Here is a 115,343-nt window from a genome sequence, read left to right on the forward strand (position 1 = left end):
CGTCAACTGGTCTTTCATCGTCTTCTATTGCTCGTATTTGGTATACGTCTCGTCACTGAGTTAGTAGGAATGTAAGGAAAACGAGTAGGGACCGCCAGAGGCAAATTGGAAAGAAGTGTCAGGTCGTGAGGCGTTTTCAGATATTAGATAAAAGACTCAATAAAGATTTAATATTCTGCTGATTTTGGTCGTAATTACTCCAAATCGCTTCATTTAACTGAATATTATGATTTTTAAGGCGGTTATCCGAGAAATTGGATTGTGAATATTGCCAATAGCATCCGCACGCAATTCAACTTACTTCACGGTTTGCCTTATAAATGTTGGATAATTTATCAAACCGACATTCATTACATCGATAACTTGTTTATGATAGCGGTTGATATAAAGCACTATTCATTGGCTTTAAACCTAAGCGTTACATTTCGTTTAGGAACACATAACTATGACAACGGAGTTGGTCGTGAAAAAACTACTATTGGCTACAGCAGTGGTCGCAGCAGCAGGGGGCGCTGGCTACCTGTACCAAAACAATACTACCGCGAGTGATGCAGGCTCACTGTTAACGCAAGTTCCTGCAGATTCACTTATGGTGACGTATCAGACAGAACCTTTTAACCATTATAAATACATGAACGCATTCGGTACGGCGAATCAAGGCTCGATTGCAGAACTTTTTGCCGATGAACCACTGTCTCCACAACAGCAGTTTGCAGTTAACTTATTCGATGGATACCTAGAGAGTGCTGCGTCGCCAGAAACATTAAAAGCTTATTTGGGCACCGGGGAAAACATTAATCCTGTGTTGTACACAATTGGTATGGTACCGGTGTACAAAGTGGATATTGAAGACCCTGCCGCGTTATGGAAAACACTGGATCATGAAGAGCAGATGAGCGGCGCTAAGCATGAGTTGGTTAAGCTTGGTGAAGTCGAGTATCGTCGTTACGAGATGACTGATTCAATTGACCCGCAGGACGGTATTGGCTTGGTTGTAGCCGTGGTTGATAACGTGCTTACGTTAACGGTTGATGTTCCGCAACTGGGCGTTCAAAACCCGATTAAAATGGCATTAGGGCTTGAAGCACCAAGTCAAAATATTGCTGAGAGTGGACGTCTTGAGGCGTTGCAAGCCAAATACGGTGAAAACAACAACTCTTTTGGTTACTTTGATCATCGCGAAGTGATTAAAGGTTTGACGACGAAAGATGGCAATATGTTTGCTCGTCAAATTAGCACGTTGGATGCAATAGATCCTGAACCAACTATTGAGGAAATGCGTTCACCAGCCTGCCATACTGAGCTTACTCAAGTTGCAGAAAACTGGCCTCAGTCCGTCGCGTTTGCAGAATACAAGATGAAAGGCGATCAGGCGTTCATTAAAGGTTCTTTTGTTGTTGAGTCCAACAATAAAGTGATTCTAGATGCGCTCAAGTCGATTCGTGGTGTATTGGCTGAGTCTAAAAGTGATAAGAGTTTCTTTAGTATGGCGCTTGGTTTAGACATTAATACGCTAGCGCCATCGATTGGTCAGATTTGGGCTGACTTGACCCAGCCTCAATACCAATGCTCTTTATTGACACAAATGCAGCAAGAGATGGGCGGCCAGAATCCAGCAGCCGCTGTAAGCATGGGGTCAGGCATGGTTAACGGCCTCAAAGGCTTAAGCCTACAAATGTTTGATATCAAAGTAGATACTAATGCTCAGCATGGTGAAGTATTTAGCCAGCTAGATGGTATGTTGTCTCTTTCTGCCAATGATCCAATGATGCTTATTCAAACTGCGCAAATGTTCGTTCCTGAACTTGCTCAATTGCAAATTCAACCGGATAACCAACCTGTTAATGTCAGTGACCTATTAGAAATGCATACTGGCATGAAGGTGGACGTGTTTGCTCGTCTAAACGAAAACCATTTCACCCTTTACAGTGGTGATAGTGCTGCGGAAGCAAGCAAAGAAGTGATGGCGCAATCACTTTCTCCAAATGGCTTGTTCAGCTTTGATTTTGATTCAGAGCGTATTTTGGAAGTGTTGGAGAGTGCGTCGTCAATCACAGGGGAGCCGGTTCCGGATGATGTTGTCAAAAGCTTGCAAGGCGAGCTTGTTGGTGGTATGACGATGGACGTGACAGACCAAGGTATTGGTTTTGAGTTTGATTACCGTGGTGCAACTAAACCTGTAACGGTTGCACTGCAGTAACACATTGAGTAGAAAAAGGCGGCTTGAAGCCGCCTTTTGTTATTATGTACCGTATTAAAAAGCGAGTGGGAAGAGCGACGCTTACTTATCTATTTGAGGATGAGAGTATTGCTGATATTCAGGTAACTCTTTTCTTAAATTACTAAATGTCGCCCATGCACTTTCTTTTGAAAGTTTGTTGATCAGCCAGTTTGGCAATAGACCTCCGGGGTCAGCAAACGCCTTGTATTCCACGAGTGTTGTATCGTTTGTGAGTTTTTGTAATTCCCAAGTCGCATCAACCGAGCGAATTCGAACATAACCATTTTGTTCAGCAAGATATGAGTCAGGTGCGCTTTTGATTTCTATGGTGAATCCCAGCTCATCGACCCAGTACTTTGAGTAGGTGACCATATCCCGATTTTTGGCAGGCCATGGTGCTTTAAACTGGGTGTAAACGATGTTCTCGGTGGCCGATATTTGATTTAAAACCCGGCTATGACTGGTATTGTCAATCCAGTTCGGGATATTGTCACTGTCTTCTAGTAGCGTTAAAAATGCACCATAGCTGGTGGGTGTGAACATCCGGGCACGGATCTCAACTAAACCGTCACTATGTTCTCGGGAGTAAATTGTGATTCCATTCTTGTCACTCTCGAACTGCCAGTTCTCGTTGGCGCTCGCGTCAGTACCAGCGGATATCAATGTGGCGAGTGTTAAGGCGCCAATTCTTAAATGCAACATCATGTTAGTATCCGCCAACTTTTCCTAAATTTAAGTTTATACTATTTGTTGTAGCTATAAGGACAATAGTATGTTTTTTGTTATTGTTCTGAAGGTTGCTCTGCACTGAAGCCACGTTGAATGTTGGTGAAGGTAAGCGATGCAAATATTACGATAACGATCGCTAGATGCCATGCTTGACTCAATCCAAGCTGCACCAGAGTTAAGCTGACCAATGAGGAGACGACCATTTGTCCACCACCAGACATTGCCGCTGCGGCACCTGCTTGCTTTTTATAAGGTTGCATTACCATCGCTTGTGCACAAGGTAGGGCAATACCATTACCCAAGATCATTAATAGCTGTCCTAGCATCAGAAATAGAGGCTCAACAGGGCAGAAAAATAACCATATTGCGGCAGCGAGGTGAAGAAATGGGGTGCAAAGCAGCATTTTTTTATTGCCAATAATTGGCCTTACTCGGTTACAAATCGTGGTACCACATAACATACCCAAAGCGGGAATGAGCGCCCACATCGCGTATTGAGCGGAGGTCATGCCAATTTGATCTTGCATGATAAATGGCATCACAGAGACTGTCGTAATCATTAAGCTGAAGTTTAACCAACTGATACTGGCGAAACTCATAAAGTAACGAGATGTAATTAAGCTCTTGTATTGGAGCAACATTTTTCGGGGTGACGGAATGACAGAACGTTTTGTGATGGTTTCTGTGAACTTAAAGGCGATGATTACCCAGGCCAGCGAGACATAGCCCAATAGAGAAATAAACACCATACTCCAACCGAAGTGGAAGTTGATAAAGCCGCCAATCACAGGTGCAATAAGTGGCGTGATTGAAGCCGCCATGGCGATGTAAGACATTGCCACTGGGAGTTCATCCCCGCTAAATCTATCTCGAGTCGACGCTCTCGCGAGTACCGCGCAGCATCCTGTACCTAACCCTTGTAAAAAGCGCCCCATCACCATCCCTGTAAATGTGTCACTGAAGAAAATAATCATCAGCAGACCAGACATCGCGATGAGTAAACCGGTAAGTAATACTCTTTTTCGTCCTAAAGCATCTGACACTGGCCCGTAGATAAATTGAGAGGGGCCAAAGCCGAGCAAATAAATACTCACAAGTAGTTGAGCTTGGTCGAGGGAGATGGAAAAGTCTTTTGCTATCCATGGCAAAGAGGGCATGACTAGCCCCATGCTCAACTGGCCAACGCTAATAATAAGACAGGCGAGTAGTATAGTATGAAAGTTGATTGGGCGACTCATGACGGGTCTCCATTCAAACAACTTTTTTGGCGTCGTGATCTTAAGCCACCTTCGTCATCCACTTCATTTAGCTTTGCTTTGACCCGCTTCACAGTCGATAGACTGACTTCGCATTGCTCTGCCACGTTTTGCAATGTGTAGCCTTCTAGCAGTAACGTTGCGATCTGTTGGTGTTTGGTTTTGTTTGCGGGGCGGCCGCGAAACTTCTGTTTCCATAATTCTGGCTGCTCTTTAATGGCCTGTCGCCCTTGCTCTGCGGCAAACAGGCGATGTTCAGTCTGCACTTTCCCATATCCAGATAACACTGTGAGTAGTGTTTGAGTTTGAACAGAACCTGGCTCAAAAGTTAGTGATTCACATACGGTTTTCAATGTTACCCCTTTATCGAGTAGCATTTTTATTGTGTTCAATGCTTGACTAAAGTCGCGACCAAATGCGGTCAGCCACCAGAGCACAATCGTATCCCCAGTTCTGACGGAATCGAGCAGTTGTAAGAATGCCTCTCTCTCGGTTGGAGGCATGCAACCACGAACCTTATCCTCAAAATGCTGAGCTTCGGGCGCAAAAGCTTTTAGAGTATTAAGGTGCTCTTGGTAAGCTCGATTTTTTGGCGAATAACGAGTGTAAAGATACGTGGTCATAAGGATTATGAGCCCCTTTTCTTTTGGTTCATATAGTGTAATGGCTCATAAATATACATGGGTTCATTAATTCTTACAACACTAAATGAGCCGTTTGGGAGTCAGGGGCAAATAAAAAGCCAACCGAATGGCTGGCTATAGCTATTTAAGCTTTTGTTGTCTGTCGCTCGATTAACTTCACTGGCACCATCATTTTTACTAGGCTGCCGTTTTTCGTATTAATTTGATCAACAATGATCTTCACGCACTCGCGAGCGAGGCGACGGAAATCCTGGCGGAATGTGGTTAATTGATAGCTTAACCATTCTGTCTGAGGAATATTATCAAAGCCAATGACTTGTAAGTCCTGAGGAATGCTCAACCCGCATTCTATACGGGCGATATCCATGACCGCCATCGCAAGGTTATCGGTTGCACAGAACACCGCTTCAGGCCGATTTTTGTCTGCCAGTATGGCACGGACTTTATCAAGTGAGCTCGCGTAGTCATAGCTGGCTTCAATGATGCGTGGCGTCTTGCCGGTTAGGTCTTCAAATTCAGAGCAGAAGCCGCTTTGACGTTCGTCATTCGTAAAGGTTGGCACTTCTCCCGTCAAATAAACCGCGTTCTTCACGCCACTTTTGTGCAGAAGTTGCGCAGCTTGTTGGCCTGCTTCGTAGTTGTCACTGATAACGTAGCTACTCCTAGTACCTTCAACAACTCGTGCGTATTGAACAATTGGGATATTAAACTCTTCACATTCTTCATAAAGGGACTTATTGAAGGTTGCGGAAGCAGCAATGACACCATCGACGCGATACTGGAAGATATTTGGGATTGAGTGGCCCTCTTCTTCATCCACTTGCCATGGAATCAATACGGCAGAATAACCTTTTTTCTGTAACTCACTGGAAATTAATTGCAGTGTTTTCATATGGATAGGGTAATCCGCATCAGGAAACACCAAACCTATCAATTTCGATTCGTTTGTGGTCAGGCTACGTGCAAAGGCGTTAGGGCGGTAGTTAAGGGCTTTAGCCGCTTCAAAGACTTTTTGCTTGGTCTTTTCGGATACTGAGCTACCCGGAACAAACACGCGCGATACAGTAGATTGAGAGACGCCTGCCATCTTTGCCACATCTTTTGATGTGACTACGTGTTTAATTGATTTCATGAATAAAACTTAGTTGCCAGTAATTGAGGTCATAAGACTAGCATAAATAGGTACGTATTCATAAATGTTCTGACGGGGTATCCTAAGTAGAATAATGGCTTTGGAGTGTTAAAAAGCAAAATGTGGGTTAACCCATTTGGTTTGCTTTGAGCTAGCACTAGATCTAGAGCGTAGATACTGTCCGTTTGTTGGACGTACAGTATCTGCGTAAAGAACATTAATTTGCTTGTTTGACTGCAACTTTACGTTTTGGGCGAGGAGTGAATACCCCATGTATCCGATGCAAGCGGTAGCGACAAGAATAGAGCAGCCACGCATAAAGTTAATCAGCATAGGAGCGTTGTCGGTAAACGCGTTGATCCCCCAAAGCATCACGATCGAGAATACAAACATCACTAGTAAGCCATAACATGGAGCATCGATTTTGCCGGGAACGACATACCAACCATCTTCCTTGATTGGTTTATTTAGACGAGCATATTCCGCTTGCTGGCCTTTCACTGTGTAAAGATGCATTTCATCTTGTTTACCCGTCAGGAGAAGGCTAGCAATGTAAGCGACAACGGCATTCACAAGGACTCCAATCACGCAATACCAAGGCCACGCAATATCGGTCGCAACGGCTACATACCAAATCACCAAGAAGCTAGCAGCAACGCCAATTAACAAGCCTTTTTCCGTAATGTGTTTTGAGTAGAAACCAAGGACGAACATACAGAAGCTCGCACCGACAAAGTAAGAGCCTGCCTTACTCAGCACTTCCAGTACCGAGCCTGTGCTGGTGGCAAACATGATCGCTGGAATGATGACCAAAATCGCCCACGCCACCGTGAAGAAACGCGATACCTTTAAGTAATGCTCTTCCGACTCGTTTTGCTTGTAGAAGCGTTTGTAAAAGTCAGCCACAGAAACGGTCGCCATTGAGTTAAATGCGGAATCGAGACTCGACATACTTGCCGCCAGAATCGCAGCGGCAATGATGCCCATCAAGCCTGGCATTCCATATTCACTCGCATAATGAAGAATGATGGTGTTGCCGTTTTCAAACTCTTTACCGTCGTAATAAGCGTTGAATAGGACGCCAAGCAAGATAAAGACAAAGTAAATAAAGAAGGCCACGTAGCCCATCATCAACATTGCCTTTTTCGCATCGCCCATGTTTTTCGCGGCCATACAACGTTGTACCATCATCTGGTTACCGCCATACACGGTGGTGTGGAACATCGTCATTGCGATAACGCCGGCCCATACAGTCGTTACTTGGCTTAGGTCAAAACTTGTTTGTAGGGCATCGGTCATTCCTTTCGCTTTGAGTTCTGCCATGACCTCCGTCATTGGAGCAGGCATGCCATTCCAAACGGCTTCAATGATGATGAATGCGCCAATAAATAAGATTACTGCTTGAATCACATCGGTCCAAATGACAGCCGCGATACCGCCCATTACGGTGTAGATAAGGGCAATTGCAGTGACGATCATGATGCAGTACATCACGTCGATACCAGTAATGAACTCCAAAATCATTGCTGTCGCGTAGAGTACGGCTGCCGAGCTCAATGCTTGTTTGATAAGGAAGATAAACGACAAAGTCAGTCGTGAAGCCTTGCCGAAGCGTCGTTCTTGATACTCGTAGATAGAGGTTAAACCGTTGTTGTAGAAAAACGGCATAAACACAGCCACGATGAAGAAGATCACCAGCGGATAATTGAGGTGAATCGCGATAACCGACAGGCCTTCTTTGTAAGACCAAGCTGGCCCACCAAGGAAAGACATGGCACTCACGTAAGTACAAACGACAGAAATACCGATCGCCCACCAAGGGATGCTCTTATCACCCAAAGCGAATTGGCTAGCTGAAGTTACTCGCTTACCAATCACCGCACCCAATACTAGCGTTAGGGCTATGTATCCCCCAAGGATGCTCCAGTTAAGTGCGCCAAACTCATGCATAATTAGGTCCTTCTAACTGTTCTTTCATTTGTGCAAACACGTCATAGCCAAGTTGCAGCAGGATATGAACGATGTCGATCGCCACCCAGTTTTCTTTCAGTAAATCGCCTTCGCGTCGCCAAATGTCCATAACGCGAAGTTCGATGTGTTTTCCTGTCGGGGCGAGACCGAGCCAGCCACTGTGACCAGTGTGAGTACCATGCATATGTGGCCAACCACCTGTGGATACGTAGTCATTTTTGGCCAAAAAATTGACCTCAATATCGACACTTCGGTCAGGGAAGGCAAACACAAATGGCGCTTGATGGTGGTTACGGAAACCTTTGATACCGCGCGTAGTACCAATACCAGCAGGGCCGTACCACATAAAGTCATTGTGCCAGTAGTTTTCTAAATCCATCGAGAAAAGATCTTTGCCATCAAAACGACCCAAGCAAGACAGCATATCTTCAACCAGCTGGGCGCTCTTTTCACTTTCTTCCAAAGACACAACAGATTGTTGAATACCGTTAGAAGTTGCAGGAGAAGGAACCAAGCCATCGTGACCTAAGCTTTTACGAAGAGGGTTGCAGCCTGCTTGATTCATCGCGTCGATGAAGTCTGGGATCATGTAAGATTCGGTGATTTGGTCGTTCTCCACACACACCATTTCGGTGTAACGCAAGTAGAGTGTTTTCCCTGTTGCTGGGATGCCAAACAGTGGTTGTTCAAATGTACCGATAAAGTAGCCGGTAGAGTTGTACCAAGTGCGGCCTTCGTATTCGCCGTGCATAACAATTATTGGTCGGCGCTCGGCGTCAGGCAAAGCATTAACAAGTGGTGAGAGGAAAGATTCGTGGGTTGCATCTGGGCCATTAAGATCGTTCACAGGGTGCGCCACGCACCATTTTACGTCAGGGTTCAAAGTTTGCAGAGCGGCCTGTTTTTGCTCGATGTCTGCGGCTTTGAAGTAGTTCTGGTAGAACTGTTCGATGATGTTGAGTGACATGTTGCTTCCTTACTGTCCGTGATTTTAATAAATAGTGTTTAGTCAGCCGTTAGCCTTGCTGAAGCAGGATTTGCTTCCAGATTGCGGTCTCGTCAAACAAAGTGAATTCGCGACGAAGACCCCAAGGGCCAAACTCAGCGTGGCTGATCCCCATGATGTAAACCTCTTTTCCTGAAGGCTTACCAAACATCCCATATCCCTCATGCTTACCGTGCAAAGACCATCGAATTGCCGCGCGTGGTGACATCATGTCGTCATCTCGGCCAATACGATGGTGAACGGTAAATTGAGCATTTGGGAAAGACGCACGAAGTGCCATCCAAAAATGATCGACTTCCGAGTGTGATAGGGCAGTTTGACCGCCAGTGTATTCGCCGATGCAAGCGCGGTCGTACTCTTTCGGTACTATTGAGAACTCGGCATTCATAAGGCTTCTGAGAATTGCTTCATATCGATGACCATATTCGTTGTCGTTGCCTACGCCCAAATAAGGTCCAGGAATGTCGACTTCAGGTGTGAACGGAAATGGGCTTGATTCCACGCCACCTTCAAATTCGATTTGTTGGCGTGCAAACTCTTCTGACGTCATGCCCAGTTGGTTCGCGATATCGGCTTGATCGCGAACCAACCATTCGTCATTGATTTGGTTATTGATAGCGTGGCAATCTGCGATAATACGGAAACGAAGTTTGCGGTTCGAGGCTTGCCCGTAGAAGCCGTTGCCACTGTGTGTTGCAGTAGAGATGATTCGATGAGAAGAAAGCATGCCTTGTTCCGGGGTGCCTGACCAAATGACGTCTTCGCCATATAGCGTGCGATCGGGAAACTCGGCCAGTGTCGCCATTGTTGCACTGATCACCCCTTCGTTTCCTTGAACGATAGAGAGTGGAGTACGCACAACAATGTCGGGAGAGTAGTAGTGTTCTAAGGTGTTTAAACCTCGGTCTTCCCAAATCTCTTTTGTGATACCAAGAATGTAGTCGGGAAAATCACGCCACTTTTCATCGAAGCCAACCATGGCCATAAATCACCTCCGTAATTGAATAATTATGTTTTGATTACGTATTCAAAATATATCATGTTGCCATTTTGTCAACGGATTGTTTTTTGATTGTTTAAATAGCGTGCTGATGATCAGACTTTTAACAATTGAGCGGAAAACAAACTAAAAAAGTACAGGAGAGATGGAAGCTATCTCTTATCGAGACGTGTTAATAAGAAAGGAGGTCAAAGTTTTTTGTATGAATTTCCTAATATCTTATTGTTTTTTAATCGCTTAATTTATTTTTATCTGTTTGAATGGAAACAAATGATTAAGCCAAAACTGATAATCATGCAGATCAAGGCACCCAAATAGACTTTATCGCTAATATTCAGCTATTTTGGTGTCAATTATCCTTATATCTTTCAAATTTTCCTTTTGCATACGAATGCTTAAAGGCTTTTTTATTAAATCGGAAGTAAATAACGAATAAGCCACTAGAAAGGTGTTTATCTAGTGGCTATAACAGTCATAAGCGCTCTATGAGTGCAACGATCAGGATAAAAGCGCAGGTAACGATAGCGAGATGGCAGGGATGAAGGTAATCAACATCAAGGCCACTATCATTGCCCCAATCCAGCCCATAATGGCTTTAGAGAGCGACTCTATCGGTACTTTGCCTACCTGACTTGCCATAAACAAGTTGGCACCTAAAGGAGGCGTAACAAAGCCAATGGCCAAGTTCACGATCATCACGATACCAAAATGAACGGGGTCCATGCCGAGTGCTGACGTAATGGGTAGCAGAATTGGTGTGAGAATAACAATGGCCGCCAGCGTTTCCATGAAGGTACCGACAAGCAACAACAGAACATTGATGCAAAGCAGTATCAGCAGTTTGTTTTCGGTAATCGATAGAATGAACTGAGCGATCTCGGTCGGTAGACGTTCTAGGGTCAATATGCGGCCAAACGTCACGGACGCACCCACAATGACGAGCACAGCGCCAACTAACAGTGACGACTCTAGAATGATTTTCACCACTTGCGCTGGTTTGAGCTCTTTATAAACAAACATGCCAAAGAATAAGCCATAGAGCACACCAATGGCGGCTGATTCGGTAGGTGTGAAGATACCGGAATAGATACCGCCGAGAATGATCACGGGTAGTAGCATTGCCCAACTGGCTTCTTTTAGCGCATCAAGACGCTCTGCCCAGGTCGCTTTGCGCTCGTTACCTGTGTAGCCCCGCATTTTTGAGACAATTAGACAGTAGCCGATCAATACCATACCGACGACCAAGCCAGGAATGATGCCCGCCATGAACATCTTGGTGACCGAGACTTCAGCTGTGATCGCGTAGACGATCATCACCACAGAGGGTGGAATAATGACGCCAATCCCGCCGGAAGAGGCGATCAAGGCACCGGCAAAGCTGCGGTCGTAGCCTTTCTTCACCATAGAGGGAATCATCGTCAGGCCGATAGCGGCAACGGTGGCAGACCCTGTACCAGAGATGGAAGCGAAGAACATGCACGCCACAATGGCGACGATGCCAAGCCCACCAGTAAAGTGGCCAAAGAAGACCTCCGCCACGTGTAATAATCGTTTTGAGATCCCTCCTTGGCTCATAAGGTTACCTGCCAAGGTAAATAGAACGACGGCGAGGAGAGGGAAAGAGTCGAGCCCTGTTACCATTCCTTGGACTAAAAACTCAATGTTAAGAAACGGCAGACTGAGTATCGCGACCATACTGGCTGCCGCCAGAGCAATACCGACCGGAACGCCAATGAGCAGAAGCAGACCAAAGCTGCCAAACAAAAGTGCAGACGTCATGCGTTAAACTCCAATAGTCGGTTAGAAGTACGATACTTTGCTTTGATATGGCGATAGCGTTGGCGAGAAAAGCGAACTCGTTCATTGCTGGTGGAGCACGCGTTCACACGTTGATAAATGCTTGTCACTAGGCGCACGCAGCTTAATAGTGCGCAAACTAAAACAGAGGCATACAAACACGCAATAGGAATTTCCATTGCGGGTGCAATCTGACCGAGTTGCAGGCTGCGGTTTATAACCTTAAATCCAAACCAGGCGACAGTTGCACTAAAGGCAAGGTAGATAAGATCAGAGACAATCAAACTGAATTGCGTCCAATTGCCCGGAAGTTTATCGATGAACACACGAATGCGGATGTGTCGATCATCTCGGATACAGTAGCTGATGCTCAGGTACATCGCCCATACGAATAAATAACGAGCCAGCTCTTCAGCCCACGCGATCGTTGCATCGAACAGGCGTAGGGCGATTTGCAAGCACAGTAAAGTTGTCATCGTTGAGATCGCGATAACGATAAGGGTTGGTTCTAGGTATTTGTCTAGTAAGCGAAACCACTTCATGTTCACCTCCAAAACGAGAAAGCACGACCTGTTGCCAGATCGTGCAAAAGAGTGGGAGTTATAGGCGTTCTATCTCGGCCATCACGTTGTCAAACAAGTCTTTACCCGTTTTACTGCGCAAGTCCTGGTACACGGCCGCATTCATTTTCTCTTTCATGATGCTGCGTACCTCGTCTGGGACGATGTTAACCGTCATGCCTTTTGCTTCGAGCTCTTTGATTACTTCTTGGTTTTGCTGCGCGGCGAGCTCACGCTGTTTTGCGATGGTTTCTTTGCTTACTTCACTGATCAGCGCCTGTTGCTCTGCAGGAAGTGAATCCCAAAACGATTTGTTCATGAACAGCACGTAGTTAGTGTAAATGTGGTTAGTCAAAGAGAGGTATTTCTGCGCTTCATAAAAGCGTTCGGCATAAATTGAATAGATGCCGCTTTCTTGAGCGTTAATCAGACCTTGTTGGAGCGAGGTAAAAATTTCTCCCCAAGACAGAGGTGTTGGCGCAGTACCAATAGATTTCCACGCGCTTATTTGAGTGGGGTTAGATGCCGAGCGAATCTTTAGCCCTTTCAGGTCCTCAATACTATCAATTGGCTGTTTGTTGTTGGTCACGCTACGAAAGCCGACCTCCATAAAGCCAAGTCCATGAAAGCCTTTTGATTCCATAGCATTCAACAATGGTTGTCCGATCTTCTCACTGTCGAGCGCTTTGTGTGCTTGCTCTTCGCTATCAAAAAGGTAGAACACGTCGAGCACGTTAAACTCTGGGACGTAGGGAGAGAGTAAAACTGACGCACCAAACGTCATTTGTAAGTTGCCTTGCTGTACGAGTTCAGTCGTCTCACGCACATCGCCTAGTTGTCTTGCCGGATAGATTTCAACTTCTATCTCACCGTTTGAGCGAGCTTCCACTTCTTGTTCGAAATAGAGCATTGCTTTGTGTACGGGAGAGGTTTCTTGACTGTCATGAGCAAGACGAATAACACTGTTTGCAAACGTATTCATGCTGATAAATGCAAGCCCCAGTGCGGTAAGTGAAGTAAGGATTGCTTTCTTCATCGTTCTTCCTTGTTTCTGGTATGACCTGCCATGGGCATTCGTCGGCAAGTCACACAACTTTTTATGTTTTTATAAATTAGTTGAGCAATTCATATCCATTTTGCATACGAATCCAAAATAAAACATTAAAGTAACAAGTCAATAACAAAATTGATGAATTGATGAGGAATTAAATAACGATTGGTGAAAATTTAATCGCGATCACAGAAAATGCCTTACTTGAAAGTAAGACATTTTGTTTATGAAGAATGAATAAAAATGGATTTATTAAATGGTGCTACTACGTTCGATCAAGGTGCCTTGCTCGAAAAGGTATTCGCCAGTTGCATCCAGGTTGCCGTTGATTCGATTCATCAAGTCTTCAACCGCTCGTTTAACAATTTTGTCGACTGGTTGAGCAATGGTGGTCAAATCATAGCTCGGCCATGCAGACATCGGAATGTTATCTACACCCATCACAGAGAAGTCTTGGGGGATCTTTGCTCCGGCTTGTCGCAAGCCATCCATCACACCCATGGCGAGGATGTCGTTTGCACAAAAAATTGCATCGGGTTTACTGGTATGCGACAAGATCGCTTTCGCCGCTTTTAAGCCTGCTTCAAAGCTGTACTTGGCTTGGATAAAGGTTGGTGACGGGGAGCCGAGTTCTTGCAATTTTGAAGAGAAACCCAGCCAACGCTCTTCACTGGTCATGGAGCCAGCATCGCCACTGATGTAAGCACACTGTTTTGCGCCTTTCTGCGTTAAATACTCGGCTGCTTGTTGGCCCGCCAAGCGGTTATCAATACCAGAGCTGTTGGCATTAATGCCTTCGGCGTAGCGGTTGATCAAGCTTAAGTGAACGCCAAACTTTTCGCATTGGGCAAACGCGCGTGAAGTTAAACGGCTGGTGGCGATAACGAGTCCGTCCACTTGGTATTCAATGGCGCGTGAAATGGCGAGATCGAGGTCGTCCTTGTCGATAGGGCAAAGCACAACTTGTCCGCCTCGCTTTTGAATTTCGACAGCCAAAGCACGAGATTGCATGTCGTACATTGGGTTTGATTCGCTATCTAACGCAATCGCCACTAAGCCTGAACGATTCGAAATCAGACCTCGGGCGATGGCATTCGGTGTGTATCCGAGCTTAGCTGCGGCATCCATCACCATTTTGCGTTTCTTCTCGCTAATACTCGCAGTCGGGCTGAATGCTCTAGATACCGTCGATTGAGAGACGCCGAGCATCTTCGCGACGTCGATCGAAGTTACTTTCGCTTTAATGGTGATACTCCTTATTTAAGGCCATTGAACCTGCTCATACGTGCTGAGTGTATGGGCTAGGGGATTTCTGTGTCTAGAGCATTACATTGATAAGGCGTAAATATCAGAGAAAACTCAAGAATTCATCACATTTCTCTCTTGCTTGAAGCCATCAATGATCATTTTGTGTTCAGAGCCAACACAAAAGAAGCTAACGCCGAGTTCACGCCATTCCCGAGCTTGTTGAGCCGTCGCGACAAACATGCCAACAGGTTTATTGGCGGCTCTGGCCGCTTCGATTACTCGCATACTTGCTTGTGCGACTTTCTCATCATGAACGCTATCAGCACCATAAGCGACAGTGAGATCAACTTGGCCAATGAAGAGCGCATCAATTCCTTCAACATTGGCAATCGCTTCAACATTTTCAACCCCTTGAGGGTCTTCAATTTGTGCAATGACAATCGTATTCGCACGGCTGTCTTTTAAGTGTTCAACCATGGGCTTAGTGGCGTATTGCGCTGCTCGACTGGAACCAGCATACCCTCGGCCACCTTCGCCGTAATGGCAGATTTTCGCCAGTTGCGTCGCTTGCTCAGCAGTACAAACATGGGGAATTTGTACACCCGCCGCGCCACAGTCAAGCGCGTTCAAAATGGTTGAAGGAGCGCTGTCTTGTACTCGTACCACGCACGCGAGGTCATTCGCTCTGGCCGCCATGATGCACAGATCAAGCGAGGAACGATCGAAAGGTGCGTGCTCTGCATCCAGTACCACAAAAGGCAACTCTGCCAGTGCCAATACCTCGATAATGTGAGGATGAGGGGTTTTAACAAATGTACCTAATAGCGTTTCTTTAGTCAGACGTTGCTTAAAATTGCTCATAATTCTCTCCTTTGCAAAGGTATGCAAAAACTAACACGGTGAAATGTAAATGATGAGTAAAAATGATGTGATCTAAAACTCATTTTTGATTAAAAATTAAACTCAATCAAGGTCCTTATTACTTACTTTTATTTGTTTAAATTAATCAATACAAAGGCTTAAGGGTGGTTTTTTTGGTTTGTTGACTTAACTTGTCAAATGTTAATTAAGTGTTTAATCTGATTTTGCATTCGTATCCAAAAGCATAAAAATAACCGTTCGTCAGCCTCAATGTTCAAGGAGAAACCCAATGGCACGCATTTTAAAAAACGGAATCACTGAAGAAGCATCAGCATCAAACGACGCAAAAGTGCGTCAGATTGTTGAAAACATTCTTGCTGATATTGAATCGAAAGGTGATAGCGCTGTACGTGAGTTGTCTGAAAAGTTTGATAACTGGTCGCCGGAGCAATTCCGCCTGTCAGAAGAGCAAATCCAAGCCTGTGTGGATGCGCTTGATGAATCGACTCGTCATGATATCGAGTTCGCTCAGCAACAAGTTCGAAACTTTGCTCAAATTCAACGTGACTCAATGAAAGACGTCGAAGTAGAAACCATGCCTGGTGTGGTACTGGGGCATAAAAATATTCCAGTCAACAGCGTGGGTTGTTACATCCCTGGCGGTAAATACCCATTGGTTGCATCCGCTCACATGAGTGTACTGACGGCGAAAGTCGCGGGCGTAAAACGTGTTATTGCTTGTGCGCCACCGTTTAATGGCCAGCCGAATGTGGCGATTGTCGCTGCGATGGCAATGGCGGGTGCGGATGAAATCTATTGCTTCGGTGGTGTTCAGGCGGTAGGTGCAATGGCTCTGGGGACGGAGACTATTGCACCGGTCGATATGATTGTAGGGCCGGGTAACGCATTTGTAGCAGAGGCAAAACGTCAGTTGTTTGGTCGCGTCGGTATCGATTTGTTTGCAGGCCCAACGGAAACCCTAGTCATTGCCGATGAGAAAGGCTGTGACCCAGAATTGGCAGCGGCAGATTTGCTTGGTCAGGCTGAGCATGGTTACAACTCTCCCGCTGTATTGTTGACCAATAGCGAAACATTTGCGCAAGAAACCATTAAAGAGATCGAACGTCAGTTAACCATTCTCCCAACGGCTGAAGTCGCGGGTAAAGCGTGGGCAGATTACGGACAAGTGATTGTGTGTGATAGCTACGAAGAAATGGTGGAAGTGGCAGACGATATCGCTTCTGAACACGTTCAAGTGATGACGGAAGATCCTAAATACTTCCTAGATAACATGACCAACTACGGTGCCTTGTTCCTAGGTCGTGAAACCAACGTTTCTTACGGCGATAAATGTATTGGTACCAACCATACACTGCCAACGAAGAAAGCGGCGCGATACACCGGTGGTCTTTGGGTAGGTAAATTTATCAAAACCTGTACTTACCAGCGTGTAACGGAAGCTGCGTCCCTCAAAGTCGGTGAGTATTGCTCTCGCTTGTGTGCACTCGAAGGTTTTGCTGGCCACAAAGAGCAAGCGGATATTCGTGTGCGCCGTTACAAAGGCAAAGTAGAAGAGGCGTAATATGTCGAAACTTGCCTTAGTCACAGGCGGCAGTGGCGGACTGGGTGCCGCCATTTGTCGCAAGCTAGCTGAATCGGGATATCGCGTAATTCTGACTTACAACAGTAATCATAAAGCGGCCGAGGATGTGCTTTCCTCGCTGCCACGTAACGAGCATCTAGCATTCAAATTGAACGTGGCAGATTCTAGTGCGATTGAACAGCTTAAACATCAAGTCAGTGAAATAAGCGACAAGCTGGATTTGTTGGTCAACTGTGCGGGGATGACGAAATTCGTCGCGCACTCTGATTTGCAAAGTTTAGATGACCAGCTGTTTGACCAAATTTTCCAAGTGAACGTCCGTGCGCCTTTTGCCATGGTTCGAGCGTTTGAGCCTTGGCTTAAGCAAGCCAATGGTTGTGTGGTGAACATTACTTCTATCGCGGCACAGACTGCGATGGGGAGCAACATTGCTTACTGTGCAAGTAAATCTGCCGCGGAGAACATGACCCGTTCTTTAGCTCGCGCTCTGTCTCCCGAGGTTCGAGTTCTGGCTGTTGCTCCAGGGCTTGTCGACACTGAGTTTGTCAAAGGCTTGGATGATGCATGGCGTAATCAACAAGAACAATCCACACCGCTTAAGCGTTTAGCCAATGATGAAGAAGTCGCTCAAGCCGTGTACGCCGTGGCAGATCTTCTTACCTTCTCGACAGGCAATACCATCGCGGTTGATGGTGGGCGACCTTTAGGTCTGTAACACACTTTCGGTCTGTAACTAACTTTAGGCTTGTAACTAACAATTCAAAGGCTAGGTCCAAACAAGGACAACAAGGATTTACAATGACTCTACAATCTAAAATGAATAATAATCTGGTCCGCTATATGGAACTGATTCCGGGTACGAGTGCGTTTATTGATGCGCGCACGCCAGGCAGTGACCTCAAAGATAACTTCTGCATTATCGGTGCTGGGGTGGCAGAGAGCAGTCGTCAGCATGTTCATATTCGCGATACGGCGGGCTTTAATATTGGTGCCGCAGGCCAACCGCCGGGCATCAAAAATTCGTTGCACTCTCATCGTACCGCCGAGCTTTTCTTGGTGTTCAAAGGTCAGTTCCGTTTTTATTGGGGGAACGATGGAGAGCATGAGGCGGTGTTGTCTCACGGTGATGTCATCTCGATTCCAACCAATCTCTTCCGTGGATTTGAAGTGGTTGGCCGCGATTACGGCTTTATGTTCTCGGTACTTGGCGGCGACGATTCAGGTGGCGGCGTTATTTGGCATCCAAACGTTATTAAAGACAGTCAAGGTTATGGTTTATACCTCAAAGCCGATGGCACACTCGTGGACACCATTAATGGCGACCCGGTGCCACAAGAATCAGAATTGATGCCGCTGCTTACCGAAGAAGAGCTCGCGACCTTCGATACCTACACCGCAGAAGAGATGATGCCATTTGTCGCTCTGCAAAAAGATTATCGTGAAATCAAAGGCGATTTCGGCGGAAGCAACGTGAAACAATACGCCTTAACGGGTCATCCTTTGGCGAGTTATGACTTCCAAGTAAAGAGTGAAGATGAAGTGAGCATCATGGCTTATGAGCTTTCTGAAGGTGGCTCGATTCCTCAACACTGCCGAGAAGAAAAACAAGTGCTTATCAACTTTGATGGCGATACTGAAGTGGTCCTCACGCATCAAGGCGAACAAGCGAGTGTTGTTTTAACGCGCGGTGATGTGCTGAATGTTCCAGAAGGTGCGTCTTATTCACTGACGAACTTGCGTGGTAATAGTTTGACGTATTGCATTCTTGGGTCTGATCAACCAAAGCCGCTTGCAGGAGAATAAAATGACGCAACCCACCTCGTTAGTTTGGCTACCCGGACTACTTTGTGATGGCACATTGTTTGAGGAAGTCAACCGAGCGTTGCCAAGTTGGGTTGAGCCTTCATGCCCGACGCTGGCCTCATTGCCGTCAATGGAACAGCTGGCGCAGAAAGTGTTGCAAGACGCACCGCAGGAGTTTGTCTTGGGTGGCTTATCAATGGGTGGGATTCTTGCCTTTGAGGTGTACCGTCAAGCGCCAAACAGAGTCAAAGGCTTGATCCTCATGGATACCAATGCAGCAGATGAAAAGCCAGAGGTGACACAAAAGCGTGATGCACTGGTTAATCAGGCATTAAATGGTGAGTTTGAACGCATTACGCCTGACACTCTGATGCCTGTGCTGATTCATCCAAGCCGTTTGCAAGACAAAGCGTTAACTGAGCGTATAGAAGGCATGGCGGTCAATGTAGGTTTGGAGGCATTTGAAGCACATGCTAAAGCGTTAGCAACTCGCCCGGATGCTCGACCTTTATTGGCGGACATTCAAGCTCCTACGTTGGTGATAACAGGTAAAGAAGATAAGCTTTGTCCGCTAGACAATCATCTGCTAATGGAGAGATGCATCCCAAACGTCACGCTTCATGTTATCCCTGAGTGTGGGCATCTATCTACGCTTGAGCAGCCTTTAATTATTAGTGAAGTGATGACTACTTGGCTTCAAGATAACTTTGCTTAGTGTTGATAAGAACTTCATTACTCACCACCTTAAGGTTACTTGGGTATAGGTGGTGAGCGATGAGTATTATCAGAAGTAGTAGCGAATACCTGCCGCGAATTGATCATCACGGTTTTCGAATTTGCTGCCATCGTACTGATCTTTACCTAGGTCGAACTGGTATTCAGTCCAAACTAGGAATTTGTTCTTCTGGAAGTGGTATTCAAGACCAGGAATCAGCAAGTTACGCTCGTAGCCTTGTGTCTCGTCACCGCGATCTTCCATGTAGTTGTAGTTCAACGTTGGGCGTAGGCCGTTATCGAAGTGGTAGTAAGTGTAGATTTCGCCACCTAGGGTATCGAACATTACGTCCGTACCGCCTTGGCTCACTGCTTCCCAGTTTTCGCCAACGTGGAAAGTCGCACCCGCGTAGAAGCCACCGTTGCTGTAGTTTGCGCCCAATAGCATGATGCGCATGTTGTCGCCGTTTTCTACGCCAACCACGCTTGCGTCTAGATCCGCAACTTCATTTTGATGGTAAGCCGCACCAAGTGTTACGCCATCAACCGGTTTGTAAGTGATAGACGCACCCATGCCGTTTTTCAATGAGGCTGTCGCATTGCTTGCTAGAGCAACATCTTCACGCGTGGTTTGGTAAGTAAAGCCGTAGCTCACTTTTTCATTGATTGAATTACGGTACGTGATTGAGTTTTCTGCACGACCAGCACCGGATGCGATACCCCAGTCAGCTAGGTTGTAAACACCTGAGCCACGAGTACCGAATACACGACCTAAATCGGTGTACCATGCTACGTCGTAGAAGGTAGACCACTGCTTAGTACCCGCAGCAATCTTGCCATATTTTTCGTGATCAACACCTGCGTATAGCAAGCGGTCGTAAATGTTGTCGCCGTTCGCGCCAGAGTTGTAGCCCCATTCCGCGTGACCGAAACCAGTCCAGCCGTTATCCAGACCCATTTGGCTTTTCAAACCGAAACGTGAGCTGCCGCTGTTCCATTCGCCGTTGTCATCACCGCCACGGTCTTGGTAGCGAAGATCGAAACGGCCATCGATGGTTAGGCTGTCGCCAGCGTCATTAACAAAAGTGTGTGCAGCAAAGGCTGAGCTAGAAGTAAGCGCTGCTAAAATCACTGCAGAAAGGGTCGACTTTTTCATCATCAATCTCATTATTCAGGGCGCAGAAAGCCACCGTGCGTTCATGCCCGTTTTGAATAAGGGTTCTATCTTGAGGTTGTGCCCCATCCTTGAGGCACGAGTTGGGAGCATGTCACCTGAACCGAGAGGGGATTCAGGCAACATAAAGGCGGGTTGACAACCCGCCCCTAGGACTTCTTATAGAGAAGGGTTTAGGATCTGTTGAGTACGCTCGAACACGTCTAGACCTTGCTGTTTTAGCCAGTAAGGAAGGTCGATCAGTACCCAGTTCTCAGATAGCTTGTCGCCGTCACGGTAGTAAACATCAACCACTTGCATGTCTGCACGTACTTCACCACCTGTCATACCTAGGAAACCACCGATAGGCGTGTTAGATAGGTTTGGCCAGCCGAAGAAACAAGAGAAGTTACCTTCTGCGAAACGACATACGTGGCCGTTAAACTTCTTGTCTTTCAGGTTGTTACGGAACGGCAATTGGTGCTGCTGTTGGTAACGAGGGATTGTGTAAGACGCACCGATACCACATGGACCGTACCAGATCATGTCTTTAGACCAGCTCTTCTCAAGAACTTCTGGTGGGCAACCCATAGCGCCACTGTCGTTTAGTGCAGATAGGTCATCAACCATCTTGTTCACTAGTGCTAGTGTTGCTACGCCTTCTTCTGGTGCTGCGTCTTCGAACAGTAGACCGTCGTGGTTACGAGGGCCAGGGTATACGAAGTGCTTACCTGTTGATGGTGGTAGTGGGTAACAACCCGCTTGGTCCATCGCGCCTAGAAGGTCTAAGAATAGGCCAGTCTTAGTGATCTTGCCGTTTTCAACACAGTTAAATTCTGCGTAACGGATGTTCATGATTTTGCCAGTTGGGCGCATGCCTAGGTATTCAGCGTCGAATAGACCCATGAAGTGACCCATGCTCATTACCCAGATTTCACCTGATGTTACTTCGTTCTCACCACCGATGAAGATGTCTTGACGACGCTGCATGCGAGTCATTGATTTCATCAAAGGAGCCCAGAAAACGTCAGCCGCTGCTTGAGCGCCTTGTTGCTCACGGAATGGGTAAACACCACGCCATAGGTAATCTTCTGAAGTGTGTGCTTTTAGTACTTCTGCCACGTTCTCGTGAGTTGCGTTTTCCATTGCGCTGAAGTATTCACGTACAACGCGTTTCGCTTCTTGATATTTAGACATAATAAACTCTCTTATTTGCTGTCGAGTCGGCTTTGGGAACAGGACTCGAAATTAAGTTTTTTCATCCGGCCGGGGAGCCAGCCGGAGTTTTTGAAATTCAGTTACGCTTTTGCTGCTTCGGCTTTTTTGCTCTTATCGAACACGCCGCCTTTTAGTGTCTCTGGCAGTGATAGCCATAGAAGACCAGCAAGGATCCATACGATTGGTGAACCCCACATTGCGGTTTGTAGGTCGGTACGCTCTTGGATGAAGATAAGTACCATTGGTGCCCACATACCGAGGATACGACCACCGTGGAATAGCGCCGCGCCGTAGCTACGTAGGTGTGCTGGGAACAGTTCTGAGAAGTAACCACCCCATACCGCTGAAGAAGACAGGCCGAAGTTGTAAATCAGACCAAGTAGAGCCAGCATGTTTAGGCCGCCAATCACCATGTCGCCAGGTGCAACAAAGAAGATTGAAACCATGATGCCCGCTAGGATGAAGCCAAATGCGTTCACCTTACGACCGAATTTGTCAGCTACCCAACCCCAGAACCACGCACCAAACAGTGAACCAAACGCTGAGATAGAGAAGATGAGACCGATGGTTGCACCGTCGAACATACGTACATCACGTAGGTATGTGGTTACGAAGCCACCAAAGAATTGGAAACCGTAGAAGTTAAGGCCAGCCAGTAATAGACACGTTAGTGTGATCTTACGGTAAGGCTTGCTTAGCATTTCGCCCCAAGAGCCTTTTTTCGCTGGTGCATTTGATTCTTCTGCTTTTGCTTGCTCTTCTTCACCGTAAGCAATTACTTTGCTGTCGCTAGGTAGTACAAAGATCATGACCACAGCGGCTGCCAATGGTGGGATACCACCAACAAGCATTAGGCTTTCCCATGGTGCATCGATGCTTGCAATAAATGCTGCATACGCACCCATTACCATCAGTGCTACAGAGAACATAGAAGACGCGAATGCCGTCAACTTACCACGTACCGTTGGCGTAAATAGGCCGATCATCAAGCTTACTGCCACGGTGAAGTAACCACCCAGTGACAAACCAATGATGAAACGCATTGCTGCCCATGTTGTGTAGTCGGTGAACATCATATTGATGATCGTTGCGCCACCGTTTAGGGCTGTGATGGTAATAAGAGTGGATTTCTTACCAAATTTTGTTGCGAACCAAGCACAGCTCAATGCACCGATAAGTGCACCAACCGACTGCCATGTATAGAACTGGGCAGTGTCTGACAGGCTAATACCATCATACGCTTCAACGATGTATGGGCGTACGTAGTCAATAATTACAAAGTTATAACAATAGAAAAAGTAACCAACCAGTATCGCTAGATAGGCAGCTACCCTTTGAATCATAGGAACTTCGCTCATGTGTCTTTTGGCATTCATGACCGATAAACCTCTATTTCACTTAGGATTTGTTGCTATTCAAACTCAATGAACACGATCTTATTTGGATCATCTTCGATTTCGTGTCGGTGTGAATCATAGTTTTTTTAAGGTCATTAGATCCGTGATCAATATCAATTTTAAAATGAATGCGTACCCAATTAGTGGTTTTTAGTGATGGGAGTCTCATTAAATCGGTCTTTTTGGCATTTTTGAATATATAACCGTCTATATTGGTGATTGTAGTCACATTTATGGTGGGATTATCGTTTAGATATGCTTTTTTAAAGTAATATCCAAGCACAAATAATTAGCACCCAGAATTATGGAAACCCTGAAATGGTTACGTACTCAAGTTTTGTGGTGATTGCGTTATACGTGTTAATCACTATATTAATCAGCTATTTAGTGAATAAGCGCTACAGCAATGGTGGCGACTTTTCTACGGGTGGAAAGCAATTTGGCTGGTTTACGGCAGGTGTTTCGATACTTGCGACTTACATTAGTGCGATGACGTTTGTAGGGATGCCTGGTTGGGTTTATAGCTCTGGCATGGAAGCGATGAGTATTCACCTTAACTATCCCATCGTTATCTTTTTCACTGTTATTTTCTTTGTGCCTGTCTTTTATAAGCTGGGTCTGACTTCGATTTATGAATACCTTGAGCACCGCTTTGGGGTGTACGCAAGAACCATCAACTCGATTGTGTTCATTGTGGTTCAATGTATCTCTGCGGGTGTGATTTTGTATGCCGTGGCGCTGATCTTAGTGCAAGTTCTGCCTATCAGTATTTCTGAAGCCATTATCTACATTAGTATTTTCACCGCTTGCTATACCTATGCGGGCGGGATTTCCACGGTTATCTGGACCGATATGTTGCAATCTGCAGTATTGGTTGCGGGCAGCATCGCTATCTTTGCCATTCTAATGACAGAGATTAATGCGGCAGATTACCTTTCTCGTGATCACCTGAATATCATCAACTTAGACTTTGATTTGGGTGTAGATACCACACTATGGGCTGGCGTGGTTGCTGTGAGCTTTTTGCATTTGAGTGTGTACGGCACCAACCAATTGATCATCCAACGCACGTTAGCGACGAGATGTGAAAAGACCGCGCAGAAATCGATGCTGTTGTGTGGTTACGGTGCGTTTTTCGTGTACTTGTTCTTCGCGGTACTCGGTGTTCTTCTAAGTGTTTTCTATCAAGATCAATCGTTTGAAAACAGCAATGAAGTGATTTTGGATTTCGTCTTCAACCACACTAACCCAATCGTCGTTGGTTTGATCATTTCCGCATTGGCGGCCGCCGCAATGTCGACGCTGGATTCGACCTACAACTCAATGGCGACCGTCGCAACGTTCGATATCTACAAGCGTTTCGTTCGCAAAAGTGCCGATGATGAGCACTACGAAAAAGTCGCGAGAAAGATGAGTTTGCTCGCTGCGGCCATGGTGGTAGTGCCAGCTCTTCTCGCGGTATCGAATGAATCGGTACTCAAAACCATCGCTAGCCTGACTTCTATCTTCGTTGGTATCCGATTGGGTTCATTCGTGCTTGGTTTATTCTGGGCGAAAGCCAATGAGAAAGGCGTGATCGTTGGCAGTATCATGAGTGTGATTGCGGTATTTACTGCGATGTATCTCGACGTGGCTTGGCCGTGGTTCGCGCCAATTGGTACGTTCGTCTTCCTTTTGTTTGGTGTGTTAGTGAGTCGTCGTTGGGGCGCGGTGACTGCCGAGCAACAAATCTTTATCAATAATCAAAAACATCTTTTTGCAAAGCCAACCGCAAGCCATTACGGATTGTTGGTGTTCGCTGTGGCGACCATCGCTGCTTGTATGGTTCTCCCTGATTGGCTTTATGCTGCATTGTCGTAATAGGTAAGTTTATGCTGTCCATCTTTGATATTTACAAGATTGGTGTGGGCCCTTCTAGCTCTCACACCAATGGTCCAATGATCGCGGGTTACCACTTCACTCGTTTGATTGAATCGAACTTGGCAAAAGTGGTTCGTATTCAGGTCGATTTATACGGCTCACTCTCGTTAACGGGGATTGGTCACCATACTGACCGTGCAACCATTTTGGGTCTGTTGGGTAACAAACCAGATACCATCAAAATCGCTTCTGCGAATAAAGCGATGCGCAAGGCGATTGAAGAGGGCATGATGTCTGTCGATGGCCGTCATGAAATCGAATTCAACTACAAAACGGACATGTTGTTCCATGAAGAGAACCTTCCTCTGCATGAGAATGGAATGACGATTACTGCGTTAGATGCGCACGGCAATCAGGTTGGGTTTGAAACTTACTACTCTATCGGTGGTGGTTTCATCGCAACGGCGGATGAACTGCAAAATGGCAGTGCGACTGCACCCGTAGAAGTAGAGTTCCCATTCTCCAGTGCAGACGAAATGTTGGCACAGGCTGAGAAGAATGGCATGAGCCTCGGCGGCATGATTCTGAAAAACGAACAAGCATTTCAGGATATGGAAGCCATTAATCAACGCGCAGAACAGATCTGGCGTGTGATGACGCGTTGCATGGAGCGTGGTTTCGAGACAGAAGGTATCTTGGACGGCGGCTTGAACGTGACCCGCCGTGCGCCTAACTTGCTGAAGAAGCTTGAAGCAAATGCAGCAATTGAAAACGATCCAATGGAAATCATGGATTGGATTAACCTGTTTGCTTTTGCTGTGAGTGAAGAAAACGCGGCTGGTGGACAAGTCGTAACGTCGCCAACCAATGGTGCGGCGGGTGTGATTCCAGCGGTATTGATGTACTACCATCGCTTCATCAAAGAGCTCGATACTAAACAGCTTAAAGACTTCCTTGCTGTATCCGGTGCGATTGGCATTTTGTACAAAACTAATGCGTCTATCTCGGGTGCCGAAGTGGGTTGTCAGGGCGAAGTTGGCGTGTCTTCTTCCATGGCGGCAGCTGGCTTGACCGCGCTGCGTGGTGGCAGCAATGAGCAAATTTGTATTGCGGCTGAGATTGCGATGGAGCACTCACTAGGCATGACTTGTGACCCAATTGGGGGCTTAGTGCAAGTTCCGTGTATTGAGCGTAATGCGATGGGTGCAATGAAAGCGATCAATGCTTCTCGCATGGCATTAAAGCGTAATAGTAAATGTTTGATCTCGTTGGATAAGGTGATTGAAACCATGTACCAAACGGGCAAGGACATGAACAAGAAATACCGCGAGACGTCACTGGGTGGGTTAGCTTTGATTCACCTAGCGCCGCCTTGCGAATAATGAGTTAGGCACATCTAACCAACAAAAAAGCCGAAGCACTGAGATGCATCGGCTTTCCTTTTTTGGAGCGTTTATAACTTAGCTATGCGTTTGCTCACCTTTTGGTGTGCTTTGGTTTGGTTGATAGTGCAAAATCACCATCGAGGTGGGTGACAGCAAGACTTCGCCTTCAGCATGTCCTGGGTTGAGATTACGTACGTTTGTATCACAGATCGTCACCCATTCTTGCTTTCGCTCATTGGGGAGCTTAAAGCGAGCTGTGGCGTTAGTTTGGTTGATGAGGTAGACCAGCTCTTGCCCTTCTTTACCGATACCAAGGTGAAGTGCGACAGAGCTTAAACGGTTCCAATCATCGTGCTCCATTAAGCGACCGTCTGTACGGCGCCAGAAAATACGGTTGTTATTGCGATTCTCGCCACTGAAAGCTCGGATAAATGGCAACATGTATTGATTTCGGTTGGCGACCATTTGTGACATCCATGCTTTGAAATGTTGCTTACGTTCTGTCTCTTCCCAGTTCAGCCAACTGGTTTCGTTATCTTGGCAATAGGCATTATTGTTACCGCCTTGGGTGTGAGACAGAACATCAGCAGTGAGAATGTGTGGGATACCGAAGGCAAACAGCAAGCTAGCAATAAGGTTGCGTTTTTGCTTTTCACGCGTGGCGATAATCATCAGATTTTCCGTCTCGCCTTCAACACCGTAGTTTTCTGAACGATTGTCACCGTGACCGTCGCGATTTTCTTCGCCATTGGCTTCGTTATGTTTGTGCTTGTAAGACACTAAATCTTGCAGTGTGAAGCCATCGTGATACGTGATGTAATTTACGGTGAGTTTGTATGGCCAGTTCGCTGCACTATAAATGTCACGAGAGCCCATTAATCGAGTGGCAAACTCTTTTAAATAGCCTTGATCACCGCGCCAAAAACTGCGGGAAATATCACGCAGTTTGTCATTACATTCGTTCCAACCAAATGGAAAGTTACCCACTTGGTAGCCATTTGGACCAATATCCCAAGGTTCGGCAATCAATTTGGTTTCACGCAAAATTGGGTCTTGCGCAACGGCTTTAAAGAAAGCTGCTTCTGGGTTGTAATCATCGCCCTGTCGACCTAACGTTGCAGCCAAGTCAAAACGGAAGCCATCGACTTTAAATTCGCTAACCCAGTAGCGCAATGTATCCATCACAAGGTTTAAGGCTGGTTGGTAGGTGAGATCCACTGTATTTCCGCAGCCAGTGTAATTGGCGAAGTGGTTGCCATGTTTGATGTAAAAACAGGAATCGAGGGCCTTCAGGTTGAAAATTGTAGGCCCTTCACCACCTTCAGCAGTGTGGTTGTAAACCACGTCGAGAATCACCTCAATGCCGTTTTTATGCAATTCGCGAATTGTTGTTTTTAATTCCGTAACGGCGTCTTGTTCTGCGTAGCGCGGATCGGGCACCATAAAGAGATAAGGGTTGTATCCCCAATAATTGACCTTTTCCATCTCTAGTAGATGAGGCTCATGCATGCATGCTGCGACAGGTAGCAATTGCAGCGTGTTGATGTTTTGCTGTTTGTAAAAGGCCAGCATTTCAGGTGATGCAAGACCTAAATAGCGCCCCCTCAGCTTGTCCTCAACCTCTGGGTGGCGTTGGGTAAGCCCTTTGACGTGCGTCTCAAACAACACCATCTCTTCTCTGGGTATACGCGGGTGATCCGTGTTTTGCCAATCAAAATCATCTTCGATAACGACGCACTTCGGCATATCGAAACTTTTGGCTGGAGAGTAGGGAGGATGATAGTGGAGGGCTTTATCTATTGATTTTGCGTACGGATCAGAAATTAACAGTGGCTCGTCCTTGTGGGAGACAAGGTAACCGTATTTTTGCCCCGGCTTAATATCTGGAATAAAAGTATGACGTATGCCAGCGTATTCATTCGGTAAACCGTGAAGCTCGTAGCTGCCATCGTCTGCAAACAATGCCAGTTGAATGTCTTTTACGCCCGGAGCATGAATAGAGAAGTTGCAGCCTTCTTTATTCAATGTTGCGCCCAGCGGGTAGGGGCGAGAGAGAAGTCGTGTCATCGGAGATACTTTATTTAATATTTATTGCTACCTTTAGGAAACTATAAGTTAAAAACTTTGTCTTACTAAGGTCAACCACCCTAAATATAAAAATATTCGTGTAATTTAATTACTTTATGTGACGGCTTAGAGTCAAAAATATGAAATGGCTATCACTTTGTAGCGGCTCAAAACCGAACAAACTTACTAATTCCTCCCTAGATTGGTGATCTGACTCGAAAAAACACCATTCGGTAAATTTTCTACTCCCTTCTCATCCCCCTTAAATTAGTTTAGGGCGGAGGAAGTCATCCTTGTACGCCTCGGGTAATCTCACAACTGTTGAAACAAACGGGGATTCGTTCCCATCTTACCTCTCTTTCTTTAGGTGTGTTTTTACTGCCTATATTCACCTAAAAGAGTGAGCAGGGAAGACAGAATTATAAATACCCTTAATGGAGTTAAGAATGAAAAAAGTAAGTGCAATTGCTGCTGCTGTAGCTGCAACTTTAGCTGCTGGTTCTGCATTCGCAGTGGATTTCCACGGTTACATGCGTGCTGGCGTTGGCGTGAACGCTGACGGTGGTCAACAATTAACATTCGAAAAGAACAAGATCGGTCGTCTAGGTAATGAAAGCGATATCTACGGCGAGATTCAACTAGGTAAAGAAGTTTACAACAACAACGGCAAAACGTTCTACGTAGACTCTATGGTTGCAATGACTTCTAACGGTTCAAACGACTGGGAAAGCACTTCTGCTAACTGTGGTTTGGATAACGGCGAAGTGAAATGTGTAGACGATGCACAATTCGCACTACGTCAGTTCAACGTTCAAGCTAAAGGCCTACTAAACTTTGCTCCTGAAGCAACGCTTTGGGCAGGTAAACGCTACTACCAACGTCACGACATTCATATCTCTGACTTCTACTACTGGAACATCTCTGGCGCGGGCGCTGGTGTTGAAGGTATCGAAGCTGGTCCTGGTAAAGTTTCTTTCGCTTGGGTTCGTAACGACCGCGGCGATATCGCAGACCCAGGCAACGATGGCGGCGCAACAAACGTAAACACTCTAGACGTACGTTACGCAGGTCTTCCTCTATGGGACAACGGCTCTCTAGAAATGGGCTTGAACTACGCAATTCTTAACGAAACTGACGCTGCGCCAAACGGCACTAAAGATGCGAAAAACGGCGTAATGTTCACAGCAGAATTGACTCAAGGTCTAGACGCTGGTTTCAACAAAACAGTGCTTCAGTACGGTACTGAAGGTTACTCAAAAACAATGGCATTCTACGGCGACGGTAGCTGGTACGGCGCAGAAGCTGACAACGGTGCATCTGGTTACCGCCTAATCAACTGGGGTGTAATCGGCATGGGCGACAGCTGGGAAATGGGTCACCAGTTAGTGTACGGTGTTGGTGAAGACATGTGGGCTGGCCAAGACAAGTGGGAAACAATGTCTGTTGTTGTTCGTCCAATGTACAAATGGGATGACAACCACAAAACTATTTTCGAAGCTGGTTACGCTATCGACGATAACGACGGCGAAGAAAACAAATACGGTAAGCTAACTGTTGCTCAAGCATGGTCTGCTGGCTCTAGCTTCTGGGCTCGTCCTGAAATCCGTGTTTACGCTTCTTACCTAACGGCTGACAAAGAAGACAACTCAAACACATTTGACAACGGTCGTTCAGACGATACGTTCCAGTTCGGTGTACAAGCTGAAGCTTGGTGGTAATCATCTAACCACTAAGTCCTAAATTGTCCTAGAATGATACAGCCAGAACTTATCTGGCTGTATTTATTTAAAAAACAATAAAGAGTCGAGGTAGACAGTAATGAAAAAATGGCTTGCTCCCGTACTGCTGGGCATGTTGGCTACTGGTTGTGCGTCTGTAGAACAAGTAGAGATGAGTCCAAAAGGTCAGCAACAAGTGATCACGCAATCGGGTGATATTCAATGGGTACCGCTTAACGTGCCTGTGGTTACTGAATTCGCTTTGACTGATAAAAGCCAAATGTTGTTGGATGGTAACAGTGCTGGCGCTATTGCAGCGTTTGCTCTTCCAGGTAACCGTGGCAGTCTCGATATCAAATTAGAGACATTCGTAAGTAAAGAACTTCAATTTTATGCTCCTAATGTTGCAGTGATGAACTCGGCAGGAGAAACCATTTACCAAGCAGATTTTTCAAAGTTTAAGTACGAACCAGCAAAACTGTTGGACAATGATAAATTCGTACTTGATCTCAATGTGATTCCAGACATGACAGGTAACGATCTGCATGTGTTGGTTTACACGACTTCCGCCGATCTAAAAGGAAGTACACAAGTTTTACACCCTGCAAAAGCCTTCGCCATGGCGCGCCACACTCAGCCGCCAGATATTGCAGACCCTCTAGCGAAACATAGCCCACTTGGTCAGTTCCGCTTTTCGGTATCCGCGAATGATATTGTGAATACTAAGATTGTTGCGAAAAACGATAACATTCCCCAAGGTACGGACCTTACTAGCTACTACTACAGCTCAATTGAAGCAGCAGTCGCAGCGAATGATATTCCGAAAGCGCTCACTTTGCTTGATGAAGCAAAAGAACTGGGTATCGAAGGTGCGCAACAAGTGTTTGTGAAAGCCGTAAATAGAAAATAATCAGATAAAAAAGGTCAGCGAAATGCTGACCTTTTTCATAGAAAATAAACCAATAAAAATACCCCTACATAGAGTTACCTTATTCACATAATTATTTTTATTACTTTGTTTTTTATATAGGTTGGATCAATAATTAATGGCAGTTCCTAATTTATTTTGTGTACTTAGGAAATAAACAAACTTCTCGAAGTGATTTAAATTCACAATCTGACGATATTTATTTGGCGTTTGATATTTCCATTTTAATAACGATTAATATTTCTTTTAACCGTTGAGTTTATTTTGCTTTGGATATACTAAAAAGGAATTACGTGAAATGAACATGATGAAGACCTCTCTTGCTGCTGCTCTACTTGTTGCCTTAGTGGGTTGTCAATCGACTGCAGAACCAGAAGCGGCCGCAGAGCCTGTTGTTAATATGTCTCAAGACGAAGTGGTTGCTTTCATGAAAGCGTGTGACAACCCAGATAGCACAGCGAAAGGACCTATTTCTAAACCACTATTTGTGGTGGGTACTTTTGCGGATTCCGATTGGAAACACGTGCCTCAGCGTCAATACACCTACAAAGGGAATAATTTCTACCAAGCCGTGGTTCAAGAAAAAGTAGGCTCCTACAAAATGCAGTATGCGACCGAGTTGTGGTTCCCACAATTTACCGCAAAAGGTAATAGAATGAACGTTGGTGAATTAACACCATTAACATTTGGTGGTTACGGTACGGATACTTCGGTTGATATTAAAGAAGATGGTAAATATGTATGGAGTCTTCAGTTTGAAGGAAAAGGCAAACCTGTTCATGTCATGGTAAATAAGTGCCAATAATATTCAATTCAATTATTTAAAATCTATTTTTATTTATTAACCCCTGCATGAAACACATGTCGGGGTTAATTTTATTACTCAAATTTCCGTAGTTTATTTGAGTAAGTTAGGGAGAATAAAATGCTTAATATCCTACGTAACCATCGCCTGTCTCGATCGTTGCTTGCGTTAAGTGTGATTGGTGCTTTATCTGCGTGTAATTCTTCTGGTGGTGGCGACACTAATAGCAGCACTCCGCTACCGGATACCAGTTATGCTTGCCAAGCCAATGTCATGGCGCAAAGTAACCAACTTCGTACTTATCAAATCATGGTAGAGAGTTTTGTGGATGGTGATGCGAACATTGGTCACGGTACAGGTTATGGCACCAGCCATCATAACGGCGATTTGCAAGGAGTGATTGATTCACTCGATTACATCCAAGATTTAGGGATGAACGCGATTTGGTTGACGCCAGTATTTGAATCGGAAGCGATAGCGGGCCAAGAACACTGGGCCGATCGTCTGGATGCCACGGGCTACTTTGCAACGGATTACTTCACCATTGATCCACGTTTTGGTGATTTAGAAACGGCGAGAACCTTGGTCGAGGAAGCACACAAACGCGGCTTATACGTGTTTTTTGATGGTGTATTTGGTCATCACAAAGATGGTTTGATCAAACCATCTCCTTCCGGTTTGTTGCCATCGGGATCGAGCAATCCCGTTGATTACCCGGCCAGTCTCGATTTCTACAAAGAAGTGGCAACGTATTGGATCAAAGAACTGAAGATTGACGGCTGGCGTTTAGATCAAGCCTATCAAGTTCCGACAGACGCTTGGACACAACTTCGTAAAGCCGTCGATGAAGCCTCACAAAGTGTGACGTACACCAATAGCAAAGGCGAACAAGTGAATCCGTTGGGTTACATGGTGGCAGAGATTTGGAAAGGGGAGTCTGAAATCGCGAATGAGGCGTATGGATCGAACAGCGATCCAGCATTGTGCTCTGCGTTTGACTTCCCTATGCGATATCGCATCGTTGAAACTTTGGCCGTGAATGAGAGCGGCGTGGGTGGTCGCGGTGCGGATTGGTTAGACAACGGCTACAGCACACACAACCAATATCCAACACATGCGCAGCCGAATTTGATGATCGGCAACCATGATTTAGTGCGCTTTGGTGACTTGTTACAGCGCGGAAACTTGGCGGATATGAATGATGCAGAATATTGGTTACGCCATAAAGCCGCGTTTGCTTTCCAAGCGGCGTACACAGGGCCAATCACGTTGTACTACGGTGATGAAATCGGGGATCAAGTGGATGGTTTTGCCGTAAAAGAAGACAACAGCACCTGCGCCATTCAAGGTTTGTGCGATGATCACGTTGCGCGCAGCAGTGCGAAAATTGAAGGCGTGACGGCGACGCTTGATGCAAACCAAGCCGATCTCAAATCTTATGTGACATCGCTGATGACAATGCGCGATGCGCATCCTGCACTTTATCAGGGGTCACGCACGAATTTAGTTGCGAGTAACGGCAGTTATGTGGATTTGAAACAATCTGGTTCGGACAAAGTCTTGTTTGCGCTAAATACCTTAGAGAGCGCTAGAAGCGTCACTCTTACTCAGGAGAGTGTTGGTACTGGTGAGTTGGTGGATTTGCTCACGAATGAAAAAATTACTCCGAGTAATGGTCAATATCAGATTCTGATGTCGCCACTACAAGGACGATTCTTTGCGGTAAAACCTTAAGGAATTATTCAGAATTGATGCTCACCAGTTGAGCTGACCACAAGCTTTCTTATAAACAAGCCAAGTGTTGTTGCTGACCCCCATAGGCGCACACTTGGCTTTTTTCTGTCTGTTTTACTTTTCCCTTAATGGTTTTGCGACGATGTAGCCAACAAGTTGCTTCGCTTTTTGTATTGGCGTTTGTTTTCAGCAGATGGATATTTGTGAGATAAGCTGCACATTAAAAAGTAAATTAACACTTGTGCAACGTAAAAATGTGACTGAAGGATTACTTATGCCCCACTAATATGTTTATCGTGTTTGGGATTTATATAACTAATGGAAAAGTATAATGAAATCCATAACGAACTCCCTCTGTCTCCTTGCTGCTGTTAGCTCTCCGTTTGCATATAGCCAAATTATCAACGGTGACTTTGAGCAGTGGAATGGCAATGTACCTACGCAGTGGTCAGAGATTGACGCGGGCATTACAGTGTCGCCAAGCAGCGAGCAAATCAAATCGGGTGGTCTGGCTGCCCAGGTCGTCGTGAATACAGGTACCCAAAGCAACACCGACTTTTTGCAAACCATTAATGTGGAGCAAGGGAAAACCTATCCGTTTTCTGTCTCGGTTTATCATACCGAAGGAAATGTAAAAGCACGTCTGGTGGTTGATGGTTATCACAATTACTCGAACCCACAACAGATAAACCAGTGGCAAGAGCTCGCGCACAACTACACAGCGAGCTCGAACAAGACCATCAACGTCGGTTTGCGTTTTTACGATGAAGCCAGTTTTGATGGCTCAGAAGTTGTCTACGTCGATAATTTTCAACCGACTGAGACGAGTACACAACCTCCTGTAGAAAGTTGTAGTGATCATGAGGTGGTTCTTACACTCACGACGGACAACTATGGCTCAGAAACTAGCTGGGAGTTGAAAAATAGCCAAGCGCAAGTGCTTTTCTCTGGTCAGGGGTATGAGTCGTCAACCTCTGTTGAAAAGACCATGTGTTTGGCCGATGGTAACTACCAATTTACGATTCAAGACAGCTATGGCGACGGCATTTGCTGTGGCAATGGTTCGGGGTCTTACGCGTTGAAGGTGGGAGATAAGACTCTTGCTTCTGGCGCTGAATTCTCGAAAAGTGAAACCACCAATTTTAACTTAGGTGACACAACGACGACCCCACCAGTGGTTGATGGTTACTATCAAGCGGCATCTGGTAAGACGGGATACGCTCTAAAAACAGCGTTGTTTAACATTATCAATAATCACTCCAGCCGAGGCTATTCTGCGGTCTGGACCTTGGTAAAAGATGCCGATATTGATCGTTATTACGAAAATGATGGCTCTATTCTCGATATGTATTCTGAAAAGCCATCTGGTAGCGATACAGTAAGCTTTACCAAAGTCACAGACCAATGTGGCCAATACAAAACGGAAGGGGGTTGCTACAACCGTGAGCACTCTTTTCCGAAAAGCTGGTTTGGCGGTAAGGTTGAGCCGATGAACTCAGACGGTCATCACTTGTTTGCAACTGATGGTTATGTAAACGCGAAGCGCAGTAATTGGCCATTTGGTGAAGTGGGCACCGCGACCTACGTGTCTAGTAATGGCTCTAAACTTGGCCAAGCAAGCACTAGTCTGGGCTACTCCGGTACGGTGTTTGAGCCGATCGATGAGTTTAAAGGCGATTTTGCTCGTGCCTATTTCTACATGGCAACCCGCTATGAAAATATTGTAGGTAACTGGGAAGGCAATTCAAGCAATGCGGATGCTGTCCTTGATGGTTCAAGTTCGACGGTTTTTGAACCTTGGATGTTAAACATGCTGAAACGTTGGCACAAAAATGATCCCGTTAGTGAAAAAGAACGAAACCGCAATCAACAAGTGTTTGATTTTCAGGGCAATCGTAATCCATTCATTGATCATCCTGAGTTTGTTGAACAGATTTGGGGAAACTAACACCTTTTTGATTTTGGTATCCACCATTTAGTGACGCCAACAAAACAAAGGGGAAGCGTGATGCTTCCCCTTTTTCATTACGGATGTTTTTAAATGAAACTAGTTTTTCGTTACCGTCACGATTGGCGCCGACTTGTCAGCCGCGTTGAAGTGGAAGTTGTAATTTCCTGCTTCTGCAATCGCAATTTTCAGGTTTGCACTACCGCCACCGACTTCCATCGTTAGCGCTTTACCAAGCTCAACACTGCCTTCGCCACCGAAGTTGGTGTCTGCTGCCCAGTCTGCGCTCGCAACTTTCATCTCGTAGTTGCCCGCCGCTAGGTCAATGTCTAGCGAATAAACGTCATTTGCAACATAGCTGAACTTCGCTGTTGAGTCTTGTGCTGGAGCATCCCATGTAGTGATAGTGCCACGTAAGTAAAGTGCTGTTTCACCGAATGTTGGTGCATCTGCTGACTTGGTCACTGACACGACCGGTTTTTCTACGCTTTCATCTTGAACATGCAGCGCGTTCAGAGTGAAGTTGTACTTACCTGTTTCAGCAACAGACAGCTTACAGTTACCTTCTGAACCTAATTCTAGTGAACCAGAAGCTATATTCGCAGCATCACAACCGATGTTTGGATTTGCCCAACCAGAGTCCGCGAATTTGAACTCGTGTTCACCAACTTCAAGAACGCCAGTTACAGAGTACATACCGTTGCCAATAAAGGTCATCGCCCAATCACTGCTATCAGACCACTCGTTCATCGTGCCTTTCACGTAAACAACAGTTTCGCCGTAAGGAGGAATACTCGATACGTCTTTGTTATCCGTGTTTACTGGTAGGCCAGCACCTTGCGCGCCGTTTTGTGGCTGCACGAATACCGCTGTTGTCAGTGCTGGTACTGTGAACGTTTCATTGGTGAAGCTTGCACCTTTGACGATGTCATCCGCAGAGTTTTGTTGAACTTCATGCAGTTCGAAACCAGTTGCGCCAGCAACTTTGAAAGATTTCTCAGTTGATGTTGAGTTCACAACGGCCACGACAGCATCGTAGTTCGAATCCAAATCGGCACCCGCTGATGTACCATCGTCGATAGACATCACAATCAAGCCTTCCACTTGGTCTTTCCCTACGTTGCGGAAGTCCACACGGTTCATCACTTCTTGCGCGGTATCTAGGCGGAACAGTTCGCTTGTGCTACGGATTTTTAGTAGCTCTAGGAATTGTTGCTTAGTCAGCTCGATGTCGGTTGAATCTGGTTTCGCCGTGCTGTCACCAACGATGGTTTTGATCAGCTCCCAGTTTGCACCGTCTTTGTCTTCACGTGGTAGACCAACGTTCCAGTTATTGTCGCTTCCGTCGAAGAATACACGGTTGAACCAGTCACCAGAATCGTACGAGTCGCGCTGCATAGATTTAGAGCGCAATAGCTCAGAACCCATGTGGATGAATGGAATGCCTTGACCAAGCATCACCGTTGATAGGGACACAGACTGCATACGTGCACGCTCGGCAGATGAAGTGCCTGTCGCAATCTTGTAGGCGTTGTTATCCCACAATGTTTGGTTGTCGTGCTTAGACACGTAAGAGATGTTCTCTGATGGCACTTTTGTGTAGCCTGCAGGCGCACCATTGTAATCAACGTTCTTACCCAGCTTGGTTTCGCCTTTGTAATCAAGAAGGATGTAGTCAGCCAAGTTACCAGCCATACCTAGACGAACCAGATCTTGGTTGTGTAAACGACCATTCACCGACTCTGCGTCAGTTTTGGTTTCTTCGTTAGGGTAAGCGGCGTTACCAAAGCCTTGGTTAAAGCGAAGTGGGTGCTTACCTTCAGAATCTACACCGCCATCAAACGGGCTTCCGCCACGAACTGCGTCACGCAGACGATCAGAGAAAGTACCGATTTCTGTTCCCGCCATGTTGACTTGTGTCGCCTGATCGAAGCGAGCGTTTTGCGCGACTTCACCAAAGTCCCAACCTTCGCCGTAGAACAAGGTATTCGGGTCAATTTCACGGACTTTTTCAAGTGCGTAAACCATCACATCTTTCGGCTGGTGGCCCATAAGGTCAAAACGGAAACCATCGACTTTATAGTCATCCGCCCATACCATCAATGAGTCAACCATTAGTTTACCCATCATCAAGTTCTCGGTTGCGGTGTTATCACAACAGGTTGAGTTTTCGACTCCGCCAGTGTTGACGTTTAGACGGTGGTAGTACCCAGGGACAATCTTATCCAGTACTGATTTTTCGTTCACACCAGATGCATTTGTGTGGTTGTACACGACGTCCATGACCAGTTTCAGATCCATTTTATGCGTCGCTTGAACCATTTCGCGGAACTCAAGAATACGCTTAGACCCGTTAGGATCGGTCGCATAACTGCCTTCCGGCACGGTGTAGTGGTAAGGGTCGTAACCCCAGTTGAAGCTGTCTAGCATGCGAAGATCGTTCATCAACGCTTGTGCTTTGCCCGTTGTTGGGTCGTAGCTATTTAATACCTCTTCAATTACTTTGCCGTCATCTTCGGTCTCACAAATGGAGGCTTCTGGCTTGATGCCACAAAGTTTACCCACGGTGTCGGTGATATCGACTCGCTTGTCAGCGTCTTCATCCACGGTTGCAATATCAAATGCTGGCAAGATATGTAGCGTTGTTAGGCCAGCATCTTTTAAAGCTTGTAAGTGAGATACAGACTCACGCTCAGGTTCTGTAAGCGCCAGATATTTGCCATCAAGACTTGGTGTGCCTTTGCTGTCGTTAAAGCTGAAATCACGAATGTGTGACTCGTAAAGGACGTGGTCTTCGTCTTTTTTAACCGTTGGGCGTGCGTAGTTTTTCCAATCTTGAGGCATTAAGCTTGGATCATCTAAATCAACCACTTGCGAGTATCGTGAGTTCTTAGACAAGCTCATTGAATATGGGTCTGTTACCAAACGCGTTTCAACGACGCCAGTTGTTGGGTGGTATACCTTAACTTGGTAGCGATAATATTTGTTGACAACGTTGCTTTGTGCCTCAGAAACCCAGATACCTGTTGCTGGGTCTTCCGTCATGGCAACGGTCGCTTCTTCTGCTAAGTTTTCATCGTAGATTATCAGATCAACATCTTGGGCAGTTGGTGCCCATAGTTTGAAGGTTGCGGCACCGCCTTCCACAATCGCACCGAGTTCTTGACCGATCGCGTTACCTGTCTTGGAATCGGCAAACACCGCATCCAAAACGCCCGGTTTTTGCACTTCAGTTGCAGAAATGACGTCACCATTTGCGTTGTAAGCCACCATAACGATTTGTGACTTCAGGATCGTACGCAAGGTCGCGTCATCGACATCGATACCCGCAGCTTGAAGGCTAGCAAGGTGACGGAAGCGTGATTTCAGACCATCAGACAACTCACCAGCCTTTGTCAGCTCAACCGCTGTACCGCCAGAGATTTGCTTATCTTCATCCATTTTGATGTCATTGCTAAGGCTGTAGAACAGCTTCATGGAATCCGCATTGGCCGCCGCTTCCCACGCGATGGTGTTGGCATCTAGCCAATGCGCTTTTTGACCATCAATATCAACAGGGCGTTCTTCGATTGGCTCGTAGTAAAGCTCACTGCTGCCGTGGAAGCCAAACAACCCTTTAGATTCGCCGATTTTCGTCAGCTCCACTTTTGAGTTTGCACTGCCGAATGCTTTCTCATCACCTTTGTGCAGAATGAAGTTCATGCATTCGTGTGGGTCAGAGGCATCTGGGTTCACTTTCAGTACGTAGTAAGCACCGTAGGTGTCGTTGATGCCATCGAATGGGTGTGGCGCAGACCAATCCGTTCCTGTTCCCGGAATGCCCATTGCGTCTAAATCTGTGCTGGTACAGCCCTCACCGTTCCATAGGTGCAAGCCCCAACCTTCGTAGTCGCTTGCTGTTGAAGCTGATGCTACATCACGTTTGTAATAAATGACGACTTCGTTCTCTCCCGCAGGGTACAAGCCTGAGCCAGGGTTCGTCGTATCTTCGTTCGTGCTATCACTACCACAACCGCTGATTACCGCGACGGAAATCAAAGGCAGTACGGTTTTGGCAATTGTTGATAATTTAAATGTCTTATTGTCCACGTTTACAAATCCATTGTTATTGAATTGATATTGAGCTGCGCGCTGCCTTCGCTGACTCAATCATCAAGAAGGTTTTGCACACGCTAGAAAGGCAGATGCCAAAAAAGGAAATGTTCAATTAGATGCTAATACACTGAATCATCAGCAAAATGTGAGAGCAGGCTGTTAAGTTTTTTACAGATGCAAATTTTCTGTCACAGTCGATTTTGTTCACAAATTAAATAATAAAACAGGCGCATAGTGAGAGATTCTGCACATCATTAAAATGTAAATTTTTATGGGATGAGTAAGGGGGGATGATAGGGGATGAGAATGCCTCAGCCCCAAAACCGTGATTAAGTTCTATAAAAATGAGGGCTATATTTTTCTTTTAAAAATAAGTTGCAGTGATGTTGAATAAAATACCGCCATTAAGTCTTCGCAAGCTTCAGATTTTCGCTAAGTGGTCGTTATATAATGAAGGTAGTCGGCGTTATGTCGGCGCGTAATCATAAGATTTCCCTGAAAGGGAGTTGAATTGGGCCCTGAAACCAAAAGAGGCTATTTATGAGTAGTATGGGCATTGCCATTGCGGCAACTGGCCTTTCACTCGTCCTGATATTTGTGTGGATGATCTCGTTGTCGATGCGGAAACAGAGACTCGAGGCAGAGAGGAAAGCTCGCGAAGCCGCTTATCGAAAGGCGATGCATAAAGCGCGAGAGCAAGAGCGTAAAGAGCGAGAGTTCAAAGCAGAAACCGGGCATATCCCCACCATTTTATTTCTAGCGAAAGAAGCCGAAAAGGACAACATTCGCCAAGCGCTGTATTGGTATGATAAAGCCGCTAAACTAGACAATGTGACGGGGATGTACGGCATTGTTCGCTTAAGTGAACGCATGCGCGAAGATGTGATTTTAAAAGAGCAGGCAAACTTCTGGCGTACCGCAATTGCGGGAATGGAAGGGGATACCGAAGCGAAATTTTCGACGGGCAAGGCCTTGGTCTTTGGTCGAGGAACTGAAAAAAATATCCCAAAAGGTAACCAACTGATTGAAACTGCCGCCGAAGAAGGCTGCATTGATGCCATGATTTATATGGGGGAATGGCAGCTTTCACCAGACAATAGTGCAGGACGCAGTGCAGATGCGCTTTACTGGTTTATGAAAGCGGCGGAAAAAGACAGTGCGGATGGCAAGATCCAAGTCGGCTTATGTTACCTAAATGGCATTGGTACAGAAAAAAGCATGGTTAAAGGTTGCTACTGGCTGGAACGGGCCGCGGAAAGTGGCAGTGCTAAAGCGATGTATCATGCTGGCGAAGCGTGGAAGGATAAAGGTAAAACGGGTAATGCAATTGCTTACGTTTGGCTGTTTCTTGCTGCCAATATGGGCTACCAACCTGCACGTACGTTGCGTGATGAAGTGGCAACCAATATTGGTGTTGATGTTGTCGTTGGATTGCAGTCCATAGCGAAGCCGTTGCAAAGAAAGCTGGCATCAGGAATGGTGAGAAAGCACTCTATTATTCGAGCCCTTAACAAAGTGTACAAACGCGAAGCGTATTTTCCTGCGGAAGAGGAGCTCAATGCGGTGTTGAATGATGAGAATAAAGACGCCTCCGAAGCTTGGGAGGAGGCATCAACACTAGATTTTCAGCCTAACATGACAACGGTAACAGCAGAAGACCAGGCAAGCACATCGCCCAACGAAAAAAAGCTCTCTAAAGAGGCGCTCGATTTCACTCAAAACTTCCTTCAACCATAACCTATCTTATCCAGAAGCCTCAAGAGTGAGGCTTTTCTTTTGCTCTTTTGCCAGTATCTCTATCAGTCACGACAACAGAATGTAAACTTACTTAAGCAGTCATTTTACTGATGTGCATACTATTTATGCGATTTTTCAACATATTTTTAGTACTTAACTAAGATGGGATCTGTTTACCTTAAAAAAGAGGTTTTTCCCTCTTTATTTACTTCCGCTATTGGGCTTAGATCAAGCCTTTTCAATTGATAGTAATAATGATTGAAGAGCAATACTTGATGCCCCGATTTATAGGTGAATAGTACTCATTACTTTATCTAATAATGTAAATTAAAAAATGTATTATAAATCTTAAATTGTTCTTTTATATTTAGGTGTCGATTATTGATTTTATGATTAATTAGGCGCAAGATAACGTAAAAATAAAATAGCATAGTTAATATGCAGAATTACACTAGGAAGTAACTTTTTCATTACATGTTTCATAATAAATAGAGATAATTTTTTATCTCTGTTTTTATTTATATTAGAGATTTGTGTATGTTGAGAATCATTAGTGCAGATAAATTTATCTCTTCAAGGTTTATCTTAGAGTACAGTAAGGCTGAGTTCGCTTCTTTATTAGGTGTTTCCGTCGCTAAAATAAGTAATATTGAAAGTGGAAAATCTTCAATCCCCCCGGTGTATGATTACGCCATTAATTACTTGTTGAGTGAACATCCATTTAAAGATAGTGCTGTTGAGGCTTTATGTTCTCACGAAACGTTAAACTTTGCTCGTCGTATTGACGTCAATACCAAAGTAAAACGCTTGTCCTGTAAGCGTTGCGATAGCCGTAGACTGCACGTTATGGCTGGCATGAGTGGCTTGTATTTTGTCGAGTGCATGGATTGTAAACACACTATGTACTCGTCAGGCATGTCTGTAAAACGTTATCAGCAATGGTCGAATGATGGAGTCAAACTAGATAGTCATTTATTTAATTGAATTGTGTTTCCTTTGCACCTAAAGTAAAAAGCCATCAATACATGTGTTGATGGCTTTTTTATTATGTGTTTAAATTTAGTTAAAATTAAAATATTTATCATTCCTAATAATATAGTCCTAATAATTATATAGTGATGGAAATCTCAAAAAATTATTTTCTTGATATTTTATTTCTAACAACAATGGCTGTGGTCACACAATTTTTAATTATTTTTCCTTTTAAGCCTGGTTTCAATATCATTGGGCTATCAATTGGAAAGTGATGAAGATCGCGAAATTTTAATTCGAGAAAATAAGACTTTTAAATATGAAAATTTAATCACGAAATTTGTTTTTTGAATTTTAAATATCTTTTTCGTTTGTAATATCTGTACCTGTCAATTTTAAAGAACAAAAAAGAGATATTCCAAATGAAACGTTTAATTATAGGTGTTAGTAATTACATGCCAGAAGACTTCAGTTTATTAGCTGAATCTTTAGATGAACAATTTAATCGTCATTTACAACCTTTAGAGCAAGTTGAATTAACCGACGTTGGTGCGGCTATTATTACTTCAGCAGACATTAAAGCAGGTCTGCATAAAATGATTTCTGAAACGGGTTACGGTATTCCAGTTTTCTTAGTAACGGATGCAAACCCAGTTTCGGCTGAAGATTACGTTTGGCTAACTGGCGTTATCGATTTAGAAAGACAATCTATTGAGTACTACTGTCGTCAAATCAACGAAGCAGTAACCAAGTACGAATGTCGTCTGCTTCCTCCTTTCTTCAAGCAATTAACGCACTATGTTGAGATGGGTAACTCAGCGTTTGACTGTCCGGGACACCAAGGTGGTCAGTTCTTCAAAAAACACCCAGCGGGTAAACAATTCTACGATTTCTTCGGCGAAAACCTGTTCCGTAGTGACTTGTGTAATGCGGACGTGGATTTAGGTGACTTACTGATCCACGAAGGTTCTGCACATCAAGCGCAGGCGCACGCTGCAAAAGTATTTAACGCGGACAAAACTTACTTCGTACTTAACGGCACTTCTGCTTCAAACAAAGTAGTCTGTAACGCGCTGGTAACTGAAGGTGATTTGGTACTGTTCGACCGTAACAACCACAAATCGAACCACCACGGTGCGTTAATCCAAGCGGGTGGTATGCCAGTTTACTTAGAAACGGCGCGTAACCCTTGGGGCTTTATCGGTGGTATGGATGAACACTGTTTCGATGAAGAATACATTCGTGCTCAAATCGCGAAAGTGGACCCAGAACGTGCACGCGATGAACGTCCTTTCCGTCTTGCTATTATCCAACTTGGTACTTATGACGGTACTATCTACAACGCTCGCTACGTAATGGATAAGATAGGTCACCTTTGTGACTACATCCTGTTTGACTCTGCATGGGTTGGTTACGAGCAGTTCATCCCGATGATGAAAGACTGTTCACCACTGCTGCTGGATTTGAAACCAGAAGACGCAGGTGTGATCGTGACTCAGTCTGTTCACAAACAACAAGCTGGCTTCTCTCAAACATCGCAAATCCACAAAAAAGACCGCCATATCAAAGGTCAAGCTCGTTACTGTAACCACAAACGCTTTAACAACGCGTTTATGATGCACGCATCGACTTCACCATTCTACGCACTGTTCTCTGCGCTTGATGTGAACGCGAAGATCCACGACGGCGAAGCAGGTCTGCGTTTATGGCGCGATGCGGTTAAGACAGGTATCGAAGCGCGTAAAGAAATCCTTAAGAGTTGTGAATTGATTCGTCCGTTCATTCCAGATGAAGTCGAAGGCCAACCTTGGGGCGGCTACGACACTGACGTGATCGCAACGAACAAGAAATTCTTCATGTTTGAGCCAAACGCAAGCTGGCACAAATTCGAGGGGTACGGTGAAGGTCAATACTTCGTTGACCCATGTAAATTGCTACTAACCACAGCAGGTATTGCTGAAGATGGCAGCTACGCAGACTTTGGTATTCCTGCAACGCTTTTAGCGAACTTCCTTCGTGAAAATGGCATCATCCCTGAAAAGTGCGACTTGAACTCTATCTTGTTCCTACTCACTCCTGCGGAAGATATGGGTAAGATCCGTCACCTTGTGGCTCAAATTAACCGATTCGAAAAATTCATCCGTGATGATGCCCCTTTAAGTATCGTACTTCCAAGCGTCTACGAAGCGAATAAAGAACGCTACCGTGGCTACACCATCCGTCAGCTATGTCAGGAAATGCATGACATGTACAAAGAGCTGAACGTGAAACAGTTACAAAAAGCGATGTTCCGCAGCGAGTACTTCCCACAAATGGTTCACAAACCTGACGTAGCAACACGCAAATACTTCCGTGGTGAATGCAATTACCTACCACTTAAAGAGGCCGTGGGCCGCGTAGCCGCTGAAGGCGCACTTCCTTACCCTCCAGGCATTATCTGTGTGATCACTGGTGAAGTCTGGACTCAACAGGTGGTGGATTACTTCCTATCTCTAGAAGAAGGCATTAACCGCTTCCCAGGCTTCGCGCCAGAAATTCAAGGTGTGTACCTTGAAGATGTTAACGGTCGCACTACCGCACATTGTTATGTCCTAAAAGATTAATCTACCCGTTCGCACCACGCTCCGGCGTCGGTGCGAACCGCTTATTCGTGGAGAATAATTTATGAGTACTGAAACTAAAAAAATGTCGGTGGTGCAGTTAACCATTCTGACGTTCATCAATATGGCTGGCTCCGGTATTATCATGCTGCCAAGTAAACTGGCGCAAGTGGGTACCATTTCAGTGTTGTCTTGGCTGATCACGGCGGCGGGCTCTTTGGCGTTGGCTTATGTGTTTGCAAAATGTGGTCGCTTTAGTAAACGAGACGGCGGTATGAACGGTTACGCGTCTTACGCATTCGGTAAATCGGGTGCGTTTATGGCGGGCTGGACTTACGGTTTGTCGCTCCTTATTGCGAATATTGCGATCGCGATTACCTGTGTGGGTTACGGCTCCGCATTCTTTGAAGTGACCCTATCTCCGGTCGAAACCTGTTTGTACACCATCGCCATTCTTTGGATTTGTACTTTCGCTAACTTCGGTGGTGCGAAAATCACAGGTCAAATTGGTACATTCACCGTGTGGGGCGTAATCCTACCAGTGTGTTCATTGGGTATTGTTGGTTGGTTCTGGTTTAACCCAACCATGTACATTGAAGCTTGGAACCCACACAGCTTGCCATTTGGTGAGGCAGTGAGTGCTTCTATTGCGATGACATTATGGGCATTCCTTGGTCTTGAATCAGCTTGTGCGAACTCTGAAGCGGTAGAAAACCCAGAGAAGAACGTACCAATCGCAGTGCTAGGTGGTACGCTAATCGCGGCTGTGGTTTACATTGTATCGACAAACATCTGTTCTGGTATCGTTGCAAACTCTGAGCTTGCCGCTTCTACAGCGCCATTCTCAACCGTATGGACAGTGATGCTAGGTTCTGCCGCTGGTAAAGTGGTTGCGGGTATGGCGGTATTGGCTTGTGCGGGCTCTCTATTGGGTTGGCAATTCACTATCGCGTCAGTGTTCAAATCGTCTTCTGATGCGGGCTTCTTCCCTAAATTGTTCTCTCAAGTGGACAAACGTGGTACGCCAATCAAAGGTATGATCGCGATTACTATTATCCAATCTGTATTGTCTCTAATGACGATTTCTCCAACGCTGAACGAGCAGTTCGAAGCGCTGGTTAACCTAGCGGTAGTAACAAACGTTATTCCTTACATTCTATGTATGGGCGCAATCTTCATCATGCAGCAAGTGGCGCACGTGCCGGAGCGCGAGATGAAAACCACCAACGTTATCGCTCTGATTGGCTCTCTGTACAGTTTCTACGCGCTTTACGGCTCCGGCTACGAAGCGATGATGTGGGGCTCTATCGTAACCTTCCTTGGCTGGAGTGCTTACGGTCTGATTGCTGCGAAGCATGAGCCTTTAGCAAATTAAAAAATAATACTGAAAGAGCCTTCCCAAACGCGGTGTGGAAGGCTCTTTGTTTTTAGGCATTTACGCCAAATCCAAGTCAGCTCAAAGTATTTGAGGCTAGACATCCAATGACGTGAAAACTCATTTTCGACATTTGGAGGACGAAAGATGATAAGTCAACCTGTTAAAATCGGTGACGATACCGCCGTAGTCATTCCAAGCGCAATCCTGGCTCAGCTCGGGATAAGGGAAGGAGATACCCTAGAAATCGCACTGAATAAAGACAAAATGGAAATTAAGAAGATGGTGTTGAAAACCAGCACTCCAACTTACTCTGAAGATATTGAGGAGAATTGAGTTAGAGAATCTTGGTTTGTCGGATACACTACTGGTTTCGCAAAACTGGCGCTTGCCGCTGTCTTTGAACTATCGATAACAACAATAAGAGGTAAGGTACTATGCAAGGTATCCTCTCTATACAATCTCATGTTTCTTTTGGTCATGCTGGTAACAGCAGTGCCGTTTTCCCAATGCAACGCATGGGTTTTGAAGTATGGCCAATTCATACCGTTCAATTTTCTAACCACACGCAGTATCAAGAAGGCTGGACTGGGCGAGCGTTTGCGGCTGAAGACATCAGCGAGTTAGTTCGTGGTCTTGGAAACATCGGTGCATTGGAAAAATGCCAAGCGGTGTTGACCGGCTACCAAGGCAGCGCAGAGCAGTGCCTTGCTGTTGAAGATACCGTGACGAAAGTGAAGCAAGCGAATCCGAACGCACTTTATGTTTGCGACCCTGTGATGGGCGCGCCAGACAAAGGCTGCATTGTGGCTCCGGGTATTGCTGAAAATCTTTTGACTCGTTTGATGCCAATGGCGGACGTGATCGTTCCGAACCAATTCGAGCTAAGTCAATTTGCTGAGATGGAAATCCACTCACTAGACGATGCGATCACCGCATGCCAGCGTGCGCTAGCGAAAGGTCCAAAAGTTGTGCTAGTTAAGCACCTTTACTGCCTAGAAAATGGCAGCTTTAACATGCTACTGGCTACGCCAGAAGGCATTTACCTTGCGAAGCGTCCTCAATTTGAGTTTGCTAAACAACCTGTTGGCGTGGGCGATCTTATTTCAGCTATCTTTACCGCGGGACTCTTAAAAGGCTGGTCTCCCAAGCAAGCTTTCCAACATTGTCATGACGCATGCTACGGGGTGTTAAGTGCAACGTACCATGCAGGCGAATGGGAGCTGCAAACTATTGCTGCGCAGCAAGAGTTTGTTGAGCCAAGTAAGCATTTCTCAATTGAAGAGGTGGCTTTGGTCACCGCGTAATTGAGCGCAATTAAACAAAAAAGGGGAGCCATCATCGGCTCCCCTTTCTATTTGTTCTGTCAGTCTTACTGAGCTTTTTGCTGCTCTGATTTACAAACTGCTGCCGTAAAGACAACGTCTGTTGAGCTGTTTAGCGCAGTTTCTGCAGAGTCTTGAATCACACCGATAATGAAGCCAACCGCTACAACCTGCATTGCTACGTCGTTTGAGATACCAAACAGGCCACACGCAAGTGGGATAAGTAGTAGAGAGCCACCTGCAACACCTGATGCGCCGCATGCAGAAACCGCAGCTACAATACTGAGCAGTAGCGCAGTCAGTAGATCAACTTCGATACCCATAGTGTGCACAGCTGCAAGCGTTAGCGTTGTGATAGTGATTGCAGCACCAGCCATGTTGATGGTCGCACCTAGAGGGATAGATACTGAGTATGTATCCTCGTCCAGTTTTAGCTTCTCACATAGTGCCATGTTTACTGGAATATTCGCCGCACTTGAACGAGTGAAGAACGCAGTTACACCACTTTCACGTAGACAACGGAATACAAGTGGGTAAGGGTTTTGTTTGGTTTTAACGAACACGATCGCTGGGTTTACAACGAGTGCGATGATCATCATTGCGCCAAGAAGAACCGCCAGAAGGTGTGCGTAGCTTGCTAGTGCGCTAAAGCCCGTTGTCGCAAACGTTGAAGCAACCAAGCCAAAGATACCAAATGGTGCAAGACGAATGATAAAGCGCACAATGTGAGACACGCTGTGGCTTAGATCTTCAAATACGGCCTTCGTTGTTGCCGATGCGTGGTGTAGTGCAAGACCCAGACCCACACCCCAAGCAAGAATGCCGATGTAGTTTGCTTCTACTAGTGCATTTACTGGGTTGTCGACCAGTTTAAACAACAATGTGCGTAGAATTTCAGCAATACCTTGAGGAGGCGTTGCACCTTCAGCGCCGGTGACAAGCGTTAAATTGGTCGGGAAAAGGAAGCTTAGAACCACTGCTGATAGCGCCGCGAAGAATGTACCCATCAGGTACAGTACAACGATTGGGCGCATGTAAGTGTGTTGGTTTTTCTTTTGGTTTGCAATTGAAGCGGCAACCAAAATAAACACAAGAATTGGCGCGATCGCTTTAAGCGCACCGACAAAAAGGCTACCAATTAATCCCGCGCTTTCGGCATGGCTTGGAGAAATTGTCGCGAGCAAAATACCAAAGACGATACCGACAAGGATCTGGACGACGAGGTTACCACGAGCATATCGGGCAACGAGGCTGTTGTGTTGCATACATCATTCCTGCAATTTTATGCCAGAGTGGCAGGGCAATAGTCCATCATTACACGGCGATAATGCCCTTGTATTGCAAGGGGTGAGCATTGCTTCTGGTCACTAAGACACATGATTATCAATTATCCTGTTTTTATAAATTCAGCCATTTTCTTGCTGAATATCACATATCTTAGCTTGGTAATATTTTGTGTCTAGTTTTAGTTTGTTTTTGGATTAAATGTTTGCTCAATGTTATTTAAATAAGATTTTTATGTTGAAAATTATCATTAGTTATGAGTAATGGTTTTTAATAAAGTTGTTAAAAAGGAGACTTTCGTCTCCTTTGATTTTATTGACAACTCAAACGCAACAAATTAATAACTTTGTTGGCGCCTGCGCTTATCACTCATGGCATTGCGAGCAAGTTTACCGAATCGTCGACTTTGTGCTCGTTGCTCTGCCAAAGTCGCGCCGTTAAAGGCTTGTTCTCGCAATAGTTTTTGATAGTTATTGAAACGACGAACCTCCAGTTTGCCATTTGCAATCGCAGTTTGAACTGCGCAGCCTGGCTTAGTTTGGTGCTTACAATTGCCAAAGCGACAACGCTGAGCGAGCGCCTCAATGTCAGAAAATGCCTCACTGACCCCCGATTCACAATCTGCTAGTTGAAGCTCGCGCATTCCCGGAGTATCAATCAAGATGCCGCCATCAGGTAATAGATGGATAGAGCGCGATGTAGTTGTATGTCGCCCTTTGCTATCGTCTTCACGAATATGCCCAGTTGCCTGTTCTTGTTGCCCGAGTAATGCATTAACAAGAGTTGATTTGCCAACGCCTGAAGAACCGATAAAAGCGAGGGTTTGTCCTTCTTTGCACCAGGTCATGAGTTTAGAAGCACTCTCTATTTCTAAGCCGTTGACTGTCTCTATAGCTAATAGAGGGTCGAGCTTCTGTACTTGGCTTTTTAGTTCATCAGTATTGTCACACAAATCGGCTTTGGAAAGCACGATGACGGGTTCGACTTCGGCTTCATGAGCCAAGGCAAGATAGCGTTCAATACGACTTAAATTGAAGTCGTCGTTAAGGGAACAGACGATAAACACTGTATCCACATTGGCTGCGATAAGTTGCTCTACCACTTTGCTGCCAGCGGCTTTGCGGCTAAAGAGGCTCAAGCGATCCAGTAAGCGAACAAATTGCTGATCTTCATTTAAGATTACCCAGTCTCCGACGGTCATATTGGGTAAAGAATGGTGGGCATTAAGATGAACTTGCCCAGTTTCTGTTGCCAATAAATAACCACTTCGGTGATGCGCAATTACACGAGCAAAGATAGTGTTGTCGTAATCGTCTAATGTCAGTTGTTGCTGAAAAAATGGTTTCCAACCCAATTGTTTTAGAGGGTTTGAAGTTGAAACTAATGTGTCACAAAAAGTATGTGTTTGATTCATTATTGAATTATCCCAGACGCAACAAAGCGCCTTAATACAAATCGCATTAGGGTCTAATTCGGATAGAGTTGACCCCGGTGAAGACCGGGCAGAGAAGGGGAGTTGTGGCTATGCCACAGAGTTGGTGCTGTTAGGGTTACCCTTGCGATGCCCAGTTAGTGTTATTCAATACAATCATCTTGTGTCCTCTTCGTTGGTTAATAAATAAGTGAGTTAATTAAGCCAAAAGAGTATAGCCGCCCTTTTTTAAAGAGGGTAGCTATACTGCAAAAATATTAACTTTGTTTTGTGATGCGCTCTTCCATAATCTGCGAATACGTGTTGGCTTTTAAGCCGTATATGATTTGGACATGACGATCATCCAATATCACGACGCCATGCGCGCCATGATTCTTGAGTGCGTTCTTATCGATGACGGACGTCGCTCTGAGGGTAAGACGCAGCCGAGTCGCACATGCACCAGTTTCTAGCAGGTTCTCTATGCCCCCAATGGCGTCAATGATCGTATCGACGTCTTGTTCGACATTGGGGTTGGTATGAGTTAGGAAATTGAAAAATTGCTTCAGCACTGACTTAACCGTCATTTGAAGAGCCTTCGGTCGTTAGTTTTGAAATGGCTTCAACAATCGGTGCCGGCGAGAGCGTATGCGGTACTTTAGTGATTAACGTGCCATCCGGCTTCAAGAAGTAAAAGTAAGAGCTATGATCCAGCGTGTACTTTAGTTCCGAGCCTTCCAATTCTGTCTTACGGAAAATGACACCATAGTTGTGTGCCAAAGGTGTCGTTACATCAAGTGGTGCCGATAGGCCTTCAATCATTGGATGGAAGTAGTGGGCATATTTTGCTGATGCATCGGCCTCATCACGCTCTGGGTCTAAAGAAATGAACATCGGGCGTAGTTGTGCTTTTTGCGCGTCGTCAATTTGATTCAGTGCTCCTGCCAGCATTGCAAGAGAAGTTGGGCAAACGTCTGGGCAGCGAGTAAAGCCAAAATAGACGACTCGGATGCGAGGGTCATTCACATCGAAGATATTGACGGCTTGGTTATTTTCCCCAAACAATACCGTTTGTTGAGAGGTGGAACTGTCCACTTGCTCTGGCTTCGTTTTCTGATTATCTAAATAGCTCTTTACGCCAAATCCGAGTGCGAAAGCAGCTACGAGAAATAGGGACCAATTGCGGCTCATAACGATTCCTTATCTTTGCATTTTTATAGCAGGGTAAACGGTATTCTCTCCATCACTGAGTTCACCAACCCAAGTCATTGCATCCTCCGTGCAAACCGGGAGAATGATGTCACCTTGATATTGGCCAGGAGCGATTTGCTTCAGTAAAAACTTAGGCTCACCCATCTCCATTTCTCTTCCTGAAAGACTTAGGATGAGTTGCTTAGCATCGCTTGTATGCCACTCAACATTTAGAGTGGTAGGAACCAAGGGTTGAGCAGTTTCTGAGTTTAGCGTCATCGTAACATTTTCTTGGACGCAAGAGGTTGTAGAGAGAAAGCAGTATTCATCTATTGACTTGCTTTGAGTGGAAGAAGAAAAGCTTTTTATTAGAGTCGGGGCATAAAATCCCGCAACTAATGCGGCTGAAACAGCGGCGATTTGTAACAGTTTCATTAAGGTTCAGCATTTATCACTTAACATTACGAGCATCGTAGCACAGATGCGCCGCTCGCCAACTCGTGACCTCAGTAAATTGTGCGTTATACCTCGGTGACCAGCTTCCTAGTAACGCGACGGACTTTATTGCATCAAATACAGCAGAGTTTTCAATTGAGATGTTTTGCCCTTAGCCAATAGATAAAACGGAGCCAATTGACTCCGTTTTTATTTGGTTCAGTATGTGTTTGATACCAAAGTTATTTATCTGAATCTGCGAATTTCTCTAGACCCAAAACCAGAGCAATGGCTGCAAGCATCATCACGACAGCAAGTACTAACTGAGAAGGTTGTGATGTCACGTGTTCAAATTCAAATGGTGATAGGTTGTGCTGTAGCAATGGCACTTGTTCGCCCTTCGAATTGGTGCGCCAAGTGATGGTTTCTTTCCATGGCCAAATCTTTGGCAACGTACCAATCATTAATCCAGTCAAAAACATCAGGGTGAAATCACGGAACTTGCGTAGTAACCACGACAATAAGTGAGAGAAGGACAGTAAACCGATCACGCAGCCAGACAAAAATAGCGCTAATGTATCGACTTGAAAACCTTTCACTGCGGCTAATACAGGAGCATACATGCCAATCAGCAGCAAAATAAAACTGCCAGAGATACCCGGCAAGATCATCGCACAAATCGCGATAGCTCCAGCGAATAAGGTGTTAATGGCCGTTGGTTCCATGTGTAAAGGTTTGAGCACAGTAATACTATAAGCAAACCCGACACCAACGAGCAGAATGACAAAGCGGACAAGATCGCGTTGCTCAACCTGACGAATAATGTGATACACAGAGACCAAAATCAGACCAAAGAAAAATGACCAAAGTGGGATCGGGTGTGTGTCAAGAAGCCAAGTAATCAACTTTGCTAGCGTTGCAATACTGGTGAAAATGCCGGCAAACAGAGCGATAAGGAAGAATCCGTTGATGTGATTAAACGCGGCTTTAACCCCTTCTTTTCGCCAGATAGAGAAAAGTGAGGGGTTAATGCGTCGAATGCTTTCAAGCAGCGTATCGTAAATACCAGTGATAAACGCGATGGTGCCGCCAGATACACCAGGTACAACATCTGCTGCACCCATGGCGATTCCCTTGAAGAAAGTAATTAAGTAGTTCATTGCTCTAATGCTAAGTCGTTTCGATGGCAGAGAGTATACAAACATTGCGATGAAAAAAGTATGAAATAGTGCTGTAACTACTTGGTTTTATATCCAATCTATTGCCTATCTTTATTACCCGCCAAAAGACAATGCCGCCGTAACGAGCTTTTAATGCTTGGTTTACATTTTTGAGATGATTAACTCTACTATCAATTATCAATCTTGGTTGCATTATGCAATTGCAATTTGCATTATCAAATTGCATTTTGATAATTTGCGCGTGAATAAATCCAGCTTATATGAGATCTTGTGCCCAAAAATAAGTCTTTGCATTTTGGCATGATTAATGCATAATACTGCTCGACCCTTCTTAAGCCGAGGGTCACCTAGCCAACTGACGTTGTTAGTGAATACAATTTGTTCACACTAAATATAAGCCAATCGCGATTATTGCGGTTGGCTATTTTTTTATATGAACAACGTTACTTACGTGCTTTGCAAATTGCACTTCTCTTCCTGTCAGTCATAAAAAAGGGCTGACGTGTTACGCCAACCCTTGTGTTTTACTTTACGTTTTAACCCGTTTATCTAGCAGTTCAGTATCCCATTAACTGTAGCAAATTTTCAGCTGTCACAATGGCTTCTTTACGATTAGCAATATTAAGCTTTTGGTACAGGTTGCGAATGTGGGTTTTAATTGTCGTACCTGCCACATCCAGCTCTTGTGCGATTTGCTCGTTACTAAAGCCTGAATAAATCAGTCCCAGAACCTGCCATTCGCGTTGTGTTAATGGGCTGGTACGTACTAGCTCTGGCACATTAGGGTGATTCACCAACTTTTCAATAAAGTCTTCATCAAAGTGAATCGACCGGCTACGTTGATTCGATGAAATGTCCTTCATTAACTGTTGAGCACGGTGACGCTCAAGATCGCCCAGTTCATGGCGGAGGCTCAACTTCTCCAGCAGACCGCCAATGGTTGCACCATCAATCAGGAAGTTTCCGACCATGCCAGTTTGGTTCGTCATTACTAATGCTTCTTTTAACAGAGCCTTGGCTTGCTCCTCATCTTTTTGGCGAGCAGAAAGGACCGCTTCAACCACTAAGTTGCGATTAGTATCTGTGATTAGGTTAGTGCGACGAGCTTCACCTTGGAGGAAATCTAACGCAGCACGAGCGTCGGTATATTGGCCTAAGTTAATGTGGGCGCGGGCAATGTTACGCCATTGCAATTGAGAAAAGTGGTTGCATGCCGATTCAGGACGAACCGCAGTGTTGAGCCATTCTTGCATTGCATCGGTATTCCCGCGCGCTTGCCAAAATAGAATCAACGATAGTGAAGCGTTTGCAGTCCAATCTACATGGTAAGTCGACTGTTTCATCAAGTGTTGGATGTGCTCAATGAATTTACCGGCTTTGTCTAATTCACCGCGTCCAATCGCAATACGCGCCAACATCGAATAGCTATGTAAGTGCTTGCTTGGTGAATGGTTTTCGAGAATTTGCAGACCTTTGTACGCGCATTCTTCCGCTTCATCAAGTCGGTTCCAGCACCAAAGTACTTGCGCGCGAATACGCAGCAAAAATTCATGAAGAGGAACATGCTGAAGCTGCTGATCTTCAATCAGACGGAATGCGGAATCTTGTAGTTCAAAGGCAGCTTGCACGTAACCTTGTGCAATTAAAATCTCGCTTTGCTGCAATATTGCCCATAACGCTTGGTGATATACCTGATACTGACGAGCTAGCTTTTCAGTTTGTTGCATCATCGGCAAAGCACGGTCTAGTTTACCTAGCACGTGGTTAACTTCACCAACAACCGAAGTCGCCACAATTCGGCTACGGTAAATAGTGTTATCAAGTTGGCTAAGCGCTAGCTCCGCTAATTCGAGAGCTTTTTCTGGTTGGTTACTGTTGATAGCCACTTGAGCAAGCAACGCGTTTGCTTGACCTTGATAATGAATATCTAACGCAATGTTACGCTTTTTGTGTTCCTCTTCCGCTTCTTCAAGCAGGTGGCCCACTTGGTTATAACGATGCTGACTTTGAGCCAACCATGCTCGGAGCATCGTAAGTTTTGGGTGGCTGAACAACAGATCATCGTCCAACTTGTTAATTGAGCTTTCCAGTGTGCTGAGTTCGCCTTGGTTAAACATCTTCCAGCCGTATTCGTTTAGGATCTCTACCACTAAGTCCTTATCATTCGATTTTTGTGCATGATGAATCGCTTGGTGTGGTGCTTTTTGTTGTAACCAAGCGATAGCAGCATTGCGGTGGAGATCTTTTTCTTGCTGAGGAATACGAGCTTGGCGCTCATGAGACAAAAACTCGCCAAATAAGTTATGGAACCGGAACCAGTTCTGTTCCCCTTCGAGCGGATAAATGAATAAGCCGTAACGGTTAAGCGATTCAATCATTCCCAGTGCATCTTCGCGTTGGGTAAGGGCAAACACTAGCTCATCATTGAAGTGGTCAAGCACGGATACTTGCATTAAAAAGTGACGAGTTTCGTGATCGAGTAAGTCAAACACTTCTTCGACCAAGTAATCCCACAAGTGCGCGTGATTGAACTGCGATACCGACTCTACAGTTTGTGCCAATGTGCGGTTTTGATGTTGGGCTTGTAATGCGATCAACTGCATCGCCGATGGCCAACCTTCAACATAGGTTCTGAGGCTGTTTGCCATGTCTTCGTCGATGCCATCGGCAATACGCTGATTAAAGAAGCGAGTCGTTTCTTCGGTATCGAACGCCAACATCTCGTTGCCGATTTCGATCATTAAATCACGAACACGTAAGTTTGCAGTGCCCAGAGGCGGCGCTGCACGACTGGTTACCACAACGGTGAGGTTGTCTGGCATGTGCTTTAAGAAGAAACGCATGGATTCATGGATTTCATCATTCGTGATTAAATGGTAGTCATCAAGTACCACGTAGCACTCTTGATGAAAGTCAGCCATTTCAGCGAATACTTCGCTAAATAGGGAGCGTAAAGACGAGATCTGACGTTTTTCCGCCAGTTTTTGTGCGTTAGCGCAACTGAAGTTGGTGGCTTTGTTTAATGCTTGAAGCAGATAGTTTACAAAGCGAAAGCCGTCGTTATCGCTGTCATCAATGCTGTACCAACCGACGTTTGGCTTATCGGATAGCCACTGCGCTGCCATTGTTGTTTTTCCGTAACCTGCTGGGGATCGGAATAAAACCAATTTGTAGTAAGGCGCTTGCTGTAGTAAGTCCAACACTCGTGGGCGCACGATGGCATTGTGCAGGCGTCCTGGTCGAGTAAGCTTAGATGGAATCCACATTAGTAGTTATGTCCTTATTTATGTATACCCAAATGACAGCAACGTGATCATTCTAGTAAAGCCCCCTTGAAAGCCGTCTTACTGAATGATGCCATCAGCATCAAAAACACTGTTTGAATACCGGATAATGTCGCTACTATTGGGGCTTGCGTCCGTCTGAAAAACCATTCCATACGGTCACTTAAATATAAAAGCTAGCGAAAACTAGAAATAACTCACATCGCCTAATTCTAGTTTGTATAAAAAGCGTACAATCCTGTGAGCTGAGAGGGATGTTACGACATCAGAAATGTTCGTTACTTTGATCCACTTCCTAATTCTCAAGGGTTGATGGATTTACCATCAACTACGCCCTTTATTTGTGATTGTCGTCACTTAAATATCGTTTGTTTCGTTAGCGTTAAGATCGCGTTGCACATAGATTACGAAAAGTTCTTCTACGCTGACCGAGTTAATGTGACCGATATTACAATTTTCACATCATCAGATGAGTGGACTATAAAAAGCGTCATGAACGGGTTTTAACCTTTCTCACATTCCATTGTGATCAAAATCACTAAGAACTGGTGCAAAGTTCACTTTGTTGAGATTTGGATCACTAACCTAGCAATGGTACCCCCTCTACGCCCTCAGCCCTCCTCCTTCAAAGGATGAGAATTAGGAGGATGTTTATTCACAGAGGTAAATGCACGATGTATGGCAGATGAATTACCAAAAGACGTGAGAATTTCGTAATGAAACCTACTCAACAAAAACAATTTGACAAGAAGTCGTTCCAAGAAAGCGTAAAGAAACACCTATCTGTAACTTACGCTCATACGATTGAAAACGCAGACAGCCGCGCATGGTACCTAGCAATGGGGCATGCTCTGGCTGAATTTACTACTCTAGATTTGCTTGCGACAGAAGAAGATCCACGCATTAAAAGTGCGAAGAGCGTTAACTACCTTTCGCTAGAATTCCTTATCGGTCGTTTGACGGGTAACAACCTAATCAGCATGGGTCTGTATGAACAAGTAACAGAAGCAATGGCTGAACTGGGTTACAACCTAACTGATCTGCTAGAAGAAGAGCGCGACCCATCATTGGGTAACGGTGGCCTTGGTCGTCTGGCTGCGTGTTTCATGGATTCATGTGCGGCACAAGAATTCCCAACTGTCGGCTATGGTTTACATTACGAATACGGTCTATTTAAACAGTCATTCAAAGATGGTCGCCAGCAAGAAGCACCTGACGCATGGCGCGGTGTAGAAGGCTACCCTTGGGAAATTGCGCGTCCAGAACTTGCGCAAGAGATCGGTTTCTACGGTCACGTTGAAGTGATTAACGAGAACGGTAAAGAAGTCCGCAAATGGGTACCAGGCATGACAGTAAGAGCAATGCCTTGGGATCTTCCAATTGTGGGTTATGAATCAGACACGGTTTACCCGCTACGTCTTTGGGAATGTCAGGCGATTGCACCATTCTCACTAGCAAGCTTTAACAATGGTGATTACTTCGAAGCTCAGCACGCACTGATCGACGCAGGTAACATCACTAAAGTGCTTTACCCGAACGACAACCACGAGAAAGGTAAAACACTGCGTCTAATGCAGCAGTACTTCCACTCAGCAGCGTCTGTACGTGACATCCTACGTCGCCACGAAGCTGCGGGCTACTCGCTAGCGGATCTACCTAAGCAAGAGACTATCCAGCTTAACGATACGCACCCAACGATTGCGATTCCTGAACTAATGCGCATCCTGATGGATGAAAAAGGTTTAGCTTGGGAAGCGGCTTGGGAAATCAGCTCTAAGACATTTGCGTACACCAACCACACGCTACTTCCAGAAGCACTAGAGACATGGCCAGAGTCGCTAATCCAGCACCTGCTACCACGTCACATGGAGATCATTTACGAGATCAACCACCGCTTCCTACAAGACGTACGTGCAATGTGGCCGGGTGATGTCGCGAAGCAACAGAAGCTTTCTATCATCGAAGAAGGTTTCCACCGCATGGTTCGCATGGCAAACCTATGTGTAATCGGCTCTTACGCAGTAAACGGTGTAGCAGCACTTCACTCTGAATTGGTTAAGAAAGACCTATTCCCAGAGTTCCACGAAATGTACCCGACACGTCTACACAACGTAACGAACGGTATTACGCCACGTCGCTGGTTGAAGTTCTGTAACCCAGGTCTGTCTCAGCTTATCACTGAGAAAGTCGGTCCAGAATGGCCAGCGAAACTAGAGCAACTTGAAGGTATTGCGAAGTACGCTACTGACGCGACATTCCAAAAAGAATTCATGGCAGTGAAGAAAGAGAACAAAGAACGCCTAGCAACTTGGGTGAAAGAGAACATGGGTATCGAGCTCGATACTAATGCAATCTTCGATGTTCAAATCAAGCGTCTGCACGAGTACAAACGTCAGCATCTAGACTTGCTACACGTACTGTCTCTGTACCACCGTATTCTTAATGAACCAGGTTTTGAGTGTACGCCACGCGTTGTGTTCTTCGCAGCAAAAGCAGCACCGGGTTACCACCTAGCGAAAGAAATCATCTTCGCAATCAACAAGATTGCAGACAAGGTGAACAACGATCCTCGCATCGGTAACAAGCTGAAAGTGGTATTCATCCCTGACTACCGCGTGAGCATGGCTGAAATCATTATCCCTGCGGCTGACGTTTCTCAACAAATCTCGCTAGCGGGTAAAGAAGCATCAGGTACAGGTAACATGAAGATGGCGCTAAACGGTGCGCTAACTATCGGTACAATGGATGGTGCAAACGTTGAGATTCGTGAGGAAGTAGGCGATGAGAACATCTACATCTTCGGTCTAGATGTTGAAGGTGTGAAAGCGCTGAAAGCTCAAGGTTACAACCCATTTGATTACTACAATGCGGATCACTTACTCAAAGCGTCAATGGACTTGCTATTGGGTGAAGAGTTCACACCAGGCCAACCGGGCTTACTGCGTGCCACATACGACAGCCTGCTAGACGGTGGTGACCCATACTTATGTCTCGCGGATTTCGCCTCTTACGTGAAAGCACACGAAGACATGAGCGAACAATATAAAGATCAAGCTGGCTGGGCGAAGAAGGCCATTCTTAATACCGCCCTTGTTGGCAAGTTCACGTCAGACCGCTCAATCCGCGACTACGTGAACAATATCTGGAAGCTTGAAGCGGTGAAACGCTAATAGAACCTAGTTAAGACCAAGGTAGCCAAGCGCTACCTTTGGTCATTTTCCAAAAGAAGTTATTGATAACAATAAAACCCTACATGGAAGGTGTTGGTATTACCTTCGGAGAAAGCGATGAAAGAACAAACAGCATTAAAGAAAGTCGCGGAAATGGCGAGATTGGCTGATAGCTATGTCAGTGCTTGGGGAGATGAGGCTAAAGTGTCTGAGGAGACGCTACGCCGCTTGCTCGCTTCGCTTGGCTACGATACTAGCAGTGATGAAAAACTACTGGCTTCTGCTGAAAAGAAACATAAAAAAGACGTACTAGCCCCTGTTCTTGTTTTACGCGACGGCGAACCAGTCGAAGTGGAACTAAACCTAGGTACGAGTGCTCGTGAGAGTGAATTCAGCTGGCGTTTAGAAACAGAACAAGGAGAGGTACTTGAAGGCTATCTTCAGTCCCAAATTGTTCGTGATGAGCGTGCTGAGGGTGGCCCTCTAGTGTTTGCATTGCCAAAGAACTTGGCTTGGGGTTATCACAAACTGATCATCAGTCGTAAGCGTCGTAAAACACCTTACGAGATGTCATTGATCATTACGCCGAAAGCGTGTTTCAAACAAGACGATCTAAACCAACACAAAAAGCTATGGGGTCCTAGTATCCAGCTTTACACACTGCGTACTCAGCATAACTGGGGCATCGGTGATTTTGGTGACCTAAAACAACTGGTGAGTGATATTGCCTCTCGTGGCGGTGACTTCATTGGCTTGAACCCGATTCACTCGCTGTTCCCTGCGAATCCAGAAGGGGCAAGCCCATACAGCCCGTCTTCTCGTCGCTGGCTGAACATCATGTACATCGACGTAAGCTCTGTACCTGAGTTCGCGCTTAGTGCAGAAGCACAACAGCGAGTGGGTAGCGCAGAGTTCCAACAACGTCTACAAAAAGCGCGAGACTCTCATTGGGTGAATTACACCGAAGTTTCGCAACTAAAAATGAGCGTTCTTCCGCTGCTATTCAGTGAGTTTAAAGCTCGCCATTTAGACAAGAACACCGATCGCGCTCGTGCCTTCTTGGACTTTGTTGAAAAAGGCGGCGACAGCTTGCTACATCAAGCTGCATTCGATGCACTTCATGCTGATTTACATGCAGAAGATGCAAACATGTGGGGCTGGCCAGTATTCCCTGAGAAATACCGCACATTCGACGCAGCTGGTACTCAGAAGTACATTAAGGACAACCAAGATCGTGTTCACTTGTACATGTACCTGCAATGGATCGCAGACGATCAAATCAAAGAAGCGCAAGCGCTAGCCGAAGAAAAAGGCATGGCTGTGGGTTTGTACCGTGACCTTGCGGTTGGTGTTGCAGATTCAGGCAGCGAAACATGGGCTGACGAAGGCGCGCTAGTATTGGATGCAAGCATCGGTGCGCCACCAGATGTACTTGGTCCACTAGGCCAAAACTGGGGTCTGCCTCCGCTTAACCCTCAGGTTTTAGAAGCGACTGGCTACGACGCTTACATCAAATTGCTACGTGCTAACATGAAGCATTGTGGTGCATTGCGTATCGACCACGTACTTGGCCTGCTTCGCCTTTGGTGGATTCCAAAAGGCGAGAAAGCGACAGAAGGCGCATACCTGTACTACCCAGTTGAAGACATGCTAGCAATCCTAGCGTTGGAATCTCACCGTCATCAGTGTTCTGTAATCGGTGAAGACTTGGGTACTGTACCTGATGAAATCGTTGATATCCTTCGTGATGCGGGTGTGCATTCGTACAAAGTCTTCTTCTTCGAAACATCAAAAGACGACGGCGGTTTTATTTCTCCGAAGCACTACGCTGAGCAGTCTATGGCTGCGCTGTGTACGCACGATATGCCAACACTACGCGGTTTCTGGCACTGTGATGACTTGAAGATGGGGCGTGAGATTGGTCTGTACCCTGATGAGCAGCAGTTGGAAGGCCTATTCGCTGACCGCTTGAAGTGCAAACAAGGCATTCTAGACAGTGTTCGCTGGCATGGCTATCTGCCAGAAGGCATTGGTCATGATGCTCAGTACGTGCCAATGGATTCATACCTAAGCGAAGCGCTGCAACTGCACGTAGCCGCGGGTGACTCTGCACTGCTTAGCGTTCAGCTTGAAGACTGGCTAGAAATGGATCAACCTGTCAATATTCCTGGTACGGTGGATGAGTATCCAAACTGGCGTCGTAAATTGTCGATGAACCTAGATGAAATCTTCAGCCGTGAAGATGTGAATCGTATTTCTAAACGCCTTACTGAAGTTCGCGCACAGGCGAGTAAGTAAGATGCCTAGAGTGGCGTAGATGGACGAGCTGATTACCAATTTTGTTAGCTCAGAGGTACGAAAGTTCCGTCTAGGTCACTCATTCCTAAAACACAATCCGTTAGGATGAAGTACCGTTATTATGCCCGCGACAATAGCGGGCATTTTTGTATTTTGACGCCGTTTACGCAACGAACGTGAGAAGCGGAGTCTTTTTGTGAGTTCACAACGTTGGCTGTGGAGAAACCGATGTTTGATTCAGATCTCTGGTCTTGAAAAGGATGTTGGCTCTAGGGAGAAAGATTTGAAAACCACCAAAACCAAGAAAATAAAGAAACAACACGAACGCGCATACGAACTGCTTGCTGAGGCGGCTTACTCAGATCCATTTGCGGCGCTGGGTCCATTCATTGACGACGAAGCTTCGCTGAGAGTTTGGATGCCGGGCGCAAACAAGGTTGAACTGCTTGTTAATGGTGAACCTCGCGTGGCGCTTGAGCGTGATGGCGACAGCGGTTTCATCTTAAAAGAACAACGCGATTTACACCTGACCCACTACCGTTTAGCGGTCGATTGGAATGGTGTTGAACAAATTATTGATGACCCGTACCAGTACCACAATATCTACCAAGAGTACGAGCATCTGCATACGCCAAAAGACATGTATCACTACATGGGCGCGCACTTTGTCACGCTAGAGCGTGGCGGTGAAAACATCTCTGGTGTGCGTTTCCTTGTTTATGCACCACATGCATCTGCTGTTAGCCTTGTGGGTTGCTTCAACCAATGGGATGGCCGTCGTCATCCAATGCAACGCTTAGACTACGGTATCTGGGGCCTATTCATTCCTGGTTTGGAAGAGGGGGTACAATACAAATTTGAGCTCAAAGGGCCAAATGGGGAAGGGTTGCCACACAAACAAGACCCTTGGGGTTTCTACTCTGAGCAATACCCATCGTTCGCATCCATTACCTACGATCACAAGCGTTACCAATGGCAAGATGCGAAATGGCAAAACCGTGCAGTGACACAAAAGCGTGATGAAGCGTTATCGTTTTACGAGCTACATGCTGGATCATGGAAGCGCGACGAGAACGGTGATTTCCTGAACTACCGCGAACTCGCGGAGCAGTTGGTGCCATACCTTGTGGATATGGGCTACACCCACGTTGAGCTGATGCCTGTGTCTGAGCATCCATTCTATGGTTCATGGGGCTATCAACCTGTTGGCTTGTTTGCACCAACTAGCCGTTTTGGCTCACCTGATGATTTCAAATTCTTCGTGGATGCGTGTCACCAAGCTGGTATCGGTGTAGTGCTGGATTGGGTTCCTGCGCACTTCCCATCGGATGATCATGGTTTAGCGAACTTTGATGGTACGCCTCTGTTCCATGATCCAGATCCTCGTCGCGGTTGGCACCAAGATTGGAACTCCTACATTTACGATTTAGGCCGTGAACATGTACGTCGCTTCCTTGTCTCGAATGCGCTGTACTGGTTTGAACAATTCCATATCGATGGCATTCGCGTGGACGCTGTCGCGTCGATGCTCTATCTCGATTATTCACGTAGTCACGATCAGTGGGTACCAAACGTCGACGGTGGCAACGAAAACTACGACGCAATCGCAACCTTAAAATGGATGAACGAAGAAGTGTACAAGCACTTCCCGAATGCGATGACGATTGCGGAAGAGTCAACGGCGTTTCCGGGCGTGTCTGCGCCAACCTTTATGGGTGGTTTAGGTTTTGGCTTCAAGTGGAATATGGGGTGGATGCACGACAGTCTTTCATACATCAAAGAAGATCCTGTTCACCGCAAATACCATCACAATACCATCACATTCCCGCTGGTTTATGCGCACAGCGAGAACTACGTCTTGTCTCTCTCTCACGATGAGGTGGTGTACGGCAAAGGCTCTATCCATAACAAGATGCCGGGTGATGAATGGCAGCAAACCGCAAACCTACGAGCATACTACGGTTATATGTATGGTCAACCGGGCAAAAAGCTGAACTTTATGGGCGCGGAAATTGGCCAAACGGCGGAGTGGAACCACGATGAACAGTTGCAATGGTTCTTACTGGAATATCAGCGTCATCAAGGTGTCCAAAAGCTGATGCGAGATTTGAACCACTTATACCGAAATGAAGCGGCGATGCACGATCAAGATTGTGTTCCTGCTGGTTTTGAGTGGCGTCTACAAGACGAAGCGGATGCGAGCATCCTAGCGCACGAGCGTATTAGTAAAGAAGGTGAGCGTATTCTGATCATCACCAACTTTACGCCCGTACCACACGAGCGTTTCCGTTTAGGTGTTCCAAATGCAGGTCAATACGAACTGCTACTGAATACAGACGACAGCAAATACGGCGGCAGCGATTTTAAAGTGCTGACCATTGTGAAAACGGAAAAAGTTGAAAGTGAATCACTGCCTCAATCACTTGAGCTTCGTTTACCTCCACTTTCAACCGTGTTCTACAAGCTGCACAAATAATTTAGTCTAATCAAATTCTAAGCCCGTTTTACATTGTAAATCGGGCTTTTTTTGACCAAGTTTTCTCTAACGATAAACAGACTGCATACTCTATACTTGCATCATATTGTTTTGTTAAATCAGGCTAGGTCGGACTTTGAGAAAGATTAAATCCCTTCTGTTCAATATCTTATTGGTGCTTTTGCTTTTACCAGTGATGCTCGTTGGCATAGTGAAATACATCGATCCACCAATTTGGGGATGGAAGATCAGCCGCATGATTTCTCCTCCTGAAGGATTTCCTGAAGAGAGTCAAAATGAATGGGTGCCTTTGAGTGATATTTCTAAACACATTCAACTGGCCGTGATTGCGACAGAAGATCAAAAGTTCCCGACCCATTACGGAGTGGATTTTGATTCCTTGTTTAAAGTGATCTCAGAGTCTGGCGAGAACGGTCCCTCTCGCGGTGCGAGCACGATTACTCAGCAAACTGCAAAGAACGTGTTTCTGTTTCCTTCACACTCTTATGTGCGCAAAGCGTATGAGCTTTATTTTGCTCTGCTGATGGAAGCAATGTGGAGTAAAAAACGCATTCTTGAAGTGTATTTGAATGTGGTGGAGTTTGGTCCAGGTATTTATGGCGCGGAAGCCGCTGCGCAAAACTACTTTGGTATTCCTGCTAAACAACTTTCAACACGCCAAGCAGCAAGGCTTGCGGTGGTGCTGCCAAATCCGTATCGCATCAAAGTTTACCCTCAGACTTCTTACACCATCAGCCGCGTCAATTGGGCGATGAGACAAATGCGTAACCTTGGTAGCATTCAGCTTTAAACTCCTTTTTACCCTGCTCATAAGTAGAACTACGCCCCCATAAAAGCAAAATGTGAAGCGTCACAAGCTTTAGGGCGTAGCCTTTCAGAATGATGTGCTCAGTTTTTCATCCATTTACTATTAGTGTGAATAAAACTACAACACGAATACTGCGCCTATGCGCAACCAATGGACTGAACGATGAAACTGAATCTGATTACGACTACCTTATTGCTTGCATCGGCAAGTGCCATCGCCGAGCCAAACATCACCATTGCTACCACGACCAACAGCCGTGACTTTCCGTTAAGTGCAGAGCAGCCTTTGGTTGTGCCCTTAACCAAAGACGGATACACGCTCAAAATCACGGGTATTGAAGGCGACTGTGTCGCGCCTGATGGTCAGAAGGTCAAATTCAACAAACCTATCGCGCTGAACTGTGGAAAGCCAACAGAACTGCCTTTAAAAATCCGTTTTACTGGCGATTACTCTTTTGCTTTTGATGCGGAAGCCAAAACTCTACGCTTCAAGCGAGAGCCTAAGAAAGCTGCCAAGACAGAATTTAAACGCCCAATCCCACAAGTGCAATGTGAGGTTTACCAAGGCGGCGAAGTCACCATCGCGCTGGGTGACAGTTTCCCCGATGGCACCAAGTTGCGTGATGCCTATTCTGGTCAGATGGTCGAAGTAAAAGATCAGCAAGTATCGCTGACACCAAGCAAAGATTCAGGCGGTTTGGTGCTACTAGAGCCAGTGAAGAAAACCAAAGAAGCAGTGCCGTTTGATTACCGCAATGCCAACATTTACTTCGTGATGGTCGACCGTTTCAATAATGCTGATACGAGCAATGACAACAGCTATAGTCGCAAGAAAGACGGTAAAGAAGAGATTGGTACCTTTCACGGTGGTGACCTAAAAGGTGTGATCGAAAAGCTAGATTACATAAAGAGCCTAGGTACCGATGCGATTTGGTTGTCGCCAATCGTTGAGCAAGTACACGGCTTTGTGGGTGGCGGCGATAGCGGCTCATTCCCATTCTACGCTTACCACGGTTACTGGACGCGTGACTTTACCAAGATTGATGAGAACTTCGGTAACGAAGCTGATCTTAAAAAGCTGGTGGAAGAGGCACATAAACGTGGCCTTAAAGTCTTGATGGACGCAGTAATCAACCACACTGGTTACTCAACGTTAGCCGATTTGCAATTTGACGGTATTGAGGTGTTAAAACCAAACGCTGACCTACCTAAGAAATGGGGGGATTGGAAACCAAAAGCGGGCGAAAACTGGCATAGCTACCACCAGAATATTGATTACCAGAGTCCAAACTGGGCGAAATGGTGGGGCGGTGACTGGGTAAGAACAGGTCTACCGGGATACCCAGTTCCGGGCAGCAGTGATATCACCATGTCATTGGCGGGTTTGCCAGACTTTATCACTGAATCAGACAAAGCCGTGAAGCCAGCTCAATGGCTATTGGATAACCCTGGCACTCGCGTTGAGGAGCGTGATAATTACACCGTCTCGGACTACCTAATTGAGTGGCAAACTGATTGGGTGAAACGCTTTGGTATTGATGGTTACCGTGTCGACACGGTGAAGCACGTTGAAGGCGATGTGTGGAAACGCTTGAAAGAAGAGGCATCAAGCAGCCTTGAGCAGTGGCGTAAAGAGAACGGTAAGTCAGGTCAGCCATTCTGGATGATGGGTGAAGTATGGGGACATACCGCATATCGCAGCCCTTACTTCGACGACGGCTTTGATGCGTTGATTAACTTCGATATGCAGAAGAAGTTAGACAAAGGCGCGGCGTGTTTCAGCCAAATGGCAGACACTTACCAAAGCTATGCGGACACTATCGCCAATGAGAAAGACTTTAACCCTGTGAGCTACATGTCTTCTCACGATACCGAGCTGTTCTTCTCTCGCTTCAAAGATTACGGTATGCAGCGTAACGCCGCGAATGCACTGCTTTTGAGTCCTGGTGCTGTTCAGGTTTATTATGGTGATGAAGTTGGTCGTAACATTGGTCCTTACGCGGACGATTTCCACCAAGGCACTCGTTCTGACATGGTATGGAAGCTATCTGATGAGAAGCAAGCGCTGCTCAAACACTGGCAAACTCTTGGTCAGTTCCGTAAAGCGCACCCAGCGATTGGTGCGGGTCAGCATCAAGTAATTGAACAAGAAGGCGCGTACGTGTTCTCTCGCTCGCTTGGCAATGACAAAGTCGTTGTGGCGTTTGTGGGTCGCGACAAGTAGTTAGAACTTCGTTTTAAGCCTAGATAGAAAAAGCCCTTCCTTGAGTTATCAGGGAAGGGCTTTGTTGTTTTAGTTCGCCAGTTCTTGGTCGATGACTTTTTCTAGCTCGTCAAACGGCACATAGCCAGGAATGACTTGATCATTAATGATCAACGCAGGCGTGCCGCGTAAACCAAGTTGCGTGAAATACTGATAGTTTTTATCAAGCAACGCTTTGGTCTCTTTGTCGTCGACAAGCTGTGCTTCTGTCCCCGTTTTTTTCGCGATTTGATTTAAGGAACGTGCGTCATGTGCGCCCGGTTTTTTCACCAATAACTCATGCACTTGTTCGTACTTATCTCGCTGGTTTTGCCAAACATTTAATGCGTAACTTGCCGAGTTGTAGCCGTTTTTCTCGTATTGTTCTTTAAAAGAGACATTGAGGTTAAGCACTTTTACCTGCGGATATTCCTTACCAACTTTGACCAGCTCTCCTTCTAAACGTTTACAAAAAGGGCAGCTGTAGTCTGTTACGTTAATAATGGTTAACTCAGGGTTTTCAGCACCAAAAGAGGAATGTTTGCCATCACTTAGATATTGACGAACCTCCTTCAAGGTGTCGCCAAATGACTGTTGATACGCAATGTACTCTTGAAGGTTTTGGTGCAATGAATCAAGAATTTGAGGGTTTTCTTTTAGTATCTGAGTAACTTCCTCTAGCTTTTGTTCTGCGGTCTTTTCTGATGCGAAAGATACGGCAGATACGATAGCCATCGTTAACGCCAAAAGTGTACGAGTGAATGTCATAATATTTCCTAAAACTTTTAAATTTCGTTGTTTGTTATGTGAAGTGAATAAAATATGTACAAAAGTCAGGCAGAAAGGTCTCTCGCCTTGCTGGCTTTATTCTCTAAACACGCAAAGTTTTAGGTGAACCCGATACTTTTCCGGTATCGGTTCTGTGTATTCCAGATAGCGAATTGCTGTGGTTGTCATCGGCAGCGCCACAATCAAAGCAAACAGAAAAAATGGAATAAGAATATGATCAAACTGATGTTGGTAAGCTTGAACCAGCTTTTCTGAAAGGTCACAAGATGGTGATAAATTCACGCTTTCATCTTGCTGACTCTGTATTTGGTGAGCCTTCGGGCAGCTTTTCGAGAAACCAGAATTTTGGCTTAAGCATATCATCACCACCCAAAGAACGAGGGCGAGTGTCCATTTGGCTATTTTATATTGTGAGCGTAACAATGGGTCGTATAGTCCTGTTAATTCTGGTTTATACCGTTTACATATGACCGGGCCATCCTAACCTAAATTTCGTGGCTGAATGTTACTTTCGAGTTAATCGATATTGCCTCAATGCCAAAGTATGAAGTACGTCATGAATGTTGTAGAAAGCAATATTCGTCAGAATCATTTGTTGAGTTGATGAAGAAGTCGTGAGCTATCGACATAGATTAATATACCTAATTGTTAGCACAAATTTTTATTATCTTTCAATTGTGATTGGAATCATAAAACAAAACTTCATAACTGAGTCGCGATAATGTTCGGCAGGCGGATTGATTTTGATCATCTCTCTAGCACATTATTCAGGTGAACATATGTGTTAAGTTCCACATGTGTAGGTAATGTTATGAAAATTCCTGTTCAAACTGAGCGTAAAGTTACACTGGGGTGCTACGTTGCTCTGGCGTTTGCGGTTGTGTTCTTTTCTGGCCTGATGCAATCTAGCGAATGGTACGGTGTATTCGATTTTACAACGCTTAATGGCTCTTTCGGTAAAGTGGCTTACGGCGTAACGGAAGGTGCGGATGGCGAGGTACAAGCTGCGACCACATCTTTCCGTGGTACTGGCGGTAGCGGTGCTCGTGACGGTTTCATTTTCGCACTTACTTTGATTCCAACCGTTATGTTCGCATTAGGTATGATCAACGTACTTGAGCACTACGGTGCACTTGAAGCAGCTCGTAAGCTTCTTACTCCTCTTCTACGTCCTCTAATGGGCATCCCTGGTAACTCTGGTCTGGCTTTAATTGCTTCTCTACAAAGTACCGATGCAGGTGCGGCAATGACGCGTCAGCTAAAAGATGAAGGTCACCTAACTAAGCGTGAAACGGACGTATTTACCATGTTCCAGTTCACTGCAGGTGCAACCATCGTGAACTTCTTCTCATCGGGTGCTGTGCTGTTCACACTGACGATGGCTGACGGCTCTCTAGCAGTAACGTCTTCTATTGGTTTAGCAGTTGTGGTGATGTTCGCATTTAAGATCATCGGCGCGAACCTGTTCCGTATCTACCTGAACATGACGGAAGGTAAAGAAGACAAGCAAGACCAAAACAAATCAGGGAACTTAAAAGAGGAGACGGCATAATGGGTGACGTTAAAGCGAAAAAACCAATGGTGACGGATATCTTCGTCGAAGGTGCTAAGAAAGGTTGGGTGATTGCGACTACCTCTACGGTGCCTAACGTATTGATGGCGTTTGTTATCATCAAAGCGCTACAAATCACGGGAGCACTGGATCTGATGGGCACGGTGTTCTCTCCAATCATGGCGGTGTTTGGTCTTCCGGGTGAAGCAGCAGCGGTATTGATCGGTGCTTGGATGTCGATGGGTGGCGCGGTGGGCGTAGTTATTACGCTATTTGACCAAGGTATCCTGAACGGTACGCACATTGCGATTCTTGCGCCTGCTATCTACCTAATGGGCTCTCAAGTTCAGTACATGGGTCGTATCATGGGCCCAATCGGCACTGAAGGTCGTTATATCCCAGTTATGATTGCAATCTCAGTATTGAACGCGTTTGGCGCAATGCTGGTGATGAATCTGTTTGTCTAGGAGTGAGTTATGCAATTCTCTCTAAATGAATATCTAGAAGAGCTACGTCCGCTAATGAATGTGGATTGTGGTACTTACACCACTGATGGTATCGAGTACATCGCTTCTCAATTTGAAGAGAAGTACCAAGCGATGTCAGGTTGGAGCGTAAAACGCATTGACTGTGGCAGAGCGGGCATCGGTCTTGAAGTTCGAAATAAGCCGGAAGCTGAGCAAATCGACGTGATGCTGATTGGTCATATGGATACCGTGTTCCCTGTGGGTACTGCTGAGCTTCGTCCAATGTCTCAAGATGCAGAGAAAGCTTACGGTCCGGGCGTCTCGGACATGAAATCTGGCTTGCTGAACATCGTATACGCGATGCGTAACCTCGACCAAGCGGTGTTGGATAAGTTGTCTATCGCTATCTGCATGAACCCAGATGAAGAGACGGGCTCTCTGGACTCTGTGGATTGGATTCAATCAGTAGCGAAAAACGCTAAGAATGTACTGGTTGCAGAAGCAGCACGTGCAGATGGCGGTTTAGTGAAAGCGCGCAAAGGCATGGCTCGCTACAAAATGACCTTTAATGGCGTTGCTGCTCACGCAGGTAACGAGCCAGAAAACGGTCGCAGCGCAATCACTGAGATGGCGAATTGGATTCTCGCAGTCAATGCAATGACCAACTTTGAATCTGGTACTACTCTGAACGTCGGTATTATTTCTGGCGGCAACGGTGCGAACATCGTCCCTGAGCACGCTGAAGCGATCGTGGATGTACGTTTCTGGAGCAACGAAGAATACGATGATGTCGACAGCAAGCTAAACGGCATGCTGGAAACACCATTCGTTGATGGTGTGAGTATCGAGTTGGTTCGTGAAGCTTACAAACCTTCTATGGTGCCAAGTGCGCAAACGGAAAGCCTGATGGCATTAGTTGAAGAAGCCGCAAGTGAACTGGCTATCGACATCAACTGGAAAGAAGTGGGTGGCGGCTCTGATGCAAACAATACGGCAATTCTTGGCATTCCAACTTTGGATGGTCTAGGACCTATCGGTGCAGGTTTCCACAGTGACCAAGAGTACTTGTTGCTTGAGTCTATCGAACCACGTATCAAAATGCTGATGCGTGTACTGGAGAAGATAGCTCAGTAGCGCCCTCGGCAACTTAGTTCCCAACATCACGATCCCCAGACTTCGGTTTGGGGATTTTTCTATCTGTGTTTTTGTTTCACTTTACTATCATTTCTTGTTATTAATCTTGCGTTCAGGTTCGATTTATTAATATGTTGGCCACAGTCATAAATTTCGGAGGCAACGATGAGCACAACAATGTCTGTAAAATCGGCGCCGAAAGACGCCAAAGATCAAACGATGCAAGCGCCAGATGAGAAAACATTCTGGCGAAAAATGAAAGGGTCGGTTAAGAAAGCGGGTGAAGAAATTGCCGTAATGGGCATAAAATCATGGCTCGCGATGACAGATTCCAACACCGCCGTTCGCCACAAGGCTATACTAGGTGGCGCGCTGGCTTACTTCGTCCTACCAACAGATATGGTGCCAGACGTACTAGCTGGCGTCGGTTTTACCGATGATATGGCGGCACTTACCTTAGCCGCGAACTCAGTCGGTAATGCCATCACTAAAGAACACGAAGCACAAGCCAGAGAAAAACTGAATTCGATGTCTGATTAAGTTGAAAGTTTATTTTACAGCACTAATAGCCATTTGTGCTGCTCGATAAAGTTTTCCAAATACCATAAGAAAAACGTTTCTAATAAACTTTGCAGACATATCTTCAATTGCTGTTACTGGTTTTCCAATAAACACCAGCATATGGCCTAACAGCCCTTTGACTTGTGATTCTCTTACTTTAGAAGCTTTAGCTACTTTTTCTATATTTCTGGCGAGTATATCATAAAATGTCATTCCAGTAGATACTGTGGCTTGGGCTGCTATTGCTGCAAACAAGCCAGTATCTTTTAATAAGGTTATTAATGCTGCTTGAATTCTTTCTGACCAATATTCTGTAAATGATGCTTGGTTTCTGTGCTCAAACTTAAATCTAGTAGGTGTATACAAGTACTTGTTAGATCTGACTTTTATTGCTCCCCACGTTTCGGAGTTAGCATTATCTAAATACCCTAAGCTTGTTTCGCTAGACATACTATGAGCATTTAAATTAAAGCCAGTACTAGCGTCTAAGCGGTACTCATCGCCATTATGTGGAGCATGAATAAATGGCCAGACAGGTACTTTAGGCACAGGATCTGCGCCGTGAGTACAGCGGTATACTTTGTCGTTGCTTTTACTAGATTTACGGGAATATTGTTCTAAACCAACTCTAGGTGCGCCAAAAGTATATAAATTCACTCTTAATGAATATTCTTCTCTCAGCCAATCAGAACATAATGAAGCCAGAGCTCCTCCTAAGCTATGCCCAACACAATGAATACGGTTAGGTAAATTTTGGCATTGCTGTAAATATTGTTTTATGCTTGGTTTGATACTTGAAAATGAATTAATAAATCCAGCATGAGCGATAGAGCCATTTGGAGAGCCTTTAAGGCCGACATTTAGGTTGGTTACCCAATCATTGGCGTTTTGCGTCCCTCTAATGGAAATTACTAAATCTCCCTTATATTTTCCTTTCCCAATACCAATTACCGCAAATGCTTCAGATGTTCTCATTACACCAGGTACCACTTTTCTAAACAATGGTATACGATCTAATCCTGTGATGCCTCCAGTTCGGCCACTAAAAACATCTTGCTGCGAAAATGCAAAGTGTTTTTCAAAACCTCCTTCTCCCCTAAACGCTAGTCTCCCTTGTCCCTGGTATACTCCATACGGTATGTTCGCGATCTCTGATGCAAGTTTTGGTGTTAAAGACGGCATTATGTATCCTCCGTAAACTCTGTTTTATATAAAAATCCATTTAAATTGCAGTTGCTAATAACCATTAGATCTCGAGCACTTTCTAGATTGATATTTTTGAAAAAATATCGGAATTCTTTATTTTTAAGCTCACAGTAAAGGTTATTTAAGTTATCTTTTATAAATATAGGCGGTGAAACGTAGCTTAACTGAGACTCCCAAATGTACTTCTTTTCTTCATTTATATAGGTATATATTCCGATATATGAATATGTTTGATTCAAAGCTGATTCTTTAAACCGTTGAGAATGTATGACTGGCTTAAAGTGAAATTCACCTAACTCATTAGTAATTGAACTCCTTTTGTAAGCATTCTTTAAAAAATTAGCTTCTAAGTAAACGGTTAAATTTTTTAGAGGTCTTTGATCAAGAACTAAAGTACCTTTTATCTCTGGGCTTAATGTATATTTAAATTTCTTAAAAAAATCGAACATACTTTCGTTGAAACCTAATGCAAGTATTGGAAATGAGAATATGAATAAAAAAAGACTATTTTTAAACATGAAATTATGATGTATGTATCTTAGTACCAACTTAATTATCAGACTACTATCTATCGCGATTTGGTTTTGAACTTTAATTTGATAATGGAATTTGTATCTCTATATGATGAAAATGTCCCTTATATCATTTTCAAAGTGATAAACATAGGCGAGTTATCTTAACCCTCTAGATGAACTAATATAGAATCTAACTACTGACCTATTAGTAATTGAAACAACCTTCGGGGGGACGAGAATTTTATCTAAACCTTTTTGATTTCGGGTTAATTGGAAATAAAAAACCACCTTAGAGTAAGGTGGTTTTTGCTTAGACAGGATAATTTAACTTGGAAGTATTTAAGCTTCCGCGCGCTTCAGATGCACTTCCTCTTCGGCAACGCCTGCCATTGGGTCGTTGAAGCGAGCTTCATCCAATGCACCTTCTGATTTCGCAACGATGACGGTTACTGCACTGTCACCAGTGATGTTTACCGCGGTACGAATCATATCAAGAAGACGGTCAACACCCATGATGAGCGCGATACCTTCAAGTGGCAGACCAACTTGGTTCAATACCATAGCAAGCATTACTAGGCCAACACCAGGGACACCCGCAGTACCGATAGATGCAAGTGTTGCGGTCATGATAACCATCATGTAATCGCCCATAGTTAAATCAATATTGAAAGCTTGAGCAATAAACGCAGTTGCTACGCCCTGCATGATCGCCGTACCGTCCATGTTCACAGTTGCACCTAGAGGAACAGTGAACGATGATACACGGTTCTCAACACCCATGCGGTGCTTTGCTGTTTCCATTGTCACTGGAATCGTCGCGTTCGATGATGCTGTAGAAAAAGCAAACATGATCGCGTCTTCCATCTTGCGTAGGAACGTAATTGGGTTTAGACCAGTGAAACCTTTTAACATCAAGCTGTAAGTGACTAGACCGTGTAGGACAAGCGTACCAGCCAGTACTAAGAAGTACTCTGCCAGATTGACGATCGCGCCCAGACCAAGACCAGTGAATAGCTTCGCCATTAAGAAGAACACCCCATAAGGCGCCAAGTTCATCAAAATCGCGACCAGCTTCATGATCACTTCATTCAGATCAGAGAAGAATGCTGCGATGCGTTCGCCTGGTTTACCCGCTGCACTGATCGCGATACCGAATAGCACGGCGAACACGATAACTTGCAGAGTTTTACCTTCTGCCATTGCGCTGATTGGGTTGGTCGGGAACATATCGATGATCACCTGACCTAAAGATGGCGCTTCGGCTGATTTGAATGAACTTGCTGCCGTTAGATCTGCCCCTGCCCCTGGCTGGAATAGAGTACCCATAGTTAGAGCAAGCGTAATCGCGATAGCCGTTGTCGTAACGTAGAAAGCGAGGGTTTTACCGCCCATGCGACCCAGTGTAGAGAGGTCTTTGAGAGAGCTAGTACCACAAACTAACGAAACAAATACTAGCGGTACAACAAGCATTTTTAAGCTGGCAACGAAGATCTGTCCACCAACTTCGAATAATCCATTAACAATGTATGCGTCGACAAATCCGTTGTCGGCAAAAAGTGTGCGAATTGCAAATCCTGTCAAGATACCCGCAACCATACCTAAAATTACGCGGCTGGTAAGCGACATCGGTTTCTTGGTATTCATGAGAACACTCCTTATAGTTATGCACCTTGAGTTCACTTCAAAGCGGCGAGCAGATTAGCAGCGGAGTGAGAAAATACGAAAGAATAATCCTCTAAATGGTTAATAGATGTGAACTTTATCACTAATAAAAATGGGATTTTAACCAAATATTAACGAATTGGCCGGATGAAAAGTTTGTATTTTAACACTTTTATCGAATATACAACCGATAACAAAGAGGATTTACAATAAATTTTAATAAGAGATAGAGTGCATACTCTCTTTGAGTGGATGCATTTCTGCATAACTATTTAAGTTATATTCAGACTAGCGGTCGCTTCTTTAGGGATAATTTAGTATTGAGTGTTCATCAGAGCCAACGAACCCTTTATGCTTTCATATTTGTCAATTCAATGATGGTTGGCAAGTGTAGTTAGTTGGAGGTGATCCCAGCTCCAATAACTTTGACTGGTATTTTTAATCCCTCCAACCCAATAGCATTGTTTCGCTCGTATTAAGCCTTCCAAACACTGCTTGCCAGCCTCAGTGATACGGACGCTTTGTTCCCACCAGTGCCTTTCACGTGACTCAATCGTGATCAAAGGTGTTTGACACTGTGCTAGAGGGAGGAGTAACGCGTAAAACATCACGTCTCCTAGGTAAGGAAGAGGTTCTAGTTGTTGATATTGCTCAAACCAATCTTTGATGGGAATTGAACGATTTTGCGAGCTCAAGACCTTTAGTGCGAGGTGTTGTGTCAAGCTCAATCCAGTTTGTGAATTAGGTAACTCTTGCAAATGGCGTTTAAGCACGTTGAATATATTGGGCAAGCAATCCAGGTTATGCTGCTGAATTAAATTAACTATGGAAATAGGTGTTGGTGATGTAATAGCGTGCCAACACCGTTTAGCCTGACTGAATAATTTTGCTGTCACAGGTTTACGGTATCGCCAACAAGAACGAATAGCTTCTTCAGGCAACTGCCCAAAGCCGATGAATCGTTCAGTGCCCGGGAACTGGTTCAACTCAATGATCTCTATCACTTTATTCTCTACATTCTCTAACTGTGTTAGAGCACGAATTAGCATCAATTGATCATAACTGTCATGTTCGACCCAAAAGACGATTCGTTCAAATACATCACTTTGCAACAGATCGAGGTTTGATTGTTCCAATGTGACTATATCTTGAACCGAGTCTTCACGCTTCATCACAGGCAGCAGAGTCTCTACGACATATTGGGCACGAATGGCAAGGAAGTTCTGCGGTGTTGCTGGTATGGGGCCAATACAAAGCGGATCGATCAGGGCTAAAAATGTCCCTTCAAATCCACTGGTTTTAAGCTGTTGTTGTATATCGTGACCGCAACGAACGTGTAGCGTTTTTACTTTCGCATCTAGGGGCGGTTTTTGTTGTTTGATGGCTAGTTTGTGCGCTTCTAGCTCTTCGACATGAGCTTTTAGTTTACTCCAACTGGATAAGCCAAGTTCTCTTGCGAGTGCATGTTGAACGTCAGCCAATTGAATTGTATTGGGAGCCAAAGATTCTGGTTTGGAGTGAAATCGCTTAACTAACTCCAACGTAGCGTCATCGTATAGGCGGATAGCTTTGAGCCTTTTTTTAGCAATGGATTTTTGCTGATTGATATTGATCGAGAAGCTATTTGTAGAGTTCATATTTCACCCTTCTTATTTCTTCCACACTCGCCTATATAGAAGCAAAAAAGAAGGTAAAAACAGATTGTGCCTGCTAAACCAAGCAGGTGAGGATATTGCCGTGAACCGAGTTCTTTCCGCGAGTGTTGGGTGCTTTAGGCATGAGCAGAGTGATAGTAGGTGGTCGCTATCCTTCGTGCAACCTTTTGTGAGAGTGTAGCGTCACAAAATGGCCGTTTCTCTATATTTAGGGAGAATCAATAGCCGATAACACTAGCGATTCAACTCAATACCACTGTTGCTAGACTCGAGTTTCTACACTTTTGAGTAAAGTACGATAAAGCGCTTGAGTCGCAGGACCACTTTTGGCTCCTTTGGGCAAAGTGAGGTGCAGCGCAACTTGATATTGATGGGAGTGTTCGATCTCCAATACGTTAATTTTATCGCTCTTGCGGGTTGCGACTAAGTGCGCTGGTAGCCGACAAAATCCAGCGCCTTGCTCTACGGCGTGAAAAGCGTGGTCGAAGTTATCGACGGTAATACGCTGACGTGCGCGTAACCAACCCACATCTCTTTTCGTTTTGTCTGAATCACCTAAGTCACGGATGACAATTTGGCTGGTGGTTGCAAAATCGTCGATGGAAACATGCGGCTTTTTAGCGAGTGGATGGTGTGCTGCGATTACAGGCAGCATGGTTGTTACGCCAAATGCTTCGGCAGGGTAGTTGGTTATCGGTAAGTTGATGATTGCGATGTCAGCGAGCTCATTTACGACCATTTCGGTTGTTTTGCTCAGTGACGTTTCGACCACTTGAACGGAGGTCGTGTTGTTGTCCTCCAAAAATTGACTGAGTGGTGCATAAAGCCAACAAGGGTCACAAAGATGATCTATTGCGACCGTGATTTGAGATTCCACCCCACTTTTTAACTGCTCGCTGATGACTTCTAGTTCCCGCGCTTGTTCAAGCATGGATTGTGCACGACGCAGTATGGTTTTGCCGTGCTCTGTCAAACCCGCTTTGCGCCCTCGTACTTCGATAAGTTGAATACCAAGTTGGTCTTCTAACTTCCTCACCGAGTAGATCAATGTGGTATGGCTCTTGTTGAGTAGTAAAGCTGCGGATTGAATGCTGCCTTCTTGATTAATCGCTTGTAGCGTTTGCCATTGTTCTAAGGTCGTTTTTAGTCTCATGAGTCAATTTTTTAGACAGTTAATGGCGAAATTATGAACTTTTCTGTCAGTTTTATAAAGGTAATAATCTTGTCATCGAAAACGAGTCAATAAGAAGAGGAGACTCAAGATGGCGAAATTATTACAAGTTGATTTTGAATTTCATGGTCCGTTTGGTGAAGAGATGTCGAATGCTTTGGTCGACTTAGCTAAGTCGATTAACCAAGAGTCGGGCATGATTTGGAAAATCTGGACGGAAAGCGAAAAAGACAAACTCGGTGGTGGTATCTATCTTTTTGAAGATGAAGCCACGGCGCAAGCGTATCTCGAAATGCATGCCGCACGCTTACGAAAAATGGGCGTAGTCGAAGTACGAGGTCAAATTTTCGATATCAATGTGCCGTTAACGACGCTCAATCAAGGGCCTATTAGAGGATAAGGAGATGATGACCAACCGCACTTTTCTAACCGTTCATGGTGTCGTATATACGGTATTCGCTTTTGCGTTGTTTTTTGTACCAACCATAATGTGGCCGATGTATGGAGTACAAATTAACGACCAGTACGCGCTGTTTTTATCGCAGCATACTTCGATCTTTTTAGGTGGAATCGCTGCGGTGAGTTTGATGTTACGTAATGTGGAATCAGGGCATACTGCGAAACAGCTGTTTAAAGCATTATTGATTACTAATGGCTTAGGGGCAGTGATTACTACCTATGCCGGCATTATCGGAGTATTTGTCGGTTTTGGTTGGAGTGACCCAATATTCTTTGTCTTGCTTAGTTTGATTACGTACAAGCAATTAAGAGTGCAATAGAAAAAGCCCTGCTGTTTCTAGCAGGGCTTTGTCATATTTGGTTTAATTAGCGATCTAAATTCAACTTATGATTCGCTTTTGTACGCGTAGTTATAGTAGCCGTATCCATAGCCGTATGAGTTAGATGCCTTTTTCTCAACTGCATTGAGAATCACACCTTTAACTTCAACGCCTGATTGCTCGAAGCGACCTTGCGCGACTTCAATCTCCTTCAAAGTCGTTTGATCAAAACGAGCGACCATCAGAGTTGTTCCTGCAAGCGCGCCAACAATGCTTGGGTCGGTAACTGCGAGTACAGGCGGTGTATCGATGATGACTAGATCGTATTGTGCAGACATCTCGTCAACAAAGCTCTTGAAGCGAGGGTGCATAAGAAGTTCTGACGGATTTGGTGGTACTTGGCCGCGAGTCACAACATCTAAATTATCAATGGATGTAGATTTAATGATGTTGCTAAGGGATGTCTTACCGCTCAAGTAATCAGAAAGACCGTTGTCCCAACGTAGACCGAAGCATTGCTGCAAATAACCTTTACGCATATCCGCATCAATAAGCAGCACTTTCTGACCGGTTTTCGCAGCTACGGCCGCAAAGTTGGTCGATACAAATGTTTTGCCGATAGATGGTGCAGGACCTGAAATCATAAGAACGTTATTCTTCGCTTCCATCATTGCAAAGTGCAAGCTAGTGCGAAGACTACGTAGAGCCTCAATGGAAAGATCAGCTGGGTTAGCTTCCGCTAGAAGGACTAGCTCATTGTTGCTGCCTTTGTTGCGCTTAAGCTTGTTTGCAAATTCCAGTTGTTGAATAGATTTTGGAACGCTTGCGTAAACTGGCATGCCAATCTGTTCAATTTGATCTGGTGTTTCCACACCACGGTGGAATGCTGCACGAATTAATACGAAAGCCACGCCTGCCATACCGCCAAGCAGTGTTGCTAGCACAACGATAAGCGCTTTTTTCGGCTTGATTGGCTTAGAGAAAGATTGAGCGTTATCTAAGATTCGAACGTTGCCAACTGTTCCGGCTTTAATAATGTTGAGCTCTTGAACCTTGTTCAATAGTTGGATGTAGATTTGTTGGTTTACTTCTACATCGCGTGTCATACGTAGAACTTCACGCTGTGTTTTCGGTAACTTTTGAACTTGTTTATTAAGACGTTCTTTCTCTTTTAGTAGTGTTTCACGTTTATCAAGTAGCGACTTATAAGCTGGGTGATCCTGTGTGAAGCGTTGGCTGATCTCACTTTCTTTGAATGTAAGCTCATTTAGCTGTGCTTCTAACTCAACCATTACTTTCAGCGTTGACTGAGCTTCAAGGCCTAAATCGATAGATTCATTTTCTTGACGGAACCGATTTAAAACGTCTTCAGAAGCGGTCAGTTTTGTTTTGATGTCTGGGAGGTGACCTTTCAAGAACTCGAGGCTTTGCTCTGCCTCTGCAGAATTTCTTTGAACGTTTTGTAAGAAGTAGTTTTGGCTAATGTCGTTCAAGATATCTTGAATCTTAGCGCGGTCTTCACCAGAGAAGCTTAAAGATATAATCCCGGTTTGCTTACCACGTTCGCTAATCGATAAGTTTTCTTGAAGTTTATTAATTGCATCTAATTTACTGATTTTGCTGACCGTGAATGAGTCACCAGTTTGAGCCACAAGTTCAGTCGCCAAAAACTGGTATCCATTCTTCTCAAGCAGTTCACCAACTTTACCTTCTAGAATGACGTTATTGTCATCTTCTAAGAGCCTGAACGTCTGTTTTTCAGAATCAATAACTTCAAGAGTTAAAGGAACGCCAACTGCGTAAGAAGGAGCATTAAATCGTGAAACGCTCAGACTGATTTGCTCACCTTGTAGTCGAGCTAGGCCTTTACCAATAATTGGCATGTAGTTTGGAGAAACGACAGTCGTTAAGTTGAACTTATCAACAGTACCGCCCAAGATCATACGAGATTTGATGATCTCTATTTCTGTTGTCGCTGATGATTCTGCTGAAAACAGCTCTCCCATATCACCAACCATCGCTGAAATACCACCTGAACTCTTACTTTCGATTTGGATAAGAGCGTCAGCTTTATAGATAGGTGTTGATAGAATGGCAACGCCGACGCCTATAATTGAAAATAGGACTACGGTACATAGAATGAGCCATTTGGCATCGAGAATGATCCCAAATAACTTTCCCAAATCGATCTCATCGTCGGCTTGACGTGATTGCTTAATAGTTTGTGTTGTCATTACTTTAACTTCTTAAATACCTTGCCATTGGCGTTTATTTAGCCTTGCGGCTTATAGTTTTTGAGACCACGCTTTTGCTGCTTTTTCTATAAGCGTATATGCATGTTCGAAAGCTTCTCTACTTTGTCTGTATGGATCAGGGATGCTTTTTTCATTTATCCACTGTCCAAACAGCATCGTTTTACCTCGTGCCTCAGGAGCGATTTTGGTTAAGGCTTCTAAATGACCTTTTTCCATAACCAATATCAGATCGTATTGAGCGCAAAGCTCAGGTGTTAATTGTCGTGCTTCGTGTCCATCTAAGCTTACGCCATGTTCGTTCGCGATAGTGGTTGCCATCTCGTCAGCAGCTTTTCCCGTTAGATGGCTCTTATCTACTGCGATTCCTGCTGATGCGACATGTTTGTTTGGTAGTAAAGACTGCAAAAGCCGCTCTCCTGTTGGAGAGCGGCAAATATTACCGACACAGACGACAAGAATATTAGAAAACAAATGCTTACCCTACTTTAAGTTGTATGCTTATGATCTCAACTGAATTGCTGGCTTCTTTATATTGCGCAATTGAGCTGAGTAGCTATCGATTACGTGCCGCAAGAGATAATTTTCTTGCGGCACGTTGTTTTACGGCCAAGTGCGTACTCGTAGTACACCTTCGGTTAGTTCATTAAAGCCGGAAATGGTTGGAACGAGCTGAGCAATCACACGATTCCAACGACTAACAGGTGCAGCCGTCACATAGACTATGTCGTAAGGGTTGAGATCAAACTCAGTACCAATCACCAAAGCAGAAGCGTCAGAAACATCTAGCTGATAAATGTCCGCCATTTTAGCTTCTTCTTTTGAACGTCTGATGACAAACACACCGGTAGCATCTGCGGAGATTTCACTGATACCACCAACGCTGCTAAGAGCCTCAGTAAGGCTCATGCCGCTACGATCAATTTTGAGTAATTTCGGATCGTTAACCTCGCCCATAACAAATACTTTTTGCGCATCGTTTCGAGGAATATGAACAATATCGCCAGGCTTTAGAAGGCGGTTTTGAGTTAAATCGCCTTGTTGCATCAGAGCATACAAAGAGACGTTTTCAACAACGCCATTGCGTGTCAGTGTCGCATTACGCCAATCAGCCTCGGCAGCCAGTCCGCCAGCTCTATTCACAGCATCTAGAAGTGTAAGGGGGATGTTTGTAATTGGTTGTTGTCCTGGCTTGTTAACTTCGCCAGTTACATAAGTCTTTTTAGAGCGAAATGCCGCAACGCTTACATCGACCTGTGGGCTCTCAATGTATTTTGCAAGGCGGCTTGCAATGTCTGCACGAATCTGACGTACGTTTTTGCCTTCAACATGTACGACACCTATGTAAGGGTAGAAGATCGTGCCATCCGAATGCACCCAGTTACCCGCTTCGGCTGAGCTTCGGTATGAGCCCGCTGGGATCGTTAGCTCTGGGTGATCCCAAATAGTGATATTTAGGATATCGCCAGGTCCTACTTCGTATTCATATTTTGCGATTTCAATATCTAACTCTGGGTTTGGTTTTGAAAAAGGGTCCACTGAATTTAAAGACGTTACGCGCTCCAAAGTTAAGGGATAAACGGTAACCTGAGACTCTATATCACTCGATTCAGTGCTCATGACTGTTTTGTCACTGACCGAAAGGTGGCTACCAGGCAAAGTACACCCTGTAAGAAGGATAGGAAGTACTGATATCCCCAAAAATTTATTAAATGTGTTCATTGGTTTATAACTACCGAAAGAAAGTTTGCCGACTGAAATTGATTCATTCTAATTGAACTGCATTTCATCAATATTGATGATTTACTGCAGTTTTAAGCCTTTAGAAAGCGAGTCCATTCAGAATTATTTGTGTAATAAACACTCCAAATGGCTGCTAGCGACTTAGAGCTCTTAGTTTCATTAATGAAGGTGTGAAAATCCGACCCACAAAAAATAGTCAACTATTATCCATCTGGTTGCAATAAAGGCAACAAGTTACTTGAAAAAATACTGACGAATACATGACAAAATTGTGTCTATTTAACGTTATTGAGATGAATGCATGATTTTGCACAAGCAAACAGGCAAGAATGTGAAAAAACTCATGCCAAAGTTGTATGCATCCTATTTACACTATATGCAACTGCCGTTATGCTTCCTGTTGCGGTCGGATATAACAACAAATATTGGAGCTAATTTTGAAAATCAAACTTTTAACGGCAAGTGTGGCAGCAGTCCTACTAGCAGGTTGTGGTAGTGACAGCGACCCTGAGGTAAAAAGATACTCAGTTCAGGCTTATGACCCAGCTGTTATCGGCATGAAAGTTCAAGCAGTATGTGGTGGTGAGACATACGACGCGATTGAAAATACAACAAACTATGAAGGTATGGTTGGTAAAGCGCGTTTTGAAAATATCAACGTTGTAAATGCGCCAGGTGATTGTGCTTTCGTATTAACGCACACAGAAGATAGTAAAGACGCGTCAAATGGTAAACCTATTACATCTGACTACAAAATCCCTCAAGGCCTAGCCCAGACGGATTCATTGGTAACAGGCTCTCCATTTACGACTTTGGTTGCTAACTCTTTAAAAGATGGTGAAGTATACTCTTCTGATATCGCTGAAAAAGTATTCGAGAATTTGGGTATCGATATCAATGCAAGTGGTAAAACAGTTGACGAAATCCTTCGTGATACAGAATCTGTAGTAGCAGGACTTGGTAGTGAGGGTGGTAACAGCGCACTTGCTACTCAGCTAGTTGCAACAGCAAACGTTGTATCAGATATCATCAAAGCGAACCCAACAGCTTCGCCTGAAGCTGTAGCTGTTGCTGCAAAAGCAATAACAGAAGATGTAATCGCGGCGAACCCAAATTATCCTGAGAATGATTCGGGTGATGTTATCTACGTAACGATTCCAGCTGAAGATACTCAGAAAGTTGTTGCTGATGTACAAGAGGCTATTGATAACGACACTCCACTAGAAGATATCGAACCTGAAGTACCACAAATCCCAGATGCGGAAGTCGGTGAGCCAATTGAACCTGAAGATCCACCGGGTCCAGGCACTGGCGCGACAGGCGGTAACTAAGCAAGTTTTTGCTGATAAATTCTAAAGGCCTCTTCAGAGGCCTTTTTTGATCCTATCGTATTGTAGTCATCACCTTTTAGTGAGTCCTTTACTGTTTAAGTAAGGCAGGATATGCGGACGTGATTCCCCAGCCAGTTTACTGGTGACTTCTTGCGACCAAGTACTCTGTTTTTGATTGCTCGAACGGTTTGCATAGTAGTTTTGCATAGTTTGGTCATACGTCTGAATATCATCCAAGCTTAGGTCTTGATACTGATTTTCATGCACCACGACATGCTTAGGTAGGCGAGGTTTTACTTCAGGGGCTTGATCTGGATGACCAAGACACATACCAAATAAAATGGCGGTATTTTTAGGTAAACCTAATAATTCGTCTACTTTTTGGGCATTGTTTCGTAAACCACCAATATACACACCTCCTAGTCCCATCGACTCCGCCGCAAGCAAGCAATTTTGTGCCATGATGCCCGAGTCTACAGCGCCTATTAGCGTTAACTCGGTAAAGTCAGCTTGAACATCTGGGTTGATACTGGCATGGCGCTGGTAATCAATACAAAACACCAAAAACTCAGCCGCGCTTTCAACGTACCCTTGATTTCCGGCATATTGAGCTAATAGTGTACGTTTTTCTTTGTCGGTCACGCGGATAATTGAAACGACTTGCAACATGCTTGATGAGGACGCCGCAAGGCCGGCTTGAAGAATGGCATCTAATTGTTCGCTCTCAATCGGTTGTGAGGTGAATTTTCGAATTGAGCGGTGATTGAGAATTGTTTGAATCGTGCTGTTCATGGTGACTTAACATCCCCTGTTACGTGTAAAGGCTGAAGACTCACCTTAGCGACATTTGATGAGTCGGTAAACTATCTCAAAAGAAAAACAATGCTTGGCGCATAAGTGTGAAGGCGAATCGAGAATACACCACTCTTTCTGTTTGAGAGCGTATATACTGTTTTTAGAATCAATAATTTAAATGCAGTGGAAAATATGAAAGAACTCATTGTTCATACAGTTACGGTGTTTATGGGCTTCTTTGCCATCATGAACCCTATCGCCAATATCCCCATCTTTTTGAGTTTAACTGCTGATGAAGATAAAGAAACCATCCGTTCCATTGCGCTCCGCTCAGTCTTTATTGCATTTATTATCATCGCGATATTTTCTATTGCCGGTAAGTTAATTTTTGATTTGTTTGGTATCACGCTTTATGCATTGCGAATAACAGGCGGTATTTTGGTGTTTTTGATAGGTTTTAACATGCTTCAAGGTGATTCGACGCATCAGAAAACCAAAGAGAAGGCGTATTCACCAGCTCAGCAACGGGCGGCATTGAGTATTGCAGTGTCTCCATTGGCGATGCCAATATTAGCTGGGCCCGGAACGATTGCTACCGCGATGAACTTTGCGACAGCGGGTGGTTTCGATCAAACCATTATTACTATCGTTTCTTTCGCTGTCCTTTGTGTGATCACCTATGTACTGTTTTTGTTTGGAGACAAATTGGTCAAAGCGGTTGGACCAAGTGCTCTAAATGTTGTGACTAAAATGATGGGCTTAATTCTAGCGGTTATTGGTACTCAAATGTTTATTGATGGCGCGGGCGAAGCCTATAAAACGGTTTTCTCCTAGATTTCTCTTAGACCTTGCCACCTTGGTTAAGCCCGCAATTACATTTCTAACGGGTACGGATTTTTTGAACTTTAGTTTTCATTTTCTAAGAGAGAAATAAATAGACTTCACCTATTTCAATAATAAGAATATTCAATTGTTGTGATTGCACGAATTTCATTACTCTTTTGGCAAGGAGAATGGGGGAAATATGGCAACAAAAGCAATTGTAGTAGAAGGTGGCGCGATGCGAGGCGTCTTCGCAAGCGGAGTGTTAGATGCGTTTTTAGAGCAGAGTTATAAACCGTTTGATTTTGCAATCGGTGTATCTGCTGGTGCATCAAATTTGATTGGGTATTTGACCGACTACCCGCATCGCAGTATTAACGTCATTACTAAGCTGGCCACAAGCAAACGCTTTTTTGACCCGACTCGCTTCGTTAAAGGTGGGGACCTCATCGATGTGAAGTGGTTGTTTGAAGAATCTAATCGCTTGTATCCCGTCGATGAAAATAAACTGTTTAATGGCGTTCCTTTTCTCGCAGCGACAACAAATGTAGATACAGGGCAGGCAGATTACTATCGCGTGACACGTGATAATTTTCACCATGCGATTGAAGCGACAACAGCATTACCGATTGCCTACAAGCATACCCCTTGTTTTTCTGGCGGTTGTTATACCGATGGTGGGGTCGCTGATTCTATCCCAGTGCGTGAGGCTTATCGTCGAGGGGCTCGCGACATAACCGTAGTACTCTCTCACCCACTGAATTATGCCAAAAAGCCAGTTAAGACCACATGGCTGATGAAGAAACTTTTTGCGGAGCACCCCAAAATGGCGGATGCGATGTTAAGACGTGCAGATAACTATAATCAATCATTGGAGTTTATTCGTAACCCTCCACCAGGAACACATGTTAGGGTAATTGCCCCACCAGATAATTTTCATGTTCAGCGCTTATCAATGCGACAATCCGTTTTACTAGAAGGGTATGAAATGGGGCTGATTGAGGGGCGAGCGCATCTCTCTAGTTTATCTGGTGTTTATGGTTTAGACCGGGAAAATTGTCATTTTTGCGTTTGATTATAAAAGAGCCTCATAGTGAGGCTCTTTTTACTTAACGTTCGAAGGGTGATTTAGTTGACTTTATCCCAAGCCATCTCCCAGTGTGAACCTATTCCAGGCTCGTAATGGTTTGCGCTTTCTTTCCACTGCATACAGTAACCAGAGTATGGGAAAGATTTACATTGATAAATGCCCCCGTCGCTGGCAAGCACTTTTGTGCCCGCAGTGTAGCTAGATAGTCCTTCAGGGAAGACAAAATCGTACTCACCAGATGGTGGTGGAGTAACTGACTCTTCTTTTAAGTGAAAGTCGAGTGTTTGCTGATCCACCAAGTTGCCATCTTTGTCCTTAATACGTGTCACGAGCATATGGTGACCCGGCTCTGATTTACTTAAAGCGAGCGATATCGCCTCTACCGAGCCGTCTTTCATTTCGTTTGCCCAACTTGCAAGTGGTTCGCGATGGTGATTGTAAACGGTGAGTTCTGCATTTAAATCGCCTTCAGCAGTTAGTGTCAGATCCAACGTTGTCGGTGTTGACTCAATGATATATTCGTCTGCTAAGCCATCTACTGTGAGTGAGTATTCTGGAACAGGAGTTTCAATATTATAGCCGATCTCTACTCGCTTAAGGCCGCTATTTGCTTGCAGATACACCGGATTAGTACCATAAACAGGAGTGAATTTATCCTCTGCATACTGCCCAGCTTGCAGTTTTGCTTGTTCTTGGTTTAGCTTAGTCGCGAGTGCGTAAGACCAGTTTTTAGCTTGGCCCATTGCTGCATCGGTAATTTCTAGTTCAGTTCTATACGCCACGTTTTCACCTGCTTGATCAAATACGCGTGTATAAACCGAGTCCCCAATATTTAAATCCATTGTAGGAATAATTTGACCGCCTTGCTTCCAATCTGGAATTACGGGACTGTCACCATCAAATTTCACATCGATCACGTTATAAAATGAGGCTGCAGTGTCGCCAACATCCCATACTGCCAGGATGACATGGTATCCCTCGCGAGTAGGCACATTACATTGATGGCTTACCTGTTTCGGGGGTTGAACCATATTGCCGTCGACGACACAGAAAGGAGTTAGATCAAAAGAGTCTCGTGATAGTGAAGCGTTTGGGTTCCAATCAGGCTTGGTGATGTAATATTTCCAGTCGCGCGTCACGTGGTTAGCGGTAAATGTCCATTCAAAAGTTTGTGTACCTGCTTGAATAGGGCGTTTTACCCAACGGTCGGCAGTTTGCTCATCAAGGGCTGCTGCTAAAGCGGTTTCGGCACTCGCTATTTTACCATCGCGAGGCCCTGTTTCGGGAAAGCCATCAGGGCCTTCAACGCTTTGCGGTTCATATTGAATCGCACCGCAGTTATTATTTTTTTCGTTAGTATCTGGCGTTGGATACTTACATAGTGCCGAGCGACTTGCAGCGACACCACCATTGGTTTCTGATACATAACCGTGAGCCGCAGCACCTGAGCTAATGCTCGCAAGTGCTAACGCGAGTAAGGATTTGGTTGGAAATGATTTCATCACATGTCCTCTGTTATGGCTGACAAACTAATGTCACACCCCGGCGCATGCTGAGCATAAAGCAACGCTACAGCAATTGGACTTCTGTAACACTGCGTTATGGTAACCCCGCTATCATGAGCATTCTTTTAGATTTTTAAATGCTGACAGACCGGAAGCTTTGCGTCCCACCCTTTCGAATGGTTTGCCGAAATGTGATTGAGCAGCCAAAATTTAGCTTAAGAATTTACATGTGGAAAAGTAAACGTCACTGACATGGAATCCTGTTCTCAAATTGAAAGATAATGATATCTTAACCTCGTCAATATTATGCAGTATCGTTTTGCAAGATATTGATTTTAATTTTGTTTTTATCTTTTTTATAACCATGACGAATGAGTGGAGGTTTGTTGGGGATAAGTGGAGAGGAATCGTGCTAAAGGTGGAAGAAGTTCTGTCTAAAGGGCGGAGTGTACCGCCCTCTGAATGGTGTTATTTCGGCATGATGACAGTATCAATCACGTGAATGACACCGTTTTTAGCTTTCACATCGGTTGCAATGACATTTGCATCGTTAACCATGACTTTATCGCCTATGGTTTTAATCATCACATCTTGCCCCTGAACCGTAGTCGCTTTGTCTAGCTTAACAACATCGGCAGCCATCACTTTCCCCGGGACGACGTGATAAGTCAAAACAGATACTAACTTGTCTTTGTTTTCCGGCATTAAGAGCATGTCGACTGTGCCGTCTGGCAGTTTTGCAAAAGCGTCATCCGTTGGTGCAAAAACAGTAAATGGGCCTTCCCCTTTGAGAGTGTCAACCAGGCCCGCTGCTTTCACCGCAGCAACAAGCGTATTGAAAGAGCCATTTTCAGCGGCAACGTCGACAATATCGGCTTTCATCATGCCATGCTCATGAGCTTTGACGGGCAGCATAAAAGATAACGTCGCCATCAGTGTCGCCGCGATAACTAAGATACGTTTGAACATAATGTGTTCCTTACTAGTTGAGGGTACAACGGGTTCCCTGGAGTGTGTTTGCATTTGTACGCATTGTGATTGAGAGATGATCATCGCGTCCTACTTTCTTTTGAGGGTCTAACATGTCGCGCAAGAATTCGTCTGCCTTCTTGTTTCACATCGGCTCGTTTCCGCCACGTCCATAAGCGCTCTCTTGCTGCTTTAGCTGCGTTGTCTGGTGTGATAATAGGTGCAAGGTAACGGCTATCTGGCTGCAACTGATACATGACAGCTTCCATCTGGGTCATTGTCCAGGGCTCAAATAAAAGAGGGGGAGGAACCATTTGTAACTCAGGTACCCACTTGTAGATGAACGTACCGTTAGGATCATGTTCTTGGGCTTGCTTGATCGGATTATAAATACGGATTGTGTTAGTCCCGGTTACTCCTGCTTGCATTTGGAATTGTGGGTAATGAATTCCAGGCTCAAAGTCGAGAAACAGTTGCGCTAAATGCGTTACACCTACTCGCCAATCCATGTTCATGTGGTGAGTAAGAAAGCTAACCAGCATGGCACGCATGCGAAAGTTAATGTAACCAGTGTGGTGCAAACAGCGCATGCAGGCATCAATCAAAGGTACGCCGGTATGCCCGGATTTCCATGCTGCTAACTTTTCTTCATCGAAAGTACTGCTTTGTTTAATCAATGGTTCGTAAGCCCGATTAACGCAGTAAAACTCCATGTCGTATTCCGATTCGAATTTTTGGATGAAGTGACAGTGCCAATGAAGCCGTGAAGACAATGCAATTAAGCTGCGACGAAACCCAGCGACTTGCCAGTGTTTCAAAAGGTATTGATAAACTTCACGCAAGGATATGTTACCCCAAGCGAGATATGGAGAAAGTCGAGTACAGGCTGTGCGTGAGGCGGTGGGACTAGAAATGCTTCGATAGTAATCACGACCTCGACGATGGAAAAAGTCCTCTAGTGTTTTCCAAGCGAGCCGGCTTCCTCCCGTTTGCATTCCTTTGCATTTTGATAGCCAGGATGATGGTGGCGAAAACGAACAGCCGAGAGCTTCTGCATCCAATGAATGCAATAAGTCGGTTTGGAGCTCAATAGGGCTTATTGAGGCTCTCATGACAGAGTCCCAATGTTTGTCCCAACCTTGCCGGTTTATTGCACCTCTGATTACAGCACCGTGTTCGAATTCAAACCAGTCGATGTTCTGCTCATACAGCCAAGCGGCAACTTGTCGGTCTCGTTCAAAGGTGCAGTTGAGTCCTATTTCTTGGTGAGAAAAAACAGCGTTGATTTGATATTGCGCTTGAATTGATTGGAAACATGCTAAGGCATCGTCAAACAGCACCGTGATTCGATGCCCATACGCTTTGAGCGTTTCATCCATGTCTTGCAGTGATTGCCAAACAAATCGCCAGTGGCGCTCAGAATAGTGTGGGTTGTTCAATAGCAATGGTTCAACAATATACAAAAGCACAGTTGGGTGCTTTGTTGATAATGCTTGAGTTAGTGGTTGATGGTCAGTCAGCCTTAAATCTCGCTTTAACCACACGACATTGATTTTTTGCATCGGAATCCTCTTTGTTTCCGATGTTGTACGCAAGTAAACCGAAGAAATCTCATCCAATGATCGGTTTTATTCTACAAAACGTAGAGGTAACTTTCAGGGAGGTGACACATGGCAATACCATTGAGTAAGTTACAAAAATACTTCTATGTAGACAAATTGGTCATTCATTCGCTTGATCTCGCATTGTACCAGGCATCTGTCGTGATTGATGGAGAAGCGCAATTTATCACTGATGACAACGGTATCTTTTTGAGGGCTCATTCCCTGATCGAGATGCAAAAGAAGTGCAGGAATATCAAAGCAAATAAGCAGGTTCTAGTGCATCAAAGTGCTTATGATGAAATGGTGGGGCTACCCGAAGGCAAAAGAGACAATCAACTAGAGGTATTGGTGAGGGATACAAAATTGTATTGAAAGAGTATTGGTGCGTAGTAAAAGCGAGCCACCTTACGGCAGCTCGCTAAATATAAGGAGAGTTGGGCTTAGTCTTGTTTACGCTGCGCTTCTTTTTGCGCGTACTTAGCGGCACGTCGAGCTTCTCTTTGCTTGGCACTTTCACCACCAACATGCTGCTCGCCTCGCTGCTCTGCAAGAACAATTTGTTTTTCACGCTCGCGGAATCGAGCAATTTGTTCTTCTGAGTGTGTGCCGTGACATTTTGGACAGCTCACGCCTTGCTCGAACAATTCTGACTGTTTGTCTTCTTCAGTGATCGGTAGACGACAAGCGTTACATAAATCGTAATCTGCTTTTTCTAGCTGGTGGTTCACGGCAACACGACCGTCAAATACGTAACAATCGCCTTCCCACATGCTCTCTTCTTGAGGAACTTCTTCAAGATATTTAAGAATGCCGCCTTCTAGGTGGTAGACCTCATCAAAGCCCTGTTCTTTCATGTAAGCCGTTGATTTTTCGCAGCGGATACCACCGGTACAGAACATCGCAACTTTCTTGTGTTTTGCCGGGTCCATGTTTTCTTTTACATAGTCTGGGAATTCACGAAAGGTTTCAGTATTTGGGTTTACAGCGCCTTTGAATGTCCCGATCTCGATTTCGTAATCATTACGTGTATCGACAACAAACACTTCAGGATCAGCAATAAGATCGTTCCACTCTTGAGGTTTCACGTAAGTACCCACTACGTGGCGAGGGTCTATACCTTCAACACCTAATGTTACGATCTCTTTTTTCAATTTCACTTTGGTGCGATTGAATGGCTGGGTCTCAGAATACGACTCTTTGTATACGGTGCCAGTCAAACGAGGTTCGTTGTTTAGCCACTCCAGTAGCGTATCAATACCTGCACGATCAGATGCAACAGTACCGTTGATACCTTCACTTGCCAGTAGTAATGTTCCGCGAATATGGTGTTTTTCCATCAACGCAAGTAATGGCTCGCGTAGCTCTCGATAGTTATTCAGCTCAACAAACTTGTACAGCGCACAAACTACATACTGACTCATGAGGTTTCCTTTAAAAATACAGGTGGTCAACGACCTTAAAATTTTAGCGGCACGAAGTATACCTGACTAAACTAGTCGGAAATACGGACAAATTATACGGATATTATGAGTAGGCGGGGCCTGGCGGTCTTTGATAGGGGGAGCATGTCCGCAGGTGAAGCCGATATGTGTTCAAATTATAAGCATTAATTATAGTGAGTTAGGTAGGTTGGAGCCGATACTTTTGGCTTAAATTTATGCTGTTATTCTGTTTTAGGCCCTTCAAAAAAGTTAGGCGCAAGAAGCACCAAATAATCACCGGAGTCATTGACAAGGAAAGGACATGTCGCAGTTTTATACATGAGGTGGTGAGGGATAAAGGTTTAGGGACAAAGAGTGAATGACTGATCGCCATTGTTCATAAACCGCTATAAAACGCCTTTTCACCACATACTGAAAAGGCGTTTTTCTAACGTCTGCCGTGCTTATTTCAACGTAGCTGCGGTCTGTTTGCCCATGGCGATGAGCCTGTCGAGAATACGTTCACCGTCGGCACGTAAGCCGTTGTGCTCGTACTCATTGGTGATCCACGCTTTTGAGTTTGGTATTAACGCGAGCGTCTCTCGGCTGATATCCATTTCAACAAACATATCATCGGCGTAAACGGCGCAACTGACAGGCACTTTGTTCTGAGCCAGTTGTGTTTGATCGTACAGCGCAGTCCAATCTTTTTTCGCTGCCAATATTTCTGCGGCGTCTTTTAGTGGTTTGAGGTTAACGTATTGGTCGAACATCCATGGGAAGACCATTTCCCCCGTAAAGTAAAATGGCTTGCCAGATTCATAATTAAACTCTGATCGGGTTTGGCGAACGCGGTGCGCACTCCAATTCGACGCGAAGCTTTGGCAGTAAATCGATTCATGCAAAATGGCGTAGATCGGGTTGGTTTGGAAGTTTTGCTGCGCCAACATATCGTTTAAGAACTCATAACGAAGTTGTGGTTTGCCGTTCACTTCAATCAACGCGCTTTCTAGCCAATAGTAAGTTGGTAAGAAAGTATCACTCACACCAAAGTTGATGCCGATTTGTTGAAATTGCTCCACTGTGAAGCGTTGACCATTTGGTAGGTACTCTTCATTTTCCAGCAAGTGATTCGCAATGTTTTGGCAAAGTTGTTGCGCATTGGGAAATTGTTGGAAGAACGCTTGGTTTTTCTCCATGGTGCGTTTGAAAGTGGCTTCATACACATCGTCGGCATGACGTGAGACTGATGGCACGCCACCTGTGATGTAGCTTTGTAGCAAGCTGTCTGGGAACAAAGACAAATAGGTGAGGGAGCAAAACCCACCAAAGCTTTGACCTAAGATCGCCCATTTTTCGACGCCAAATTGCTCACGAATGTATTCCGCGTCGCGCACGATGTTATCCGCTCGGAAGTGGCTCAAGTAGTCTGCTTGTTGCTCTGGCGTGAGGTGAGCAAGCGTCTGGTGATTAATTACGCTGCTGTTGCCCGTACCGCGCTGGTCGAGAAGCAAAACTCGGTACTCTTGCAGCGCGCGTTTTACCCAGCCGTTATTGCCGTTTTGACGCGGAGAGGGAAAGCCAGGTCCGCCCTGAAAGTAAACCAACCAAGGTTTGGTCGATTCTTCCTCGCCAACTAGGCAAACCGCACGGGCGAAGACTTCAATGGTGCCTTTGCTCGCGTTTTGGTAATCCAGAGGAACGGTAAAACTGTGGGGAGTGTAATGCAATCCTGCGTCGATAAATGATTGAGCGTTCATTGTTATCTTTATTTCCTTATTGAGGGGTAGCGCTACTTTACTGCGAATGGCGCGAAGAACCAACGCTATTTCCCAATTGCCTCTTCAGTTCTATACCTTGGTCAAATCAATGTAAGTTCAAGAAAATGAAACGATTAGCGACTGGTGCAACTGGTTGAGTGAGCTATGCTCAATAGAGTTGCGACAAAGTAAGAGCATGGAGGAAGTCGGATGAAAGTGTCACTGGCTCGATGGACAATTGTGACTTGTTTAATAAGCGTACCTACTTTTGCCGTTGTTACGCCCAACCCACCTCAGTTACAGGCAAAAGGCTACGTATTAATGGACTTTCAATCCGGTGCCATTATTGCCGAGTATAACGGGCGAGCAGGCCTTGCTCCGGCGAGTTTAACCAAGTTGATGACCGCTTATGTAGTTGGACAAGAAATCAAAGCGGGGCGTTTGAAATGGGATGATGTTGTCACCGTGAGCGAAAACGCGTGGTCGGCCAAGTTTCCCGGTTCTTCTAAAATGTTCATCAAACCGAAAGATGAAATTAGTGTTGCGAACTTAATGCGCGGCGTGATCATCCAATCAGGAAATGACGCGTGCGTTGCACTGGCTGAGCATGTTGCAGGCAGTGAACGCGGCTTTGTTGCCTTGATGAATGGTTGGGCGGAGAAATTAGGACTGCAAGACACCTATTTTGTGAACTCCCATGGTCTTGATAGTGATGGCATCCAAACCTCACCAACCGATATGGCAAGACTCATGCAGTCGATCATCAGCGATGTTCCTGATGTGTACGCGCTATACAGTGAGAAAGTCTTCAAGTGGAACGACATTACGCAGTACAACCGCAATAAGTTGTTGTGGGACAATTCCATTGATGTCGACGGGGGAAAAACCGGCTACACCAGCAATGCCGGATACAGCTTGGTGAGCTCGGCCAAAGAAGGAAGAATGCGCCTTATCTCGGTGGTGATGGGTACGCCAAGTAAACAGGCTCGGATCAGCCAATCGAAGAATCTACTCAGCTATGGTTTTCGCTTTTATGACACCAAGCAAGTTGCTAAACAGGGGGAAGTTGAGTCTAAAGTTCGCGTTTGGAAGGGAAATGCTAATCAAGTTGAGGCGATCTTTGCTAAAGATGCCTATCTCACTCTGCCTCGTTCAATGACGGCTGGGCTTGATAAGAGTGTGGTGTTAAATGAACCGTTGATTGCGCCGATCGCGCAAGGAGATGAGATTGGTAAGGTCGTTTGGAAAAGCGATGACAGTACCGTGGCGAGTTATCCCTTGGTCAGCAGCCAAGCGGTAGAAGAGGGCTCGTGGTTCGCTCAGCTTTGGGACAGTCTGGTGCTGTGGGTGAAATCGTTCTTTAACTAGAATAAAAACGAGCAGAAGTGTCTTTCTGCATTTTTTTGTTGATGGCCGCCCAGCTAAACGCTGGGCGGTGTTTTATTTAACGGTTTATTCCGACAAGGTGATGATTGGTAAATCGTCCCAAATCTTACTTTCATCCGATGCGCCACCGGAGAAGTTCCAAGGGCCTTTGTCTTGTTCTAGCGGACGGTAAGTTGCCGAAAGGCCGTCTAAGTCCCAAGTCGTGACATAGAAGCGGATACCATCGAGCGAATCTGGGCGGCCCAGCGCGTCACTCGCAAAGTCCATCGAAATAGTGTTATTGGCTTTGTCTACTGTCACTGTTGGTGCTGGCGTGACCGCTTCTCCCCATGTCGTCGCATTTGCTCCTTTGGTGTTGTAAATCGAACTTTGCCAGCCAAAAACAACCGCATTACGACTCCAGGTTCCGCTTGGCATAGAAGCGTTGATCTTCGGTAGCTCAGACAAGTTAGTTGCGGCTTCTTCAGGTAAATCAATAAAGATGGTGAAACCTACGTGGTCGAAGCCGTTTGGTGGCAACCAAGTGTCGGTGATGTTGTCCATAGTGAAGGTCAAACGTACGTTACTGCCAACGGTAAATACCTCAGCTTTGTTGATTGCGAGTTGGCTATTGTTTTTATCGAATGTTGGATCCGTTGGTAGCGAATAGTTACCGTTAGGACCGCCCATGCCATCTTGCGCATCACCCGCGTCATCAATAGTGTCGTCTGGCGTGTTTGACCAGCTTAAGTCCGACACAAAGTTAACATCTTCAATGCCAGCTTTTTTCTCAGTAGAATAAATCGCGAAGCGGTGTTGTTGTTCGCCAATTGCAAAGTGACGAGTCGACAGCGTGACACTAAACTGACCATCAGCGCCTGCAGTAATGGCTTGCGCTGTTTCTAAGTTACCATCGACGACAAGGTTCAACTTCTCGTTGGCGTTCGCACTACCCGCGATAACAATATCACCAGTGATGGTTTTTCCTTCCCAATCCTGCGCCAGTTGTATGTTGAGGTCTGGGGTATCTACCGATTGGGTATCGTTAGTTTTTGAGTAAATCACGGCAGATTTGGCTGGTAGCTCAAGGGTTACGTAACCGTTTTCATCTGCGATTAACTGCTCTGGAGCGTCTACCCAGTTCGACATGATTTGTTGTTTGAAGACGGTGCCACCAACTTGTTCTACATCGAGTTGGTTCATCAACATTGGAGAGTTAGATGTGTTCATTACCACTAAGACTTCGTCGTTATCCAAAGTGCGGGTAAAGGCGAACACACCTGCACCAGCTTTATCGCTGCCAATGACTTTCATTTCGCCGCGTGTCATGACTTTGTTTTCGGTACGTAACTTAGCAAGCTCTTGGATGAACAAGTACATCTCGCTGTTTTGGTCGAATGAATCTACGTAGTCGCCGTCTTCACGGTAACCGCCAGCAAACATCGCATCGCGCGCTGCTGGCATCGCTTGCTCTGTACCTTGGTAAATCACAGGAATACCGGGTACGCTCATCATGGTGATCAGAGCTTGCTTCATATCGTTGACACTGCCTTGCGATAGAAAACGCGGCATATCGTGGTTATCAATGAAGTTCGGCATGATGTATGGATTTGGGAACATCTCCATCATTTTCTCAAGACGAAAGCGTAGGTAATCGGTCGGTTGTCCTGCTGCAAACACGCGAGTCATGGTTGCTTGCAATGGGAAGTTCAACACCGAGGTTAACTGCTCCGGCGAGCCGCTTTCGCCGATGTAAGTCAGCATCTTCTCTTCGCCTTCGGTGTGGTAAGGCGTAGATGTTTCGAAGACTTCACCAAAGGTCAGGAAGTTATCGCGACCAGTATCAACCGCTTGAGTCATCACACCATCGTCGGCATGCAGGAAGTCGTTCCAGAAATCGTGCTCAACAAACTTCACCGTATCGATACGGAAACCGTCAACGCCCACTTCGCGAATCCATTTACGGTAGCTCTCTTTTAGATAAGCGCGTACTTCAGGATCGGATGTATTCAGGTCATCCAGATCCGACAGTTGCCAGGTTTTTTCTTGTACTGGGTCGTTATGGTCGGTGATGCTTGGCGTCCAGTGGTAGCTGCCTGTGCCGTCTGTTTTACACTCATTCATGTTGAGTGGGTACGGCAGCTCTTGCCCGGCAGGTAGTGCATTTTTTATCAAACGGAAACCTTGGCAAGGAAGGCTAGGATCGTAATTGTATGGGGCATCGTAAGTGAAGAAGTTACCAACATGGTTGGTCACGATGTCTTGAATCAAGAACATGTTACGAGCGTGCACTTCTCGCGCTAACGCTTGGTAGCTTTCCATGTCACCAAAGTGCTCATCCACTTTTTGGAAGTCACGCGCCCAGTAGCCGTGGTAGCCGCCGTAGTTTTGCTCTGCATCCCACCATTGGTTAGCAACTGGCGGAGTAATCCAGATCGATGTGGCACCGAGATCTTCGATGTAGCTTAACTTATCACTCACACCAACGAGGTCGCCGCCGCTGAATTTTTTATCCGACGTCGGATCGAATTCGTTTTGCTCTTGATCATTGAGAGCGCTGTCGCCGTCGTTAAAACGGTCGATCATCAGGAAGTAAATGATTTGATCTTGCCAATCAGGAGATGCCACGTGGCTGCCTGTATCGACTGGTGTGGTTTCGTCGCTTCCACAGCCAGAAAGGGCAAGAGCGATCGCGAAAGGAAGTATTTTTATTTTATTCATTGGGTTAGGTAGAGTTTCAAACACAGTTTTTGCCTCCGTTATGCAGCAATGCAGAAACGATAAAGCAAAGGTTTGAAATTGAGAGTGTCATTTTACGCCAAAAAAGACGTGAAATGATGTCACGAAGTGATGGTTTTGATCTGACCGACAGTTTTAATTGAGCGGTTGCACAATAGGATATTGTATCGGGTAATGCTCTTTCGCGAGCTCGTTGTCGGATTCATCATAAAGGCGGAAACGGCACTGCTTTGCAGTTTGAGTGAGCGATAATTGCAGCACCCAACAAGCATAATGTAGCGAGTGTTTGGTTAAGCGCATTGCGTGAGGTGTGGGATCATCATCGACGTAACAGTCAATCCTCGCAACGTTTTCAAGTCGGCATGCCAGTTCGATAAAGAGCGTGTATTGCGCCCCAATATTAATAAGCTGCCGAGTCGGGACAATGTATTCCGTTGCACCAATTAAAAGCCCCTTAGAAACCACATAGTCACGCTGGTGGTTATTCTCAATGTAACGTTCCCCATCGACTTCATAACAAAGGCGAAAGGTAAGGGGGTGCGCTACCGGAAGTTCGGTCGTTGCCCAGAGTTCGATGCCATGACTTAAAAAGCGCTCGAAGAAGGCTGGGTAGCGACGCCATGCGCCATCACGGTCACGGCATTCTACCGAGACCACTTTTTCAAACGCAATATTGTCCACTTCCATCCAGATTTTGCCGACAGGTTGGTCGATGTGGTTATCGTCGAAGGTATTGGCTTTGGCGTAGTATAAGCGGATCGGTTGTTGATTTAGTTGAGTTCGGTTATCCAAACATTGTTGGCGATATTGCATGGGTGAAAACGGATACCAACGACGAAAAGTGCGGTGAAAGTTCGAAGGTTCTTCATAACCAAGTTGATAGGCGATTTGCTGCGTTGTGAGTTGGGTGTCGGCAAGCAAAGTGAGTGCTTGCTTTCTTTTAGCGAAATCAACGCATTGAGAGTAGCTCATTTGCTTCTCTTGCAGTCGACGTTGCAAGGTGCGTTTGGAGACGCCCAGTTGCCTTGCCGCTTGCTCTAACTTGAGCGCGTAATTGCTGTTTTTGATGAACAAGGCGTTCAAAACACTCAGCAATTCGGGTTGCTCAATTGGCTGGTGAGAAAGCAGCAAATAAACGTGTTTCACCAGTTCAAACACGCTTGAACTCGTTTTAGAATCTCGCGTTTCCCCTAGAAAAATATCGGCCGAGAATGGATTGCTGGCTTGAACTTGTACTTGTATTGATTCGCTTAGCTCAAGCATCTCCAACTGCATTCTGAGCAAGCCAAACACCGACTCCGCCCAATTTGGCATATCGCCCGTTCTGCATTCTACTTGCAGATGGATTTGGGCATCACCATGTTGAAATGTGACGTACAAACGGCGGTCGAATAATGAGACACTTTTACTCCACCAAAGCAGCCCTTCTTGGAGGTTAGGCGCTTCTTTCAACATCATACATTGCAAGGCCACCAACTTCTCAATGTGCCAATATTCGCCAGCAATTCGAAGGTGATTGTGACCGAGCTTTTTGCACAGAAAGGATGTAATAATGTTATCTTGAGGCAGCATGAGTTGAGTTTGGTTGCGAGCAAACATGCATTATTGCTGAAAAGATGAAGAAGTTCAGTGAGAACGCTCAAAGCCTTTCTTATCGTTTTATTTTCAAATTTATTTTGAAAATGTTTTTAATCGAAATCGGTTTTTCCCTTTATCTCATGAGGTTATGCTGTTACACAGCTTAAATTCATTAATTGGAGAACCTCATGGATATCGTACAAGCTGCAAAATCTCGTTACTCAACGAAAGTGTTTGACCCAACACGCAAGCTACCTCAAGAAAAAATCGACGCAGTTAAAGAGCTGATTCGTTTTAGTCCATCGAGTGTGAACTCCCAGCCTTGGCATTTCATTCTGGCAAGCACAGAAGAAGGCAAGCAGCGCATCGCTAAAGCGGCGCAAGAGAATTACGCGTTTAACGCGGCGAAGATTCTCAACGCTTCTCACGTATTGGTGTTTTGTGCAAAAACAGGCATTGATAACGACTACATTGAAGCGCTAATGGTGCAAGAAGAAAAAGATGGTCGATTCCCAACTGAAGAAGCGAAAGCGGCTGTGCGCGGTGGCCGTAGCTACTTTGTGAACATGCACCGTTTTGATTTGAAAGATGCAAACCATTGGATGGAGAAACAAGTTTACCTCAACGTGGGTACGTTGCTGTTGGGTGCTTCGACGCTAGAAATCGATGCAGTACCAATTGAAGGGTTTGATCCAAAAGTGCTGGATGAAGAATTTGGCTTGCGTGAAAAAGGTTATACCAGTGTTGTGATCGTGCCGCTTGGCTACCACGCGGAAGATGACTTCAACGCGAAAACGCCAAAGTCTCGCTGGGACGCAGAAACCGTATTCACCGAGATCTAATTCGAGCTTACTTACAGGTGACGTAGCACCCCGTAATCAATATATAAATCGCAAAAGAGTGATAAAACGATGATCCACTTAGTCGCAGAAGTGAAAGCCTATCCAGATAGTAAGGAGCAGGTGGTGAATTTGCTTGCTGGTTTACTAGAGCCAACTCGTAAAGAAGAAGGCTGTTGCCAATACGAGTTGTATCTCGACGAAAAAGTTGATGGCCTATTTATGTTCCAAGAAATCTGGGCGTCGCAAGAGGCCTTGGATAAGCATTTGCAAAGCCCGCATATGGCGACGTTTCTTGAAACATTGGAAGAGAATGATTGGGTTGAATATACCCAGATTCGTCCTCTTCGATTTATCGCCTAATGACAGAAGGTTGCCAGCACGTTGGCGCGTTGCTGGCAGCATTTTTGTTGGATAAAGTCGCGGAAAGTCCGAATCGTTGGCGTCAATAATCGACGATCGGCACATACCATGTAGAGCGGCACTGGGCCGCAATCCCACTCTGGTAACACTCGCACCAATCTTCCCTCGATTAAGTCTCGGCTAATGTCCATCAATGATTTATTCGCAATGCCTTTGCCTTTGATCGCTAACCGGTGTGGCAAGTCACTATCGTTGCTCAACAAGTTACCGCTGACCACGATTTGTTCTTTCTCGCTGCCACGCGTGAGCGTCCATTTGTTGTAGACCGAATCCGCGACCATGTAGCACAAGCAATTGTGTTGCGTTAAATCGGCAGGAGAGGTGAGTTCTGGATGTGTAGCTACGTACTCTGGCGATGCACATAATATCCGTTCGTTTGACCCACACAATGCCAATACGACCAGATTGGAGTCGGCCGGTTCGCCGTAGCGAATCGCAATATCGACAGGCTTGGTATACATATCCGTCAAGCTATCGGACAGCTCTAGTTTAATGGAAACATTTGGGTAGAGATCGATGAACTCATCCACCCAATCGAGCAACATATTGCGACCAAAATCGGAGGGTGCAGTAATGTGCAGCTGACCAGACAACTCCCCGCGCGCACTTGAGATCTGATCCAACCCCTCTTGCAATGTTGCCAACGCTTGCGTGGTTTTGTCTAAAAACAGTTCGCCCTCTGAGGTTAAACGCAGGCTTCGGGTGGAACGCACAAACAGTGGGAAACCGATTTGCCCTTCAAGACGCTTAATCGATGCGCTAATGGCGGCAGGTGTCATGTCCATGCTGTTAGCGGCTTTTGAAAAGCTGCCTTGGCGCGCGGTTTCGACAAAAATATTGAGGTCGTTGAGGGCTTTCATAATGAAAAGGGCTTTTAAGAAGTTTGGGCTACTATAGGGGAGAGTCGTAGGCCAATTCAAGGTTAAAACATTAGGTTGCACGGCGAGTTTGAGTTAGATTAGCGCGAAACTTCACTTTACCGGATCAATAGCATGAGCCAACAGCAGCCGAATAACCCACTTCACGGGTTGAGTTTAGAAAAAATCGTCACCCGACTAGTTGAACACTTTGGTTGGAATGGCCTGTATGAGCGCATTCGAGTGAACTGTTTTAAGAAAGATCCGTCGATCAAATCTTCTCTGAAGTTTTTGCGTAAAACGCAATGGGCAAGAGACAAAGTCGAAGCGCTGTACATCGAGACATTCTGCTAACCGCTCTATAGTCTGCAGCAAGCGGCAAGTAGATTCTTAGTCTCGCTATGGCTCGCTAGAATGACGTAGCTTTTCTTATCGCGTAGGCTAGAAGAGTCGCTCTGCTGTTACGTTTAAAGCGTGATTCAGAATCTACCCTCAGGCTTGTATTGAGTCTATTCATAGCTCTATGGTCTGTAGCAAGCGGCAAGTAGATTCTTAGTCTCACTTTGGCTCGCTAGAATGACGCAGCTTTTCTTATCGCGTAGGCTAGAAGAGTCGCTCTACTGATGCGTCTAAAGCGAGATTCCGGATGGTCACATAGGTTTATCTGGAATCGCTTTTTTAGATGGTTTTGTAGAGCTCAGAGCCAAACTCGAACTGTTATTCTGAACCGAGAGGAACGAGCGTGATTCAGAATTTACCCTCAGATTGTATTGAGTTTATTCATGGTTCTATGGTCTGCAGCAAGCGGCAAGCAGATTCTTAGTCTCGCTATGGCTCGCTAGAATGACGCAGCTTTTCTTATCGCGTAGGCTGGAAGAGTCGCGCTGCTGATGCGTCTCAAGCGAGATTTCGGATGGTCACTTAGGCTTGTCTGGAATCGCTTTTTTAGATGGTTTTGTAGAGGTCAGAGTCAAACTCGAACCGTCATTCTGAACCGCGAGGAACGAGCGTGAATCAGAATCTACCTTCAGATTGTATTGAGTTTATTCATGGCTTTATGGTCTGCAGCAAGCGGCAAGTAGATTCTTAGTCTCGCTTTGGCTCGCTAGAATGACGTAGCTTTTCTTATCGCGTAGGCTGGAAGAGTCGCTCTACTGATACGTTTAAAGCGAGATTCCGAATGACTCACTTAGGTTCTTCTGGAATCGCTTTTTTTGATGGTTTTGTAGAGGTCAGAGCCAAACTCGAACTGTTATTCTGAACCGAGAGGAACGAGCGTGATTCAAAATCTACCCTCAGATTGTATTGAGTTTATTCATAGCTCTATGGTCTGCAGCAAGCGGTAAGTAGATTCTTAGTCTCGCTTTGGCTCGTTAGAATGACGTAGCTTTTCTTATCGCGTAGGCTGAAAGAGTCGCTCTACTGTTACGTCTAAAGCGAAATTCCGGATGGTCACATAGGTTCTTCTGGAATCGCTTTTTTAGATGGTTTTGTAGAGATCAGAGCCAAACTCGAACCGTCATTCTGAACCGCGAGGAACGAGCGTGATTCAGAATCTACTCTCAGATTGTATTGAGTTTATTTATATCTCTATAGGCCTGCAGCAAGCGGTAAGTAGATTCTTAGTCTCGCCTTGGCTCGCTAGAATGACGCTAGTTCTCTTATCGCGTAGGTTGGAAGATTAGCCATACGTTATTCCCGACAGCGATGAAGAATCGCTGTCGGGAACCTCGCCTTTAATCTCTCATTTCTTGCTACTCTAAATGATGCGTGCTACCCACAGTTCCTTCCAAATCTAAAATCGACTGGCGAACGTGGTCTGGAATCGCCGCTTTTACGTTGTTCTTAAAATCAAACATCACACCAGTGGCGGTCGCGATGGTCGCAATCTTACCCCACTTCTTACTCAGCACTTGGTACTCCATTGTGATGCGATCTTCTTGCATGTCGATTACGCGAGAACCGACTAATAGCGTGTCTGGGTAAGTAACAGGCAATTTGTAGCGGCATTGAGTCTCACTCAGTACTGGTCCAATTTGCGAGGTCTGCAGGTCGACCAGCAGGTTAATTTTGTTGAAGTAATCTAAACGTGCGGTCTCGAAGTAGCGAAAATAGACCACGTTATTAACGTGTTGCAGAGCATCCATTTCACCCCATGCGACTTTTATCTCTGTGATAACGGGAAAGTCCTTTAACAGTGTGTCCATTTTTATTGCTCCTTTTTCATCTGCTTTGCCACAAATTGCGACGCGACTTATCACTTTGAGCATTTATTCTAGATGTAATCATTTAATATGTAATAAAATTGTTTTTAAAATGTGAAATGAAATAGTGGTTTGATTATGTAAACCAGAAACTTTACATAATCGAGTTGAAGGCGTAAGTTTAACTAAGAGTAACCAGATAGGAGGTGTCTCATGATTGAACTCAAAGGTTTCAACCTCGCAAGAGTTGAGAAACGCATTGATTGGACAGGTGAGCTGTTCAGTTTGAGAATATCTGGCGCGCCTCTTTCCTTTAAAGCTGGCCAATTCACCAAGCTTGCTTTGCTTGATGATGAAGGTAAGCCGATCAGCCGTGCTTACTCTGTGGTTAATGCGCCAAGCGAGCAATTCGATTGGTTGGAGTTTCTAATAGTAGCCGACCCTCAAGGACAACTTTCTCCACGGCTCCAAAAGCTTAAATCTGGTGATAGCATTTATGTCGGTGCCACCGCACATGGCGATTTAATCCATGATTCTATTCCTAAACAGGCTCATGACCTGTGGCTGCTATCTACAGGTACGGGGATTGGACCGTTTTTATCGCTGCTGGATGATATAAACTTACCGCCTCACAATGAGCGCATTGTGCTGGTTCATGCCGTTCGTTTCGAAAAAGATCTGGTTTATAAATACCTAATTGAACAGCTTCAGCAACGATATGAAGGCAGATTAAAGTATATACCGATAGTCAGCAGGGAAGAGGTTGATGGTAAATTACAAGGCCGAATTCCTGAACTCATCGAATCGGGTTTACTGTCCAACGCCGCTGATGCGCCATTCTCAGCTCAGCGTAGCTTTGTCATGATGTGTGGGAATCCACAAATGATCAAAGATACCGTGCCCGTTTTACAAGAGCTAGGCTTGGAAAAGTATCGCCATCAAACTGGGGGAAATATCATTTACGAACGTTACTGGTAGCGTTTTGTTAAATTGATACGGTTATGCTCAAGATGTAATGATTACTTTTGAGATACGACCGCGATTTAGTATGTTCTTAGTTGAATATTATGTTGGCAATACCTAAACTGCGCTCACCATTGCGCGTCTGTACACTCAGTCATTCTCGCTTAACCAATTACATTGAGGTGACTGAAGTCCATGTATGCTTTTATCGCGAGCAAGCAACAGAGAATCATTGCTGGTTTTATCGACCTGCTCTTTACGATGGTGGTAGTGTTAATCATCGCATTGAGTATTAACTCTTTTCTTAACGACTTTCAGCTCTCTTTAGCAGATAACCTCACGCTTGTTCGTGAAACTCAGGCGTTTTACTTGCTTTCTTTACCAACGGTTTTAATGATCAACTGGAATGCATTGAGTCATGGGCAAACCATTGGTATGCGCATGATTGGTATTAAAGTTGTAATGAAAAATGATAGTAAGGCAACGAAAGTTACAGCAGGGTTAAGGCTTGTTATTAGCTACTTGCTGGAGATGCTCATTCCGGGGATCCCGTTGGTAAATTTGGCATTGTTGTTCTTTCATCCGGAGCGACGTTTGTTGCATGACTTGATCGCCAATACTAAAGTTGTCCAAGTTTCCTAATTTTTGATCAAAAAAGCCACGTGAAGTGGCTTTTTTAATATCGATAAAGTTAACCAGATTTACTGTTGATTAACATATTTCTTAAAGCGAGCTTTGGTTTCTGCGTCTGCTTTTTGGTACCAGAAGTGCAGCATCTCTTCAGCTGTCGAATCCGCTTTAACCGCAGTTGCTCTCACTTGCTTCATATCCGCAGGAACCTTTGCAGGAAGCGTGACTGGCTGCATGGTCGCTGCGCCAGCAAAAGCCACGGCTGCTGCACCGCCAGCTTGGTTATAATCTTCGATTTCACGTACGTAATCACGACCGATTTGCATACCCGGTTTGAGCAACTTGTCCTGGTCAACCGCGATTGCGTTGCCTGAATCATCAACCAGTTTCCAATCTAAGTCTTTGATCTTCTCTTCCGCATCACGTAGGTTGCGGTATTCTGGCATTTGTAGAGTGAGTTCGGCATTGGTCGCGTCAAATCGTGTAACGATAACATCGCTTTCAACACTTAAACGGTCATTACCTTGGTTGAAGTAAGGGGCGAAACGAAATACGACTTGGTTAAGGCCATCAGGTAACGTCAGTGTTCTTTCAGAGGCGAAAAAACCACCCGAAAGATCTGCTTTTTCACCGTTAGCCGCCAATACTGAAACGTTGTCAGGAACACTCACGGTTACATCTGCGAATGCCATGCCACTCATTGCGAGAGCAAGCGCACAAGTTAAAGGCTTGATCAATTTCATTGTTTTTATCCTAAGCAAATTAGTGGTCATCGAGAGTGCATCGTTCATTGCCCGATTGCAACTCCCAAGTGTAATAAGTATGAAAATTTAACAAGAACGTCATTTTTATCGCATTTATTACGACGAAACTGTGATCCAAATAGAATCAAACCGCTGAAATGCAGCGGTTTGATATCATAAGTTATAGATTAAATTTCTTTCTAACTTATTGATTTATTAAATGCCAGCACCGTGTCCAGGTTCTGATTGGTCATCAGAAGCGTCTTGTTGTTCTGCCATTTCTTCTTGCTGTTGTGCTTTCTCAATGCTCAACCACCAAACAAATAACTCATACCAAATTGCTAGGATAACGGCACCTAAGAACAGACCAACGATGCCGTAGAAAAGCATACCACCGATGGCACCGAGCAGAATCACAGGCATTGGCACGTCGACGCCACGTCCCATTAACATTGGTTTGAACAGGTTTTCAGAAAGAGCCGCAACTACGACCCAAACAGTAAACATGGTTGCTGTTGAGGTGTCTTGGGTCATGTACATGAAGCCAATCACAGGTAGCACTGCGAGCAACGCCGGGAGCTGAGCGATACATAAGATCATTAGAAGCAGTGTGAGTAAACCTGCTGCCGGAACGCCAAATACGAAGAAACCAGCACCGATCAACAGTGCTTGAATCGCCGCTACACCGACTACGCCAAGCAGTACGCTTTTAATTGTCGCTGCGATAAGCGTGGTCCAGCTTTTTGCGTTTTCACCAGCGGTACGAATCGCGATGGTTCTTAGGCCTGATGCCGCAGATTCAGAGTACGTCATGAAACCTGCTGCAATCGCAAGTGACAAGATTGAAAGCAGTAAACTTCCCAATACGCCCCCCAGTGTACCCAGTAAAGATGTGAGTCCTGCCTTTATTTGTGGCATAAAGGTTTGAATCGCTTGCTCAAGATTAGTAGCGAATAGGGTCCACACTTCGTAGAGCTTATCACCCACGATAGGCCAATCCGCTACGGAAGGTTTTGGCCCTGGTATTTTCACTTGACCATTTTGTAGTACTTCAAGCGCGTGCGTTGCACCATCCACAATGGAGCCTGATACCATAACAAGTGGCGTGACAAGGAGGGCAATACCAAGTAAAGCAATGGTTGTGGCTGCCAGACCTCTGCGACCACCATATACACGCTGCAATTTTTGGGTAAGCGGCATTAAAGCGACGGCTATAATAGCGCCCCAAATAACCGGAAGTATGAAGGGTTTGATGATGTCGTACGTAAACATCAGCAAGACAAAGATCAAGCCAATGCGTATTGCTGATTCCACCATATTACTGATGAAAAGCTTACTGTCGATTTTTACCGATTGTTTATCCATTTTTGTTTACCTGATGATCAATGTTAGAACTGACGAGACTTGAAACAACAATCGCCATATAAAAAACACCTGTGATGGCCTCTAAATACACCACGACTTGAGCCAGTGGTGTTAGAGGACTAATGTCGCCATAACCGAGCGTGGTTAAGGTAACGAAACTGAAATACGCTGCATTGGAGAAGTTCTGCCCCCAAGAAATCGCTTCCATACCGGTAAAGGCTTCAGGCGAAAACTCAAGCAGAATGAGGTAGGCAATCGCCCACATCAGACCAAGTAGCAAGAAAAGCGCTACCGAGCCAATGACTTTGTTGCTGTTGACATGGCCGGTGAAAAGAATCTGTCTTGCGATGGATTTAAAAGTGCCGAAAAAGAACGCAAAGGTGAGGGCAAGCATCACCACATTCATCTCTCTGATGTCGAAAACGGTCTTGATCACAATCACAAGAACCCAAACACCAAACAGGCTGTAGAGGAAACGAGACCAGGTTTTGTCAAAGCGAAGGCTCGCAAAACAGACGATAAACGTCAGAACCGTGAAAGCCTGAAGTATGTGTTCAATCGTCCCTTCACCTACGACTTGTGCCATCGCACTCCCTAGCAACAAAATCACTAGTGCTAAGGTTAGATAGAAGAAGTTGTTTTCTTCATTAATATTTTTGAGGTTTTTACCAATGACCATGGCTCTTCTCACTTAGTTATTGTTCACTTTCTGCGGATGACTCTTTCATCACCATGATGGACGCAGAAAGCCCGAATCGAAGATCAACATCTTCAGGAAGTTCTTGTAGGGAGATTCGCACCGGAATACGTTGTGCTAGGCGAATCCACTGAAAAACAGGGTTTACGTTTGGAAGAAGGTTGTAGCCGACCGTGCCGTCTTTGGGCGCAATACCCCAACCAATCGAGTCAACCGTCGCGTCAATTGGCGTGTCTGGGTGAGACATCAAAGTGACACGCGCTTGGCTGCCAGGTTCGATTTGCGCAAGTTGGTTTTCACGGAAGAAACCAAATACCCAAAAGCTGTTTTTGTCGATCAGTGCGAGCAGTGGTTGGTTTGCGACCGCTTGCGTACCGTTTCTAATATCGAGGTTAGATACAAAACCATCGACGGTCGCATAAACTTTGGTAAAGCTGAGGTTAAGGCGTGCTGATTTTAGTTGTTCTTCTGCAGATTTGATTTGCAGTAGCGATTCTTCGTAAGCGATTTCACGACGAATCAGATCCTTATGAGAAACTGCGCCACGGTCTTTGGCACGAATGTCTTTTAAGCGGTCATATTCGATTTTTTTACCGCGAGAGCTAACAATGGAGCGCTCCAGTGCTACTTCGGCTTGAGATAACGCAACCTGGTAAGTCGCAGGGTCGATTTCAAACAGTAAATCCCCCATTTTTACTTCTTGGTTGTCTTGCACCGCGACATTTACAATTGGGCCTGATACGCGAGGAGCCACTTTGATGACGTTAGCACGCACTTGCCCATCTCGTGTCCATGGGTTATTAAAGTATTCCTCAAACTTTTGATAGCCGAGCCAAGCTGCGCCACCAAGAATGACAAGATTGAGTGCGATTACGAATAGTTTTTTCATCTTGTTTGGCACCTAAAATTGAATATAAAAGCTGTCGATGGCCACCACATAACCGACCATGATGGCAATAAACGTCAGAGACGGAAAAGCGATGAAGCGAGACAAACGTGTCTTGTTCAATATCATCACCGTTATCCACGTGGCCGTGACGGCGAGAAAGAGCACGAGTAGCGTAGGAGAAAAGTAAACGTCTCCCCAAGAGAGTTCATGAGGCATTACCGATCCTCCGTTTTGTTTTCATCACTGGTCTCAGCCGGAGTTTCGAGTCGCAAAGGCGGCAATACGCGGTTTTCTTCATTTAAATAACTTCCCCAGTCAGTGCGCTCTGTCATCTGCGTGGCAATCGATTCACTGATGAAAGGTTTGCCTGTTTGGGTTTGCCAGCCTCCACCGAGGGCTTTGTAGAGCGCGACAACTTGGTTCGCAACATTACCTTTGATCGTTGCGTAGCTGTCTTCTGCGCGGGTCATTTTTTCTACCGAGTTAAGCAGACGTTCGAATGAAATTTGTCCGTTTTCGTACTGTGTCATGGATATGTTGAACGCACGAATGGAAGAGTTGACCGATTGCAAGCGTAAATCTTTTTGCTGCAAATACAGGTCATACGCTTCGATTGCATTGGTGACTTCATTAACGGCTTGCAGTACCTTTTTGTTGTAGTTCGTCAGCGTTTCTTGGAAGCGAGCATCTTCGAAACGAATGTTATTTTTCACGCGTCCGTATTGGAAAATGTTCCAACTGAACGTTGGGCCAACCACCATGGTGAGCGAATCGCTAAAACTGAAACTGCTGCCATCGGGAACCGTACTGTCGATACCGATGGAACCGAACAGCGAAAAGCTTGGATACAGAGCGGTTGCCGCCACGCCAATTTGCGCACTCTGCGCGCGAGCTTGCATCTCAGAGACTTGCAAATCCGGACGTCGCATCACTAAGTTTGCGTCCACTTGGGTATCCAACAGAGGTGGACGCGGCACAATGGAGCGCTCGTCGGTGCCTGATAGCGCCGATTTTCTGCCCGTCGATTTGAACTGGGCTTCGTACTCAGCGATTTGCTTGTGCATCCCATCCGACTGTAGCAGTCGATCTACTTCTTCTGGTAACAGACCCAGTAGCAAAGCCAACACAGTACGTGACTGCTTCATTGCCACTTCGAGGCTCGGTAACGCTGCTTTGGTGGTGTAGAGTTGGTTTTTAGCTTGTTGAACGTCCAATTCTGTAACGTTGCCAGAGTCGAACTGCACCTGAGTAATACGTACGACACGCTCTTGAATCTCGATATTGCGGCGAGACAGCAAAATACGTTCTTGGAATGTGCGATAGTTGATGTAATTGCGCGCCACTTCGGCGGTTATAGTGACCATGATGTCGTGATACGATGCGATGGATGCGTAGTAACCCGCTTCTGCCGACTCAATACCGCGAGCATACTTGCCCCAAACATCCATTTCCCAAGCAGCATCAAACGACAAAGTGGCGTTATTCACGCCCTGATCATTTACGTAGGCACGCGCTAGGTTTCCTGACACGGTTTGAACTTGTGGGTATTGCAAGCCCGTCGAAATACCAAGCAATGAACGTGCTTGTACAATTCGTAGCCCTGCGGCTTCTAAATCGAGGTTTTGTTTGCTCGCCAACTCAACCAGCTGATTAAGAGTCGAGTCATTAAATTGCTGCCACCATTGTTGTAGCTGTTGCTCTGATTGCTGCGTATCTTTGGCTGCTGCTTTTTGCACCGACCAGTCACTTGGCAGTGGCGCCTGCTTTGGATGAACATAATCTGGTCCTACCGTGGTACACGCACTGAGTCCGAGCAAAGAAAGTATGGCGAGGCTTGGTTTGGTTAGTTTTGGAAGCATCATATCCCCACCTTTAAAAACGCTTCTGTTGTAAGTTCACCCAATCGATATCCTCGTAGGTTTGCTTGCAATGCTTGATTGCTTCGAACACGTTCCGTTTTAAATTCAGCAAGATATAAAAACCGGCTATCTCTGAATAAGCGTAGTCAGATAAATCCAACTCACTAAAAAAATCTTCCAGTTTATCTTCGAATGTTTGGTAATCCTGACTGTATTGGTCGAATACGGAGTCGAGTTCTTGTGTTGCTTGATGGCTGGCTAAAGCGCCTGCCATCAAAGGAATGATGGAATCGCGGTGTTGTTGACGAAGCTGAGTAATCAGCGGATTGGCCATCAACTTTTTCTCGGCGGCCATTAAGATGTTGATGTGATTACTGAGTACATCACACGCTTTGCTAAACGCGCCAATCGCTTCTGGCGTGGTTTTATCAAAGTGTTTGTGGTTGATTTTCGAACCCCAGACTTTGAGCTTTTTCGATGAGACATTGAGCGTCACCAAGTGTAAGGCCCGTTTGAGCGGCGTAATAACCGAGCTAGACTGCTGTTGATAGGTAGTGAACAGCTCTCGGGTATGTCGGAAGTAGCGTTCTTTTATGGTCAAAAAGAGGTGTTCTGGTCGTGAGCTAAACGGGAAGTAGTGCGCGAAAATAATCATGAACACCACCATGTAGAACAACAGCATGATCGTCATGAGGATCCCGAAGTGATAAAACATGTTGTTGTCTAAACCGAGAACAAACAAGCCAATCATATAGAAAATCGTCACTGGCCCGTTAAACAGATAAAAACCGATAAAGGTGTAGATAAAGATAAACAGGCCAAGCTCTAACCCGAGATCCAATTGCGGAAGAATGAAGACGTAAGAAGGCACCGCGAACAAGAAGCCGAAAGTGAAAAGCACTAGCAACAAAATCGGGTGCACAGGCACGAACGACAGCAAAGACATAAACATGGTCGAGAAGACCACGAACGAGTAGCCGCCTGGTGGATTGAAATAAATCCAAATCAGTCCTGCAACCCAATAAGTGACAAAGGTTTTGACCGCAGTTTTAAAGTTTTCTGCGTCCCACCATAGAAACTTGCCTTTCGGTTTCGGCAGCGGCACGTCAAAGGAGACATTGTTCGTCACAGAGTCAATACAGCTAATGCTCTCCGCTAAACGCGACAAATTTTGATGCATCAGTTCCAACAGGTGACCAAGCGTAAGCGCAGAGCCTTTCTCTAGGTGCGCTGCGTCTTCTAGCAACGCTTGGTTGTATTTGACTTTGAATTCCTGAGCACGATAAGCGGGTTCTTTTTCGTCCCAGACTTGTTGGCAGGTATCAAATAGCGCGTCAATTTCCGCCACGGCTTGATCAAAGTTGCTGATGCTTTCACGGTCTTGCTGGTGGCTAAAGTGGCTGTGCGCCGCGACGGTCAATTGTTGCGTTACCTGCTTGTTCAAATGAACTGCCAAGCGCCACTCTTTCATGTAGGCCGACACGTCACTGCATTCCACACTGACCGTGGAAAAACGCTGTTCGAGCGCATTTTGAGCGGCAAACATCTGTTCGATGAGAGTGTCCACGCTAGGAGGTTGTGGCTCTTCCGCTTCTGGATTTTCTTCTCCGCCTTCTTGAGGAGAGATTTGCCCTGCCGATTTTTGCTCGAAATTTTGCAAGATAGCGGTGAACAACGCGCGTTGTGCTTGGTTGAGTTGTTCGATGAGCTGTCTTAGGTTTTGTTCTGTTTTGGTCGGGAATAAGAAAGTTCCCACGAGTGTGTAAACCACCACCCCAAACACCGTCATATAGGCGCGGTCAACGCCATAAAGGAACGCACCTTCTGCGTCACCGCCATTGGACATCATCAACGTCATCACACCGGTCAGCATGAGTAGCGTAGGATCTTTTTGATAGGCATTACGGAAGTAAAAAATGAATGAGACCACAACCGACACGCTCAGCATGTACAGCAAGCGGTCTTGAGCAAACAACCCCACCAGTAACAAGCCAACCACGGCACCAACCAATGTACCTAACACGCGTAAGGTACCTTTGGCGAGTGATTCACGACGACTGCCTGTCGATGCAATCAGCATTACAGTAGTTGCGGCCGTCGATGCTTGCGGCCAACCCATGGCAAACGGGATCAGATAAGCCAGAGTCAGGCTAAGCGATACTTTAATAGCGAATTTTATTTTGTCGTTCATAGTGTCAAAGTTTGCTCAGGCTTATCGTTATAAGTTGATGAATTTCTTATATGAATAATCAGAATCTTGTTCTGAATAAATTCGGGGGGCGGAATATAGCGGGTGAAAAAGTGTGCTTTGTAAACCCTTTGTCAAAACAAAAAGTGCGTATTTGGCTTGATCTCGTGCTAGCCCTTGGCGTTATTGGTGAAACGCCTAAAACGAGCAAATTCGCGATCTGTGATGATTCTCACTTATGAAACAAAATCGTTGCATTGTGTGAGCCAATGCTCACCTTATATTCTTCGCCTGGTACCAAAGCAGACCACTTATACCATCTGCAATGAGCTTTACTGCTTTAAAAAGCATAGATGATGAATGGGTACTTGAGAGGGAAAGTTATTACTTTTTATCGGCTTGCCGATTGTTCGTTTGTTTTTTTGGATCGAGATAAAAAAACCAAAGCGATCCCACCAAGAATGATGCCGCTGGTTAAAAGAGTATGCAGTGAAAGAGGCTCGTGGAGTACGATGCTGCCGAGTAGCAAAGCAATGGCTGGCACGGAAAGTTGGCTGACGGCGGCTTGAAGTAAAGAGAGCTTACGCATGACTTGATACCAAAGCGTATACCCAAGGCCAGATGCAATGGCACCAGATGCGATAGCGAGCAACACTCCGCTCAAAGAAAGGTGGATTGAGGACAAGATTAATGGCGAAAGGAGCACGCCAATTATTGATGCAGCGATGAATCCCCACGTGATGCCACTACTTGGAGAAGGCGCTTGTTTACCGAGCGCAGTAAACGCAGCCCAACAAACGCCAGAAATCAACATGAGAAGTGCAGAGCTAATATCGGGGCGAGTGGCAGATGGCAACATCAACCAAACAAATCCAACAATTGAAAGGCCGATACCGATGATTTCGAGAAACTGAAAGCGCTCACCTTGCAACCAATAGATCGCCAGTAATGTAAGTTGCACGGCACCAAACAAAAGCAAAGCACCAGTTCCTGTCGCCAGTTGTAAGTACGCGAAAGAGAAAAGGGCAGCGTAACCAAATAACGCCACGCCAGCAAAAAAGCGAAAGCGAGAAGTTGGCCGATCGGTTTTCCACTGACCTCTCACGACAAGCATTGCGATTAAGGTAATCGCGCCAGATATCAATCGAACGAGCGTGAAGCTTCCTGCATCAATTAACCCTTCTGCCAAGGCAAGTCGGCACAATAATGAATTGGCAGCGAACGCCAGCATTGCAATAGCAGTGAGTAAGAAGGTCGACATCCTTGATCCTTAGCGTGTAAATGAACAGCTAGTGTAGATCCAAAAGAACATTTTTATTAGTTGATAAAGTGATTAGTTATAGCTATCAGAGCAAGAAAGTCATTAAAAATAACCAGAGAAAACCTGACCTTAGCCTGAGTCTTACTGTGGTTGGAAAGGTTGTTTGTACAATGACTCAATGGTGTTTTTCAACCATAGCAATTTGGGATTGTACGCATTGCGTTTATGCCAAATCATGGTAAATGGA

92 protein-coding genes, 1 pseudogene and 1 riboswitch (2 of these 94 cut by a window edge) are annotated in these 115,343 nt (G+C 45.3%); of the genes and pseudogenes, 39 read left to right on the forward strand and 54 right to left on the reverse strand.

Translation table 11 applies throughout. From position 1 onward, the window contains the following. Nucleotides 1-18: the beginning of a M23 family metallopeptidase gene (locus tag R7P35_RS00480; protein ID WP_005374721.1), read on the reverse strand. It extends 936 nt beyond the left edge of the window; the window shows 18 of its 954 coding nt (coding positions 1-18); the start codon lies at nt 16-18; the stop codon falls past the left edge of the window. Nucleotides 19-445: 427 nt separating this feature from the next. Between R7P35_RS00480 and R7P35_RS00485 the strand changes: the two genes are divergently transcribed. After that, nucleotides 446-2,200 (forward strand): hypothetical protein, encoded by a 1,755-nt coding sequence (locus R7P35_RS00485; RefSeq protein WP_080276972.1) that lies wholly within the window; start codon nt 446-448, stop codon nt 2,198-2,200. An 81-nt stretch (nt 2,201-2,281) separates the two neighbouring features. Here the strand turns inward: R7P35_RS00485 and R7P35_RS00490 are convergent, their stop codons facing one another. The 12 genes and pseudogenes from R7P35_RS00490 to R7P35_RS00545 form a co-directional block, all read right to left on the reverse strand. Beyond that, nucleotides 2,282-2,926, reverse strand: coding sequence for an START domain-containing protein (locus R7P35_RS00490; RefSeq protein WP_025768670.1), 645 nt, complete (start codon nt 2,924-2,926; stop codon nt 2,282-2,284). Between the two features lie 77 nt (nt 2,927-3,003). Further along, complete coding sequence (locus R7P35_RS00495; RefSeq protein WP_025768669.1) at nt 3,004-4,188, reverse strand: multidrug effflux MFS transporter; 1,185 nt, start codon at nt 4,186-4,188, stop codon at nt 3,004-3,006. Further along, nucleotides 4,185-4,829 carry a recombinase family protein gene (locus tag R7P35_RS00500; protein ID WP_025768668.1) on the reverse strand — a complete coding sequence of 215 codons (645 nt, stop codon included), beginning with the start codon at nt 4,827-4,829 and terminating at the stop codon, nt 4,185-4,187. Before R7P35_RS00500 ends, R7P35_RS00495 begins: the two co-directional genes overlap by 4 nt. A 145-nt stretch (nt 4,830-4,974) precedes the next feature. After that, entirely contained in the window at nt 4,975-5,982 is a 1,008-nt protein-coding gene (locus R7P35_RS00505; RefSeq protein ID WP_005374731.1) for a LacI family DNA-binding transcriptional regulator, read from the reverse strand. Nucleotides 5,983-6,240: 258 nt separating this feature from the next. Beyond that, nucleotides 6,241-7,932: pseudogene (locus R7P35_RS00510) on the reverse strand (sodium:solute symporter family transporter); the annotation flags it as partial. After that, entirely contained in the window at nt 7,925-8,920 is a 996-nt protein-coding gene (locus R7P35_RS00515; protein WP_017634491.1) for an ester cyclase, read from the reverse strand. The pseudogene R7P35_RS00510 and the gene R7P35_RS00515, both read right to left, overlap by 8 nt. A 49-nt stretch (nt 8,921-8,969) precedes the next feature. Continuing rightward, nucleotides 8,970-9,944 carry an ester cyclase gene (locus R7P35_RS00520; RefSeq protein WP_064376319.1) on the reverse strand — a complete coding sequence of 325 codons (975 nt, stop codon included), beginning with the start codon at nt 9,942-9,944 and terminating at the stop codon, nt 8,970-8,972. 513 nt (nt 9,945-10,457) lie between these two features. After that, complete coding sequence (locus R7P35_RS00525; RefSeq protein WP_005383432.1) at nt 10,458-11,738, reverse strand: TRAP transporter large permease; 1,281 nt, start codon at nt 11,736-11,738, stop codon at nt 10,458-10,460. After that, the gene (locus tag R7P35_RS00530; RefSeq protein WP_206957626.1) at nt 11,735-12,298 is read right to left on the reverse strand and encodes a TRAP transporter small permease; all 564 of its coding nucleotides are present in this window, start codon (nt 12,296-12,298) and stop codon (nt 11,735-11,737) included. Before R7P35_RS00530 ends, R7P35_RS00525 begins: the two co-directional genes overlap by 4 nt. 58 nt (nt 12,299-12,356) lie before the next feature. Continuing rightward, complete coding sequence (locus R7P35_RS00535) at nt 12,357-13,352, reverse strand: TRAP transporter substrate-binding protein (RefSeq protein ID WP_318091555.1); 996 nt, start codon at nt 13,350-13,352, stop codon at nt 12,357-12,359. Between the two features lie 267 nt (nt 13,353-13,619). Further along, on the reverse strand, nt 13,620-14,576 hold the full coding sequence (locus R7P35_RS00540; protein WP_182016038.1) for a LacI family DNA-binding transcriptional regulator: 957 nt from the start codon (nt 14,574-14,576) through the stop codon (nt 13,620-13,622). Between the two features lie 150 nt (nt 14,577-14,726). Further along, nucleotides 14,727-15,476 (reverse strand): HpcH/HpaI aldolase family protein, encoded by a 750-nt coding sequence (locus tag R7P35_RS00545; protein WP_005374748.1) that lies wholly within the window; start codon nt 15,474-15,476, stop codon nt 14,727-14,729. 289 nt (nt 15,477-15,765) lie between these two features. On the opposite strand from R7P35_RS00545, the gene hisD reads away from it, so the two are divergent. The 4 genes from hisD to R7P35_RS00565 all read left to right on the forward strand — a co-directional run bounded on the left by hisD (nt 15,766) and on the right by R7P35_RS00565 (nt 19,597). After that, nucleotides 15,766-17,058 carry a histidinol dehydrogenase gene (gene hisD / locus R7P35_RS00550; RefSeq protein WP_005374756.1) on the forward strand — a complete coding sequence of 431 codons (1,293 nt, stop codon included), beginning with the start codon at nt 15,766-15,768 and terminating at the stop codon, nt 17,056-17,058. Between the two features lies 1 nt (nt 17,059). Continuing rightward, the gene (locus R7P35_RS00555; RefSeq protein ID WP_258493993.1) at nt 17,060-17,794 is read left to right on the forward strand and encodes an SDR family NAD(P)-dependent oxidoreductase; all 735 of its coding nucleotides are present in this window, start codon (nt 17,060-17,062) and stop codon (nt 17,792-17,794) included. Nucleotides 17,795-17,877: 83 nt separating this feature from the next. Next, nucleotides 17,878-18,882, forward strand: coding sequence for a cupin (locus tag R7P35_RS00560; RefSeq protein ID WP_005374765.1), 1,005 nt, complete (start codon nt 17,878-17,880; stop codon nt 18,880-18,882). Between the two features lies 1 nt (nt 18,883). Beyond that, nucleotides 18,884-19,597 (forward strand): alpha/beta fold hydrolase, encoded by a 714-nt coding sequence (locus R7P35_RS00565; protein ID WP_054574867.1) that lies wholly within the window; start codon nt 18,884-18,886, stop codon nt 19,595-19,597. A gap of 69 nt (nt 19,598-19,666) precedes the next feature. Here R7P35_RS00565 and R7P35_RS00570 read toward each other — a convergent pair whose 3' ends face one another. The 3 genes from R7P35_RS00570 to R7P35_RS00580 all read right to left on the reverse strand — a co-directional run bounded on the left by R7P35_RS00570 (nt 19,667) and on the right by R7P35_RS00580 (nt 23,343). Beyond that, nucleotides 19,667-20,752 (reverse strand): porin, encoded by a 1,086-nt coding sequence (locus R7P35_RS00570; protein WP_318091780.1) that lies wholly within the window; start codon nt 20,750-20,752, stop codon nt 19,667-19,669. 177 nt (nt 20,753-20,929) lie between these two features. Continuing rightward, nucleotides 20,930-21,946, reverse strand: coding sequence for a nuclear transport factor 2 family protein (locus tag R7P35_RS00575; RefSeq protein WP_005374772.1), 1,017 nt, complete (start codon nt 21,944-21,946; stop codon nt 20,930-20,932). 101 nt (nt 21,947-22,047) lie between these two features. After that, on the reverse strand, nt 22,048-23,343 hold the full coding sequence (locus R7P35_RS00580) for an MFS transporter (protein WP_017634479.1): 1,296 nt from the start codon (nt 23,341-23,343) through the stop codon (nt 22,048-22,050). A 339-nt stretch (nt 23,344-23,682) separates the two neighbouring features. Between R7P35_RS00580 and R7P35_RS00585 the strand changes: the two genes are divergently transcribed. Further along, nucleotides 23,683-25,224, forward strand: a complete 1,542-nt coding sequence (locus tag R7P35_RS00585; protein WP_005374777.1) for a sodium:solute symporter — start codon at nt 23,683-23,685, stop codon at nt 25,222-25,224. 11 nt (nt 25,225-25,235) lie between these two features. Beyond that, complete coding sequence (locus R7P35_RS00590; RefSeq protein WP_005383410.1) at nt 25,236-26,606, forward strand: L-serine ammonia-lyase; 1,371 nt, start codon at nt 25,236-25,238, stop codon at nt 26,604-26,606. Nucleotides 26,607-26,684: 78 nt separating this feature from the next. Here R7P35_RS00590 and glgX read toward each other — a convergent pair whose 3' ends face one another. Further along, nucleotides 26,685-28,676 (reverse strand): glycogen debranching protein GlgX, encoded by a 1,992-nt coding sequence (glgX, locus tag R7P35_RS00595; RefSeq protein ID WP_318091557.1) that lies wholly within the window; start codon nt 28,674-28,676, stop codon nt 26,685-26,687. Between the two features lie 446 nt (nt 28,677-29,122). Between glgX and R7P35_RS00600 the strand changes: the two genes are divergently transcribed. The 5 genes from R7P35_RS00600 to R7P35_RS00620 all read left to right on the forward strand — a co-directional run bounded on the left by R7P35_RS00600 (nt 29,123) and on the right by R7P35_RS00620 (nt 35,809). Then, the gene (locus R7P35_RS00600; RefSeq protein ID WP_005374784.1) at nt 29,123-30,394 is read left to right on the forward strand and encodes a maltoporin; all 1,272 of its coding nucleotides are present in this window, start codon (nt 29,123-29,125) and stop codon (nt 30,392-30,394) included. 100 nt (nt 30,395-30,494) lie between these two features. Next, complete coding sequence (locus R7P35_RS00605) at nt 30,495-31,304, forward strand: MalM family protein (protein ID WP_005374786.1); 810 nt, start codon at nt 30,495-30,497, stop codon at nt 31,302-31,304. A gap of 316 nt (nt 31,305-31,620) precedes the next feature. Further along, the gene (locus R7P35_RS00610; protein WP_005374788.1) at nt 31,621-32,127 is read left to right on the forward strand and encodes a hypothetical protein; all 507 of its coding nucleotides are present in this window, start codon (nt 31,621-31,623) and stop codon (nt 32,125-32,127) included. Nucleotides 32,128-32,247: 120 nt separating this feature from the next. Continuing rightward, on the forward strand, nt 32,248-33,861 hold the full coding sequence (locus R7P35_RS00615; RefSeq protein ID WP_054574871.1) for an alpha-amylase family glycosyl hydrolase: 1,614 nt from the start codon (nt 32,248-32,250) through the stop codon (nt 33,859-33,861). Between the two features lie 331 nt (nt 33,862-34,192). Continuing rightward, on the forward strand, nt 34,193-35,809 hold the full coding sequence (locus R7P35_RS00620; protein ID WP_258458245.1) for an endonuclease: 1,617 nt from the start codon (nt 34,193-34,195) through the stop codon (nt 35,807-35,809). Nucleotides 35,810-35,908: 99 nt separating this feature from the next. On the opposite strand, the gene pulA is transcribed toward R7P35_RS00620, so the two are convergent. Beyond that, nucleotides 35,909-39,898: a pullulanase-type alpha-1,6-glucosidase gene (gene pulA, locus R7P35_RS00625; RefSeq protein WP_169628762.1), complete on the reverse strand. Its 3,990-nt coding sequence runs from the start codon at nt 39,896-39,898 to the stop codon at nt 35,909-35,911. 546 nt (nt 39,899-40,444) lie between these two features. On the opposite strand from pulA, the gene R7P35_RS00630 reads away from it, so the two are divergent. From R7P35_RS00630 to pdxY, 6 genes are all read left to right on the forward strand, one after another. Continuing rightward, nucleotides 40,445-41,641: a tetratricopeptide repeat protein gene (locus tag R7P35_RS00630; protein ID WP_025768647.1), complete on the forward strand. Its 1,197-nt coding sequence runs from the start codon at nt 40,445-40,447 to the stop codon at nt 41,639-41,641. 537 nt (nt 41,642-42,178) lie between these two features. Further along, entirely contained in the window at nt 42,179-42,625 is a 447-nt protein-coding gene (locus R7P35_RS00635; protein WP_025768646.1) for a helix-turn-helix transcriptional regulator, read from the forward strand. 410 nt (nt 42,626-43,035) lie between these two features. Next, the gene (gene speF / locus R7P35_RS00640; RefSeq protein WP_044129606.1) at nt 43,036-45,216 is read left to right on the forward strand and encodes an ornithine decarboxylase SpeF; all 2,181 of its coding nucleotides are present in this window, start codon (nt 43,036-43,038) and stop codon (nt 45,214-45,216) included. A 61-nt stretch (nt 45,217-45,277) separates the two neighbouring features. Beyond that, entirely contained in the window at nt 45,278-46,588 is a 1,311-nt protein-coding gene (gene potE / locus R7P35_RS00645) for a putrescine-ornithine antiporter (RefSeq protein ID WP_005374814.1), read from the forward strand. A gap of 147 nt (nt 46,589-46,735) precedes the next feature. Then, the gene (locus tag R7P35_RS00650; protein ID WP_005458312.1) at nt 46,736-46,924 is read left to right on the forward strand and encodes an AbrB/MazE/SpoVT family DNA-binding domain-containing protein; all 189 of its coding nucleotides are present in this window, start codon (nt 46,736-46,738) and stop codon (nt 46,922-46,924) included. A gap of 101 nt (nt 46,925-47,025) precedes the next feature. Continuing rightward, nucleotides 47,026-47,895, forward strand: coding sequence for a pyridoxal kinase PdxY (gene pdxY, locus R7P35_RS00655; RefSeq protein WP_025768644.1), 870 nt, complete (start codon nt 47,026-47,028; stop codon nt 47,893-47,895). A gap of 65 nt (nt 47,896-47,960) precedes the next feature. On the opposite strand, the gene sstT is transcribed toward pdxY, so the two are convergent. From sstT to malT, 7 genes are all read right to left on the reverse strand, one after another. Then, on the reverse strand, nt 47,961-49,178 hold the full coding sequence (gene sstT / locus R7P35_RS00660; protein ID WP_005374821.1) for a serine/threonine transporter SstT: 1,218 nt from the start codon (nt 49,176-49,178) through the stop codon (nt 47,961-47,963). Nucleotides 49,179-49,534: 356 nt separating this feature from the next. Next, the gene (rsgA, locus tag R7P35_RS00665; protein WP_318091561.1) at nt 49,535-50,611 is read right to left on the reverse strand and encodes a ribosome small subunit-dependent GTPase A; all 1,077 of its coding nucleotides are present in this window, start codon (nt 50,609-50,611) and stop codon (nt 49,535-49,537) included. Nucleotides 50,612-50,886: 275 nt separating this feature from the next. Further along, complete coding sequence (locus tag R7P35_RS00670; RefSeq protein ID WP_005384641.1) at nt 50,887-51,195, reverse strand: PTS transporter subunit EIIB; 309 nt, start codon at nt 51,193-51,195, stop codon at nt 50,887-50,889. Further along, nucleotides 51,185-51,799, reverse strand: a complete 615-nt coding sequence (locus R7P35_RS00675; protein WP_042522188.1) for an SCO family protein — start codon at nt 51,797-51,799, stop codon at nt 51,185-51,187. Before R7P35_RS00675 ends, R7P35_RS00670 begins: the two co-directional genes overlap by 11 nt. A 9-nt stretch (nt 51,800-51,808) precedes the next feature. Further along, entirely contained in the window at nt 51,809-52,234 is a 426-nt protein-coding gene (locus tag R7P35_RS00680; RefSeq protein WP_025768641.1) for a hypothetical protein, read from the reverse strand. A 242-nt stretch (nt 52,235-52,476) separates the two neighbouring features. Then, complete coding sequence (locus R7P35_RS00685) at nt 52,477-53,394, reverse strand: DUF368 domain-containing protein (RefSeq protein ID WP_031778872.1); 918 nt, start codon at nt 53,392-53,394, stop codon at nt 52,477-52,479. Nucleotides 53,395-53,972: 578 nt separating this feature from the next. Beyond that, complete coding sequence (gene malT / locus R7P35_RS00690) at nt 53,973-56,681, reverse strand: HTH-type transcriptional regulator MalT (RefSeq protein ID WP_158173265.1); 2,709 nt, start codon at nt 56,679-56,681, stop codon at nt 53,973-53,975. A 734-nt stretch (nt 56,682-57,415) separates the two neighbouring features. On the opposite strand from malT, the gene R7P35_RS00695 reads away from it, so the two are divergent. The 5 genes from R7P35_RS00695 (at nt 57,416) to R7P35_RS00715 (ending at nt 67,695) form a co-directional block, all read left to right on the forward strand. Then, nucleotides 57,416-59,869, forward strand: coding sequence for a glycogen/starch/alpha-glucan phosphorylase (locus tag R7P35_RS00695; RefSeq protein ID WP_005374836.1), 2,454 nt, complete (start codon nt 57,416-57,418; stop codon nt 59,867-59,869). A gap of 117 nt (nt 59,870-59,986) precedes the next feature. Further along, complete coding sequence (gene malQ, locus R7P35_RS00700) at nt 59,987-62,167, forward strand: 4-alpha-glucanotransferase (protein WP_005374838.1); 2,181 nt, start codon at nt 59,987-59,989, stop codon at nt 62,165-62,167. Between the two features lie 283 nt (nt 62,168-62,450). Beyond that, the gene (gene glgB / locus R7P35_RS00705) at nt 62,451-64,643 is read left to right on the forward strand and encodes a 1,4-alpha-glucan branching protein GlgB (RefSeq protein WP_374045180.1); all 2,193 of its coding nucleotides are present in this window, start codon (nt 62,451-62,453) and stop codon (nt 64,641-64,643) included. 136 nt (nt 64,644-64,779) lie between these two features. Further along, entirely contained in the window at nt 64,780-65,454 is a 675-nt protein-coding gene (mtgA, locus tag R7P35_RS00710) for a monofunctional biosynthetic peptidoglycan transglycosylase (protein WP_025768637.1), read from the forward strand. 180 nt (nt 65,455-65,634) lie between these two features. Continuing rightward, on the forward strand, nt 65,635-67,695 hold the full coding sequence (locus R7P35_RS00715) for an alpha-amylase (RefSeq protein ID WP_318091562.1): 2,061 nt from the start codon (nt 65,635-65,637) through the stop codon (nt 67,693-67,695). Between the two features lie 69 nt (nt 67,696-67,764). Here the strand turns inward: R7P35_RS00715 and R7P35_RS00720 are convergent, their stop codons facing one another. Continuing rightward, the gene (locus tag R7P35_RS00720; protein WP_025768635.1) at nt 67,765-68,481 is read right to left on the reverse strand and encodes a DsbA family protein; all 717 of its coding nucleotides are present in this window, start codon (nt 68,479-68,481) and stop codon (nt 67,765-67,767) included. A gap of 96 nt (nt 68,482-68,577) precedes the next feature. After that, nucleotides 68,578-68,865, reverse strand: coding sequence for a hypothetical protein (locus tag R7P35_RS00725; protein WP_049872671.1), 288 nt, complete (start codon nt 68,863-68,865; stop codon nt 68,578-68,580). 448 nt (nt 68,866-69,313) lie between these two features. Between R7P35_RS00725 and R7P35_RS00730 the strand changes: the two genes are divergently transcribed. The 4 genes from R7P35_RS00730 to R7P35_RS00745 all read left to right on the forward strand — a co-directional run bounded on the left by R7P35_RS00730 (nt 69,314) and on the right by R7P35_RS00745 (nt 72,195). Continuing rightward, the gene (locus R7P35_RS00730; RefSeq protein ID WP_025768634.1) at nt 69,314-70,054 is read left to right on the forward strand and encodes a nucleoside recognition domain-containing protein; all 741 of its coding nucleotides are present in this window, start codon (nt 69,314-69,316) and stop codon (nt 70,052-70,054) included. Further along, complete coding sequence (locus R7P35_RS00735) at nt 70,054-70,521, forward strand: YjiG family protein (RefSeq protein WP_005374849.1); 468 nt, start codon at nt 70,054-70,056, stop codon at nt 70,519-70,521. The genes R7P35_RS00730 and R7P35_RS00735 overlap by 1 nt, the downstream gene beginning before the upstream one ends. 9 nt (nt 70,522-70,530) lie before the next feature. Beyond that, complete coding sequence (locus R7P35_RS00740; protein WP_042522182.1) at nt 70,531-71,655, forward strand: M20 family metallopeptidase; 1,125 nt, start codon at nt 70,531-70,533, stop codon at nt 71,653-71,655. Nucleotides 71,656-71,820: 165 nt separating this feature from the next. After that, nucleotides 71,821-72,195: a YkvA family protein gene (locus R7P35_RS00745; protein WP_042522180.1), complete on the forward strand. Its 375-nt coding sequence runs from the start codon at nt 71,821-71,823 to the stop codon at nt 72,193-72,195. 9 nt (nt 72,196-72,204) lie between these two features. On the opposite strand, the gene R7P35_RS00750 is transcribed toward R7P35_RS00745, so the two are convergent. The 5 genes from R7P35_RS00750 to R7P35_RS00770 form a co-directional block, all read right to left on the reverse strand. Next, entirely contained in the window at nt 72,205-73,398 is a 1,194-nt protein-coding gene (locus R7P35_RS00750) for a lipase family protein (RefSeq protein ID WP_005374861.1), read from the reverse strand. Continuing rightward, nucleotides 73,398-73,871, reverse strand: coding sequence for a DUF6795 domain-containing protein (locus tag R7P35_RS00755; RefSeq protein ID WP_232284613.1), 474 nt, complete (start codon nt 73,869-73,871; stop codon nt 73,398-73,400). The genes R7P35_RS00750 and R7P35_RS00755 overlap by 1 nt, the downstream gene beginning before the upstream one ends. Nucleotides 73,872-74,276: 405 nt before the next feature. Then, on the reverse strand, nt 74,277-75,581 hold the full coding sequence (locus R7P35_RS00760) for a dicarboxylate/amino acid:cation symporter (RefSeq protein ID WP_169628759.1): 1,305 nt from the start codon (nt 75,579-75,581) through the stop codon (nt 74,277-74,279). A 389-nt stretch (nt 75,582-75,970) separates the two neighbouring features. Next, complete coding sequence (locus R7P35_RS00765) at nt 75,971-77,236, reverse strand: DUF1835 domain-containing protein (RefSeq protein ID WP_042521728.1); 1,266 nt, start codon at nt 77,234-77,236, stop codon at nt 75,971-75,973. 280 nt (nt 77,237-77,516) lie between these two features. After that, the gene (locus R7P35_RS00770) at nt 77,517-78,407 is read right to left on the reverse strand and encodes a LysR family transcriptional regulator (RefSeq protein ID WP_042521726.1); all 891 of its coding nucleotides are present in this window, start codon (nt 78,405-78,407) and stop codon (nt 77,517-77,519) included. A 109-nt stretch (nt 78,408-78,516) separates the two neighbouring features. Between R7P35_RS00770 and R7P35_RS00775 the strand changes: the two genes are divergently transcribed. Further along, nucleotides 78,517-78,825, forward strand: a complete 309-nt coding sequence (locus R7P35_RS00775; RefSeq protein ID WP_005384613.1) for a monooxygenase — start codon at nt 78,517-78,519, stop codon at nt 78,823-78,825. 7 nt (nt 78,826-78,832) lie between these two features. After that, nucleotides 78,833-79,204, forward strand: coding sequence for a hypothetical protein (locus R7P35_RS00780; protein WP_017634450.1), 372 nt, complete (start codon nt 78,833-78,835; stop codon nt 79,202-79,204). 65 nt (nt 79,205-79,269) lie between these two features. On the opposite strand, the gene R7P35_RS00785 is transcribed toward R7P35_RS00780, so the two are convergent. The 3 genes from R7P35_RS00785 to R7P35_RS00795 form a co-directional block, all read right to left on the reverse strand. Further along, nucleotides 79,270-81,438, reverse strand: a complete 2,169-nt coding sequence (locus tag R7P35_RS00785; protein WP_005374875.1) for a polysaccharide biosynthesis tyrosine autokinase — start codon at nt 81,436-81,438, stop codon at nt 79,270-79,272. A gap of 51 nt (nt 81,439-81,489) precedes the next feature. Beyond that, the gene (locus R7P35_RS00790) at nt 81,490-81,930 is read right to left on the reverse strand and encodes a phosphotyrosine protein phosphatase (protein WP_025768627.1); all 441 of its coding nucleotides are present in this window, start codon (nt 81,928-81,930) and stop codon (nt 81,490-81,492) included. Between the two features lie 129 nt (nt 81,931-82,059). After that, entirely contained in the window at nt 82,060-83,178 is a 1,119-nt protein-coding gene (locus tag R7P35_RS00795; protein WP_017820139.1) for a polysaccharide export protein, read from the reverse strand. Nucleotides 83,179-83,636: 458 nt separating this feature from the next. Here R7P35_RS00795 and R7P35_RS00800 point away from each other — a divergent pair, with 458 nt between their 5' ends. Then, nucleotides 83,637-84,530 (forward strand): hypothetical protein, encoded by an 894-nt coding sequence (locus tag R7P35_RS00800; protein ID WP_017820140.1) that lies wholly within the window; start codon nt 83,637-83,639, stop codon nt 84,528-84,530. Nucleotides 84,531-84,599: 69 nt separating this feature from the next. Here R7P35_RS00800 and nfsA read toward each other — a convergent pair whose 3' ends face one another. After that, entirely contained in the window at nt 84,600-85,322 is a 723-nt protein-coding gene (gene nfsA, locus R7P35_RS00805) for an oxygen-insensitive NADPH nitroreductase (RefSeq protein ID WP_213904646.1), read from the reverse strand. Nucleotides 85,323-85,517: 195 nt separating this feature from the next. Between nfsA and R7P35_RS00810 the strand changes: the two genes are divergently transcribed. Together R7P35_RS00810 and R7P35_RS00815 are read left to right on the forward strand one after the other, a co-directional pair. Then, nucleotides 85,518-86,159, forward strand: a complete 642-nt coding sequence (locus R7P35_RS00810; RefSeq protein WP_005374889.1) for a MarC family protein — start codon at nt 85,518-85,520, stop codon at nt 86,157-86,159. Nucleotides 86,160-86,349: 190 nt separating this feature from the next. Further along, a complete protein-coding gene (locus tag R7P35_RS00815; RefSeq protein ID WP_130545730.1) occupies nt 86,350-87,222 on the forward strand; it encodes a patatin family protein in 873 nt (290 codons plus the stop codon). A 53-nt stretch (nt 87,223-87,275) separates the two neighbouring features. Here the strand turns inward: R7P35_RS00815 and gbpA are convergent, their stop codons facing one another. The 3 genes from gbpA to R7P35_RS00830 form a co-directional block, all read right to left on the reverse strand. After that, entirely contained in the window at nt 87,276-88,739 is a 1,464-nt protein-coding gene (gbpA, locus tag R7P35_RS00820) for an N-acetylglucosamine-binding protein GbpA (protein ID WP_318091564.1), read from the reverse strand. A 98-nt stretch (nt 88,740-88,837) separates the two neighbouring features. Further along, nucleotides 88,838-88,938: riboswitch (cyclic di-GMP riboswitch) on the reverse strand. A 272-nt stretch (nt 88,939-89,210) separates the two neighbouring features. Further along, nucleotides 89,211-89,711 carry a fasciclin domain-containing protein gene (locus R7P35_RS00825; RefSeq protein WP_025768622.1) on the reverse strand — a complete coding sequence of 167 codons (501 nt, stop codon included), beginning with the start codon at nt 89,709-89,711 and terminating at the stop codon, nt 89,211-89,213. An 80-nt stretch (nt 89,712-89,791) separates the two neighbouring features. Continuing rightward, nucleotides 89,792-91,273, reverse strand: coding sequence for a cryptochrome/deoxyribodipyrimidine photo-lyase family protein (locus R7P35_RS00830; protein ID WP_213904645.1), 1,482 nt, complete (start codon nt 91,271-91,273; stop codon nt 89,792-89,794). Between the two features lie 108 nt (nt 91,274-91,381). On the opposite strand from R7P35_RS00830, the gene R7P35_RS00835 reads away from it, so the two are divergent. Beyond that, nucleotides 91,382-91,687: a DUF6482 family protein gene (locus R7P35_RS00835; protein ID WP_005374898.1), complete on the forward strand. Its 306-nt coding sequence runs from the start codon at nt 91,382-91,384 to the stop codon at nt 91,685-91,687. Between the two features lie 68 nt (nt 91,688-91,755). Here the strand turns inward: R7P35_RS00835 and R7P35_RS00840 are convergent, their stop codons facing one another. Further along, entirely contained in the window at nt 91,756-92,736 is a 981-nt protein-coding gene (locus tag R7P35_RS00840) for a rhodanese-related sulfurtransferase (RefSeq protein ID WP_054574886.1), read from the reverse strand. 464 nt (nt 92,737-93,200) lie between these two features. After that, a complete protein-coding gene (locus R7P35_RS00845; protein WP_172563937.1) occupies nt 93,201-94,496 on the reverse strand; it encodes an alpha/beta fold hydrolase in 1,296 nt (431 codons plus the stop codon). 210 nt (nt 94,497-94,706) lie between these two features. Here R7P35_RS00845 and R7P35_RS00850 point away from each other — a divergent pair, with 210 nt between their 5' ends. After that, complete coding sequence (locus tag R7P35_RS00850) at nt 94,707-95,864, forward strand: D-alanyl-D-alanine carboxypeptidase family protein (RefSeq protein WP_104976414.1); 1,158 nt, start codon at nt 94,707-94,709, stop codon at nt 95,862-95,864. Nucleotides 95,865-95,948: 84 nt separating this feature from the next. On the opposite strand, the gene R7P35_RS00855 is transcribed toward R7P35_RS00850, so the two are convergent. Together R7P35_RS00855 and R7P35_RS00860 are read right to left on the reverse strand one after the other, a co-directional pair. Then, on the reverse strand, nt 95,949-98,606 hold the full coding sequence (locus R7P35_RS00855; protein WP_213904644.1) for an alpha-amylase family glycosyl hydrolase: 2,658 nt from the start codon (nt 98,604-98,606) through the stop codon (nt 95,949-95,951). 129 nt (nt 98,607-98,735) lie between these two features. Next, nucleotides 98,736-100,199 (reverse strand): helix-turn-helix transcriptional regulator, encoded by a 1,464-nt coding sequence (locus tag R7P35_RS00860; protein WP_213904643.1) that lies wholly within the window; start codon nt 100,197-100,199, stop codon nt 98,736-98,738. A 167-nt stretch (nt 100,200-100,366) separates the two neighbouring features. Between R7P35_RS00860 and R7P35_RS00865 the strand changes: the two genes are divergently transcribed. Next, a complete protein-coding gene (locus tag R7P35_RS00865; protein WP_005374924.1) occupies nt 100,367-101,020 on the forward strand; it encodes an oxygen-insensitive NAD(P)H-dependent nitroreductase NfsB in 654 nt (217 codons plus the stop codon). 69 nt (nt 101,021-101,089) lie between these two features. Further along, nucleotides 101,090-101,380, forward strand: coding sequence for a putative quinol monooxygenase (locus R7P35_RS00870; RefSeq protein WP_213904642.1), 291 nt, complete (start codon nt 101,090-101,092; stop codon nt 101,378-101,380). Here R7P35_RS00870 and R7P35_RS00875 read toward each other — a convergent pair. Beyond that, nucleotides 101,377-102,300, reverse strand: coding sequence for a LysR family transcriptional regulator (locus tag R7P35_RS00875; RefSeq protein WP_025768616.1), 924 nt, complete (start codon nt 102,298-102,300; stop codon nt 101,377-101,379). The two genes, R7P35_RS00870 and R7P35_RS00875, sit on opposite strands and share 4 nt — an antisense overlap. Nucleotides 102,301-102,432: 132 nt before the next feature. On the opposite strand from R7P35_RS00875, the gene R7P35_RS00880 reads away from it, so the two are divergent. Then, the gene (locus tag R7P35_RS00880; RefSeq protein ID WP_025768615.1) at nt 102,433-102,651 is read left to right on the forward strand and encodes a VF530 family DNA-binding protein; all 219 of its coding nucleotides are present in this window, start codon (nt 102,433-102,435) and stop codon (nt 102,649-102,651) included. A 1,400-nt stretch (nt 102,652-104,051) separates the two neighbouring features. Here R7P35_RS00880 and R7P35_RS00885 read toward each other — a convergent pair. Next, nucleotides 104,052-104,504 carry an acyl-CoA thioesterase gene (locus tag R7P35_RS00885; RefSeq protein ID WP_005374933.1) on the reverse strand — a complete coding sequence of 151 codons (453 nt, stop codon included), beginning with the start codon at nt 104,502-104,504 and terminating at the stop codon, nt 104,052-104,054. Between the two features lie 210 nt (nt 104,505-104,714). Between R7P35_RS00885 and R7P35_RS00890 the strand changes: the two genes are divergently transcribed. After that, complete coding sequence (locus tag R7P35_RS00890) at nt 104,715-105,479, forward strand: ferredoxin--NADP reductase (protein ID WP_053303891.1); 765 nt, start codon at nt 104,715-104,717, stop codon at nt 105,477-105,479. A gap of 180 nt (nt 105,480-105,659) precedes the next feature. Next, nucleotides 105,660-106,106 carry an RDD family protein gene (locus tag R7P35_RS00895; RefSeq protein ID WP_025768614.1) on the forward strand — a complete coding sequence of 149 codons (447 nt, stop codon included), beginning with the start codon at nt 105,660-105,662 and terminating at the stop codon, nt 106,104-106,106. A gap of 59 nt (nt 106,107-106,165) precedes the next feature. Here R7P35_RS00895 and R7P35_RS00900 read toward each other — a convergent pair whose 3' ends face one another. From R7P35_RS00900 to yidZ, 9 genes are all read right to left on the reverse strand, one after another. After that, a complete protein-coding gene (locus tag R7P35_RS00900; RefSeq protein ID WP_017634411.1) occupies nt 106,166-106,837 on the reverse strand; it encodes a DUF2057 domain-containing protein in 672 nt (223 codons plus the stop codon). 216 nt (nt 106,838-107,053) lie between these two features. Further along, on the reverse strand, nt 107,054-108,202 hold the full coding sequence (locus tag R7P35_RS00905) for an AI-2E family transporter (protein ID WP_005386936.1): 1,149 nt from the start codon (nt 108,200-108,202) through the stop codon (nt 107,054-107,056). After that, the gene (locus tag R7P35_RS00910; RefSeq protein WP_017634413.1) at nt 108,195-108,881 is read right to left on the reverse strand and encodes a potassium channel family protein; all 687 of its coding nucleotides are present in this window, start codon (nt 108,879-108,881) and stop codon (nt 108,195-108,197) included. Before R7P35_RS00910 ends, R7P35_RS00905 begins: the two co-directional genes overlap by 8 nt. A 16-nt stretch (nt 108,882-108,897) precedes the next feature. Further along, the gene (locus R7P35_RS00915; protein ID WP_053350008.1) at nt 108,898-109,788 is read right to left on the reverse strand and encodes an HlyD family secretion protein; all 891 of its coding nucleotides are present in this window, start codon (nt 109,786-109,788) and stop codon (nt 108,898-108,900) included. Nucleotides 109,789-109,800: 12 nt separating this feature from the next. Further along, the gene (locus R7P35_RS00920) at nt 109,801-110,004 is read right to left on the reverse strand and encodes a DUF1656 domain-containing protein (protein ID WP_005374946.1); all 204 of its coding nucleotides are present in this window, start codon (nt 110,002-110,004) and stop codon (nt 109,801-109,803) included. Beyond that, nucleotides 110,004-111,650 carry a TolC family protein gene (locus R7P35_RS00925; RefSeq protein ID WP_053350009.1) on the reverse strand — a complete coding sequence of 549 codons (1,647 nt, stop codon included), beginning with the start codon at nt 111,648-111,650 and terminating at the stop codon, nt 110,004-110,006. Before R7P35_RS00925 ends, R7P35_RS00920 begins: the two co-directional genes overlap by 1 nt. A gap of 10 nt (nt 111,651-111,660) precedes the next feature. Next, nucleotides 111,661-113,838 carry an FUSC family protein gene (locus R7P35_RS00930; RefSeq protein ID WP_318091570.1) on the reverse strand — a complete coding sequence of 726 codons (2,178 nt, stop codon included), beginning with the start codon at nt 113,836-113,838 and terminating at the stop codon, nt 111,661-111,663. Nucleotides 113,839-114,226: 388 nt separating this feature from the next. After that, nucleotides 114,227-115,096 carry a DMT family transporter gene (locus tag R7P35_RS00935; RefSeq protein ID WP_053303887.1) on the reverse strand — a complete coding sequence of 290 codons (870 nt, stop codon included), beginning with the start codon at nt 115,094-115,096 and terminating at the stop codon, nt 114,227-114,229. A 141-nt stretch (nt 115,097-115,237) separates the two neighbouring features. Continuing rightward, nucleotides 115,238-115,343 carry the end of an HTH-type transcriptional regulator YidZ gene (gene yidZ / locus R7P35_RS00940; RefSeq protein WP_053303886.1) on the reverse strand. Its footprint extends 863 nt past the window's final position, so 106 of the gene's 969 nt are visible here — the last part of the coding sequence; its start codon lies beyond the right edge, outside the window; it ends in the stop codon at nt 115,238-115,240.

It is taken from the genome of Vibrio sp. Vb0304 (assembly GCF_033338995.1).
Lineage (GTDB): Bacteria > Pseudomonadota > Gammaproteobacteria > Enterobacterales > Vibrionaceae > Vibrio > Vibrio alginolyticus.

Bases quoted from the DNA above. Each gene is read 5' to 3' on its own strand.
- R7P35_RS00715 (WP_318091562.1), top strand. From the start codon at position 65,635: ATGAAACTGAATCTGATTACGACTACCTTATTGCTTGCATCGGCAAGT.
- R7P35_RS00570 (WP_318091780.1), bottom strand. From the start codon at position 20,752: ATGAAAAAGTCGACCCTTTCTGCAGTGATTTTAGCAGCGCTTACTTCT.
- R7P35_RS00795 (WP_017820139.1), bottom strand. From the start codon at position 83,178: ATGAACACATTTAATAAATTTTTGGGGATATCAGTACTTCCTATCCTT.
- hisD (WP_005374756.1), top strand. From the start codon at position 15,766: ATGGCACGCATTTTAAAAAACGGAATCACTGAAGAAGCATCAGCATCA.
- R7P35_RS00670 (WP_005384641.1), bottom strand. From the start codon at position 51,195: ATGACGGTTAAGTCAGTGCTGAAGCAATTTTTCAATTTCCTAACTCAT.
- R7P35_RS00535 (WP_318091555.1), bottom strand. From the start codon at position 13,352: ATGAAGAAAGCAATCCTTACTTCACTTACCGCACTGGGGCTTGCATTT.
- R7P35_RS00520 (WP_064376319.1), bottom strand. From the start codon at position 9,944: ATGGCCATGGTTGGCTTCGATGAAAAGTGGCGTGATTTTCCCGACTAC.
- R7P35_RS00685 (WP_031778872.1), bottom strand. From the start codon at position 53,394: ATGAACTACTTAATTACTTTCTTCAAGGGAATCGCCATGGGTGCAGCA.
- malQ (WP_005374838.1), top strand. From the start codon at position 59,987: ATGAAAGAACAAACAGCATTAAAGAAAGTCGCGGAAATGGCGAGATTG.
- R7P35_RS00755 (WP_232284613.1), bottom strand. From the start codon at position 73,871: ATGTTCGATTTTTTTAAGAAATTTAAATATACATTAAGCCCAGAGATA.
- R7P35_RS00930 (WP_318091570.1), bottom strand. From the start codon at position 113,838: ATGAACGACAAAATAAAATTCGCTATTAAAGTATCGCTTAGCCTGACT.
- R7P35_RS00740 (WP_042522182.1), top strand. From the start codon at position 70,531: ATGCAATTCTCTCTAAATGAATATCTAGAAGAGCTACGTCCGCTAATG.
- R7P35_RS00530 (WP_206957626.1), bottom strand. From the start codon at position 12,298: ATGAAGTGGTTTCGCTTACTAGACAAATACCTAGAACCAACCCTTATC.
- R7P35_RS00905 (WP_005386936.1), bottom strand. From the start codon at position 108,202: ATGGATAAACAATCGGTAAAAATCGACAGTAAGCTTTTCATCAGTAAT.
- rsgA (WP_318091561.1), bottom strand. From the start codon at position 50,611: ATGAATCAAACACATACTTTTTGTGACACATTAGTTTCAACTTCAAAC.
- R7P35_RS00590 (WP_005383410.1), top strand. From the start codon at position 25,236: ATGCTGTCCATCTTTGATATTTACAAGATTGGTGTGGGCCCTTCTAGC.
- potE (WP_005374814.1), top strand. From the start codon at position 45,278: ATGAGTACTGAAACTAAAAAAATGTCGGTGGTGCAGTTAACCATTCTG.
- R7P35_RS00910 (WP_017634413.1), bottom strand. From the start codon at position 108,881: ATGGTCATTGGTAAAAACCTCAAAAATATTAATGAAGAAAACAACTTC.
- R7P35_RS00810 (WP_005374889.1), top strand. From the start codon at position 85,518: ATGAAAGAACTCATTGTTCATACAGTTACGGTGTTTATGGGCTTCTTT.
- R7P35_RS00915 (WP_053350008.1), bottom strand. From the start codon at position 109,788: ATGAAAAAACTATTCGTAATCGCACTCAATCTTGTCATTCTTGGTGGC.
- R7P35_RS00870 (WP_213904642.1), top strand. From the start codon at position 101,090: ATGATCCACTTAGTCGCAGAAGTGAAAGCCTATCCAGATAGTAAGGAG.
- speF (WP_044129606.1), top strand. From the start codon at position 43,036: ATGAAACGTTTAATTATAGGTGTTAGTAATTACATGCCAGAAGACTTC.
- R7P35_RS00830 (WP_213904645.1), bottom strand. From the start codon at position 91,273: ATGCAAAAAATCAATGTCGTGTGGTTAAAGCGAGATTTAAGGCTGACT.
- R7P35_RS00895 (WP_025768614.1), top strand. From the start codon at position 105,660: ATGTATGCTTTTATCGCGAGCAAGCAACAGAGAATCATTGCTGGTTTT.
- R7P35_RS00935 (WP_053303887.1), bottom strand. From the start codon at position 115,096: ATGTCGACCTTCTTACTCACTGCTATTGCAATGCTGGCGTTCGCTGCC.
- R7P35_RS00890 (WP_053303891.1), top strand. From the start codon at position 104,715: ATGATTGAACTCAAAGGTTTCAACCTCGCAAGAGTTGAGAAACGCATT.
- malT (WP_158173265.1), bottom strand. From the start codon at position 56,681: ATGTGGATTCCATCTAAGCTTACTCGACCAGGACGCCTGCACAATGCC.
- R7P35_RS00555 (WP_258493993.1), top strand. From the start codon at position 17,060: ATGTCGAAACTTGCCTTAGTCACAGGCGGCAGTGGCGGACTGGGTGCC.
- R7P35_RS00490 (WP_025768670.1), bottom strand. From the start codon at position 2,926: ATGATGTTGCATTTAAGAATTGGCGCCTTAACACTCGCCACATTGATA.
- R7P35_RS00500 (WP_025768668.1), bottom strand. From the start codon at position 4,829: ATGACCACGTATCTTTACACTCGTTATTCGCCAAAAAATCGAGCTTAC.
- R7P35_RS00505 (WP_005374731.1), bottom strand. From the start codon at position 5,982: ATGAAATCAATTAAACACGTAGTCACATCAAAAGATGTGGCAAAGATG.
- R7P35_RS00605 (WP_005374786.1), top strand. From the start codon at position 30,495: ATGAAAAAATGGCTTGCTCCCGTACTGCTGGGCATGTTGGCTACTGGT.
- R7P35_RS00495 (WP_025768669.1), bottom strand. From the start codon at position 4,188: ATGAGTCGCCCAATCAACTTTCATACTATACTACTCGCCTGTCTTATT.
- glgX (WP_318091557.1), bottom strand. From the start codon at position 28,676: ATGACACGACTTCTCTCTCGCCCCTACCCGCTGGGCGCAACATTGAAT.
- R7P35_RS00545 (WP_005374748.1), bottom strand. From the start codon at position 15,476: ATGAGCAATTTTAAGCAACGTCTGACTAAAGAAACGCTATTAGGTACA.
- R7P35_RS00585 (WP_005374777.1), top strand. From the start codon at position 23,683: ATGGTTACGTACTCAAGTTTTGTGGTGATTGCGTTATACGTGTTAATC.
- R7P35_RS00860 (WP_213904643.1), bottom strand. From the start codon at position 100,199: ATGTTTGCTCGCAACCAAACTCAACTCATGCTGCCTCAAGATAACATT.
- R7P35_RS00865 (WP_005374924.1), top strand. From the start codon at position 100,367: ATGGATATCGTACAAGCTGCAAAATCTCGTTACTCAACGAAAGTGTTT.
- R7P35_RS00635 (WP_025768646.1), top strand. From the start codon at position 42,179: ATGTTGAGAATCATTAGTGCAGATAAATTTATCTCTTCAAGGTTTATC.
- R7P35_RS00850 (WP_104976414.1), top strand. From the start codon at position 94,707: ATGAAAGTGTCACTGGCTCGATGGACAATTGTGACTTGTTTAATAAGC.
- R7P35_RS00745 (WP_042522180.1), top strand. From the start codon at position 71,821: ATGAGCACAACAATGTCTGTAAAATCGGCGCCGAAAGACGCCAAAGAT.
- R7P35_RS00735 (WP_005374849.1), top strand. From the start codon at position 70,054: ATGGGTGACGTTAAAGCGAAAAAACCAATGGTGACGGATATCTTCGTC.
- R7P35_RS00680 (WP_025768641.1), bottom strand. From the start codon at position 52,234: ATGAAACTGTTACAAATCGCCGCTGTTTCAGCCGCATTAGTTGCGGGA.
- R7P35_RS00730 (WP_025768634.1), top strand. From the start codon at position 69,314: ATGAAAATTCCTGTTCAAACTGAGCGTAAAGTTACACTGGGGTGCTAC.
- R7P35_RS00845 (WP_172563937.1), bottom strand. From the start codon at position 94,496: ATGAACGCTCAATCATTTATCGACGCAGGATTGCATTACACTCCCCAC.
- R7P35_RS00825 (WP_025768622.1), bottom strand. From the start codon at position 89,711: ATGTTCAAACGTATCTTAGTTATCGCGGCGACACTGATGGCGACGTTA.
- R7P35_RS00785 (WP_005374875.1), bottom strand. From the start codon at position 81,438: ATGACAACACAAACTATTAAGCAATCACGTCAAGCCGACGATGAGATC.
- R7P35_RS00485 (WP_080276972.1), top strand. From the start codon at position 446: ATGACAACGGAGTTGGTCGTGAAAAAACTACTATTGGCTACAGCAGTG.
- R7P35_RS00815 (WP_130545730.1), top strand. From the start codon at position 86,350: ATGGCAACAAAAGCAATTGTAGTAGAAGGTGGCGCGATGCGAGGCGTC.
- R7P35_RS00770 (WP_042521726.1), bottom strand. From the start codon at position 78,407: ATGAGACTAAAAACGACCTTAGAACAATGGCAAACGCTACAAGCGATT.
- R7P35_RS00840 (WP_054574886.1), bottom strand. From the start codon at position 92,736: ATGAGTCAGTATGTAGTTTGTGCGCTGTACAAGTTTGTTGAGCTGAAT.
- R7P35_RS00540 (WP_182016038.1), bottom strand. From the start codon at position 14,576: ATGCTCGGCGTCTCTCAATCGACGGTATCTAGAGCATTCAGCCCGACT.
- R7P35_RS00615 (WP_054574871.1), top strand. From the start codon at position 32,248: ATGCTTAATATCCTACGTAACCATCGCCTGTCTCGATCGTTGCTTGCG.
- R7P35_RS00560 (WP_005374765.1), top strand. From the start codon at position 17,878: ATGACTCTACAATCTAAAATGAATAATAATCTGGTCCGCTATATGGAA.
- R7P35_RS00565 (WP_054574867.1), top strand. From the start codon at position 18,884: ATGACGCAACCCACCTCGTTAGTTTGGCTACCCGGACTACTTTGTGAT.
- R7P35_RS00875 (WP_025768616.1), bottom strand. From the start codon at position 102,300: ATGAAAGCCCTCAACGACCTCAATATTTTTGTCGAAACCGCGCGCCAA.
- R7P35_RS00515 (WP_017634491.1), bottom strand. From the start codon at position 8,920: ATGTCACTCAACATCATCGAACAGTTCTACCAGAACTACTTCAAAGCC.
- pdxY (WP_025768644.1), top strand. From the start codon at position 47,026: ATGCAAGGTATCCTCTCTATACAATCTCATGTTTCTTTTGGTCATGCT.
- R7P35_RS00725 (WP_049872671.1), bottom strand. From the start codon at position 68,865: ATGATATGCTTAAGCCAAAATTCTGGTTTCTCGAAAAGCTGCCCGAAG.
- R7P35_RS00750 (WP_005374861.1), bottom strand. From the start codon at position 73,398: ATGCCGTCTTTAACACCAAAACTTGCATCAGAGATCGCGAACATACCG.
- R7P35_RS00580 (WP_017634479.1), bottom strand. From the start codon at position 23,343: ATGAATGCCAAAAGACACATGAGCGAAGTTCCTATGATTCAAAGGGTA.
- R7P35_RS00885 (WP_005374933.1), bottom strand. From the start codon at position 104,504: ATGGACACACTGTTAAAGGACTTTCCCGTTATCACAGAGATAAAAGTC.
- R7P35_RS00780 (WP_017634450.1), top strand. From the start codon at position 78,833: ATGACCAACCGCACTTTTCTAACCGTTCATGGTGTCGTATATACGGTA.
- R7P35_RS00575 (WP_005374772.1), bottom strand. From the start codon at position 21,946: ATGTCTAAATATCAAGAAGCGAAACGCGTTGTACGTGAATACTTCAGC.
- R7P35_RS00920 (WP_005374946.1), bottom strand. From the start codon at position 110,004: ATGCCTCATGAACTCTCTTGGGGAGACGTTTACTTTTCTCCTACGCTA.
- R7P35_RS00525 (WP_005383432.1), bottom strand. From the start codon at position 11,738: ATGACGTCTGCACTTTTGTTTGGCAGCTTTGGTCTGCTTCTGCTCATT.
- R7P35_RS00600 (WP_005374784.1), top strand. From the start codon at position 29,123: ATGAAAAAAGTAAGTGCAATTGCTGCTGCTGTAGCTGCAACTTTAGCT.
- R7P35_RS00925 (WP_053350009.1), bottom strand. From the start codon at position 111,650: ATGATGCTTCCAAAACTAACCAAACCAAGCCTCGCCATACTTTCTTTG.
- R7P35_RS00620 (WP_258458245.1), top strand. From the start codon at position 34,193: ATGAAATCCATAACGAACTCCCTCTGTCTCCTTGCTGCTGTTAGCTCT.
- R7P35_RS00720 (WP_025768635.1), bottom strand. From the start codon at position 68,481: ATGACATTCACTCGTACACTTTTGGCGTTAACGATGGCTATCGTATCT.
- gbpA (WP_318091564.1), bottom strand. From the start codon at position 88,739: ATGAAATCATTTCCAACCAAATCCTTACTCGCGTTAGCACTTGCGAGC.
- R7P35_RS00760 (WP_169628759.1), bottom strand. From the start codon at position 75,581: ATGAATACCAAGAAACCGATGTCGCTTACCAGCCGCGTAATTTTAGGT.
- R7P35_RS00880 (WP_025768615.1), top strand. From the start codon at position 102,433: ATGAGCCAACAGCAGCCGAATAACCCACTTCACGGGTTGAGTTTAGAA.
- R7P35_RS00650 (WP_005458312.1), top strand. From the start codon at position 46,736: ATGATAAGTCAACCTGTTAAAATCGGTGACGATACCGCCGTAGTCATT.
- R7P35_RS00630 (WP_025768647.1), top strand. From the start codon at position 40,445: ATGAGTAGTATGGGCATTGCCATTGCGGCAACTGGCCTTTCACTCGTC.
- nfsA (WP_213904646.1), bottom strand. From the start codon at position 85,322: ATGAACAGCACGATTCAAACAATTCTCAATCACCGCTCAATTCGAAAA.
- sstT (WP_005374821.1), bottom strand. From the start codon at position 49,178: ATGCAACACAACAGCCTCGTTGCCCGATATGCTCGTGGTAACCTCGTC.
- R7P35_RS00765 (WP_042521728.1), bottom strand. From the start codon at position 77,236: ATGAACTCTACAAATAGCTTCTCGATCAATATCAATCAGCAAAAATCC.
- R7P35_RS00835 (WP_005374898.1), top strand. From the start codon at position 91,382: ATGGCAATACCATTGAGTAAGTTACAAAAATACTTCTATGTAGACAAA.
- R7P35_RS00610 (WP_005374788.1), top strand. From the start codon at position 31,621: ATGAACATGATGAAGACCTCTCTTGCTGCTGCTCTACTTGTTGCCTTA.
- R7P35_RS00675 (WP_042522188.1), bottom strand. From the start codon at position 51,799: ATGAGCCGCAATTGGTCCCTATTTCTCGTAGCTGCTTTCGCACTCGGA.
- R7P35_RS00775 (WP_005384613.1), top strand. From the start codon at position 78,517: ATGGCGAAATTATTACAAGTTGATTTTGAATTTCATGGTCCGTTTGGT.
- R7P35_RS00695 (WP_005374836.1), top strand. From the start codon at position 57,416: ATGAAACCTACTCAACAAAAACAATTTGACAAGAAGTCGTTCCAAGAA.
- R7P35_RS00900 (WP_017634411.1), bottom strand. From the start codon at position 106,837: ATGAAATTGATCAAGCCTTTAACTTGTGCGCTTGCTCTCGCAATGAGT.